At 71.9% G+C, this 115343-nt stretch carries 98 protein-coding genes (1 of these 98 running past the window's edge); 55 read left to right on the forward strand and 43 right to left on the reverse strand.

Going from position 1 to position 115343, the window contains the following annotated elements; genetic code table 11:
• The first annotated feature begins 281 nt into the window (after positions 1 to 281).
• The gene (locus tag BMW85_RS15820) at positions 282 to 791 is read left to right on the forward strand and encodes an NUDIX domain-containing protein (RefSeq protein WP_091081969.1); all 510 of its coding nucleotides are present in this window, start codon (positions 282 to 284) and stop codon (positions 789 to 791) included.
• 69 nt (positions 792 to 860) lie between these two features.
• Here the strand turns inward: BMW85_RS15820 and BMW85_RS15825 are convergent, their stop codons facing one another.
• From BMW85_RS15825 to BMW85_RS15845, 5 genes are all read right to left on the reverse strand, one after another.
• Complete coding sequence (locus tag BMW85_RS15825; protein ID WP_091081971.1) at positions 861 to 1466, reverse strand: dihydrofolate reductase family protein; 606 nt, start codon at positions 1464 to 1466, stop codon at positions 861 to 863.
• 214 nt (positions 1467 to 1680) lie between these two features.
• Entirely contained in the window at positions 1681 to 2697 is a 1017-nt protein-coding gene (locus BMW85_RS15830; RefSeq protein WP_091082855.1) for an NAD-dependent epimerase/dehydratase family protein, read from the reverse strand.
• The gene (locus BMW85_RS15835; protein WP_091081972.1) at positions 2694 to 4949 is read right to left on the reverse strand and encodes a SulP family inorganic anion transporter; all 2256 of its coding nucleotides are present in this window, start codon (positions 4947 to 4949) and stop codon (positions 2694 to 2696) included. The genes BMW85_RS15830 and BMW85_RS15835 overlap by 4 nt, the downstream gene beginning before the upstream one ends.
• 222 nt (positions 4950 to 5171) lie before the next feature.
• A complete protein-coding gene (locus tag BMW85_RS15840) occupies positions 5172 to 6860 on the reverse strand; it encodes a hypothetical protein (RefSeq protein WP_143082301.1) in 1689 nt (562 codons plus the stop codon).
• Between the two features lie 198 nt (positions 6861 to 7058).
• Complete coding sequence (locus tag BMW85_RS15845; RefSeq protein WP_245774824.1) at positions 7059 to 7580, reverse strand: YbhB/YbcL family Raf kinase inhibitor-like protein; 522 nt, start codon at positions 7578 to 7580, stop codon at positions 7059 to 7061.
• Positions 7581 to 8084: 504 nt separating this feature from the next.
• On the opposite strand from BMW85_RS15845, the gene BMW85_RS15850 reads away from it, so the two are divergent.
• Together BMW85_RS15850 and BMW85_RS15855 are read left to right on the forward strand one after the other, a co-directional pair.
• Positions 8085 to 8600, forward strand: a complete 516-nt coding sequence (locus tag BMW85_RS15850) for a PH domain-containing protein (protein ID WP_245774825.1) — start codon at positions 8085 to 8087, stop codon at positions 8598 to 8600.
• 197 nt (positions 8601 to 8797) lie between these two features.
• Entirely contained in the window at positions 8798 to 10282 is a 1485-nt protein-coding gene (locus tag BMW85_RS15855; protein WP_245774826.1) for a PH domain-containing protein, read from the forward strand.
• Positions 10283 to 10345: 63 nt separating this feature from the next.
• On the opposite strand, the gene sepH is transcribed toward BMW85_RS15855, so the two are convergent.
• Entirely contained in the window at positions 10346 to 13159 is a 2814-nt protein-coding gene (gene sepH, locus BMW85_RS50365; RefSeq protein WP_218155811.1) for a septation protein SepH, read from the reverse strand.
• Positions 13160 to 13319: 160 nt separating this feature from the next.
• Positions 13320 to 14267 (reverse strand): S8 family serine peptidase, encoded by a 948-nt coding sequence (locus BMW85_RS15865; RefSeq protein ID WP_143082302.1) that lies wholly within the window; start codon positions 14265 to 14267, stop codon positions 13320 to 13322.
• Positions 14268 to 14380: 113 nt separating this feature from the next.
• Between BMW85_RS15865 and BMW85_RS49595 the strand changes: the two genes are divergently transcribed.
• Positions 14381 to 15142, forward strand: a complete 762-nt coding sequence (locus tag BMW85_RS49595; RefSeq protein WP_091081980.1) for a hypothetical protein — start codon at positions 14381 to 14383, stop codon at positions 15140 to 15142.
• Here BMW85_RS49595 and BMW85_RS15875 read toward each other — a convergent pair.
• The 3 genes from BMW85_RS15875 to BMW85_RS15885 all read right to left on the reverse strand — a co-directional run bounded on the left by BMW85_RS15875 (position 15118) and on the right by BMW85_RS15885 (position 18448).
• Positions 15118 to 16395: a D-arabinono-1,4-lactone oxidase gene (locus BMW85_RS15875; protein WP_091081981.1), complete on the reverse strand. Its 1278-nt coding sequence runs from the start codon at positions 16393 to 16395 to the stop codon at positions 15118 to 15120. The two genes, BMW85_RS49595 and BMW85_RS15875, sit on opposite strands and share 25 nt — an antisense overlap.
• A 63-nt stretch (positions 16396 to 16458) precedes the next feature.
• The gene (locus BMW85_RS15880) at positions 16459 to 17139 is read right to left on the reverse strand and encodes a polysaccharide deacetylase family protein (RefSeq protein ID WP_245774827.1); all 681 of its coding nucleotides are present in this window, start codon (positions 17137 to 17139) and stop codon (positions 16459 to 16461) included.
• A gap of 106 nt (positions 17140 to 17245) precedes the next feature.
• Positions 17246 to 18448: an MFS transporter gene (locus BMW85_RS15885; RefSeq protein ID WP_091081985.1), complete on the reverse strand. Its 1203-nt coding sequence runs from the start codon at positions 18446 to 18448 to the stop codon at positions 17246 to 17248.
• A 92-nt stretch (positions 18449 to 18540) separates the two neighbouring features.
• On the opposite strand from BMW85_RS15885, the gene BMW85_RS15890 reads away from it, so the two are divergent.
• Complete coding sequence (locus tag BMW85_RS15890; RefSeq protein WP_091081986.1) at positions 18541 to 19743, forward strand: lytic transglycosylase domain-containing protein; 1203 nt, start codon at positions 18541 to 18543, stop codon at positions 19741 to 19743.
• Here the strand turns inward: BMW85_RS15890 and BMW85_RS15895 are convergent.
• The gene (locus tag BMW85_RS15895) at positions 19740 to 20687 is read right to left on the reverse strand and encodes a ferrochelatase (protein ID WP_091081988.1); all 948 of its coding nucleotides are present in this window, start codon (positions 20685 to 20687) and stop codon (positions 19740 to 19742) included. The genes BMW85_RS15890 and BMW85_RS15895 overlap by 4 nt on opposite strands.
• A gap of 56 nt (positions 20688 to 20743) precedes the next feature.
• On the opposite strand from BMW85_RS15895, the gene BMW85_RS15900 reads away from it, so the two are divergent.
• Both BMW85_RS15900 and BMW85_RS15905 read left to right on the forward strand, forming a co-directional pair.
• Entirely contained in the window at positions 20744 to 22732 is a 1989-nt protein-coding gene (locus BMW85_RS15900) for a S9 family peptidase (RefSeq protein WP_091081989.1), read from the forward strand.
• On the forward strand, positions 22732 to 23520 hold the full coding sequence (locus BMW85_RS15905) for an inositol monophosphatase family protein (RefSeq protein ID WP_091081991.1): 789 nt from the start codon (positions 22732 to 22734) through the stop codon (positions 23518 to 23520). The genes BMW85_RS15900 and BMW85_RS15905 overlap by 1 nt, the downstream gene beginning before the upstream one ends.
• Before the next feature lie 66 nt (positions 23521 to 23586).
• Here BMW85_RS15905 and BMW85_RS49600 read toward each other — a convergent pair whose 3' ends face one another.
• A complete protein-coding gene (locus tag BMW85_RS49600) occupies positions 23587 to 23751 on the reverse strand; it encodes a hypothetical protein (RefSeq protein WP_177240709.1) in 165 nt (54 codons plus the stop codon).
• A 232-nt stretch (positions 23752 to 23983) separates the two neighbouring features.
• Between BMW85_RS49600 and BMW85_RS15910 the strand changes: the two genes are divergently transcribed.
• The 7 genes from BMW85_RS15910 to BMW85_RS15940 all read left to right on the forward strand — a co-directional run bounded on the left by BMW85_RS15910 (position 23984) and on the right by BMW85_RS15940 (position 32257).
• Entirely contained in the window at positions 23984 to 24637 is a 654-nt protein-coding gene (locus BMW85_RS15910) for a response regulator transcription factor (protein ID WP_091081992.1), read from the forward strand.
• Between the two features lie 38 nt (positions 24638 to 24675).
• Entirely contained in the window at positions 24676 to 25929 is a 1254-nt protein-coding gene (locus BMW85_RS15915; protein WP_091081994.1) for a sensor histidine kinase, read from the forward strand.
• A gap of 308 nt (positions 25930 to 26237) precedes the next feature.
• The gene (locus BMW85_RS15920; protein WP_020542847.1) at positions 26238 to 26537 is read left to right on the forward strand and encodes a DUF4193 domain-containing protein; all 300 of its coding nucleotides are present in this window, start codon (positions 26238 to 26240) and stop codon (positions 26535 to 26537) included.
• A gap of 80 nt (positions 26538 to 26617) precedes the next feature.
• Complete coding sequence (locus BMW85_RS15925) at positions 26618 to 27415, forward strand: hypothetical protein (RefSeq protein ID WP_245774829.1); 798 nt, start codon at positions 26618 to 26620, stop codon at positions 27413 to 27415.
• A gap of 175 nt (positions 27416 to 27590) precedes the next feature.
• A complete protein-coding gene (gene paaN, locus BMW85_RS15930; RefSeq protein WP_091081997.1) occupies positions 27591 to 29267 on the forward strand; it encodes a phenylacetic acid degradation protein PaaN in 1677 nt (558 codons plus the stop codon).
• Positions 29264 to 30802, forward strand: a complete 1539-nt coding sequence (locus BMW85_RS15935; RefSeq protein ID WP_091081999.1) for an FAD-dependent monooxygenase — start codon at positions 29264 to 29266, stop codon at positions 30800 to 30802. The genes paaN and BMW85_RS15935 overlap by 4 nt, the downstream gene beginning before the upstream one ends.
• A gap of 21 nt (positions 30803 to 30823) precedes the next feature.
• On the forward strand, positions 30824 to 32257 hold the full coding sequence (locus tag BMW85_RS15940) for an alpha,alpha-trehalose-phosphate synthase (UDP-forming) (RefSeq protein ID WP_091082001.1): 1434 nt from the start codon (positions 30824 to 30826) through the stop codon (positions 32255 to 32257).
• Here the strand turns inward: BMW85_RS15940 and BMW85_RS15945 are convergent.
• Positions 32190 to 32474: a DUF4235 domain-containing protein gene (locus tag BMW85_RS15945; protein ID WP_084685630.1), complete on the reverse strand. Its 285-nt coding sequence runs from the start codon at positions 32472 to 32474 to the stop codon at positions 32190 to 32192. The genes BMW85_RS15940 and BMW85_RS15945 overlap by 68 nt on opposite strands.
• A gap of 108 nt (positions 32475 to 32582) precedes the next feature.
• Between BMW85_RS15945 and valS the strand changes: the two genes are divergently transcribed.
• Positions 32583 to 35063, forward strand: coding sequence for a valine--tRNA ligase (valS, locus tag BMW85_RS15950; protein ID WP_091082002.1), 2481 nt, complete (start codon positions 32583 to 32585; stop codon positions 35061 to 35063).
• Between the two features lie 43 nt (positions 35064 to 35106).
• Here the strand turns inward: valS and BMW85_RS15955 are convergent, their stop codons facing one another.
• Positions 35107 to 37263, reverse strand: coding sequence for a DUF6351 family protein (locus BMW85_RS15955; protein WP_143082303.1), 2157 nt, complete (start codon positions 37261 to 37263; stop codon positions 35107 to 35109).
• 139 nt (positions 37264 to 37402) lie between these two features.
• Between BMW85_RS15955 and BMW85_RS15960 the strand changes: the two genes are divergently transcribed.
• Genes BMW85_RS15960 through BMW85_RS15985 form a run of 6 tightly spaced genes read left to right on the forward strand, consistent with a single transcriptional unit; the run spans position 37403 to position 41337 of the window.
• Positions 37403 to 38545, forward strand: coding sequence for an AI-2E family transporter (locus BMW85_RS15960; RefSeq protein WP_245774830.1), 1143 nt, complete (start codon positions 37403 to 37405; stop codon positions 38543 to 38545).
• A gap of 32 nt (positions 38546 to 38577) precedes the next feature.
• The gene (locus tag BMW85_RS15965; RefSeq protein WP_091082005.1) at positions 38578 to 39132 is read left to right on the forward strand and encodes a PaaI family thioesterase; all 555 of its coding nucleotides are present in this window, start codon (positions 38578 to 38580) and stop codon (positions 39130 to 39132) included.
• Entirely contained in the window at positions 39129 to 39569 is a 441-nt protein-coding gene (gene dut / locus BMW85_RS15970; protein WP_091082006.1) for a dUTP diphosphatase, read from the forward strand. Before BMW85_RS15965 ends, dut begins: the two co-directional genes overlap by 4 nt.
• A gap of 38 nt (positions 39570 to 39607) precedes the next feature.
• Positions 39608 to 40249: a DUF3710 domain-containing protein gene (locus BMW85_RS15975; RefSeq protein WP_177240711.1), complete on the forward strand. Its 642-nt coding sequence runs from the start codon at positions 39608 to 39610 to the stop codon at positions 40247 to 40249.
• A gap of 28 nt (positions 40250 to 40277) precedes the next feature.
• On the forward strand, positions 40278 to 40664 hold the full coding sequence (locus BMW85_RS15980; RefSeq protein ID WP_026214276.1) for an OB-fold nucleic acid binding domain-containing protein: 387 nt from the start codon (positions 40278 to 40280) through the stop codon (positions 40662 to 40664).
• A 4-nt stretch (positions 40665 to 40668) separates the two neighbouring features.
• Positions 40669 to 41337, forward strand: coding sequence for a DUF3159 domain-containing protein (locus BMW85_RS15985; protein ID WP_245774831.1), 669 nt, complete (start codon positions 40669 to 40671; stop codon positions 41335 to 41337).
• Between the two features lie 14 nt (positions 41338 to 41351).
• On the opposite strand, the gene BMW85_RS15990 is transcribed toward BMW85_RS15985, so the two are convergent.
• Positions 41352 to 42602, reverse strand: coding sequence for a class I SAM-dependent RNA methyltransferase (locus BMW85_RS15990; protein WP_091082009.1), 1251 nt, complete (start codon positions 42600 to 42602; stop codon positions 41352 to 41354).
• A gap of 65 nt (positions 42603 to 42667) precedes the next feature.
• Between BMW85_RS15990 and BMW85_RS15995 the strand changes: the two genes are divergently transcribed.
• Positions 42668 to 44305 (forward strand): alpha/beta hydrolase, encoded by a 1638-nt coding sequence (locus tag BMW85_RS15995; protein ID WP_245774832.1) that lies wholly within the window; start codon positions 42668 to 42670, stop codon positions 44303 to 44305.
• Here BMW85_RS15995 and BMW85_RS16000 read toward each other — a convergent pair.
• Complete coding sequence (locus tag BMW85_RS16000) at positions 44292 to 46328, reverse strand: APC family permease (protein WP_091082012.1); 2037 nt, start codon at positions 46326 to 46328, stop codon at positions 44292 to 44294. The two genes, BMW85_RS15995 and BMW85_RS16000, sit on opposite strands and share 14 nt — an antisense overlap.
• A 102-nt stretch (positions 46329 to 46430) precedes the next feature.
• Here BMW85_RS16000 and BMW85_RS16005 point away from each other — a divergent pair, with 102 nt between their 5' ends.
• Positions 46431 to 47096 carry a potassium channel family protein gene (locus BMW85_RS16005; RefSeq protein WP_091082014.1) on the forward strand — a complete coding sequence of 222 codons (666 nt, stop codon included), beginning with the start codon at positions 46431 to 46433 and terminating at the stop codon, positions 47094 to 47096.
• Entirely contained in the window at positions 47096 to 47755 is a 660-nt protein-coding gene (locus BMW85_RS16010; RefSeq protein WP_091082015.1) for a potassium channel family protein, read from the forward strand. Before BMW85_RS16005 ends, BMW85_RS16010 begins: the two co-directional genes overlap by 1 nt.
• 39 nt (positions 47756 to 47794) lie before the next feature.
• Here the strand turns inward: BMW85_RS16010 and BMW85_RS16015 are convergent, their stop codons facing one another.
• Genes BMW85_RS16015 through BMW85_RS16030 form a run of 4 tightly spaced genes read right to left on the reverse strand, consistent with a single transcriptional unit; the run spans position 47795 to position 51913 of the window.
• Positions 47795 to 48394: a response regulator transcription factor gene (locus BMW85_RS16015; RefSeq protein ID WP_091082017.1), complete on the reverse strand. Its 600-nt coding sequence runs from the start codon at positions 48392 to 48394 to the stop codon at positions 47795 to 47797.
• 16 nt (positions 48395 to 48410) lie between these two features.
• Positions 48411 to 49625, reverse strand: a complete 1215-nt coding sequence (locus tag BMW85_RS16020) for a sensor histidine kinase (protein ID WP_091082018.1) — start codon at positions 49623 to 49625, stop codon at positions 48411 to 48413.
• Positions 49622 to 50776 (reverse strand): sensor histidine kinase, encoded by a 1155-nt coding sequence (locus BMW85_RS16025; protein ID WP_091082020.1) that lies wholly within the window; start codon positions 50774 to 50776, stop codon positions 49622 to 49624. Before BMW85_RS16025 ends, BMW85_RS16020 begins: the two co-directional genes overlap by 4 nt.
• A 48-nt stretch (positions 50777 to 50824) precedes the next feature.
• On the reverse strand, positions 50825 to 51913 hold the full coding sequence (locus BMW85_RS16030) for a glycoside hydrolase family 18 protein (protein WP_091082021.1): 1089 nt from the start codon (positions 51911 to 51913) through the stop codon (positions 50825 to 50827).
• Positions 51914 to 52030: 117 nt separating this feature from the next.
• Here BMW85_RS16030 and BMW85_RS16035 point away from each other — a divergent pair, with 117 nt between their 5' ends.
• The 6 genes from BMW85_RS16035 (at position 52031) to mug (ending at position 59594) form a co-directional block, all read left to right on the forward strand.
• Positions 52031 to 52945 carry an LLM class F420-dependent oxidoreductase gene (locus BMW85_RS16035; RefSeq protein WP_091082023.1) on the forward strand — a complete coding sequence of 305 codons (915 nt, stop codon included), beginning with the start codon at positions 52031 to 52033 and terminating at the stop codon, positions 52943 to 52945.
• Positions 52946 to 52991: 46 nt separating this feature from the next.
• On the forward strand, positions 52992 to 54497 hold the full coding sequence (locus BMW85_RS16040) for a 3' terminal RNA ribose 2'-O-methyltransferase Hen1 (RefSeq protein ID WP_091082024.1): 1506 nt from the start codon (positions 52992 to 52994) through the stop codon (positions 54495 to 54497).
• Entirely contained in the window at positions 54481 to 56943 is a 2463-nt protein-coding gene (locus tag BMW85_RS16045; protein ID WP_091082026.1) for a polynucleotide kinase-phosphatase, read from the forward strand. Before BMW85_RS16040 ends, BMW85_RS16045 begins: the two co-directional genes overlap by 17 nt.
• Positions 56944 to 57011: 68 nt before the next feature.
• The gene (locus tag BMW85_RS16050) at positions 57012 to 58415 is read left to right on the forward strand and encodes a sugar porter family MFS transporter (RefSeq protein WP_091082027.1); all 1404 of its coding nucleotides are present in this window, start codon (positions 57012 to 57014) and stop codon (positions 58413 to 58415) included.
• A gap of 117 nt (positions 58416 to 58532) precedes the next feature.
• Positions 58533 to 59045, forward strand: a complete 513-nt coding sequence (locus BMW85_RS16055; protein WP_091082029.1) for a hypothetical protein — start codon at positions 58533 to 58535, stop codon at positions 59043 to 59045.
• A gap of 45 nt (positions 59046 to 59090) precedes the next feature.
• A complete protein-coding gene (mug, locus tag BMW85_RS16060; protein ID WP_350772352.1) occupies positions 59091 to 59594 on the forward strand; it encodes a G/U mismatch-specific DNA glycosylase in 504 nt (167 codons plus the stop codon).
• Here mug and BMW85_RS16065 read toward each other — a convergent pair.
• The gene (locus BMW85_RS16065) at positions 59591 to 60544 is read right to left on the reverse strand and encodes a CAP domain-containing protein (RefSeq protein WP_091082033.1); all 954 of its coding nucleotides are present in this window, start codon (positions 60542 to 60544) and stop codon (positions 59591 to 59593) included. The genes mug and BMW85_RS16065 overlap by 4 nt on opposite strands.
• Positions 60545 to 60970: 426 nt before the next feature.
• Between BMW85_RS16065 and BMW85_RS16070 the strand changes: the two genes are divergently transcribed.
• The 6 genes from BMW85_RS16070 (at position 60971) to BMW85_RS16095 (ending at position 68865) form a co-directional block, all read left to right on the forward strand.
• Complete coding sequence (locus BMW85_RS16070; protein ID WP_091082034.1) at positions 60971 to 62734, forward strand: ABC transporter substrate-binding protein; 1764 nt, start codon at positions 60971 to 60973, stop codon at positions 62732 to 62734.
• A gap of 63 nt (positions 62735 to 62797) precedes the next feature.
• Positions 62798 to 63793, forward strand: coding sequence for an ABC transporter permease (locus tag BMW85_RS16075; protein WP_091082036.1), 996 nt, complete (start codon positions 62798 to 62800; stop codon positions 63791 to 63793).
• Entirely contained in the window at positions 63790 to 64674 is an 885-nt protein-coding gene (locus BMW85_RS16080; protein WP_091082037.1) for an ABC transporter permease, read from the forward strand. The genes BMW85_RS16075 and BMW85_RS16080 overlap by 4 nt, the downstream gene beginning before the upstream one ends.
• On the forward strand, positions 64671 to 65612 hold the full coding sequence (locus BMW85_RS16085; RefSeq protein ID WP_091082039.1) for an ABC transporter ATP-binding protein: 942 nt from the start codon (positions 64671 to 64673) through the stop codon (positions 65610 to 65612). Before BMW85_RS16080 ends, BMW85_RS16085 begins: the two co-directional genes overlap by 4 nt.
• Entirely contained in the window at positions 65612 to 66487 is an 876-nt protein-coding gene (locus tag BMW85_RS16090; RefSeq protein ID WP_091082040.1) for an ABC transporter ATP-binding protein, read from the forward strand. The genes BMW85_RS16085 and BMW85_RS16090 overlap by 1 nt, the downstream gene beginning before the upstream one ends.
• 11 nt (positions 66488 to 66498) lie before the next feature.
• Positions 66499 to 68865, forward strand: coding sequence for a glycoside hydrolase family 2 protein (locus tag BMW85_RS16095; RefSeq protein WP_091082042.1), 2367 nt, complete (start codon positions 66499 to 66501; stop codon positions 68863 to 68865).
• Here the strand turns inward: BMW85_RS16095 and BMW85_RS16100 are convergent.
• The 3 genes from BMW85_RS16100 to BMW85_RS16110 all read right to left on the reverse strand — a co-directional run bounded on the left by BMW85_RS16100 (position 68855) and on the right by BMW85_RS16110 (position 70990).
• On the reverse strand, positions 68855 to 69571 hold the full coding sequence (locus BMW85_RS16100) for a DUF6879 family protein (protein WP_091082043.1): 717 nt from the start codon (positions 69569 to 69571) through the stop codon (positions 68855 to 68857). The two genes, BMW85_RS16095 and BMW85_RS16100, sit on opposite strands and share 11 nt — an antisense overlap.
• Positions 69572 to 69662: 91 nt before the next feature.
• Positions 69663 to 70193 (reverse strand): DUF1707 SHOCT-like domain-containing protein, encoded by a 531-nt coding sequence (locus tag BMW85_RS51930; protein WP_091082045.1) that lies wholly within the window; start codon positions 70191 to 70193, stop codon positions 69663 to 69665.
• 32 nt (positions 70194 to 70225) lie between these two features.
• On the reverse strand, positions 70226 to 70990 hold the full coding sequence (locus BMW85_RS16110; RefSeq protein WP_091082046.1) for a PadR family transcriptional regulator: 765 nt from the start codon (positions 70988 to 70990) through the stop codon (positions 70226 to 70228).
• A 298-nt stretch (positions 70991 to 71288) separates the two neighbouring features.
• Here BMW85_RS16110 and BMW85_RS16115 point away from each other — a divergent pair, with 298 nt between their 5' ends.
• Both BMW85_RS16115 and acnA read left to right on the forward strand, forming a co-directional pair.
• Entirely contained in the window at positions 71289 to 72017 is a 729-nt protein-coding gene (locus BMW85_RS16115) for a metal-dependent hydrolase (protein ID WP_091082048.1), read from the forward strand.
• 143 nt (positions 72018 to 72160) lie between these two features.
• A complete protein-coding gene (gene acnA / locus BMW85_RS16120) occupies positions 72161 to 74890 on the forward strand; it encodes an aconitate hydratase AcnA (RefSeq protein WP_091082049.1) in 2730 nt (909 codons plus the stop codon).
• 144 nt (positions 74891 to 75034) lie between these two features.
• Here the strand turns inward: acnA and BMW85_RS16125 are convergent, their stop codons facing one another.
• Positions 75035 to 75778 carry a neutral zinc metallopeptidase gene (locus BMW85_RS16125; RefSeq protein ID WP_091082860.1) on the reverse strand — a complete coding sequence of 248 codons (744 nt, stop codon included), beginning with the start codon at positions 75776 to 75778 and terminating at the stop codon, positions 75035 to 75037.
• Positions 75779 to 75910: 132 nt separating this feature from the next.
• Between BMW85_RS16125 and BMW85_RS16130 the strand changes: the two genes are divergently transcribed.
• Together BMW85_RS16130 and BMW85_RS16135 are read left to right on the forward strand one after the other, a co-directional pair.
• Complete coding sequence (locus tag BMW85_RS16130; protein ID WP_342743423.1) at positions 75911 to 76645, forward strand: sulfite exporter TauE/SafE family protein; 735 nt, start codon at positions 75911 to 75913, stop codon at positions 76643 to 76645.
• 167 nt (positions 76646 to 76812) lie between these two features.
• Positions 76813 to 77646 carry an isocitrate lyase/PEP mutase family protein gene (locus BMW85_RS16135; RefSeq protein WP_091082051.1) on the forward strand — a complete coding sequence of 278 codons (834 nt, stop codon included), beginning with the start codon at positions 76813 to 76815 and terminating at the stop codon, positions 77644 to 77646.
• A gap of 1096 nt (positions 77647 to 78742) precedes the next feature.
• Here the strand turns inward: BMW85_RS16135 and BMW85_RS16140 are convergent.
• Positions 78743 to 79381, reverse strand: a complete 639-nt coding sequence (locus BMW85_RS16140; protein ID WP_091082053.1) for a hypothetical protein — start codon at positions 79379 to 79381, stop codon at positions 78743 to 78745.
• A 734-nt stretch (positions 79382 to 80115) separates the two neighbouring features.
• Here BMW85_RS16140 and BMW85_RS16145 point away from each other — a divergent pair.
• Complete coding sequence (locus BMW85_RS16145; RefSeq protein WP_091082054.1) at positions 80116 to 80370, forward strand: hypothetical protein; 255 nt, start codon at positions 80116 to 80118, stop codon at positions 80368 to 80370.
• A gap of 117 nt (positions 80371 to 80487) precedes the next feature.
• On the opposite strand, the gene BMW85_RS16150 is transcribed toward BMW85_RS16145, so the two are convergent.
• The 3 genes from BMW85_RS16150 to BMW85_RS16160 all read right to left on the reverse strand — a co-directional run bounded on the left by BMW85_RS16150 (position 80488) and on the right by BMW85_RS16160 (position 82734).
• The gene (locus BMW85_RS16150) at positions 80488 to 80736 is read right to left on the reverse strand and encodes a hypothetical protein (protein WP_091082055.1); all 249 of its coding nucleotides are present in this window, start codon (positions 80734 to 80736) and stop codon (positions 80488 to 80490) included.
• Positions 80737 to 81489 (reverse strand): DNA translocase FtsK, encoded by a 753-nt coding sequence (locus BMW85_RS16155; protein ID WP_342743416.1) that lies wholly within the window; start codon positions 81487 to 81489, stop codon positions 80737 to 80739. It lies immediately after the preceding gene.
• Positions 81490 to 81777: 288 nt separating this feature from the next.
• Positions 81778 to 82734, reverse strand: coding sequence for a TIGR01777 family oxidoreductase (locus BMW85_RS16160; protein WP_091082056.1), 957 nt, complete (start codon positions 82732 to 82734; stop codon positions 81778 to 81780).
• A gap of 229 nt (positions 82735 to 82963) precedes the next feature.
• Here BMW85_RS16160 and BMW85_RS16165 point away from each other — a divergent pair, with 229 nt between their 5' ends.
• The 4 genes from BMW85_RS16165 (at position 82964) to BMW85_RS16180 (ending at position 87407) form a co-directional block, all read left to right on the forward strand.
• The gene (locus BMW85_RS16165) at positions 82964 to 84079 is read left to right on the forward strand and encodes a sugar ABC transporter substrate-binding protein (RefSeq protein ID WP_091082058.1); all 1116 of its coding nucleotides are present in this window, start codon (positions 82964 to 82966) and stop codon (positions 84077 to 84079) included.
• 63 nt (positions 84080 to 84142) lie between these two features.
• On the forward strand, positions 84143 to 84907 hold the full coding sequence (locus tag BMW85_RS16170; protein WP_091082060.1) for an ATP-binding cassette domain-containing protein: 765 nt from the start codon (positions 84143 to 84145) through the stop codon (positions 84905 to 84907).
• Positions 84904 to 86166 (forward strand): sugar ABC transporter permease, encoded by a 1263-nt coding sequence (locus BMW85_RS16175; RefSeq protein WP_091082061.1) that lies wholly within the window; start codon positions 84904 to 84906, stop codon positions 86164 to 86166. Before BMW85_RS16170 ends, BMW85_RS16175 begins: the two co-directional genes overlap by 4 nt.
• A 35-nt stretch (positions 86167 to 86201) precedes the next feature.
• Positions 86202 to 87407, forward strand: a complete 1206-nt coding sequence (locus BMW85_RS16180) for an ROK family transcriptional regulator (protein ID WP_091082862.1) — start codon at positions 86202 to 86204, stop codon at positions 87405 to 87407.
• Positions 87408 to 87416: 9 nt separating this feature from the next.
• Here BMW85_RS16180 and BMW85_RS16185 read toward each other — a convergent pair whose 3' ends face one another.
• The 3 genes from BMW85_RS16185 to BMW85_RS16195 are packed head-to-tail and all read right to left on the reverse strand — an operon-like array spanning position 87417 to position 89949.
• Positions 87417 to 88184: a neutral zinc metallopeptidase gene (locus BMW85_RS16185; protein ID WP_143082304.1), complete on the reverse strand. Its 768-nt coding sequence runs from the start codon at positions 88182 to 88184 to the stop codon at positions 87417 to 87419.
• Between the two features lie 34 nt (positions 88185 to 88218).
• Positions 88219 to 89019 (reverse strand): neutral zinc metallopeptidase, encoded by an 801-nt coding sequence (locus BMW85_RS16190; RefSeq protein ID WP_091082065.1) that lies wholly within the window; start codon positions 89017 to 89019, stop codon positions 88219 to 88221.
• 45 nt (positions 89020 to 89064) lie between these two features.
• Positions 89065 to 89949: a neutral zinc metallopeptidase gene (locus tag BMW85_RS16195; protein ID WP_245774833.1), complete on the reverse strand. Its 885-nt coding sequence runs from the start codon at positions 89947 to 89949 to the stop codon at positions 89065 to 89067.
• A 132-nt stretch (positions 89950 to 90081) separates the two neighbouring features.
• Here BMW85_RS16195 and dxs point away from each other — a divergent pair, with 132 nt between their 5' ends.
• Both dxs and BMW85_RS16205 read left to right on the forward strand, forming a co-directional pair.
• The gene (gene dxs, locus BMW85_RS16200; protein ID WP_091082068.1) at positions 90082 to 91965 is read left to right on the forward strand and encodes a 1-deoxy-D-xylulose-5-phosphate synthase; all 1884 of its coding nucleotides are present in this window, start codon (positions 90082 to 90084) and stop codon (positions 91963 to 91965) included.
• Positions 91966 to 92032: 67 nt separating this feature from the next.
• Entirely contained in the window at positions 92033 to 93499 is a 1467-nt protein-coding gene (locus tag BMW85_RS16205; RefSeq protein ID WP_091082069.1) for an amino acid permease, read from the forward strand.
• Between the two features lie 49 nt (positions 93500 to 93548).
• Here BMW85_RS16205 and BMW85_RS16210 read toward each other — a convergent pair whose 3' ends face one another.
• From BMW85_RS16210 to BMW85_RS16225, 4 genes are all read right to left on the reverse strand, one after another.
• Positions 93549 to 93932: an SSI family serine proteinase inhibitor gene (locus BMW85_RS16210; protein WP_091082071.1), complete on the reverse strand. Its 384-nt coding sequence runs from the start codon at positions 93930 to 93932 to the stop codon at positions 93549 to 93551.
• A 100-nt stretch (positions 93933 to 94032) separates the two neighbouring features.
• Positions 94033 to 96120: a 3-hydroxyacyl-CoA dehydrogenase NAD-binding domain-containing protein gene (locus BMW85_RS16215; RefSeq protein ID WP_091082072.1), complete on the reverse strand. Its 2088-nt coding sequence runs from the start codon at positions 96118 to 96120 to the stop codon at positions 94033 to 94035.
• Positions 96117 to 97280 carry a thiolase family protein gene (locus BMW85_RS16220; RefSeq protein WP_218155836.1) on the reverse strand — a complete coding sequence of 388 codons (1164 nt, stop codon included), beginning with the start codon at positions 97278 to 97280 and terminating at the stop codon, positions 96117 to 96119. The genes BMW85_RS16215 and BMW85_RS16220 overlap by 4 nt, the downstream gene beginning before the upstream one ends.
• Positions 97281 to 97340: 60 nt before the next feature.
• Positions 97341 to 98066: a hypothetical protein gene (locus BMW85_RS16225; protein ID WP_143082305.1), complete on the reverse strand. Its 726-nt coding sequence runs from the start codon at positions 98064 to 98066 to the stop codon at positions 97341 to 97343.
• Positions 98067 to 98439: 373 nt separating this feature from the next.
• On the opposite strand from BMW85_RS16225, the gene BMW85_RS16230 reads away from it, so the two are divergent.
• From BMW85_RS16230 to BMW85_RS16255, 6 genes are all read left to right on the forward strand, one after another.
• Positions 98440 to 99825 carry an LCP family protein gene (locus BMW85_RS16230; RefSeq protein WP_091082077.1) on the forward strand — a complete coding sequence of 462 codons (1386 nt, stop codon included), beginning with the start codon at positions 98440 to 98442 and terminating at the stop codon, positions 99823 to 99825.
• 151 nt (positions 99826 to 99976) lie between these two features.
• Positions 99977 to 101176 carry a hypothetical protein gene (locus BMW85_RS16235; protein ID WP_091082078.1) on the forward strand — a complete coding sequence of 400 codons (1200 nt, stop codon included), beginning with the start codon at positions 99977 to 99979 and terminating at the stop codon, positions 101174 to 101176.
• A 117-nt stretch (positions 101177 to 101293) separates the two neighbouring features.
• Complete coding sequence (locus BMW85_RS16240) at positions 101294 to 102289, forward strand: LacI family DNA-binding transcriptional regulator (protein ID WP_245774834.1); 996 nt, start codon at positions 101294 to 101296, stop codon at positions 102287 to 102289.
• Positions 102290 to 102311: 22 nt separating this feature from the next.
• Complete coding sequence (locus BMW85_RS16245) at positions 102312 to 103085, forward strand: sugar phosphate isomerase/epimerase family protein (RefSeq protein WP_091082081.1); 774 nt, start codon at positions 102312 to 102314, stop codon at positions 103083 to 103085.
• A gap of 46 nt (positions 103086 to 103131) precedes the next feature.
• Complete coding sequence (locus tag BMW85_RS16250) at positions 103132 to 104067, forward strand: alkaline phosphatase family protein (protein ID WP_091082083.1); 936 nt, start codon at positions 103132 to 103134, stop codon at positions 104065 to 104067.
• A gap of 81 nt (positions 104068 to 104148) precedes the next feature.
• Positions 104149 to 106752 carry a PEP/pyruvate-binding domain-containing protein gene (locus BMW85_RS16255; protein ID WP_091082084.1) on the forward strand — a complete coding sequence of 868 codons (2604 nt, stop codon included), beginning with the start codon at positions 104149 to 104151 and terminating at the stop codon, positions 106750 to 106752.
• On the opposite strand, the gene BMW85_RS16260 is transcribed toward BMW85_RS16255, so the two are convergent.
• The 6 genes from BMW85_RS16260 to BMW85_RS16285 all read right to left on the reverse strand — a co-directional run bounded on the left by BMW85_RS16260 (position 106728) and on the right by BMW85_RS16285 (position 112415).
• Positions 106728 to 107570, reverse strand: coding sequence for a sugar phosphate isomerase/epimerase family protein (locus BMW85_RS16260; protein ID WP_091082086.1), 843 nt, complete (start codon positions 107568 to 107570; stop codon positions 106728 to 106730). The genes BMW85_RS16255 and BMW85_RS16260 overlap by 25 nt on opposite strands.
• Positions 107567 to 108718, reverse strand: a complete 1152-nt coding sequence (locus BMW85_RS16265; protein WP_091082087.1) for a dihydrodipicolinate synthase family protein — start codon at positions 108716 to 108718, stop codon at positions 107567 to 107569. The genes BMW85_RS16260 and BMW85_RS16265 overlap by 4 nt, the downstream gene beginning before the upstream one ends.
• Positions 108715 to 109860: a Gfo/Idh/MocA family protein gene (locus tag BMW85_RS16270; RefSeq protein ID WP_091082089.1), complete on the reverse strand. Its 1146-nt coding sequence runs from the start codon at positions 109858 to 109860 to the stop codon at positions 108715 to 108717. Before BMW85_RS16270 ends, BMW85_RS16265 begins: the two co-directional genes overlap by 4 nt.
• A 77-nt stretch (positions 109861 to 109937) precedes the next feature.
• Positions 109938 to 110429, reverse strand: coding sequence for a DUF5946 family protein (locus BMW85_RS16275; RefSeq protein ID WP_143082306.1), 492 nt, complete (start codon positions 110427 to 110429; stop codon positions 109938 to 109940).
• Positions 110430 to 110546: 117 nt separating this feature from the next.
• The gene (locus tag BMW85_RS16280; RefSeq protein WP_091082092.1) at positions 110547 to 111773 is read right to left on the reverse strand and encodes a ribonuclease D; all 1227 of its coding nucleotides are present in this window, start codon (positions 111771 to 111773) and stop codon (positions 110547 to 110549) included.
• Between the two features lie 45 nt (positions 111774 to 111818).
• Positions 111819 to 112415: a DUF3000 domain-containing protein gene (locus tag BMW85_RS16285; protein ID WP_091082093.1), complete on the reverse strand. Its 597-nt coding sequence runs from the start codon at positions 112413 to 112415 to the stop codon at positions 111819 to 111821.
• A gap of 620 nt (positions 112416 to 113035) precedes the next feature.
• Between BMW85_RS16285 and hemE the strand changes: the two genes are divergently transcribed.
• A complete protein-coding gene (gene hemE / locus BMW85_RS16295) occupies positions 113036 to 114034 on the forward strand; it encodes a uroporphyrinogen decarboxylase (RefSeq protein ID WP_218155837.1) in 999 nt (332 codons plus the stop codon).
• Positions 114035 to 114110: 76 nt separating this feature from the next.
• Here the strand turns inward: hemE and BMW85_RS16300 are convergent, their stop codons facing one another.
• Complete coding sequence (locus tag BMW85_RS16300) at positions 114111 to 115088, reverse strand: DUF4349 domain-containing protein (protein ID WP_091082097.1); 978 nt, start codon at positions 115086 to 115088, stop codon at positions 114111 to 114113.
• Positions 115089 to 115195: 107 nt separating this feature from the next.
• Between BMW85_RS16300 and hemG the strand changes: the two genes are divergently transcribed.
• Positions 115196 to 115343: the beginning of a protoporphyrinogen oxidase gene (gene hemG, locus BMW85_RS16305; protein WP_245774835.1), read on the forward strand. It continues 1265 nt past the right edge of the window; 148 of the gene's 1413 nt are visible here — the first part of the coding sequence; it begins with the start codon at positions 115196 to 115198; its stop codon lies beyond the right edge, outside the window.

Genomic DNA, 115343 nt, shown 5'->3' on the forward strand with positions numbered 1-115343 from the left:
TAGCTACTCGAAGGATCACTCGATGGCCGTTCTTATTTCACGGCACCACGCCTATGACCAGGCCAAACTCGTACACCACTCCCGTGGACGCAACCTGAGGGGTCGCACACTGATGTCTCGCTCTGGTACGTCCTGGATGTCGGCACCGTCACCACCTACGACCGGCGGGAGTTCTCCGCGATCAGGTGGGTGGCGCCGCGGCGGCTGCTTGACGAGCCCGGCGAGCACCTTGATCCCCATATGCACCGGTTCGCCGGGAAACTCATGGAACGGCTGGACCGATGACGACCAGGAACACGCACTGCTCCTTCTGTGGCGCGGCCTTCGCGGGCGGTCAGCCGTGGCCGCGCACCTGCGCCGCGTGCGGGAACACCAGTTATCTCAATCCGCTCCCCGTCGCCGTGCTGGTGCTGCCCGTGGAGGGCGGGCGGGTGCTGGTGGTGCGGCGGGCGGTCGAGCCGCGGCGCGGGGAGCTGGCGCTGCCGGGCGGCTTCATCGACCTGGGGGAGTCGTGGCAGGAGGCGGCCGTACGGGAGCTGCGCGAGGAGACCGGGGTGGTTGTGGACGCGCGGGAGGTGCGGCTGTTCGACGTGATCAGCGCGCCCGACGGGACGCTGCTGGTGTTCGGGGTCGGGCCGCGGGTGGCCGCCGACACGCTTCCGCCGGTGGTGGCGACCGCGGAGACGTCGGAGTGGCTGCTGATCGACGGGCCGCGGGAGCTGGCGTTCTCGCTGCACACGCGGGTGGTGGCGGCGTACTTCAGCGGAGCGGGCGCCGCCTCCAACAGCTGAGAGGGCGCCGCCTTCAGTTGAGAGGGCGCCGCGCGCCCGCGGCCCTGAGTCGAACAGCCGACAAGGAGGTCAGGCGCGGCGGGGCAGCCGGTACGTCAGGTGCGTGACGAGGGCGGTGCCCCACGGCTCGCCAGCCGGTTCGAGGTCGAGGTTCTGCATCCCGGCGAGCAGCCGTTCGCCCCGCCCCAGGAAGACGGGCGCGACGTGCAGGCGCAGCTCGTCGATCAGCCCCGCCGCCAAGTATTGGTTGACCGTGGCCGCCCCGCCCGCGACGGCGACCGCCCGGTCGCCCGCCGCCTCCCGCGCCCGCTCCAGGGCGGCCTCGATGCCGTCGGTGACGAAGTGGAACGTCGTCCCGCCCTTCATCGTCAGCGGCTCGCGCGGGTGGCGGGTGAGGACGAAGACCGGCGCGTGGTAAGGAGGCTCCTCGCCCCACCAGCCGGTCCAGCCGAGGTCCCACGCCCCACGCCCCGGGGTGAACATGTTGCGGCCCATGATGAACGCCCCCGCGTCCACCACTCCCGCGATGACCTCGGCGTGCGTCTCCGGCTCGTCGACCATCCAGCGGGTCAGCCGCCCGTCCTCGCCCTCGCCGAACGGGTTGCTCAGGCTCTGGTTGGGGCCCGCCGTGAAGCCATCCAGTGACATCGCCATGTCGCAGGTGACCTTGCTCATCTCGCATTCTCCTTCGTGGTGGAGCGGTTCTCACGAAGGAGTCGGAGCGGGCGGCGGGTTCTCTACATGCCGGCCGACAGAATTTTCGGGCGGGCGAGGGGCGGAGACGCCGGACGTCTCCGCCCCTCCGGCCCCTGGGAGTCAGGACCGGCGCCACGAGGGCCTCGCGGCACCGCGACACTAGCCCGCCGGGAAGCGCCCGGTCTGCGGAGGATTACGCAGAACGGGCCGCCCAGGCGGCGAGGATCGCCTCCTCCTTCTCCGGCGCGATGCCGTGCGTGCTCCTCTTGCCGAAGTTGCGCTCCTGCTCCGGGATCTCCCGCAGCCACGCCCACGTGTCGCGCACGGTCTCAGCCACCGGGCGGATCCGCAGCCCGGCGGCCTGCGCCCGGTCGGTCGGGACGGTCCAGAAATGGATGTTCTCGGCCGACGGAGGGCCGCCCCAGAGCGGCAGCTCCACGAACGCCCCGGCACCCTGCTCGATCAGGAACTCGCTGTCCACCCACACGAACTCGGCGTCGGACCCGGTGGCGTCCTTGCACGCCTCCAGCCACTCGCCGTAGGTGGTCTGGCCCACCGGCCCCGTCACCACGAACCGGCCGTTCCCGCCGCGCTCGGCCTGGTCGAGCGTGAAGATCGCCAGGTCGCGGGCGTCCACGAACTGCAGCGGCTCGTCCGGCTCGCCCGGCGCGAGCACCTTCCCGCCGCGCGCGATCCTGGTGAGCCACCACGGCAACCGGGCGACGTCCTCGTACGGTCCCAGGATGATCCCCGGCTGCACGATCAGCACGTCGCCGTCGAAGCCCTGCTCGACCGCCCGCTCGCAGCCCGCCTTCAGCACGCCGTAGTTGCCGTCCTCGGGGCCGGCGTCGGGCGGGCACGGCCAGAGCTCGGCGTCGTCGCCGGCGGGCTCGGCGGGGAACCCGGCGAGCGCCGAGATCGTGGAGATGAACGCGTAGGTGCCCGCGTGCCCGGTCAGCGCCCGCGCCGACGCGCCCACCACCCGCGGGACGTAGCCGGAGGTGTCGACCACGTAGTCCCACTTGCGGCCCTCGGCCAGCCGCTCCAGGTCGGCCGGCGACTCGCGGTCGCCGCGCACGGCCTCCACCCCGGGCACGTCGGCGCCACTGCGCCCCCTGTTGAACGTGGTGACCTCATGCCCTCGAGCCAGCGCCTCCTCCACGACGGCACGTCCCAGGAACCCCGAACCACCTATGACAAGAACCTTCATGCGCCCCATTCTTCGCCCGCGAGCACACCTCCGTCGGGCATCTTCACCGAGGGCGTAGACCGCAGCGGCGGCACCAGGTGCACCCGGGCCGTCGCGATGTCGAAGAACAACCCCACCAGCTCCAGCTTCCCGGCCCTGACCTGCTCGTCGACCTTCCGGTACGTCCGCAGGTTCTCCAGCTGCTGCTGCACGTTGACCCGGCACAGCACGTCCAGCGCCCCGGAGTGCAGCCGGTCGCCCTCGGTCTCGATGAACCTGGCCAGGCTGTGACGGCCGTGCCGCAGCCAGCGCCGCAGCCCCGGCAGGCTGCCCGCCCGTACGCCCGCGCTCAGCACCCCGGCCATCGCGCCGCACCCCGAGTGGCCGCACACGGTGATCGTGTGCACGCCCAGCACCTGGGTCGCGTACTCGATGGCGGCCACCACCGAGTCGTCGGGGGGCTCGGCGCCGCGGCGCGGCACCAGGTTGCCGATGTTGCGTACGGTGAACAGGTCGCCAGGGCCGCTCGCGGTGATCAGGCTGGGCACGATCCTGGAGTCGGCGCACGTGATGAACAGGTGTGACGGCTGCTGCTTGCGGGCCAGCTCGGTGAAGATCGGGCGCACCAGCGGGGCCGTGCGCCGGTGGTACTCGCGGGCGCCCGCCGTGAGCTGGCACTCCACCTGGACGGACCCGCCGTTCGAGAGCACGGTGCGCCGGCCGGGGCCGCGGCGCCGCTGGTCCCACGGAAGCCACCAGCGGTCCGGCGCCACCGGCATGGATCTCTTCGTCGGGCGCGTCCGGGCGCCGCTCGCCGTCAGCGCGTACCACTCGTCGTGCAGCTCGTCGATGTCGACCGTGCCGCCCGCCCGCTCGTGGTCCAGCCGCCAGGAGTGCAGCGCCTCGAACGCGGCGTTGTCCATGAAGTCGATGTTGAGGTCGAGATCGACCGGTGTGCCCGAGGCGATCGTACGCAGCTCGCGGGTCAGCCGCGGCACGCCCAGGAACGTCAGCGACCCCGACACCGTCACGTGCAGCCGGCCGTCCCTGCCGTCGCGCTTCAGCACCGTGACCCAGGTCAGCCGGCGCAGCGCGAGCAGCGCGGCCAGCCCGAGCCCGGCCAGTACGCCCTCCGCCAGGCCCAGCAGGATCACGGTGACCATGGTCACGACGTACACGGGGACCTCGCCGTGGCCGTGCACCTTCCTGATGTGGCCGAGGTTCACCATCTGCACGCCGATGAACACCAGCAGCGCCGCCAGCGCCTCCACCGGGATCAGCGCGATCGACCAGCCGAACCCGAGCGCGAACACCAGCACCCACACCCCGTGCAGGATCGTCGAACAGCGGGTGCGCGCCCCCGCCATGACGTTCGTGGTGCTGCGGACGATCACCCCGGCCAGCGGCAGGCCGCCGAGCGCCCCCGACACCATGTTCGCGACGCCCTGACCGGTCAGCTCCTGGTCGAGGTCGGCGCGCCGGCCTCCGTGCCTGCCGTCCACGGCCACGCAGCACAGCAGCGACTCGCAGCCGGCCAGCAGCGCCACCAGCAGCACCGCGGCCACCACCAGGTGCCAGTCGCCCTGCGGCAGCACGGGGAAGGCCCACTCGACGCCGCTGCTGGACAGGTCGATGCGGGTGACGTTCCAGTCGAACACCCACGCCGTCATCGCCGCGGCCAGCAGCGCTGCCAGCGGAGCGGGGACGGCCCTGATCCGCCTGGGCAGCCGCGTCCACAGCGCGAGCACCCCGATCGTCACCAGGCCCACCATGACCTTGTGCCCGTGCACGTCGGCGAGCTGGCCGGGAAGCTCGATCAGGTTCGCCACCGCCGACTGCTGCGGCGAGCCGCCCAGCACCACGTGGAGCTGGGACAGCGCGATGATCAGACCCACCGCCGCCAGCATGCCGTGGATGACGGCCGGCGAGACCGCGAGCGCCGCCCTGGCCGCCTTGAGCATGCCCAGCACGAGCTGCACCGCGCCGGCAAGCAACGTGATCATGCAGGTGGCCCGCCAGCCGTAGGTCTGCACCAGGTCCACGACCACCAGCGAAAGTCCCGCCGCCGGCCCGCTCACCTGCACCGACGATCCGCCCAGCGCGCCCGCGACCACGCCGCCCACCACGGCGGCGATCAGCCCGGACGCGAGCGGGGCCCCCGAGGCCAGCGCGATGCCCAGGGAGAGGGGCACCGCCACGAGGAACACCACCAGCGAGGCAGGCACGTCATGACGGAGGGTGTTCAGCAGGCGACCCTGCGTGTCGCGGAACATGCAGCAAACCCTAGTGCGCGGGCTTCCGCGCTTTGGCTGCGCTTCGCGTGGGTTTTACGGACTAATGGCGACGGCCGACGGCCCGGTGAGATGCGCCGCCCGAGGCCGGCGCTCAAGGCCGTCACTCAAGGGCGGCGCTCAAGGCCGTCACTCAAGGGCGGCGCTCAAGGGCGGCGCTCAAGGGCGGCGCTCATGGCCGGCGCTCAAGGCCGGCCGGGAGTCTCAGCGGTAGTAGTCGTGCGGGTAGTCCTGCTCGCGGCGCCTGCGTCCACCGGGGGTGGTGCCGTCGGCGGCGTTGGGGGCCGCCTGAGGGGCGGCCGGCTGCGGCTGGGCGCCGTAACCGGGCCAGGGGGCCTGGGCGCCGCCCGCGACGGGCGGCTCGGGCCAGGCGGAGGCGGGCAGGCTGGTGATGTCGCCCGTCTCGTACGCCGGGTAGGCGGACGGCGGCGAGGCCGGCGTCGGGGTCGACAGCACGTCAGGGTAGGAGGCGGACGCCGAGACCGCCCGGTTCGGGACCGTCGGGGTGCCCGTGGCGGGGCTCGGCCCGGTTACAGGGTCGGAGTCGTCGGCCACCGCCCAGCCGGGCCGCACCTCGTAGGAGGCGGGGTAGGACGAGCGGGACGCGGGCTGGTCGAACGCCGGCCAGGAACCCGCCGGACCGGGGTAGGAGGCGGCCGGAGCCGGGTCGTCGAGGATGTCGGCCACCGGCCCCGCCGGCCAGGAGCCGGACGCGGTCGGCGCCGGCGTCGTCCACGTGCTGTCCAGGGCGTCGGCCGGGGCGCCGTTGTAGGCGGCGGGGAACGGGTCGCTGGTCGGCGCGCCGTGGATGGGCACCGGGTGCGCGATCGGGAACGAGCCGCTGGAGGTGGGCGTGGCGGCCGGGAACGAGCCGCTGGCGGTGCTGTTGGAGGAGATGGCCGGGTAGGAGCCGCTGCTCGTGGCGGCGGGACCGGCGGTGGCCGGGGCCGCGGAGACGGGGCTCGCGGCGGCCGGGGCGGCCTGGCTCGCCGCGGCACGGGAGCGGGAGGAACGCGAGGAGCGGGAGGATGAACGGGGCGCCGGGGACGGCTCCTGCCTGGGAGCGGGCGCGGGCGACGACTCGGGCCGGGAGGCGGGCACCGGCTGCGCGCCCGCGCCGAGGATGCTCAGCACGTCGGGCGTCGGGGCGGCGAAGGTCACGGTGCGCTGCTCGGCGAGCTCGGCCTGGGAAGGCGTGCGCCGGGCGGGCTCGACGAGGTCGGCGAGGTTGGCGGCAGCGGCGGCCGGGGCCTGGCGCTGCGGCAGAGGGGCCTGGATGGTGGTCGCGTCGGGGTCGACGGCCGCAGGCACGGGACGCGGCTTGGACTTGCGCTCGCTGCGCCGCTCGCTGGGGCGCTGCGCGGGCCGGTCGGCGGGGCGTTCCGCGGGGCGGTCAGTGGGACGGTCCTGGCGGCCGGGGCGCTCGGCGGCGCGCTGCGGCTGCCGCTCGGCGGGACGCTCGGCTGGGCGTTCTGCGGGACGCTCGGACGCGGGGTCGCCGGGACGGTTGGCGGCCTTCCTGGCCGCGACGGTGCCGCCCGCGCCGAAGCCGCCCTGCTCGGCGTCGCTGCGGATGTTGGCCCAGAACTCCTCGTCATCGTCGTCGTTGACGGCGGGGTTGCCCCACTCGTCCACGCCGCGTTTGCCGCGCTGGCCCGTACGGACCGGCTTGGGCTGCTTGGGCGCGTCTATGGGGCTGAAGTCGGGGCTGAAGTTCGCCATCCGCGGCTCGTGGGACGCGAACTCGTCCGTGGAGCGCGCATGGGTCTTCTCCTCCTTCTCCGCCATCTCCTTCAGTCGTTCAGGAGGCAGCGAGCTCTCCCGCCGACTCATCGAACGCATGCCCAGTGCCACGACGACGAGCACGAGGAGCACGATAGCGACCAAGCTCACGACGACCGCTGTCATTGCACCACCCTCAAAGCCATGGCCTCCCTCTGGCACCGGTGAGATCGCGCGGCCATCGACGCGACCTGCCCCCTTTGATCACCAATGCCTAACGATTGGATCTGATTGTGTCGGACCACTATGAGCGTTGTCACACCCTACGTGAAGAATTGGTACACCCTATTACCAGCGGTGTTCGCCTCATCACTCGATGTCGACCGCCGTCAGCCTGCCGCGAGCAATGGTCTGGTCCGCGATCTGCTTGAGGATCTCGGGGAGGGTGCTCCCCGCTGCCGGATCGACCTTGCCGTTCAACGTGTAGACCGTGAAGCGGTAGCTCCCCGGGGTCCTGCATGGGGGGTCGTAACCCGTTTTCCCGCTGGTCACCTTCGCCTGACCGCTGCCCTCCGGCGGGTCCTCGGCGGCGTTGGGGCCCAGCTCGGTCGTGGTCGCCGGGATGTTGTAGAGCACCCAGTGCACGGCCGCGTCCGAGGAGGTGTGCGAGTCGACCACGATCGCGATCGACTTGGCCTCCGACTGCGGCTGACTCGACCAGCGCAGCGGCGGGCTGCCCTGACCACCCTGGCAGGAGTATTCGCGCGGCATCGGTTTGCCGTCGCGCAGCTCCGGGCTCGAGACGTTGATCTCCGCGATGTCCTTGGCCTGTGATCTGCCGATGAGACTGCCGCAACCCGTCAGCGCGAACGCGGCGGCCACAGCCGTCACAGTGACGGTGATGCGTCGCAGACGCGTTGCCGTGTTACACAGCCCCATGCCGGACGATGCTACGCGGCTCTCGGCGATGCGCAGACCGTTTCTCGATGGTCGGTGCCCGGTAAAGGAACCGAAACCAGCCGTAATCGCGGGATCCGCGTAGTGAAGTTCGCCACACCCGCCCCTCTGGTAGCAACCCCCTCCCGGTATCGCGACGTGAGGAAGGACGCCAAGGGGACGTCCTCCGGCCGGCGGCGGGTGGCCGGAGGGTGAGGGATGGGGGACGGCGGCTGCCACGTTGCGTGGGGGCGATCGCGCTCCGGGTGCGGCCTGGCGCTGGCCCTGGGCCTGGCTGGCACGAACGTGGCGCCGCCGGTGGCCAGGCACGACAGCCTGCGGCCGGACCGCCATCGAGCATGGCACCGGCGGCGCGGACGGGCGGGCGGACACGCCGCGCGGAGCGTCGATCTTTACCGGCCCGGCGGCGTGTGCCGCCCTCGGTCCTAAGCTGGGCTTGTGACCTCTCAAGGCCCGCTACGCGACCCCGCCAACCGCGTCTCGCCCAAGGCCGTACGCCTGTGGCTGCTCCAGTCACTGATGGCGTTCGTCCTCATGCTGGGAGGCTCGCTGCTGGTGGCGCGGCTGGTCAGCGGATGGGGATGGCTGCCCGACTGGCTCTCGGAGCACTCCTGGCTGCTGCCCGTCGCGGTCGTGGTGCTGGGGCTGCCGTTCCTGGCGGCCGAGCCGTTCGTACGTTATGCCGTGCACCGCTGGGAGCTCTCAGGCGACGTCGTCTACGCCAGGTCGGGGTTCCTGACCAGAGAGTGGGTCTTCGTGCCCGTGAGCCGCATTCAGACCGTCGACAAGGGGCAAGGCTGGTTCGAGCGGATGCTCGGGCTGGCCACTCTGGAGATCCGCACCGCGTCGCACGCCGGGTCGTCCACGATCCAGGGGCTGGAGCACGGGGTGGCGGCAGGGCTGGCCGAGCAGCTCGCGCGGCGGGCCGAGGTGCTGAGGGACGACGCGACATGACCGAACCCCGTCCCTACCAGAGTGAGTTCGGGCCGGGGGAGCCGGGGCCGCAGGGTCCGCCGGGTTCGCAGGGTCCGCCTTCCGGCGGTCATCCGGCCGCGCCGTCGCCTCAGGGGCCGTATCCGCCGCCGCCTGCGGGGCCGTATCCGCCGCCCCAGGGCCCGTATCCGTCGCCTCAGGGGCCGTACCCGCCGCCGATGCCTGTTCCGATGCCGTCGCGGTTGAGCCCGAAGGTGCTGCTCATCGACCCGGTGCGGATGCTGCCCTCCCTCCTCCTTCCCCTGGTGGGCGTGCTGTTCGTGGGCGGGTTCTCGCCCAGGTCGTACATCTGGGCCGCCCTCGGCGTCGTCGGCACGGTGGTGTTCGCGGTCATTCGCTGGGCCACCTTCACGTACGAGCTGGTGGGCGACCGCCTGGAGACCAAGCGCGCGCTCATCAGCCGGTCGGTCCGTACGATCCCGCTGGAACGGATCCGCGGCGTCGACGTCTCCACGCCTCCCATGCACCGGCTGCTCGGCCTGGCCGTTCTCAAGATCGACACGGGAGCGAGCGGCGGGAACGAGGAGGCCGGGCTCGACGGGGTGACGCTCACCGAGGCCGAACGCCTCAAGACCGTCCTGCTGCGCCGCACCGCCCCCGCCGCCGTGCATCCCACCCATCCCGCTCATCCCGCGCGTGCGGCTCATGCCGAGCGGGAGATCGTCAGGGTGCCGAAGCGGTGGCTGCTGTACGGGCCGCTGTCCGGGGCTTACCTGCTCACGCCGTTCGCGTTCGCGGGCGGCGCCATCGGGCTGGCGTTTCAGTGGGGCGACGAGCTGGGAGTGGGCCGCGACGTCGCCTGGCACGCGGGGGAGTGGCTCTGGGAGCGCCCCTACCTGCTGCTGGCCGTCGCCGTGCTGCTCGTCCTGGCGATGCCGGTGCTCGGCGGGGTCATGTATGCCGTCTTCAACTGGGACTTCGTGCTCAAGCGGCGGGACGGCTACCTGGTCGCCGAGCGCGGCCTGGTCAACCGGCGGAGCGTGTCACTGGAGTCCCAGCGGGTGCGCGGCTACGAGATCGTGGACGGGCTGGCCGAGCGGTGGGCGGGCGTCGTACGCGCCTGGGCCATCGTGACCGGCCTCGGCGACTCGCGGACGCGCGGCCAGCTTCTCCCCGACGTGCCACGGCCGGTCGCGTACGCGGTCACGGGCGAGGCCGTCGGGCCGTACGACGCCGCCCTGCGCCCCCACCCGCCCGTGGCCCGCAACCGCCGCCTCTTCCGCGCGATCTTCCCCTGGGCGCTGCTGGCCCTGCTGAGCGCCGTCGCGGCGGTGGCCACCGGGGTGACGCTGGGGTGGATCCTGGCCGTGGTCGCGCTGCTGCTCGCAGGCGCGGGCATCCCCCTGGGGCTCGACCGGTACGCGTCCCTGGGGCACGGCTATGACGGGGCGCGGCTCAGCGTACGGTCGGGGTCGCTGCGCCGGGCCCAGGCCGTGATCGAACGACGGGCCGTGGTGGGGTGGCGGCTGCGGCAGACCTGGTTCCAGCGGCGCGCCGGGGTGCTCACCCTGATCGCCGGTGTGGGGGCCGGCACCGGCGGCTACGAGGCTATCGACGTCTCCGAGGCGCAGGGGGTGGCTTTCCCGACGGAGGTGACGCCGGAATGGCTGACCCCGTTCCTCAGCGGCCCTGAGGACTCCTGACGCGGTCCCCGGCCGTCAGGGCCGGGGACTCACGACGTGCGGGGTCGCGTCGCGACTCGCCGGTCAGTCCTGGCGGCGGGCGCCGAACATGATCTCGTCCCAGGTCGGGACGGAGGCGCGGCGGCCACGGGAGCCCTTGCGCGCCTGCCGGGCGGCGGGGGCGGGCGGCGGGGACGGCACCGGAACCGGCGGCTCCTCCTTGGCGTCCTTGCCCCCCGGCCGTGCGGCCGGGACCTTGGGCTCGGCGGCAGGGGCGGGCTTCGGCTTGGGCGCCGGAGGCTTGGCCTCCTTGACCGCCTCCTGCTCGGCCTCGGGCTGCTGGTCCGCCTTCGGCTGTTCGGGCTTGGGCTGCTCAGCCGCAGGGGCAGCGTCCTCGGCGACCGGCTGCTCGGCAGCGGGCACTTCGGGGCTGGCAGCGGCCGGCGTGGCGGCCGACTGCTCTGCGGTTGCTGGTTCTGCCACGGCGGGCTCGGCCACGGCGGGCTCGGCCACGGCGGGCTCGGCCACGGCGGGCTCGGCCACGGCGGGCTCAGCCACGGCGGGCTCGGCCGTGGCGGGCTCCGCGACGGCGGGTCCTGCGGTGACCTGCTCCGCGGCGGCGGGCTCTGCGGTGCTGGACTGCTCGGTGGCAGTAGCGGCTGCCGTACCGGCGGCGGGCTCGGTGGCCGGAGGCTCCGTGGCGGCGGCGGGCTCGTTAACGGTGGGCGGCTCGGTGACGGCGGTTTCGGTAGCGGCCGGCTGGGCGGCGGCGGGCTCCTCGGGCTCCGAGGTCTCCGTGCTCGGCTTCGTCTCCGCAGCCGGGGCTTCCGCCGCGACGGGGGCGGCCTGGCTCGGCGCCTGGTCGGGCTTCCCGTCGTCGCTGGTCGCCGGCTGAACGGGTGCCGCGTCGGCGTCGGTGCTCGCCTCGGGGGCAGGCGAGGCAGCGGTGGCCGTGGCGTCGGCAGGCGAGGCTTCGGCGGCCGGCGCCGTCGCGTGGGCGGGCGAGGCTTCGGCGGCCGGCGTCGTGGCGTCGGTGGTGGCGGTCCCACTGGCGGGCTGGACGGCGGGCGCGGTCGGCTGGACGGCGGCGGCAGTGGCGTCGGACGCTGGCTCGGTGAACGAGTCCACTGTGACGCTCGCGTCAGTGGACGGCTGCGCTTCGGCGGCGCCGGCAGAGGTCGCGTCCGCAGCAGTCGTGTCCGCGGAGGTCGTATCTGCGGAGGTCGGCTCCTGCGGGGTGGTGGAGTCGGTGGCTGCCTCCGGAGTGGCGGCGGCGTCGGTGGTGGCCGAGGGCTCGGTGGACGGCGCCACCTGAGCCGCAGGGGTCACCGGCGCGGACGCGGCCGGCTCGGCGGACGTGGACTCCTCGTCCGGCTGGGCCGCATCGCTTGACACCGCGTCGCCGGACGGCGGGTTGGTGGACAGCCCCTCGGCGGCGGTTGGGGCGGACGGCTCCGCGGTGGAGGGGGTCGTGTCGGTGCCCGGAGTCGCGTGGGCAGACGGAGACGCCTGCCCGGCCGGCTCGGCGGGTGCCGCGTCCTGGACTGGCGGCGGCGTCGGCTGACCAGGCGTGACGCTCTCGGCAGGCGGCGGCGTCGGCTGCGGGGCCGTACGGAGCTCGGCGGCCGGAGGCTCGTGGGTGGTGGGAGCGTCCGTCGAGGTGGCGCGGGCGGACGGGGCGTAGATGGTGTCGTTGTCGCGGTCGGCTGGGCGGCCCGAGCTGAAGTCGGGCAGCCACGGCGAAGACCCGCCGCGGCGGGACGAGTTGTCGCCGGGCCGGGCGTGGCCGGCCTCACGGGACGGCGAGTCGGAACGCAGCGGCTCGCGGCCCGCCGGGGCTTGGTCGCGGGTGGCGTCGGTCGGCTGACGGAACGCGGACTCGTGAGAAGGGGAGTCGGCGTGGTAGGCGGACTCGCGGGAGGACGGGTCAGCGTGGTGGGCGGACTCGCGCGAAGGCGGGTCTGCACGGTAGGCCGACTCACGAGAAGGCGGGTCTGCACGGTAGGCGGACTCGCGGGAGGACGGGTCGGCGTGGTAGGCGGATTCGCGCGAAGGCGGGTCAGCCCGGTAGCCGGACTCGCGCGAAGGCAGGTCGGCGAGATAGGCCGACTCGCGGGACGGAGCGTCGGCGGGGCGGGAGAGGCCGGGGTCGGCGGAGCGTGGGGGCGGGTTGTAGCCGACGGCGGGCTCCTCCGGCTCGCGCCGCACCACCGAAGGGAACGGCAGCGCGTCGGAGGCGAGCGGCGGCACCGGCTGCAGCTTGGCCACGCGCGGCGCGAACGGCGTCACCGTGGTGTCCTCCACCACGGGCGGCTCGGGGTCGAAGTCGGCCGCCGACAGCCGCATGGCCTCGTCGTCGTGCGGCGACACGTGCCGCTTGCGCGGGTCGAACAGCCATTCGGCGTGGCGCGTGTGACCGTTCCAGACGTAGCCGAGCTTGACCCGCCACAGGCCGTCGTCGCGCTTGGCGGAGTCCCAGTCGATCTCGTCCGTGGGGACGCCGCGCCTGGTCAGCCGCTCGGCGACGAGGTCGCCGAGCGTGGGGCCGGGGGCGGACTCGCCCGGCATGCGTACGGCGACGCGCTGCGCCTGCTGGGCGACGTATTCCCGCTCCTGCAGGACGGGCCCCTCGAACCAGCGCACCCGCTCGACGGGGATCCCGGCGGTCGCCGCGATCTCCTCGGCGGTCTCACCGGCGCGGATGCGGGCCTGGATCTCCTTGGGACGCAACGGACTCTCCACTTCGATCTCGTACTGGCCGAGACGGGAGAAATTGCCGCGGACGGCAGCACGGAGCCGGTCGTCCACGGGAAGAGTGAAGCGGGTGCCCCGTCCGGCCGTGGCCAGTACGAGATAGGTGCCGTCCTCACTCACCGCGACGAGTCGGAGCTCCTGCATGCGAGTCCCTTCGTCAGCGTCGCCATTCTTCCCCCGGACCCTTGAGTCTCTCGCGTGTGCCGGTTGCCTGCCAGCACCGTACCCGGCATGTCCGAACATCGCCTTCCTGGGATAGCCAAGGGGCGATGTGACGCCGGTCACATTCGTCGAATCCATCCCTCTAGAGCCCGCCGCTATGCATGAGGAGGTTAAGGGCCCTCGACGGGTTCTGGCGAATCGCGTCGCGGGCAAAGGCGCAGTTGAGCTGAGACGCGAGGATCGTCGGGTTCGCGTCGGGGGTGTGTTCCAGGAGCCGCGCGGCGGCCGCCGCGAGGTGCGGCACGGCCCCCGTGTACGCGGCCCCGCCCGGCCCGATCCGGCACTCGTCCGCGTCCGCGGCCCCTACCACGAACACGCCGGCGCCCACCAGGGAGCGCACGGCCTGGCCGAGAGCGGGGGAGCCCGCGCCGTCCACGGGGAGGGCGGCGACGGACGGTCCCCGGGCGTGCCTGCGGATCCATTCCAGCCCCGCCAGCACGTCGGCCAGTGAGCCGGGCCCGCCGCAGCCGAGCGCCCTGATCGAGGTGATCCCGGCCGCCGGCGCCGCGGCGTGCGTCCGGCCGGCGACCTGGGTGCCGTGGCCGGTGCAGTCGCGGCCGGTGCCCCCGGTCGCGTCGTAGGCCCGCCACGCCCGGTCGCCGAACTCGGCGCGTCCGGTGTCGACACCGCTGTCCACCAGGTAGATCGTGGTTCCGGCCCCGGTGGCGGGCCCGGTGAGAGGGTGGGCGGGACGGCGTACGGGCATAGGGTGGATCTGCCGGTCGGGCTCGACTGCGCGCACTCGGGGGTCGGCGCGCAGCGACGCCAGCTCGGCGGCGGTGAGATACGTGGCGAAGCCGGGCAGCGCCGCGGTGTAGTAGCGCCGCACCCGCCAGCGCACCTCGCCCACGAGGTCGCGGGCGGCGGCCCGGCCGCGCGCGACGACGATGTAGGGCCGGGTCGGCTCGGTGACGGCGGGGCGCGCGGTGAGGCCGGAGGCGGGCGTCATGGCCAGGGGTACGGCGGTCGCGGCGGCCGTCGCCGCGGCCGCGGCCAGATACACGGAGGGCAGGCCGAGTCGTCGGGGCACGAGCCACGAGGGTGCCTGTCAGCCATGTCACACCAACATCGGGACACGCCGTCACGTCTATTCACGGGACAGGTCTTTACCGAGCGCATGATGAGAGAGGACTGATCCGGGGGATGGGCGGCAAGCAGCGGAACTTCGAGCTGAGTGGGCCGCAGATCCTGGGGAGCGCTCTCGCGGCGGTGACGGCCGCGGTGGCCGCCTCCTTCCTGGGCGTGGCCGGCACGGTGATCGGCGCGGCGGTCATGAGCGTCGGGAGCACGGTGGGCACCGCCGTCTACACGCACTACCTGAAGCGGACGGGGGAGCGGGTGCGGCTGCGGGCGGGTGCTCCCGCCGGCGCCGAGGAGGAGGCGTCCGGGGCCGGCGAGGGCGGGGACACGCTGGTGATGCCCGTCGTCGAGGCCGAGGAGCCGCGCAGGAGGCTGCCGTGGGGGCGGGTGGCGATGGCGGCTGCGCTGGTGTTCGCGGTCAGCATGGGCGGCATCCTCGTCTACCAGGCGGCCGCCAGGCAGACGGTGCACGAGCAGGTCACCGGCGGGACGACGCGGCACAAGCCCGACAACGGCGACCGCCGGGGGCCGTCGGAGCCGGCCGTCCGGGCGAGCGTTCCCGCCGCGCCGGTGGCCACGCCGGAGGCCGAGGTCACGCCCACGCCGACACCGTCGCCGACCGCCACGCCGACCGTGACGACCACGGTCACCGCCACGCCCACGGCCCCGGGCACGGTCGCCCCCACCGCCCCCACCAGCCAGGAGCCGGTCGAGCCTCAGCAGAGCGCCACCGTTCCGCCCGAGCCGGAGCCGACCCCGGCCGACCCGGCTCCCGAGCCGGACCACCTGGAGGCGGAGGCTCAGCCGAGCACCTGGTCCAGGTAGGCGTTGCCGAACAGGCGGCCGGGGTCGAGCCGGTCGCGGAGCGCGGTGAAGTCGGCGAAACGGGGATAGACCTTGGCGAGGTAGGCGGCGTCGCGCGTGTGCAGTTTGCCCCAGTGCGGCCGCCCGTCCAGCCGCGTCATGATCTCCTCGACGCCCTCGAAGTACGCCGGGTTCGGCGTGGGCCGGTAGACGTGGCAGGCGATGTACGCCGACGCCCGCCCGTACGCCGTGGACAGCCAGGCGTCGCTCGGCGGCGTCACCCGCACCTCCACCGGGAACGTGATCTTCCAGTCCATGCGCTCGACGAGGTCCCGGGTCTCGCGCAGCGCCTGCGCCAGCCGCTCGCGCGGCACCGCGTACTCCATCTCCAGGAAGCGCACGTCCCGCCGGGCCGTGAAGACCTTGTACGAGGCGTCCACCGACTCGGAGTCCCCGAGCGCCGCCGCGCTGACGGCGTTGATGCGCGGGATCAGCCCGGGGACGCGGGCGCCGAGCGCGCAGGCGGCCCCGAACACGGTGTTCTCCAGCAGGACGTCGTCCATCCAGTGCCGCGCGGCGCTGCGCGGCCGGGGCGGTCCGGGGTGCCGGTTGTTGGTCTTGACCAGGCAGGCGTCGGTGTGCGGCAGCCAGAAGAAGTCGAGATGCTCGTTGCCGGCGGTCAGCTCGTCGAGCGAGGCGAGGATGTCGCTGAGCGCCATCCTGCGCCGCCGGTTGTGCAGCAGGAACGCGGGCTCCACCCGCAGGGTCACCGAGGTCAGCACGCCGAGCGCGCCGAGCCCCACCCTGGCCGCGTCGAACAGCTCCTCGCCGGGGGCGGCGCTCGCCACCGTGCCGTCGGCGAGCACCAGCTCCAGCCCGGTCACCTGGTCGGCGAGGCCGCCGCTGTCGCGTCCTGTCCCGTGCGTGCCGGTCTGGATGGCGCCGGCGACGGTCTGCTCGGTGATGTCGCCCATGTTGGCGAGGGCGAGGCCGCGCCGGTGGAGCAGCTCGTTGAGCTCCCGCAGCGGGGTGCCGGCGAGGACGGTGACGCGGTCCTCGTCCCAGGAGACGACGCCGGTCAGCGCGTGGGGCCGCAGCATGAGGCCGTCGGTGAGCGCCACGCCGGTGAAGGAGTGCCCGGTGCCGACCATGCGGACGCGCCGCCCGGAGGCGGCGGCGTCGCGCACGGCCCGTACGACGTCCGCGACGGAGGCCGGTGCCCGGACCTCGGCGGGCTCGCCGGTCTGGTTCCCCGCCCAGTTCGTGAAGACCATTGAGCAGCACCTCCGCGAGCGGGCAGGAGCCCGGGCACCTCCGACGTTAAACGTGAACGATACTCAGTTTTCCCAGCCGGCGGGAAGCGGGTAGATGTCGCCCGCCTCCAGGGCCTCGCCCTTGATGACGTCGGAGACCGTCACCAGGTGGTAGCCCTTGGCCTGCAGGCTCTTGACGATGGACGGCATCGCGTCCACGGTCTGCTTCACCCAGTCGTGCATGAGGATGATGCCGTTGGGCTTGGCCACCTCAAGGGTCTTCTTCTTGATCGCCTCGACGTTCTTGCTCGCCCAGTCCTCCGAACCCGCGGTCCAGAGGATGATCGGCATGCCGTACTCCTCCGCGATGTCGGAGACCTGCAGGTCGGCCAGCCCGTACGGAGGCCGCAGCAGCTTCGGCTCCACGCCCGCCGCCTTCTTGACGGCGTCCTGCGTCTTCTGGATCTCGTTCCTGATGGCCCCAGGTTCGAGCTTGGTGAAGTCGGGGTGGCTGTAGCTGTGGTTGCCGAGCTCGTGACCCTCGGCGACCATGCGCTTGACGTACTGGGGGCGGCTCTTGGCGTACTGGCCCTCAAGGAAGAACGTCGCCTTGGCGTCGTACTTCTTCAGCGTGTCCAGCAGCGTGCCCGCGTACTTCCCCGGGCCGTCGTCGAAGGTCAGCGCGATGCACTTGACCTTCGAGCAGTCCACAGGAGCGGACTTGTCGGCGGGTTTGGCGGCGGCCTGCGCGGGCGCAGAGGCCATGGTGACGCAGACTGCCGCGATGGTCAGAAGTGAGGTGAGTTGTCGGGACATCAGAAAAGCTTCCATTTGTGATGGATGTTGCGAGGGATGTCCCGACGGTAGCGGATCAGCCTTCGGCGGGTGAAGCTGCCTCAGGAAGTCTCAGCAAACCCGAACCTCCGATCCCGACGACGAGCGCGAGCACGGCGGCGCCCGGCGCGACGACATACGCGGCGGACGCGCCGGCGGCCTCGGTGAGGTGCCCGCCCGCCCAGGCCCCGATCGCCACGCCGATGCCGAGCGCCGTGGAGATCCACGCCATGCCCTCGGTGAGCAGCGACGGCGGCGCCAGCCGTTCGACCAGCGAGAAGCCGGTGATGAGGGTCGGCGAGATGGCGAAGCCGGCCAGGAAGAGCGCGGCGGCCATGACCCACGCGTTCCCGATGAACGAGATCGGCAGCAGCCCCAGCGCGAACACCATCAGCGCCCGCACGAACCGCCCCCGCAGCGAGATCTTCCAGTGCCGCGACCCGAACCACAGCCCCGAGATCATCGACCCGCCCGCGAACGAGGCCAGCAGCAGCCCCGCGGCGCCCTTGACCCCCTGCTCCTCGGCGAAGGCCACCGTGACCAGGTCCACGGACCCGAACACCGCGCCCATCGCCACGTAGACGCACGACAGCAGCGCGATGCCGGGGATCAGGATGGGCGTGCCGCCTGCCGCGCGGACCTCCGACACCGGGGGCTGGGTGCGCCGCTGCGCCGCCAGCGCCAGGCAGCCGGACAGCATGAAGACCAGCGCGACCACCAGCCCCATGTACGGGTTGAACCGCGTGGCCAGCAGCGTGACCAGCGCGGGCCCGGTGACGAAGACCACCTCGTCCACGACGGACTCGAAGGCGAAGGCCGTGTGCAGCCGGGCCGAGCCGCCGTGGATGGCCGACCAGCGGGCCCGTACGAGCGAGCCCACCGACAGCGAGGTGCCGCCGACGACCAGGCCGGACAGGTACAGGGTCCAGTCGGGCAGCCCGAGGAACGCGCAGATCATGAGCGCGGCCAGCGCGAGCGCGTTGACCACGGCGAACGGCGGGATGACGCGGCTCTGCCCGAACCGGTCCATCAGCCGCCCCGACATCGGGGCGCCGATGGCGAAGGCGAGGTTGCTGGCGGCGGCCACGCCGCCCGCGGTGGCGTAGGAGCCGGTGACGCCGGAGATGAGTAAGACGACGCCGATCCCGAGCATGGACATCGGCATCCGGCCGGCGAACCCGGCCAGCACGAACCCCTTGATGCCAGGCCCGTCGAACAGCCCCCGGTAAGGCCCGACCACCCCGTTTCCCCCTTACTTGTGCCCGCCAACCTTTGCGCACCGATGTCCGGATTGCAAATGATTTCCCCGCTGGCTGGGCTAACGTGTCCCGCGTGTCCGGTCTTCCCTCCTTCCGTGCGGTCATGCTCATGGTCATCGCGGTGGTCGTGGCCACCGTGGCGACCGGCGGCGTCATCGTCCTGCTGGACGGCGACCTGGTCAGCGGCGCGCGGCAGCGCTCCGCTGAGCCCGTCCGTTCCCCCACGGCGGCGCCGCGCCTCGATCAGCTCGTGCCGACGCTCGTACCCACGACGGCGCCCGCGGGCGAGCGGCGGGAGCTCGGCGAGGGCGGCCACGGCGTGACCGTCACCCCGCCACGGGTGCTCGCCATCGCCCGGTCGCAGGTGCCCGAGCAGACCAGGCTCAGGCTGGGCGCGCTGAAGAACGTGCGGAAGGTGGTCGTCGTGGACGCGGGCCGGGTCAAGCTCACCGGCACCCCGCTCAACCTGCTGGCCGTGGACCCCGCCCACTTCCGCTCCTGGACGCCGCAGGCCGTCGCCGACCAGCCCGCCGTGTGGAGCGCCCTGGCCAGGGGAGAGCTGGTCGCGGAGTCGGACGCGGCCCGCAGGTACGGCATGGTGCCCGGCGCGTACTACCAGGTGGACGGCGGGCCGAAGCTGCGCCTGGCGGCCTCGGCGCCGCTCGGGCTCACCGGCGTGGACGGCCTGGTCGGCGTGGACCTCGGCCGCTCGCTGGGCTTCGCGCCTGGCGTGGCGGTGCTGCTGCACGGCAGGCCCGGCCGGATCAGCGCGGCCGGGGTGCGCAAGCTGCTCGGCGCGGGCACCCAGGTCGCCCTGCTGGACGCCGCCGCCCGCGCCAAGAAGCAGCGGCCGACGGCGACCGCCCAGCAGACCCCGCAGAGCGTCAGCGTCGGCCGTCCCGGCACCTACCTGGAGCTCTACCGGCTCGCCGCGGCCCGCTGCCCCGGCCTGTCATGGACGGTGCTGGCCGCGATCGGGCAGGTCGAGAGCGGGCACGGCCGCAACAACGGCCCGTCCAGCGCGGGCGCGCTCGGGCCCATGCAGTTCATGCCCGCGACGTGGAAGCACTACGGCGTGGACGGCGACGGCGACGGCAAGGCCGACATCTGGAGCCCGTACGACGCCGTGCCGAGCGCGGCCGGCTACCTGTGCGCCAACGGCGCGGGCAAGGGCGGCGAGAAGCTGCGCAAGGCGATCTGGTTCTACAACCACTCGTGGGACTACGTGAACAAGGTCATGGGGATCGCCGAGGCGTACGCCAGGACCTACGCCTAGGACCGGTGCCGGCGGGGCGCCGGGCAGCAGGTGAGCGGGCAGGGCACCGGCTCGGGCTCCTCCATCAGCTCGCGCACCATCCGCACGAAGCGCGGGTGCGTGCCCACGGTGGCCGCCCGCTCCAGGGGCAGGCCGCGCTCGGCGGCGACGTCCCTGGCCTCGGTGTCGAGGTCGTAGACGACCTCCATGTGGTCGGAGACGAACCCGATCGGCACCAGCACGACCGCCGGGGCGTCCGTCTTGTGCAGGAAGTCGCAGACGTCCGGCTCCAGCCACGGCACCTGCGGCGGGCCGCTGCGCGACTGCCACACGAGGTCCCACGGCTCGTCGCGGCCGAGCGCCTGGTTGACCAGCTCGGCGCTGCGGCGGATCTGGGCCTCGTACAGGCCGCCGGACGGGCCGGCGGTCTCGGCCATGGAGACCGGGATGCTGTGGGCGGTGAACACCAGGCGGGCGTCGTCGCGGCCGAGCCGCTCCAGCGCCTCGCGGGTGTGGTCGGCCATGGCCGCCACGAAGCCGGGGTGGTCGCCGAAGTGCCGCATCTTGATCAGCTCGGGACCGCCCTCGAGCGAGATGCGGCTGATGTCCTCGTAGTACTGGCGGCAACTGGAGTAGCCGGCGAAGGCGGAGGTGGCGAGCACGGCCGCCTTGCGCACGCCGTCGTCCTTCATTTGCTTGACGGTGTCCTCGCCGAACGGGTGCCAGTTGCGGTTGCCCCAGTAGACGGGCACGTCGAGGACCGGGCGCAGCGCCTCAAGGAGCTCGCGGTTCTGCCGGTTGATCGGGCTGACCCCGCCGAATCCCTGGTAGTGCTCGGCGACCTCCAGCAGCCGTTCGCGCGGCACGCCGCGCCCCCGCACCACGTTCTCCAGGAACGGCATCACGTCGTCGGGGCCCTCCGGGCCGCCGAACGACAGGAGCAGCAGAGCGTCGTAATCAGCCACGTGAACCAGCCTATTCACGAGCGACGGTGGTCCTCTCGCGAGGTAGGTTCGATCGAGTGAGCGCATTTAATGACATTCGCGACTATGTGGCCATCCCCCGTGTTCTCTCGGTCCAGCTCTCGCCCGACGGCTCCCGGCTCGTCTCCATCGTGCAGTCACTCAACCCTGACGGAAAGTCGTACGGCACCGCGCTCTGGGAGGTCCCCCTGGACGGCCCCGCGGGGGGCGAGCCCTTCCGCCTGACCCGCTCGGCCAAGGGCGAGTCGGCCGCCGTGTTCACCGACGCCGGCGACGTCCTGTTCACCTCCGCCCGCCCCGACCCCACCGTGAAGGACGCCGGCGAGGAGGTCCCCGCGCTCTGGCTGCTGCCGCGCGCGGGCGGCGAGGCCCGCCAGGTCGCCGCCAGGCCCGGCGGGATCGGCGCGGTGCGCACCGCCGGCGACGCGGTCGTCTTCGTCTCCGACGTGCTCGACGGCGAGGAGGCCGGCGACGCGGAGCGGCGCAAGGCCCGCAAGGACGCCGGGATCAGCGCGATCCTGCACGAGAGCGCGGCGGTCCGCTACTGGGACCACGACCTCGGCCCCGGCCGCCCCCGCCTGTTCGCCGCCCGGCTCGGCGCCGACCGGCTGGAGGACGTGCGCGAGCTCACTCCCGACGCCGGGAACGCGCTGCGCAACGCCGTCTTCGAGCTGACGCCCGACGGCGCCCGCGTGGTCACCACCTGGCGGGTGGAGCTGCCGCGCGGCGAGTTCCGTACGGACCTGGTGGTCATCGACCTGGCCACCGGCGAGCGGCGCACGCTGGTCACCGAGGAGGGCCAGGACTTCGAGGGCCCGCTCGCGATCTCCCCGGACGGCGCCCGCCTGGCCTGCTCGCGCAGCCGGTTCACCTCCATGGAGGTCTCGGCGAGGAGCGAGCTGTGGATCGCCGACCTCGCCACCGGCGAGGGCCGGGCGTACGCGACCGACCTGTTCCCCTCCGGCGTCGCCTGGGCGCCCGACTCCGCCTCCGTCTACGTCGTGGCCGACCACCAGGGCCGCCGCCCGGTCTTCCAGGTGCCGCTCGACGGCGAGGTCCGCAGGATCACCGCGGACGACGCCGCGTACGCGCAGCCGGACGTCACCGCCGACGGCCGCTTCCTGTACGTCGTGCGCAGCGCCGTCGACCTGGCCCCCGGCCCGGCCCGGATCGAGCTCGCCACCGGCGAGGTCACCGACCTGCCCTCGCCCGCGCCCCGCCCCGAGGTGCGCGGCACGCTCACCGAGGTCACCGCCACCGCCGACGACGGCCAGACCGTCCGCGGCTGGCTCGTGCTGCCCGAGGGCGCCTCCGCCGACGACCCGGCGCCGTTCCTGCTGTGGATCCACGGCGGCCCCGTGGCCTCCTGGAACGACTGGCAGTGGCGCTGGCAGTCGTGGATCATGGCCGAGCACGGTTACGCCGTGTTGCTCCCCGACCCGTGCCTGTCCACGGGTTACGGTCAGCACATGATCGATCGCGGCTGGGGTGACTGGGGCCCGCGCACCCAGGCCGACCTCGACGCCATCGTGGACGTCGTCCTGGCCAGGGACGACATCGACAGCGAGCGCATCGCCGCCATGGGCGGCTCGTTCGGCGGCTACATGGCCAACTGGCTGGCCGGGCACACCGACCGCTACCGCGCCATCGTCACCCACGCCTCGCTGTGGAACCTCGACCAGTTCGCCGGCACCACCGACGCCGCCCACTACTGGCAGCGGGAGTTCGGCGCGCCCGGCTCCGATCGCTACGACCGGCTGTCGCCGCACCGCTCCCTCGACAAGATCACCACCCCGATGCTCGTCATCCACGGCGACAAGGACTACCGGGTGCCGATCGGCGAGGGCCTGCGCCTGTGGTGGGACCTGCGCCGCAGCGAGGTCGACGCCAAGTTCCTGTACTTCCCCGACGAGAACCACTGGATACTCAAGCCAGGCAACGCCGTCGCCTGGTACGAGACCGTCCTCGCCTTCCTCGCCCAGCACGTGCTCGGCGAGGAGTGGAAGCGCCCGGACTCGGTGGCCTGATGACCGACTTCCTGACGCTCGCCGAGGACATCGCCCGCGAGGCCGGCGACATGCTGCTGGCCAAGCGGCCCACGATGTCCGCGGAGATCGAGACCAAGTCCAGCCCCACCGACGTGGTCACCGCCCTGGACACGGCGTCGGAGCTGCTCATCCGCGAGCGCATCGAGGCCGCCCGCCCGGGTGACCGCATCCTCGGCGAGGAGGGCGGAGAGGCGCCGGGCGAGTCGGACGTGCGCTGGATCGTCGATCCGATCGACGGCACCGTCAACTTCCTGTACGGCCTGCCCGACTGGGCGGTGTCGATCGCCGTCGAGGTCGGCGGCCGGGTGGTGGCCGGCGTGGTCAACGTGCCGACGCGCGGCGAGGTCTTCACCGCCGCGCTGGGCGAGGGCGCCTGGCTCGGCGGCGCGCGGCTGCGCTGCAACACCGGGGTGCCGCTGCCGCAGGCGCTGGTCGCGACCGGGTTCGGCTACTCCCAGGCCGGCCGGGCCGTGCAGGGCGAGGTGGTGGCGGAGGTGCTGCCGCGGGTGCGCGACATCAGGCGGGGCGGCTCGTGCGCCATCGACCTGTGCTCGGTCGCCGCGGGCCGGGTGGACGCCTACTACGAGCGGGGCATCAACCCCTGGGACTACGGCGCCGCCGGTCTGGTGGCGACCGAGTCGGGGGCGCGGCTCGGCGGGCTCAACGGCCGGCCGGTGAGCCCGGACTTCGCGATCTGCGCGGCTCCTGGGCTGTTCGAGGAGCTGCACGACCTGCTCGCGCCGCTGGACCCCGAGCGCGGGGCCTGACCGGCGGGGAGCCGTGAACGCGCGGACGGCCGGAGCGGAGCTCCGGCCGTCCGTCTTCTGTCAGTGTCAGCCGGGCAGGGCGATGCCGTGGTCGTCCGCCAGCCGGCGGAGGTCCTCGATCTCGGCGGTGAGCGTGTCGGCGAGGTATTCGTCGCCGGTGCTGCGGGCCTCCCGGAGGCCCCTGTAAGCCTGGTCGAGGCGGTGTTCGATCGTGGTGGTGAACTCGCCCATCTCACCTACTCTCTAGGGGTTCGTGCCGCGTAGGGCGATGTACGCCCATTGCAGGTCGATGTCCTGGCAAAGGGTGTCCCGCAGGCATACCCCGCGATGTCCCCCTCCGAAACATGAATTTCTCCGTGGTCCGCCTCACCTGTGGGTGGTCAACGCCTGAACATGCCTTACCGTGCGCTTATCGCCCCCGGGGGGACAATGAGGGGCCGGAGACGGAGAGAGGTGTTCCAGCGTGCGAGTGCTGGTGGTGGAGGACGAGCGGGTGCTCGCCGACGCGATCGCGACGGGCCTGCGCCGCGAGGCCATGGCCGTCGACGTCGCCTACGACGGCGGCGGCGCCCTCGAACGGACCTCCTACATCGACTACGACGTGATCGTCCTGGACCGGGACCTCCCGGTGGTGCACGGCGACGAGGTGTGCCGCCGGCTCGTGGAGCAGCGCTCCGCCTCGCGCATCCTCATGCTGACCGCCTCCGGCGACGTCGACGACAAGGTGGAGGGCCTCGGCCTCGGCGCCGACGACTACCTCGCCAAGCCGTTCGTCTTCATCGAGCTGGTCGCGCGGGTGCGCGCGCTCGGCCGCCGCTCGGCGCCCGCCCTGCCGCCCGTGCTGGAGCGGTCCGGGATCCGGCTCGACCCGGGCAAGCGCCTGGTGGAGCGCGACGGCAGGGAGGTCGTGCTGACCAAGAAGGAGTTCGCGGTCCTGGAGGAGCTGATGCGCGCCGAGGGCGCCGTCGTCAGCCAGGAGGACCTGCTCGACAAGGCGTGGGACGAGAACATCGACCCCTTCACCAACGTGGTCCGGGTGACCATGATGACGCTGCGGAAGAAACTGGGCGAGCCTCAGGTGATCGAGACTGTGCCCGGGGTTGGGTACAAACTGTGACTGAAGGGCCAGACCGTCAGGCGGAGCCGACGCATCCCATGATCAGCCCGCACTCGGCACGCAAGGCGACGCGGGTCCAGGAGGCCCCGCCGCCGCCGAGCGGCCCGCCGGCCTGGGACGGCCCGCCCCCTCCTGAGTACCCTCCCGTCCAGCGCACCACGATGGAGTGGATGCGGGCGCTGCCGGAAAAGGTGAGCATCCGCTGGCGGCTGACACTCACCTACGGCGCGCTCGTCTTCGTGGCCTCGGCCGTGCTGCTGTTCTCGGTCTACTCGATCGTCGCCCAGGCCATCGACCGCAACTGGCCCGCGCTGAGCTGGCCGACCCCCCGCGACGAGCTGATCTGGCGCGAGTCCAGGCAGGGCGCGGTCGCGGCGGCGCAGGACGCCCTGCTGCGCAGCAGCGTGATGGCGCTGGTCGGGGTGGGCATCCTGTCGCTCATCATCGGCTACTTCGTGGCTGACCGGGCGCTGCGGCCGGTGGCGCGGATGACGGCCACCGCCCGCCGGCTCTCGGAGAGCACGCTGGCCCACCAGCGCATCGCGCTGGAGGGCCCCAACGACGAGCTGAAGGAGCTGGCCGACACCTTCGACGCCATGCTCACCCGGCTCAACGTGGCCTTCGACACCCAGCGCAGATTCGTGGCGAACGCCTCTCATGAATTGCGCACTCCTCTCACCATCAACCGGACGGTCCTGGAGATCGCCCTGTCGGATCCGGAGGCTTCGGAAGACCTCAAAGCGCTCGGGCGCACGCTTCTGGAAGTGAACGCGCGTAACGAGAAGCTCATCGAGGGACTGCTGTTGCTGGCGCGCAGCGAACGCGAACTCGCGGTGCGCAAACCGCTCGACGTACGGGACGTCGCGCAGACCGCCGTGGAACAGCTCGCCTCGTTCGCCGGGGAACACGGCGTAACCGTCAGCACCGAACTGGTCAGCGCGCCTACCGTCGGCGATCCCGTGCTCCTGGAGCGTTGCGTGAGCAACCTGGTGGAGAACGCGGTGAAGTACAACATTCCCCAAAACGGAAAAGTATGGGTCCGGGCGGGAATGGTGGACGACGCCGTGGTTGTTCAGGTGGCCAACACGGGACAGCACGTCCCGGCGTACGAGGTGAACAGCCTGTTCGAGCCGTTCAGGAGGCTCCATGCGGACCGCGTGGACTCGGGCAAGGGAGCGGGTCTCGGGTTGTCCATCGTCCGTGCGGTGGTGCAGGCGCACGGCGGAAATGTGGCCGCCGTGCCGCGAGACGGCGGAGGGCTCGTGGTGACCATTCGACTGCCGAAGGGCTGACGTGTGATGCTCCGGGACGTTCGTCCGCGTGTTGATGCACGGGGGGCGTCTCGTTCGTGCCGCACATGTGGTTGGATGTGCCGTCGAACACGGTGGAGCATGACGCCAAGGCTGTGGGTTTCGCCATATTTGGCTAACCATTGCCGTCGGCAGCACGCCCTGGCGTGTCGGGAGGTTCGTGGTCCGTTCCCTCGGGGTACCGATGGGAAATCTCCCCGGCGGAACGGGCACAAGATGGGCCTCCCGGACGTTAGAAGACGCGCGACCGAGCGCGCCGACATATTGATGAGGGGGATGGAGTAAGCACAATGGCTACCGACTACGACAGCCCGCGCAAGACAGACGACGACCTGGGGGAGGACAGCCTCCAGGAGCTCCAGGCGCGGCGCACCGACAAGTCGTCCGGCAGCATCGACATCGACGAGACCGACCTGGCCGAGTCGCTGGAGCTGCCCGGCGCCGACCTGTCGAACGAAGAGCTCTCCCTGCGGGTCATCCCACGCCAGGCCGACGAGTTCACCTGCTCGCGGTGCTTCCTGGTGCACCACCGCAGCCAGCTGGCCTCGGAGAAGAACGGCCAGCAGGTCTGCCGGGAGTGCGCCGCCTGATCGCCGTGCCTCAGGGTACGAGAGCGGGACATCGAGCCGACGAACCCTGAAGGTCACGACCATGAGGACGGAGGCATCGCGTGGCCGTACCAGAGAAAGACCGTCGAGCAGGAGACGAGATCGCCGACCCCGAAAAGGAGGTCGGCGAGCTCGTGAGCAGGCTCACCGAGCCCGGTGAGCTGGAGCCGGCCGAGCGGCGCAGGCTGCTCGGCCGACTCGCCAAGGCGTTGTCCGCCGGGGCGAAGAAGGCCAAGGAGTCCGGCGCGGGGCGGGGCCGCTGGCTGGCCGACGTCTTCCTCAACGTCGCGCCGCGCATCCCCATCCGCGACCTGCACACCCTCTCCGAGCACCACCACGGCCTGACCGGCGAGCAACTGGCCGACGACCTGATCCGCACCGCCCAGAAGGCGACGATGACGGTCGGTGCCATCGGCGGAGCGCTCGCCGCGGCCCAGTTCGCCGCGCCGCCCCTCCTTCTCTCCGCGCCCGCGCAGCTCGTCGCCGAGACGATCGTCGTGGCCGCCATCGAGGTCAAACTGCTGGCCGAGCTGCACGAGGTCTACGGCGTGCGGGTGCACGGCACCGGCGCCCAGCGCGCGATCGCCTTCACGGCCGCCTGGGCCAGACAACGCGGGATCGACCCCCTCGCCCCCGCGTCCGTGTCGCTCGCCCTCGGCGCCGCCACCAAGACCGCCCTGCGCAACCGCCTCATGCGGACGCTGGGCCGGCACCTCACGACGTTCGGCCCGTTCCTCACCGGAGCCGTCGCCGGCGGCGCGCTCAACCGCATGGCGACCAAGAAGCTGGGCGAGGCCATCCGCGAGGACCTGCGCGGCAAGCTGCCGAGCGGCCCGCGCCGGGGCGAGCTGCCCACCTGATCCTCCTCCATCCCCTGTTCAAGCCCTCGAACGTCATCCTCACCAGCGCGCCGGCCACGTCCGTGGCCGGCGCGCGGCGTTCCGGGCGGACCTGTCCGATGGCGCTGTTTAACTGACCGAATGTTCGGTAACCACTTCACCGTCCGGCAGACTTCTGTCAAGAGGGTGAGCAAACATGTACGACCAGCACCGTGACACCCTGGAGCAGGCCAGGGCCGCCATCGCCGGGCGCGGCCACTGGAGCGCCTACCCCGAGTCGCCGAGCCCCCGCGTCCACGGCGAGGGGGCGGCCGAGCGGGGCAAGGCGGCGTTCGAGTCCTATCTGGGCAAGCCGTTCCCGCTGGAGCAGGCGGGCGGCACCGGGGCGTGGATCGGCGCGGAGCGCTCGCCGTACGGGATCGACCTCGGGGTCACCTACCCCGAGCCCATCGCCGAGGAGCTGATCGCGGCGGCCTCCGCCGCCCTGCCCGCCTGGCGCGACGCCGGGCCGGAGGCTCGCGCCCTCGTCTGCGCCGAGATCATCCAGCGGCTCCACCGGCGCAGCTTCGAGATCGCGCACGCGGTGCAGCACACCAGCGGGCAGCCGTTCGTCATGGCCTTCCAGGCCGGCGGGCCGCACGCGCAGGACCGCGCGCTGGAGGCGGTCGCGTACGGGCTGGAGGCCATGACCTCCTCGGCGGCGAGCGCCCGCTGGGAGAAGCCGGCCAAGGGCGAGCCGCTGGTCATGACCAAGCGCTTCACCGTCGTGCCCCGGGGCGTGGCCGTGGTGATCGGCTGCAACACCTTCCCCACCTGGAACGCCTATCCGGCGCTGTTCGCCTCGCTCGTCACCGGCAACCCGGTGATCGTCAAGCCGCATCCCCGGGCGATCCTGCCGCTCGCGATCACCGTGCTGGTGGCGCGCGAGGTGCTGGCCGAGGCCGGGTTCGACCCCGCGCTGGTGTCGCTGGCCGCCGAGGAGGGGCAGGGGCTGGCCGCCACCCTCGCCACCCACCCTCGCGTGCGGATCGTGGACTTCACCGGCTCCACCGAGTTCGGCGACTGGCTGGAGCGCAACGCCCGTCAGGCGCTCGTGCACACCGAGAAGGCCGGGGTCAACGCCGTCGTCGTCGACTCGACCGACTCCTGGCGCGGGATGCTCGCCAACCTCGCGTTCTCGCTGTCGCTCTACAGCGGGCAGATGTGCACCGCGCCGCAGAACATCTTCGTCCCGGCGGCCGGCGTCGAGACCGACGAGGGCCACAAGAGCTTCGAGGAGGTCGCGGAAGGGCTGGCCGCGGCCGTCGGCCGGCTGCTGGGGGACGACGCGCGGGCCGTCGAGCTGACCGGGGCGATCGTCAACCCCGACGTGCTCGCCCGCGTCGAGGGGGCGGGGGAGCTGGGCGAGGTGGTGCTGGCGTCGCGGGCGATCCGGCATCCGTCGTTCCCCGACGCGGTGGTGCGCACGCCCGCGATCGTCCGGGTGCACGCCTCCGCCGACGACGTCTACGGGCGCGAGCACTTCGGTCCCGTGTCGTTCCTCATCCCCACCGGCTCCACGGGGGAGAGCCTCGACCTGCTGCGGCGCACGGTGAAGGTCCGGGGCGCGCTCACCGCCTCCGTCTACTCCACCTCGCCGCGGGTGCTCGACGACGCCGAGCGGGCCGCGCTGGACGCGGGGGTCAACCTGTCGTGCAACCTGACGGGCGGCGTGTACGTCAACCAGTCGGCCGCCTTCAGCGACTACCACGGCACCGGCGCCAACCCGGCCGCCACCGCCTCGCTCACCGACCCCGGCTACGTCGCCGGCCGCTTCCACGTCGTCCAGTCCCGCCACCCCGTCCGCGAGGTCCTGGACGAGCTCCGCTCATGACCGGTGACGCGCAGGTCATCGTGGTCGGGGCCGGGCCCGTGGGGCTGACGGCGGCGTTGCTGCTGGCCCGGTGGGGGATCCGGACGCTGGTGCTGGACCGGCGGCCGGAGCGGGAGGCGGCCGGGTCACGCTCGATCTGCCAGCAGCGCGACGTGCTCGACATCTGGGCGGCCGTCGGCGCGGGGCGGATCGCCGAGGAGGGCGTGACCTGGACGACGGCCCGCACCTACTACCGCGACCGCGAGCTGCTGTCGTGCTCGTTCGAGCGGGAGGGGCCGCTGCCGCCGTTCGTGAACCTCTCGCAGGCCCGCACCGAGCAGATCCTGGACGAGGCCGCCGCCGCGCAGCCGCTCGTCGAGGTGCGCTGGAACCACGAGGTCACCGGGTTCACGCAGGACTCCTCCGGCGTCACCGTGCACTGCGGGCAGCGGCGGCTGCGGGCGTCGTACGCGCTGCTGTGCGCCGGGGCGCGGGCCGAGCCGCTGCGGCGGGCGCTCGGCGTGCGCTTCCGCGGCGAGACGTTCGACGACCAGTTCCTGATCTGCGACGTCAGGGCCGACCTGCCGGGCTGGGAGGACGAGCGGCGTTTCTACTTCGACCCCGTCTGGAACCCGGGCCGGCAGGTGCTCATCCATCCGTGCCCCGGGGGGACGTTCAGGATCGACTGGCAGATCGCGCCCGACCACGTCCCGACGCGGGAGGACATCGCGCGGAAGATCAGGTGGGTCGTCGGCGAGCGGCCCTACGAGCTGCTCTGGCACAGCACCTACCGTTTCCACCACCGGCTGGCCGACCGCATGCGCGCCGGGCGGGTGCTGCTGGCGGGCGACTGCGCGCACCTGCTGGCCCCGTTCGGGGCGCGCGGCCTCAACTCCGGCGTCCCCGACGCCGAGAACGCGGCCTGGAAGCTGGCGTTCGCGCTCAACGGGTGGGCAGGGCCGGAGCTGCTGGAGTCCTACCACGCCGAGCGGCACGCGGCGGCGCGCGAGAACATGGAGGTGACCGGCGCCACCATGCGCTTCCTCGCGCCGAGGAGCGTCGAGGAGCGGGTGCGCAGGCGGGCGGTGCTGGAGGGCGGGCTGGTGGACCAGGTGGACTCCGGCCGCTTCGCCGAGCCGTTCTGGTATGTCGACTCGCCCCTCACCACGCCGGAGCCGTCCCGCCCGTTCGCCGGCCGCGCGCCGGGCGGCCGTGCGTGCCCGCCCGCGCCTGGCGTGATCCTGCCCGACGCCCTCCTGGCGGACGGGCGATTGCGTGAGAGCTGCCGGGATGGTTTCCTCGTACTGCTGGGTGATATGTGCGATTCGAGTTTGTTTGTGCAGGTCTTGGGCAAGGTCACTACGGCGCCGCTCGCCGTACGCGGGCTCGTGGAGATGGACGGAACCGGCTCGCTCGCTGAGAGACTCGGCGCCGGGCCGGATGAGGCATGGCTCATCAGGCCGGATGCGCACATCGCCGCCATCATCCCTCATGCGGGTCCGGAGTCGGTGGCGGTCGCCGTGAGCCGCGCTCTCGGCGGTTCTACCGAAACTTGACCCCACAAGAGGAGGGACTGCGTGACTGGCCGGAGTTCGTTTCTGATCGTCGCCAACCGGTTGCCGGTGGACAGGACGATCGATCCCGACGGAACGGCCTCGTGGCGCAGGAGCCCCGGCGGGCTCGTCACCGCGATCGCGCCGGTGATGCAGCGCCGTCATGGAGCCTGGGCCGGCTGGCACGGGGCGCCGGACGAGAAGCTGGAGCCGTTCGAGCAGGACGGCATGAACCTGATCCCCGTGGCCCTGTCGGCCGAGGAGGTGGAGCTCTACTACGAGGGCTTCTCCAACGCCACCCTCTGGCCGCTCTACCACGACGCCGTCGCGCCGCCGGTCTACCACCGCTCGATGTGGGACGCCTACCGGACGGTCAACGAGCGGTTCGCGGCCGCCGCCGCCGAGATCGCAGAGGAGGGCGCGGTCGTCTGGGTGCAGGACTACCAGCTCCAGCTCGTGCCCTCCATGCTGCGCAAGCTCCGCCCCGACCTGCGGATCGGGTTCTTCCTGCACATCCCGTTCCCGCCGGTCGAGCTGTTCTGGCGGCTGCCGTGGCGCAAGGACCTCGTGGAGGGGCTGCTCGGCGCCGACCTGGTCGGCTTCCAGCTCCCGGGCGGTGCCTCCAACTTCCGGCGGCTGTGCCGCAGGCTGCTCGGGCTGCCGTACAAGGGGAACGAGATCTTCCTCGACGACCGCGTCGTGCGCACCCAGGCGTTCCCGATCTCGGTGGACTTCGGGCAGCTCGACTCGCTGGTGCGCGAGCCGCACATCGTGGCGCGGGCCAAGGAGATCAGGTCCGAGCTGGGCGAGCCCGAGCACGTGCTGCTCGGCGTGGACCGGCTCGACTACACCAAGGGCATCGGCCAGCGCCTGGAGGGCTTCGGCGAGCTGCTGAAGGACGGGCGGCTGCGCACCGGCGAGGCGGTGTTCGTGCAGATCGCCACCCCGAGCCGCGAACGGGTGGATGAATACCGCCGGCTGCGCGACGACATCGAGCTGCAGGTCGGGCGGATCAACGGCGAGCACGCCACGCTCGGCTACCAGCCGGTCTGGTATTTCCACCAGTCGTACAACCAGGAGGAGCTGGCCGCGCTCTATCTGGCGGCCGACGTCATGGTGGTCACCCCGCTGCGCGACGGCATGAACCTGGTGGCCAAGGAGTACATCTCCTGCCACCACGACCTCAACGGGGCGCTGGTGCTGAGCGAGTTCGCCGGGGCCGCCGACGAGCTGCGCCAGGCCTACTTGGTCAACCCGTACGACGTGGAGGACGTCAAGCGCCAGATGCTGGCCGCGATGCGGGCCACGCCGCACGAGCTGGCCCGGCGGATGCGCACGATGCGCCGCCGGGTCGCCACCTACGACGTGGACCGCTGGGCGAGTGAGTTTCTCACTGCCCTGGAGTCACCTGCTTCAGAGCCCGCCACGCGTCATAGCGCTTCCTGGCGGTCCGGTTGACCACGATTTGAGCCACGGACATGCCGACGCCCATGAGGACCGCGTAGCCGATCGCCTCGGCCAGGCTGACCTCCGGCGCCTCGGTGTCGACGGGCGGCTCCTTGCCGGTCGCCTTCACCCATACGAAGGTGAGCAGCTTGCGGGCCGCCCAACCCGTGGCCAGCCCCACGAGGCCGCCGATGATCCGCCAGGCAACGTCCGGCTTGTCATCCGCCATGCCGATCTCCTTCCCCATATGTAACGAACACTAGTCTGTACCGCTGGCGGGAGCCGCGAAGCCGTACCATAAGGTGGCATGACTGAACAGCGACTACGCCATGCTTCCATGCCCGAGAAACCCACTCTCGACGGCCTGGAGCAGGTATGGGTAGCCCGCTGGGACGCCGACGGCACCTACCGCTTCGACCGGTCCAAGCCGCGCGAGCAGGTCTACTCCATCGACACGCCGCCGCCGACCGTGTCCGGCTCCCTGCACGTCGGTCACGTCTTCTCCTTCACCCACACCGACATCATGGCCCGCTACCAGCGGATGATCGGCAAAGAGGTCTTCTACCCGATCGGCTGGGACGACAACGGCCTGCCCACGGAGCGGCGGGTCCAGCACGTCTACGGCGTGCGCTGCGACCCCTCGCTGCCCTACGACCCGGAGTTCGTTCCACCGGAGAAGCCCGGCAAACGCGAGATCCCGATCTCCCGCCGCAACTTCGTGGAGCTGTGCCACGAGCTGACCGCCGTCGACGAGCGGGCGTTCGAGGAGGTGTGGCGGCGGGTCGGCCTGTCGGTCGACTGGTCGCTGCTCTACACGACGATCAGCGACGAGGCGCGGGCCGTCTCCCAGCGGGCGTTCCTGCGCAACCTGCGGCGCGGTGAGGCCTACCTCGCCGAGGCGCCGACGCTCTGGGACGTCACCTTCCGCACCGCGGTGGCCCAGGCCGAGCTGGAGGACCGCGAGCACCCCGGCGCCTTCCACCGCGTCTCCTTCTACGGCGAGCAGGGGCCGGTCTGGATCGAGACGACCAGGCCGGAGCTGATCCCGGCGTGCGTGGCGCTGGTCGCGCACCCCGACGACGAGCGCTACCGCGCGCTGGTCGGCACCACCGTGCTGACGCCGCTGTTCGGGGTCGAGGTGCCGGTGCTCGCCCACCACCTGGCCGAGCCGGACAAGGGCTCGGGCATCGCGATGATCTGCACCTTCGGCGACATCACCGACGTCACCTGGTGGCGGGAGCTGCGCCTGCCCACCCGGCCGGTCATCGGCTGGGACGGCCGGCTGCTGCCCGAGCCGCCCGAGGGCGTGGACGCGGAGCCGTACAAAGAGCTGGCGGGCAAGACCGTGCACAGCGCCCGCGAGCGCATCGTGGAGCTGCTGCGCGCCTCCGGCGACCTCGACGGCGAGCCCCGTCCGGTCAGCCGGCCGGTGAAGTTCTACGAGCGCGGCGACAAGCCGCTGGAGATCGTCACCACCCGCCAGTGGTACATCCGCAACGGCGGCCGCGACGAGGAGCTGCGCGAGCGGCTGCTGCGGCGCGGTGGCGAGCTGCGCTGGCACCCGCCGCACATGAAGGTGCGCTACGACAACTGGGTCGAAGGGCTCACCGGCGACTGGCTGATCTCCCGCCAGCGCTTCTTCGGCGTGCCCTTCCCGGTCTGGTATCCCGTCGACGAGGCGGGGCAGCCGGTCCACGACGCGCCCATCCTGCCCGCCGAGGACACGCTGCCGGTCGACCCGTCCAGTGACGTGCCGCCCGGCTACAGCGAGGAGCAGCGCGGCGTGCCCGGCGGGTTCATGGCCGACCCCGACGTCATGGACACCTGGGCGACCTCGTCCCTGACGCCGCAGATCGCCGGGCGCTGGGAGCGCGACGACGACCTGTTCCAGCGGGTCTACCCGGCCGACCTGCGGCCCCAGTCGCACGAGATCATCCGCACCTGGCTGTTCTCGACGGTGGCGCGCTCCCACCTGGAGTCCGACCGGCTGCCGTGGAGCGACGTCGCGATCTCGGGGTGGATCCTCGACCCCGACCGCAAGAAGATGTCGAAGTCCAAGGGCAACGTCGTCACCCCGCTCGACCTGCTGGAGCAGCACGGCTCCGACGCGGTGCGCTACTGGGCGGCCGGCGGGCGCTACGGCGTCGACTTCGCCTTCGAGCCGGGGCAGCTCAAGATCGGCCGGCGGCTCGCCATCAAGATCCTCAACGCCTCCCGGTTCGTGCTCGGCCTGGCCGGGGACGGCGGGGAGGTGAGCGAGCCGCTCGACCGGTCCATGCTGGCGGCGCTGGCCGGCGTGGTGCGCGAGGCCACCGACGCGTTCGACGCCTACGAGCACAGCCGGGCGCTGGAGAGCGTGGAGCGCTTCTTCTGGGCGTTCTGCGACGACTACCTGGAGCTGGTCAAGGCCCGCGCCTACGAGGAGAGCGGGCCAGGGGCGGCCTCGGCGCACGCGGCGCTGCGGCAGGCGCTGGACGTGCTGCTGCGGCTGTTCGCGCCGTTCCTGCCGTTCGTGACCGAGGAGGTCTGGTCGTGGTGGCGGGAGGGCTCGGTGCACCGCGCGCCGTGGCCCGCCGCCGAGCCCGGCGACGGCAACCCGGCGGTGCTGGCCGTGGCCTCCGAGGTGCTCGGGCGGGTGCGCAAGGCCAAGTCCGAGGCCAAGCTGTCGATGCGGGCCGAGGTGGCGCGGCTGACCGTGACCGGGCCCGAGGCGGAGCTGGTGCGGCAGGCGCAGGACGACCTGTGCGCGGCCGGCAACGTCGAGGAGTTCGTGCTCGGCGACGGCGACGAGCTCGCCGTCGAGGTCCACCTGGGCTGACCGGGAGGTCGTGGCAGGAGGGGCCGCCTCCTGCCACGACCGATCAGTAGTCGCACACCCCCGTGGGGAAGATCTGCTCCAGCCGCGCCCGCTCCTGCGGCGACGGCCGCCACGAGCCGTAGAGTCCGCGGGCGATCGCCCGGCCGACCGGCTGCAGGCGGCATTTGTAGACGCCGCCCGCGAGCGGGCCGCCCGCCACCGTGCGGGAGGTCCCGTACAGCGGGAAGAGCCGGGTGCACGTGCCCGGCGGGCGGCGGTCCAGCACGCCGTCCCACACGTGCGGGCCGGCGGCGAGCTGCGTGCCGTCGGTGGCGAAGCAGCGGTCCACGGCGAGCGGCGGCCGGTTGCCCGCGACGCCGCGCCCCGGCCGCGCCCGGAGGTTGGCCATCCACTCGTCCATCACCCGCAGTGCCTCGGGCGTCTGGTCGAACTTGGGGCCGTCCGGGCGCGCGTCGGTGAACCAGATGACCTGGTTGCCGGCGCTGCCGTCGTGGTCGAGCATGCGCCGGCGCGAGGCGAACGACTGGTGCGCGTTGTGCATGTCGAGCTGGTCCTCCAGGTACGGCCGCCAGTCGATGACCGGGATGTCGATGTCGCCGCGGAAGACCAGGCCGCTGCGCTCGACGTTCCTGATCGCGACCGGGTCGCCGGTGCGCCTGGGGGCCGGGTCGCCGAGGTTCATGTTGCGGGCGCTCCACGGGTCGAGGTCTCCCGGGCAGGCGGACCGTACGAACGGGCAGCCCTCCTGCACCATGTCGTCCGCCTCCTTCCACGAGCCGGCCTTCGCGTTGACGTCCAGGAACTCCGCCGGGGTGATGACGCCGTCCACCAGCGCCTTCAGCCCGTACTGGACGCCGACGTTGTCCCAGGTGGAGCGGGCGTGGCCGCGCTCGTCCACGCCGTAGACCTCGCGCAGGTCGTCCCAGTGGGTCCATCGGACGGTGTCCTTGACGCCCGGCGGGTCCATCAGCGCCCATTCCGGGTCGTTGTCGGACGTCCACAGCGGGTTCATGGTGAGCGGGGTGAGGCCGCGCCAGCCCGTGACGCACTCGTCCGAGCCCGGCCCGCCGGTGTACGGGTTGGCCACCGTGTCGCCGGCGTTCATGCCGATGAGCGCCGTGCGGTCGTCCCAGCGGGCCCAGCGCGGGTTGTGGTCCATGTAGCGTTCGAGCAGCTCGCAGTCGCCCACATGGATGGTCTGGGTGACCATGTCCGGATAGGAATACTGCGGGATCGCGGCGTCGATCACCCGGTCGCCGTAGTTCTGGCCGTAGATGTACTGCTGGATCGCCCCGCCCGAGCCGCCGACGCCCACCGTGTAGAGCGGCGGCCCGTGGCGCTCGATGAAGCGCTCCTTCACCATGAGGGCCGTCTCGCCGCCCAGGATCAGGTTGTAGTGGGTCGAGGTGCGGGTGCCCGAGGAGTGGAGGATCGCGTAGCCCTTGCCGAGCCCGTACGGGTCCAGCGCGCCGCCGCCGAGCGTGCCCTGGTCGTGGCCGATCGCCACGCCGCCGTCGAAGCGGTAGATGGCCCGGCCGTTCCAGCCGTCCTCCAGCATCGCGATCGAGTAGAGGAACCGGTTGATGACGCCGCGCTCGCGGCGTACCACGAAGTCGACCGTGCGGCCGTCCAGCAGGGTGGTGGTCGCCAAATCGGCGGGCCGCTGCGCGGGCATCGGCTTGTACGTGCCGTCCGTCGAGCGGTAGAGCCGGTCCGTCACGACCGGCGCGAAGCAGTCCCTGCTCCAGCCGCCCGTGGTCCGCATGCCCTGGCCGTCCTGGTTGTCGGCCACCGGCGGGCCCAGCCCGGCGCGCTCGGTCTTGCACAGGAACGGGTACTGGTGCGGCCCCGAGAAGATCGGGCCGCTGATCGGATGGTCGCGGAGCGTCAGCGTACGGCGGAGCGGCCCGGCCACGGCCGTGACCGTGTTCGCGCCGACGGCCAGGCCGGTCACCAGGCCGGTGAGGCCGTCGCGGGTCTCGGTGAACGCCCCGGTCACGTCCTCGCCGTTGCGGAGGACCTTGACCTTCGTGCCCTTCGGGCGGCGTACTCTGACGAGCGCGTCACCGCCGCTCACCTGGTCGGGACGGCTGGAGAGCACCTCCAGCTCCAGCGCGCCGTGAGCGGCGGCCCGCGCGGGGGCGGGCGCGACGGTGAGGGGCGCGAGCAGAGCCAGGGTGAGAATCGCCACGGCCTTCATGACCATGACGGTGACACGCGCTCCGGCGGTTGCCCAGGCCCGATCTGTGCGTCTTGGTGCACGGCGGTCTGATCTGCGCGCCCGATCCGGAGGCGCAGAGGGTGCGCACTTGCCGCCCGGACGTGACAGTCTTGAACACGTGCTGCCCGACCGCCCCACCAAGCTCGTGCCGCCCACGCTGGCCAAGATGGCCGCCTGGTGCGTGTGCCTGATCCTCGTCGGCGTGGTCGTCTACTTCTTCGCGCTCATCATCGCCAGGCTCACGTTCGTGGCCCTGCCGGTGGCCGTCGCGCTGCTGCTGACCGCGCTGCTCTATCCGCTCACCAACAGCCTGCGCCAGGCGGGCATGCGGCCGATCTACGCCACGTGGGTCACCATGCTGGTCGCGCTGGCCGTGCTGGCGGGCACCGGCTGGCTGGTCGGCGCGCGGGCCGGCGAGGAGTTCCCCAACCTGGTCCAGCAGGTGCAGGCGACCGCGAGAGACGTCCAGGACTGGCTGATCACCGGCCCGCTGCACCTGCAGCAGACGCAGATCACCGCCTACGTCGACGAGATCGCCACCATGGTCAACACCCAGCGGCAGGCGATCACGACGACCGTGCTGAGCGCGGGCGCGGTGGCCTTCGAGGTGCTGGCGTCCATCGTGCTGCTGCTGTTCGTGACCTTCTTCCTGCTGAAGGACGGCGAGCGCATCTGGGCATGGGTGCTCAAGGGCTTCGGCGACGTCTCGCCGCGGATCGACCGGGCCGGGCGGGCGGCGTGGACCACGCTCTCCCACTACGTGCAGGGCACGGTCGCGGTGGCCGCCGTGCACGGCGTGATCATGGGCATCGTGCTGGCCGGCATGGGCGTGCCGCTGTGGGCGCCGCTCGCGGTGCTGATCTTCTTCGCCAGCTTCATCCCGATCGTCGGCATCTTCTTCGCCGGCACCGTGGCCACGCTGGTCACGCTCGGCGCCAAGGGCCTCGTGCTCGCGCTGGTCTTCCTCGGCATCCTCATCGTCGAGCAGCAGTTGGAGAACCACGTCCTGCAGCCGCTGATCGTCGGCCGGGCGCTCAACTTCCACCCGCTGGCGATCATCCTGGTGCTGGCCATCGGCGGCATCCTGGCGGGCATCGCGGGGGCCGCCGTGGCGGTGCCGGTCGCGGCCGTCATCTACCGGGCACTGCCCGAGCTGCGGCACCAGCAGCCGGCCCTGCCGCCACCCCCATCCGGGCAGGAGCAGGGCGAACCGGACAGCGAGCCGGGCCCCGACCCGGCCGCCGCTCCCGTGGCGGACTAGCGGAGCGCGAACACCGAGTAACCTCGTCACCCGTGACCCGTTCCTCCCTGACCACCCCACCGCCCGGCGCCGCCGCGCCCCCGGCACCGCCGGGAGCCCCACGGCCCGGCGCCGCCCTCGGCTCCCACTACGGCCACTGCTTCGGCTGCGGCACCGAGCACCCCACCGGCCTGCACCTCAAGGCCAGGACCCCCGACGGCGCCACCGTCGAGGCCGAGTTCACGGTGGGCGAGGCACACCAGGGCGCGCCCAGGCTGGCGCACGGCGGCGTGCTGGCCGCCGCCATGGACGAGGTCATCGGAATGTCGGTCTACCTGTTCCACAAGCCGTATGTCACGGGACGGCTGGAGACCGACTACCTTCTCCCCGTTCCCGTCGGCACGACACTCCACCTGCGTGCCTGGTGCAACGGCATCGCAGGGCGGAAGGCGTACCTTGAGGCTGAGGGGCGCATCGGCGCCCCAGACGGGCCGGTCGCCGTCCGGGCGGCGGCGCTGTTCATCGAGGTGAGCATGGAGCACTTCGCCGAGCACGGCGATCTGGCCGCCATCGCCGCCGAACACCAGGACTTCGAGGTGAATCCGTGACCGACGTGGAGGTTCTGATCCAGCGGCTCGACGCCGAGCTGCCGCCGCCGTCCTACGCCCATCCGGGTGACGCGGGCGCCGACCTCTACGCGGCCGAGGACGTCGAGCTGGCCCCGGGCGAGCGGGCCGTGGTCGGCACGGGGGTGGCGATCGCCCTGCCCGGCGGCTACGCGGCCTTCGTGCACCCGCGCTCCGGCCTCGCGGCCAAGCACGGCGTCACCCTGGTCAACGCGCCGGGCACGGTCGACGCCGGCTACCGCGGCGAGATCAGGGTCACGCTGATCAACACCGACGCCAAGGAGCCGTTCCGGCTCCGGCGGGGTGACCGGGTGGCCCAACTGGTGATCCAGCGGGTCGAGCGCGCCGCCTTCTACGAGGTCGAGCGACTGCCCGGCTCGGTGCGCGGCGCCAACGGATTCGGTTCGACGGGGCGCTGAAGGCCCCTCCAGCAGCACTATCAGGGAGAGTGAGGAAAGTGTTCCGACGTCGTCGTCGTGAGCAGCCGGATGTGGCGGCCGAGCAGGAGCAGGCCGCCCCCACGCGCGAGTCCGGTCCATGGGACGCCGACGAGCCCCATCCGGACACCGAACGCATCGACCTCGGCGGCCTCCGGCTGCCGCACAACCCCGATTTCGACGTACGTCTGGCCTCGGTCGGTGACCAGCACGTCGGCGTCGTCGTGATCAGCGGGGAGAGCACGCTGCAGCTGCAGGCGCTGGCCGCGCCGCGCAGCTCCGGCCTGTGGGACGAGGTCAAGACCAAGATCCGCGCGCAGGCGAAGGACCTGGAGGAGCGCGAGGGCCCGTTCGGCACCGAGCTGGATGGCGAGCTCAGGGTCGACGGCGGCAGCCGCCCGGCCCGCTACCTCGGCATCGACGGGCCGCGCTGGTTCCTGCTCGCGGTGATCTCCGGAGAGGGCGCGCACGACGAGGCCGTCGCCGGCGCGTTCGTCGACTTCATCAAGGACGTCGTCGTGGTGCGCGGCGACGAGCCGATGGCCCGCGAGGAGCCCATCCCGCTGCGCCGGCCCAACGAGCAGGGGAGCGGCGACCAGGTGGACGAGCGCCCCGGGCTCAACCCGTTCAAACGGGGGCCGGAGATCAGTGAGATTCGCTGAGAGCTGACATCACGTAGGCTGAGGCATCATGAGTACGGCAGAGCCCGCGAAACGCGGGGGATTGCGTGGGTTCTTCGCACGACTGGCGTCTCCCCAGTCGGAGATCGAGGCCCAGGAACTACGGGAGGACGCCGACGAGGTCGGCGCGACCCCGATCGTGTCGTGCGGCGGGCGCAGGCGCTTCTGCGTGGCGGGTACGCTACGTACCGTGACTTTGCGTCCGAGGGGCGGCGCCCCCGCGCTGGAGGCCGAGCTCTACGACGGGTCCGACGTGATCGACCTGGTCTGGCTCGGCCGCCGCAAGATCGCCGGCATCGAGCCGGGCCGCACGGTCAAGGCCGAGGGTCTGGTCAGCATGCAGGACGGCCGCAAGGTGATGTTCAATCCGCGATACGAGCTCCGGCCAGGGAGTTGATCAGGTGAGTGCTGAGGCACAAGAGGTCGCCCACGACACCGTCGAGGCGGCGGTGCGAGCGCAGCTCGCCAAGGCGTTCGGCGGCGTGCGCGGCATCATCGAGGCGGCGGTCCCGACGATCGCCTTCACGGTGTGCTGGATCGTCACCGAGGAGCTGAAGACGTCGCTCATCGTCAGCGTCGCGCTGGCGGTGCTGCTGCTGGTGGCCCGGGTCGTGCAGCGGTCCACGCCGCAGTTCGTCATCAACAGCCTGATCGGCATCGCGATCGGGGCGTTCTTCGCCAGCCGCACCGGCGACGCGAAGGACTACTTCCTGCCCGGCATCCTGTGGAACGCCGGCTACATGGTGGGCATGCTCGTCTCCATCGTCGCCCGATGGCCGGTGGTGGGCTTCCTCATCGGCTCGGTCACCGGCGATCCCACCGCCTGGCACAAGGATCCCGGCATCGTCCGCCTCTGCACCCGCCTCACCTGGCTGCTCATGCTGCCGTGCGCGGTGCGGGTGGCGGTGCAGGGGCCGGTCTATCTGTTCGGCGGCGGCGACGAGGCGGTGGCGGCGCTCGGCTTCGCCAAGATCGTCATGGGGTGGCCGCTGCAGGTCGCGGCGCTGGCCGCGATGCTCTGGGTGCTCGGCCGCGGACGCACCCCCATCAAACCCCCAGCCGCGGCCTGACCAGCCCAGCTCGGTCAGGCGCGCTGGAGCAGGCCCACGCACTCCACGTGGTGGGTCATCGGGAAGGCGTCGAACGCCCGCAGGGCCGACAGCGTGTAGCCGCGCTCGGCCAGCCACTTGAGGTCGCGGGCGAAAGTCGCCGGGTCGCAGGAGACATAGACGATGCGCGCGGCCTCCAGCGCGGCGACGCGCTCCACCACCTCGCGGCCGAGGCCCGCCCGCGGCGGGTCCACCACGACGAGGTCGGCGCGCTCGATCTGGAAGCGGTCCAGGGCCTCCTCCACCCGCCCGCGCTCCACCCGGGCCTGCGGCAGGTCGCGCAGGTTGGCGCGGGCGTCACGGACGGCGGCGGCCTCGGACTCCAGGCCGAACACCGCGCCCTCGGGCCCCACCGCCTCGGCCAGGCCCGCCGCGAACAGCCCCACCCCGCAGTAGAGGTCGAGCGCCCACTCGCCGGGCTCCGGCGCCGCGTACGCCAGCACCGCGTCCAGCAGGGTCTCCGCCGCGCCCGGGTGCACCTGCCAGAAGCCGCTGCCCATCACCCGGAAGCCGCGCTCGCCCACCTGCTCGTGCAGCACCCCTGAGCCGCGCCGCGGCTCGGTGCGGCCCTTGCCCTGGTCGAGCAGGATCGAGGCGGGCGCGTCGAGGTCGGGCACGGTCACGCTGCGCCGCGGCCTGGGCCTCACGACCACGGCCCGCTCGCCGCCGGAGGAGGCGATCACCTCGACCCCGGCCGCCCCCGCCCAGGTGTGGGACTCCGCGCCGACCGCCTCCACCTCGGGATGGGCGATCAGGCAGGCGTCGACCGGCTCGATCTCGTGCGAGCGGTGCCTGCGGAAGCCCAGCTCGCCGCCGGGCAGCGCGGCGAACTGCACGCGGGTGCGCCAGCCGAGGCCGTCGGGCGCGCCCGGCACCTCCTCGACCACGACCTCACGCTCGATGCCGGCCAGCCGCTGGAGCTGCTCGGCCACCACCTGCGCCTTGAGCCGCCGCTGGGCGTCCAGGGTGGCGTGCTGCCAGTCGCAGCCGCCGCAGCGGCCCGGCCCCGCGTACGGGCAGGGCGGGACCACGCGGTCGGGCGAGGGGTCCAGGATCTTCACCGCGTCGGCGCGCAGGAACTTGGCGCTCTCCTCGGTGACCTCGGCGATCACCCGCTCACCCGGCAGCGCGTGCCGGACGAACACCACCCGTCCTTCGTGTCGCGCCACACACCAGCCGCCGTGCGCGACCGGACCGACCGTCAGCTCCAGAGATGCCTGTTCCACATGCCACACCCTATGCCCTGACCTGGCACACTACTCTCGGAATTGATCCACTACTGTTGGTCGTCGTGGACACGGCTCGGGTGGTGCGGCGGTGGCCCGGCTTCGGGGGAGTCCTGCTGGGCACCCTGTTCGCCTGCGCCTCGCTCACGCCTTCGCTGCTGCCCCGCACCTGGACCTACCAGGGGGTGATGACCGCGGTCACCGCCCTGATCGGCTACGGCGTCGGCGCCGTGATCGGGGCGCTCGGCCGGGCGCTGATCCCCTACCGCCCGCCCGAACGCACGCGCCGCCTCGCCTGGCAGGCCCTGATCGGCGGCGGCGCGGCCCTGAGCCTGGTGGCGCTCTGGTACAGCCACGACTGGCAGCGCGACCTGCGCGCGCTCATGGGCATGGACACCCGCATCACCTGGTTCTCGCCGCTCATCCTGGCGGTGGCGGTGGTGCTGTTCGCGCTGGGGCTGCTGCTCGCCCGGCTGGTACGCCTCGGCGGCCGCAAGCTCATCGGCTGGCTCGGCCGGTTCGTGCCCGTCTATGTGGGGCGCGCGATCGGCGTGCTGCTCGTCGCCGTCCTCGTCGCGGTGTTCGCCGACGACGTGCTGTTCTCGGCGTTCGTCGCCCGGGTGAGCGACGTGTCCTCGGTTGCCAACCAGGGCACCGATCCCGGCGTGCGGCGGCCCGCGACGAGCCTCGTGTCCGGCGGCCCCGGCTCGCTCGTCGCGTGGGACACGCTCGGCAAGGAGGGGCGCACCTTCGTCGCCAGCGCCCCCACCGCGGCCCGCCTCACCGCCTTCTCCGGCCACCCCGCCGGCGAGCCCATCCGCGTGTACGTCGGCCTCGAAGCCGCCCCCACCCCGGAGGCGCAGGCGGCTCTCGCGGTGCGCGAGCTGGAACGCACCGGGGCCTTCCGGCGGCCGGTGCTCGCCGTGCTCGGCACCACCGGCACCGGATGGGTGGACCCGAGCATCCCCTCCGCCCTGGAGCACATGTACGACGGCCGCTCCGCCACGGTCGCCGTGCAGTACTCGTACCTGCCGAGCTGGGTGTCGTTCATGGTGGACAGGGAGCGGGCGGCCAGGGCGGGGCGGGCGCTGTTCGAGGCGGTGCGCGCCCGCTGGGCCGAGCTGCCCGCGGACGGCCGGCCGAAGCTGGTGCTGGCGGGGGAGAGCCTCGGCTCCTACGCGCTGGAGAACGCCTTCCACGACCTCGGCGACCTGGCGGCCCGCACCGACGGCGCGGTCTTCGTCGGCCCGCCCAACGCCAACCCCATCTGGCGCGAGGTCACCGTCGGCAGGGAGCCGGGCAGCCCGGTGTGGCGGCCGGTGTACGAGGAGGGCCGCACCGTCCGCTTCGCCCAGACGCCCGGCGACCTCTACCGCCCGCCGGGCCCCTGGGCCAGGCCGCGCGTGGTCTACCTGCAGAACGCCTCCGACCCCGTCGTCTGGTGGACGCCCGCGCTGATCCTGCGCCGGCCCGCCTGGCTGGAGGGCGAGCGCGGGCCCGGCGTGAACCCGCAGATGAACTGGTTCCCGCTGGTGACGTTCTGGCAGGTGCTGGTGGACATGACCTCGGCGCTGTCGGTGCCGCCCGGCCACGGGCACCGCTACAACGCCAACGTCGTCGACGCCTGGGCGGCCGTGGCGGCGCCGCCCGGCTGGGACGCCGCGGACAACGTACGGCTGCGGGCGCTGCTCAGCTCGTCGTGATCTCGTCGTCCTTGACCTGCCCGGGGCGGCGCACCGCGCCCGGCGCGAACGGCTCCCGCCGGCCCGTCAGCCGGTCGGAGGAGTGGAGCTGCCACGGCACGCTGGTGACCATGACGCCCGTCTTGAACAGCAGCCGCGCCTTCAGCCGCAGCGCGCTCTGGTTGTGCAGCAGGTGCTCCCACCAGTGGCCGACGACGTACTCGGGGATGAACACCGTCACGACGTCGCGCGGCGAGCGCCGCCGTAGCGTCCTGACGTAGTCGAGGATCGGCTGGGTGATCTCCCGGTAGGGCGAGTCGAGCATCTTCAGCGGCACCGGGATGCCGCGCCGCTCCCACTCCTCCTGGAGCTGGCGGGCCTCCTCGCCCTCCACGCCCACGGTGACGGCCTCCAGGGAGGACGGCCGGGTGGCGCGGGCGTAGGCCAGCGCCCGCATCGTCGGCTTGTGGATCTTCGAGACGAGCACGATCGCGTGGTTTCGGGCGGGCAGCATGGCCGGCTCGTAGTCCTCGTCGATCTCCAACTCGGCCGCCACGTTGTCGTAGTGGCGCCGGATGCCCTTCATCATGAGGAACAGGATCGGCATCGCGATCACCACGATCCACGCCCCGACCATGAACTTCGTCAGCAGCACGACGATCAGCACCAGCCCGGTCATGACCGCGCCGAAGAAGTTGATCACCCGCGAGCGGTGCATCTGGTGGCGGAGCCTGAGGTCCCGCTCGGTCCGCAGGTGGCGGGTCCAGTGGATGACCATGCCGGTCTGGCTGAGCGTGAACGAGACGAAGACGCCGACGATGTAGAGGTTGAGCAGCCGGCTGACGTCGGCGTTGAACCCCCACAGCAGCAGGCACGCGCCCGCCGCCAGGATGATGATGCCGTTGGAGAAGGCCAGGCGGTCGCCCCGGGTGTGGAGCTGGCGCGGCAGGTAGCGGTCCTGGGCCAGGATCGAGCCCAGCACCGGGAAGCCGTTGAAGGCCGTGTTGGCCGCCAGGAACAGGATGAGCGCGGTCACCGCCGAGATCACCACGAAGGGCAGCGAGCCGCCGCCGAACACCGCGTCCGCCACCTGCGAGATGATCGGCTGCTGGTAGTAGCCGGGGCCGACCGGCGTGCCGTCCGGCCGGATCAGGTCCTCCGCCACCACGGACGGCTCGGCCACCTTCACGCCCGAGGCCAGCCCGAGCGCGATGATGCCGCCGAACATCGTGATGGCCACGAGGCCCATCATGAGCAGCGTCGTGGCGGCGTTCTTGCTCTTGGGCTTGCGGAAGGCGGGCACGCCGTTGCTGATGGCCTCGACGCCGGTGAGGGCCGCGCAGCCGGTGGAGAAGGCCCGCAGGATGAGGAAGGCCGCGGCGAAGGCCGTCAGGTCGGTCTGCTCGGGCCGGATGGTGAACGCCGCGCTCGGGGCGTGCAGCTCGTCGCCCAGCACCAGCAGCCGGAACCCGCCCACGAGGATCAGCAGCAGCACACCGATCATGAACGCGTACGTGGGGATGGCGAAGGCGACCCCGGACTCGCGGATGCCGCGCAGGTTGACCACGGTGAGCAGGACGACGATGGCGATGGCGACGGCCGGCTTGTGCTGGCCCACGATGGGGATGGTGGCGCCCACGTAGTCGACGCCGTTGGCGACGGAGACCGCGACGGTCAGCACGTAGTCGACCATCAGCGCGCTGGCCACCGTGAGACCGGCGTTCTTGCCGAGGTTGGTGGTCGCCACCTCGTAGTCGCCGCCCCCGCTGGGATAGGCGTGCACGTTCTGCCGGTAGGAAGCGACCACCGTGAGCATCACCACGACGACGGCGGCGGCGATCCACGGGCTGTAGGCGTAGAAGGAGACGCCGGCCAGCGACAGGATGACCAGGATCTCCTGGGGGGCGTAGGCCACGGAGGAGAGCGCGTCACTGGCGAAGACCGGCAGGGCGACCCGTTTGGGGAGCAATTGCTCGTGGAGCTGCCCGCTGCGCAGGGCGCGCCCCACGAGCAAGCGTTTGACAAGATCCGTTACCTTCGCCACGTAACGAGATGCTAGCCCCAGACGTACGGCTTAAACGAGGTGCTCCCCCATACCGCCATACTGGAGTCTGAGCAACCGCCGACCGCGACCATGCGGGGGGACATGCATATTGTGATCATGGGGTGTGGCCGTGTGGGATCGACCCTCGCGCACATCCTCGAGGACAACGGCCACTCCGTCGCCATCATCGACCGCGACCCACAGGCGTTCCGGCGGCTGCGGGCCGGGTTCCGGGGCCGCCGGGTGACCGGGGTCGGTTTCGATCGCGACGTGCTCACCGACGCCGGCGTCGAGTCGGCGGCGGCGTTCGTGGCCGTCTCCAGCGGCGACAACTCCAACATCATCTCCGCGCGGGTGGCCCGCGAGACGTTCGGCGTCGACAACGTCGTGGCCCGCATCTACGACCCGCGCCGGGCCGAGGTCTACCAGCGCCTGGGCATCCCCACGGTGGCCACAGTCCGCTGGACCGCCGACCAGATCATGCGCCGGATCCTGCCGGAGGGCGCCGAGCCGCTGTGGCGCGACCCCACGGGCACCGTCGTGCTCGCCGAGGTCGCGGTCAACCCGTCGTGGATCGGCACCCGCGTCATCGACGTGGAGAAGCGCGTCGGCGCCCGTGCCGCGTTCATCAACCGCATGGGCGAGGCGCTCACCATCACCCGGGACTCCGTGGTGCAGGAGGGCGACGTGCTGCACGTCATCGCCGCCGAGAACGACATGGACCGGATCAACAAGGCGCTCGCCGGGGCGCCGGAGGGGGATGACTGATGCGCGTCGCCATCGCCGGAGCGGGCGCGGTCGGGCGTTCCATCGCCGCGGAGCTGCTGGAGAACGGTCACGAGGTCCTGCTCATCGACGTCGACCCCCGCGCCATCAAGATCGACAGCGTGCCGCGGGCCGAATGGCTGCTCGCCGACGCCTGCGAGATCGCCTCCCTCGACGAGGCCGGGCTCAACAACTGCAACGTCGTGGTCGCCTCCTCCGGTGACGACAAGGTCAACCTCGTGGTGTCGCTGCTGGCCAAGACCGAGTACGGCGTGCCGCGCGTGGTGGCCCGCATCAACCACCCCAACAACGAGTGGCTGTTCAACGAGTCGTGGGGCGTCGACGTCGCCGTCTCCACCCCGCGCCTGCTGAGCGCCCTGGTGGAGGAGGCGGTCAGCGTCGGCGACCTGGTGCGGCTCATGACGTTCCGGCAGGGCCAGGCCAACCTCGTCGAGCTCACCCTGGCCGAGGACGCCCCCGTCGTCGGGCAGCGGGCCGGCGCGGTGCCGTGGCCGGTCGACTCCGCGCTGGTCGCGATCCTGCGCGAGGGGCGGGTGCTGGTGCCGTCGGCGGACGACCCGCTGGAGGCGGGCGACGAGCTGCTCTTCGTGGCCAACCAGGAGGTCGAGCAGGAGCTCGCCCACCTGCTCTCCCAGCACTGACCCCCGCCCCCGCCCCGCCCGTCGTGCAGGGGGGTGGGGTCAGAGCCAGCCCATGCGCTGGGCCGTGCGGATGGCCTCCAGCCGGTTCTGGGCGTTGAGCTTGGTCATCGCGCTCGACAGGTAGTTGCGCACCGTGCCCTCGGTCAGGTGCAGCTCGCCCGCGATTTTGGAGATCGTCGCGCCGTCGCCGGCCAGCCGCAGGGCGTCGCGCTCGCGGTCGGTCAGCGGGCTGTCGCCGGCCGCCATGGCCGCCGCGGCCAGCTCGGCGTCGAGGTAGCGCCCGCCGCCCTGGACCTTGCGGATCGCCATGGCGAGCTCCTCGGCGGAGGCGTCCTTGCCGAGGAAGCCGCCCACGCCCGCCGCCATGGCCCGGCGCAGGTAGCCGGGCCGGCCCAGGCTGGTCAGTATGACGATCTTGCACTGGGCGCTGATCTGCTCAGCCGCGCTCAGACCGTCCATGCCGGGCATCTCGATGTCGAGCACGGCCACGTCGGGCCGGTGCTCGGACACCGCGGCGACGACCTCGTCACCCCGGCCGACCTGGGCGATCACCTGGATGCCTTCCTCCAGGTCCAGCAGGGCCGCGATGGCGCCACGGACGAGGTGCTCGTCGTCGGCGAGCAGCACGCGGATGGTCATGTTCTCTCCCCACGGCTCACGCGGGCACCGCCGCCCGCAGCAGGTAACGGCCCTCGGGCGTGGGCGCCGCCTCCAGGCTGCCGCCCGCCGCGCGCACCCGTTCGGCCAGTCCCGCCAGGCCGTTGGGCGCGTGCCGGCCCACCGGGCCGCTCACCCCGTCGTTGGACATCTCCAGCACGCCGTTCTCGATCCTGATCTCGCAGCGCTCGGCTCGGCTGTGCTTGAGCACGTTGGTGGTGCCCTCGCGGACGACCGTGGCCAGCAGCGTGCGGCTCTCGGGGGACAGCGCCGCCGTGTCGGCGCGCACGGCGCAGCGCACGCCCGCCGCCTCCAGCACCGCCCGTACGCTGGCGAGGACCTCGTCCAGGTCGAGGGCGCGGTAGTTCTGGACGACCGCGCGCACCTCGCGCAGCGAACGCCGGGCGAGGTCGCGCACCTCGAACATCTCGGCCGCGGCCGCCTCCGGATCCAGGGGCAGCCGCTCCTCGGCGTGCCCGGCGCGGGCGGCCACGTCGGTGAGGCTCTGGCCGAGCAGGTCGTTGAGGTCGCGGGCGAAGCGCAGCCGCTCCTCCGAGACCGCGAGCCTGGCCAGCGCCTCCTCGCCCTCGTGCGCCTCCTGGGCCAGCCGCCACAGCCGCAGGTTGGCCCACGTCGCGACGACCGAGAGCACCGTCAGGAACGTCATCACCAGCACCAGCGCCAGGACGTCCGCGAGCCTCGCCCCGGACAGCGACCCGATCAGGGCGAGCGCCACGATCATGCCGGTCGAGGCGAGGGCGATCGTGCGCTTGCGGACGAACGGCGTCAGCGCCCCCAGCCAGGACGGAAGCGCCCACACCACGGCCACGACGGCCAGCAGCAGCGCGATCCCGCCGCTCACCGCCAGCAGCTTCGTGGGCCGCGGCCCGCCGCGCACCGCCACCCGGAACGGCCGCAGGCAGATCACGAAGAAGACCACCAGCAGGACGGCCGCACCGGCGGCCAGGACGGGGAGCATGCCCGCCTGCCACTGGAGGTAGAGCGTGTAGAGGCCGATCAGGCTGAGCAGCGTCACCAGGTCGGTGGAGTAGACGATCACCCAGCGGACCTTGTCGAGCTTGCTCGCCGTACGCAGCCGCCGCAACGGCCACGCCCGCCCCCCGACCCCGACCGCCGCGCCCGCCGGGTCTGCTGGCGTGACCGTCGGGCCGGCCTCTGGGGCCGTCGGGTCGGTCTTCGAGGGGGGTGTCATGCCGGCACCGCCTCCCGGGCCGGTTGTTCGCCCACGACCGGTACGGACGCGCGCAGCAGGAACTCGCCGGTCGCCGTGGGCGCGGCCGACAGGGTGCCGCCCGCGGCGACCAGCCGCTCGGCCAGCCCGCGCAGGCCGCTGCCCGGCGGCGGGGCCGCGCCGCGCGCCACCCCGTCGTTGCGCATCTCCAGCAGGCCGCCGTCGATCGTGATGCCGCAATGGGTGGCCCTGCTGTGCTTGAGCACGTTGGTGCCGCCCTCGCGCACCACCCACGCGAGCAGCGCCCGCGCGGCCGGTCCGAGCCCGTCGGCCCGTACGTGGACATCGCACCGCGTGCCGGACGCCTCCAGCGCGGCCCGCACCCCGGCCACCTCCTGGTCGAGGTCGAGGTGCTGGTAGCCGTGCACGGCCTGCTGGACCTCGGCCAGCGAGTCGCCGGCCAGCGCCCGGACCTGGGTCATCTCCGTCAGCGCCCGCCCGGCGTCCTTGGTGGCGAGCTTGGCGGCCAGCTCGCTCTTGAGCGTGATCACCGCCAGGCTGTGGCCGAGCAGGTCGTGCAGGTCGCGGGCGAAGCGCAGCCGTTCCTCGGCGACCGCCAGCCGGGCCCGCGCCTCGCGGGCGTTGGAGGCGTCCCTGATGATCCACCAGAGCCAGCGCCACAGGAGCATGGCCGGGACCATGAAGGCGAAGTTGATCATCAAGCTGATCAGGACGCCGGGCCAGCTCTGGCCGTGCACGAGCGTGCCGTGGACGGTGAGCAGCCCGGCCACCGCCACCGACAGGCAGGCGATCGCCCGGGGCGACAGGTAGAGCGCGGCGGCGGCGAGCCACAGCGTGCCCACCTCGATCCACGGCGAGGTGTTGTCGAGGGTGGTCGGGCGCAGCAGCGTCGCGGTCAGCGCGAACGCCCCCGCGAGCGCCAGCTTCCAGGTGGGACGCGGCCGGTGGTCGAAGGCTTCCCTGAGGAGGACGGGGAACAGCGCGCACAGCCCGAGCTGGCAGGTGACGGTGACCGCGGCGTGGAGAGGTGAGATAGCGCCCGCCATGCTCCGGCCGACGGTGAACGCCACGGTGATGACGGCGATCAGCGCCACGACGCCGTCCATCCAGTAGATCAGGATCTTCCGGGCCGTCTCAGGACGAGCCGCCATCGCCCCCTCCCCCTTGCCTGGAATTGTGACGGTAAGGGGATCCTATAGTCAGGGTACGGCCCCGCGCAGAACGGCCGCGGCCTCCTCATCGGGCTCGGCCCCGCGCAGGGACAGCCAGGCGAGGCCGTGGCGGACGGCGTACGCGGAGAGGGTGCGGGCGTCCTGCTCGCTCAGCTCGGACCCGTCGGCGAGCACGAGCGTCAGCGCGACGTGCCGCCAGGCGCCGTCCTGCTCCGCCGTCGCCTGGGCGCGGGCGATCTGCGCCTCGGCCAGCCGCACGGCGTCGGCGAGCCGGGACAGCCGGCCGGAGGGGGCCGTTCGCGGCTCCAGCCCGGCCAGCAGGTTGACCGTGCCGACCTCGGCCCCGGCCTGACGGGCGGCCTTCAGCGCCGCGACGCAGGACGCCTTCAGCCCGGACGCCGTGAGCGGCGCGGTGAAGCTGACCTGCAGCCGCCGCTCCCGCTGCAGGACCCGGAGCGCGCGGGCCCGGCGCGCCGCCGTCGCGGCGCTCTCGCCCCCGGCCGGCAGCTCGAAGTCGACGGCGGAGACGTCGAAGGCGCCCACCACCCGCCGGTAGGCCGCGGCGAGCGCGCGCGGCTCGGCGCAGCGGGCGGCCGGGTCGGCGCCGCCCGCGCCGCCGAACGACGGAGCGGCGTCGCCGCCGAGCGCCCTGAGCCGCCCGATCCTGTTGGCCACCTCGTTGACGCCGGGGTCCATGAGCGTGCCGCCCGGGCCGGCCCAGGCGGGGGAGCAGCCGTCGGCGCCGCCCGCGACGAGGTGGCCGAGCAGGTAGTGGAGCACGCCGGTGCGCAGGGCCGCGGCCGGCAGGTCGAACTCGCTGTCGGCGGCGGTGTCGACGTACTCCACGAAGCCGGGCCCCAGGAAGCCGGGCCCCACGAGACCGGGCCTCTCGAAGGCGGGCAGCGGCGACTCGGCGACCGCGGCGGAGAGCTCCGGCGTGTGCCGGCCGAGGGGTGCGGCCCGGGAGCCGTGCGGCGCGGGCGGCGGGGACGTGGCGACGGCGCTCGCGGGCGGCAGCAGCCGGACCGCGACGACGGTGGCGGCCACGAGCGCCAGCCCCGCGAGGATGGCGAGAGGGCGGGGGAGCAGGCCCGGCTCCCTCTGGTGCCGCGGCATAGAGCACTCCCCGTGTTCGATCGGCTACGTAGGGCGCTGGAGTGAACGCTAGCAAGCGGGGCGACGCGACGTGGCCCCTTTCCGGTTTGCGTCCGATGTGCGCTGATAATGGCTGACATGAAGCTGAGGATCTTCACCGAGCCCCAGCAGGGCGCCACCTATGACGACCTGCTCTCCGTCGCCCAGGCCGCCGAGCGGCTGGGCTTCGACGCGTTCTTCCGGTCCGACCATTACCAGCGCATCGGCGCGGGCGACCCCGGCGTCGGCTCGACCGACGCGTGGGTCACGCTGGCGGGCCTGGTGAGGGAGACCTCGGCCATCAGGCTGGGCACGCTGGTGTCGCCGGCCACGTTCCGGCTGCCGGGGCCGCTGGCGATCAGCGTGGCGCAGGTGGACCAGATGAGCGGCGGGCGGGTGGAGCTGGGCCTCGGCACCGGGTGGTTCGACGCCGAGCACACCTCGTACGGCATCCCGTTCCCGCCCGTCGGCGAGCGCTTCGGCCGGTTCGAGGAGCAGCTGGAGATCATCACCGGCCTGTGGACGGCGGAGGAGAGCTACTCCTTCGAGGGCAGCTACTACCGCCTGGCCGGCTCGCCCGCGCTGCCCAAGCCGGCGCAGCGGCCCCGGCCGCCGATCATCGTCGGCGGGTTCGGCGCCAAGCGCACGCCGCGCCTCGCGGCGACGTACGCCGACGAGTACAACGTGCCGTTCCGCTCGCTGTCCGACACCGGCGCGGCGTACGACCGGGTGCGCCGGGCGTGCGAGGAGGCCGGGCGCGAGATCGTGCTGTCGGCCGCGCAGACCACGGTGGTCGGCGCGGACCGGGCGGAGATCGAGCGGCGCGCGGCGGCCATCGGCGAGGACGCCGACAAGCTGCGCGAGAACGGCCTGTGCGGCACGCCGGCCGAGGTCGTCGAGCGGATCGGGCAGTTCGCCGAGCTCGGCGCCGAGCGGTTCTACCTGCAGATCCTCGACCTCGGAGACCTGGAGCACCTGGAGCTGATCGCGGCCGAGGTGCTGCCGCACGTGTAGGTAAACGGATGGCGGGCTTTCGCGGCGTTCCTGCACACTTGGGAGAGTGCTGCTGACGATCACGAACACCGCGAGGCCCGCCACCGACCTGGGCTTTCTCCTGCACAAGCACCCAGCGCGCGTGCAGGAGTTCCGCCAGTCGTCCGGCACGGCCACGGTGTTCTACCCGGAGGCGGGCGAGGAGCGCTGCACGGCGGCGCTGCTGCTGGAGATCGACCCGGTCGCGCTGGCCAGGGCACGCGGCAAGGGCTCGCCCGACTTCAGCCTGTCGCAGTACGTCAACGACCGCCCCTACGCGGCCTCCTCGCTGCTCGCCGTGGCGCTCGGCGAGGTGTTCCGCACCGCGCGGGCGGGGCGGTGCGCGGCCCGGCCCGAGCTGCCGGGCACGGCGCTGCCGCTGGAGCTGACGCTGCCCGCGCTGCCCTGCCGGGGCGGGCCCGACCTGGCCCATCGGCTGTTCGAGCCGCTGGGGTGGGAGGTCGAGGCGCGGTCGCTGCCGCTCGACGAGGGTTTCCCCGAGTGGGGTGAGTCCCGTTACGTCCGGCTCGTGCTGCGCGGCAGCGTACGCGTCGCCGACGCGCTCAACCACCTGTACGTGCTGCTGCCGGTGCTCGACGACGGCAAGCACTACTGGATCGCGCCCGACGAGGTGGACAAGCTGATCCGGGCGGGGGAGGGCTGGCTGCGCGGGCATCCGGAGCGAGGGCTCATCACCCGCCGCTACCTGGGGCGGCGGTGGTCCCTGGCGCGTACGGCGCTGGCCCGGCTGGCCGAGCTGGGCGACGAGACCGAGGAGCACCTGGAGCCGGCGCTCGCCGAGGACGCCCCGCCCGAGGCCACCGCCGCCGACGAGGCCGCCGCCGCAGAGGCCGAGGCCGCGGAGGCCGAGGCCACGGGGGCCGAGGCGGCGGCGAGCGAGAAGGCGGCGGAGCCGGAGGTCAAGGTCAGGTCGTTGAGCGTGCGGCGGCGGGAGGCGGTCCTGGGCAAGCTGACCGAGCTGGGCGCGACGAGCGTGATCGACCTGGGCTGCGGCCAGGGAGAGCTGGTCGGCGCGCTGCTGTCGCGTCCGGCGTTCACGCGGGTCGCCGGTATGGACGTCTCCCCGCTGGCGCTCACCATCGCCGCCCGCAGGCTGCGCCTCGACCGCATGCCCGACGCCAGGCGGGCCCGCCTCACCCTCTTCCAGGGCGCGCTCACCTACACCGACAAGCGCCTGTCCGGCTACGACGCCGCCGTGCTCATGGAGGTGATCGAGCACGTCGACCCGCCCCGCCTGGCGGCGCTGGAGCGTGTCGTGTTCGGCCACGCCCGCCCCCGGCACGTCGTCGTCACCACGCCCAACGTCGAGTACAACGTCCGCTACGCGTTCCTGACCGGCCTGCGCCACCCCGACCACCGCTTCGAGTGGACCCGCGCCGAGTTCGCCGCCTGGGCCCGCCGGGTGGCGGCCGAGCACGGCTACACGGTGGCGTTCGAGCCGGTCGGCGACGACGACCCGGAGGTCGGCCCGCCGACCCAGATGGGAGTGTTCACCCGTGATCAGCGTTCCTGAGCTGTCGCTCGTGGTGCTCGTCGGCGTCTCCGGCAGCGGCAAGTCGACGTTCGCGCGCCGGCACTTCAAGCCGACGCAGGTGATCTCCTCCGACTTCTGCCGCGGCCTGGTCGCCGACGACGAGAACGACCAGGCGGCCACGCCGGCGGCGTTCGACCTGCTGCACCACATCGTGGGCGTGCGGCTGGCCCGCGGGCTGCTCACCGTCGTCGACGCCACCAACGTCCAGCAGAGCGCCCGCGAGAGCCTGGTCGCGCTGGCCAGGAGGCATCACGTGCTGACCGACGCGATCGTCCTGGACGTGCCGGAGCAGGTGGCGATCGCGCGCAACGCCGCCCGCCCCGACCGCGACTTCGGCCCCGGCGTGGTGATCCGGCAGCGCAAGGACCTGCGCCGCTCGATGGGCAGGATCTCCCGCGAGGGGTTCAGGAAGGTGCACGTGCTGCGCGGCGCCGAGGAGATCGACGCGGCGGCCGTCGGCTACGAGAAGGCGTGGTCCGACCTCACCCACCTCACCGGGCCGTTCGACGTCATCGGCGACGTGCACGGCTGCCGGGCCGAGCTGGAGGCGCTGCTGGCCCGGCTGGGCTGGCAGGGCGTGCGGCATCCCGAGGGCCGTACGGCGGTGTTCGTCGGCGACCTGGTGGACCGCGGCCCGGACACGCCGGGCGTGCTGCGCCTGGTCATGGACATGGTCGAGGCCGGCACCGCGCTCTGCGTGGCCGGCAACCACGAGCAGAAGCTGGTGCGCGCGCTCGACGGCCGCAAGGTCAGGATCGCCCACGGCCTGCGGGAGTCGCTGGACCAGCTCGCCGCGCAGCCGCCGGAGTTCGTGGCGCGGGCGAAGGCGTTCATGGACGGCCTGCTCAGCCACTACCGGCTGGACGGCGGCCGGCTCGTGGTCGCGCACGCCGGGCTGAAGGAGTCCTACCACGGGCGGGCCTCCAAGCGGGTGCGCGCGTTCGCCCTGTACGGCGACACGACCGGCGAGACCGACGAGTACGGCCTGCCCGTCCGCCTGCCGTGGGCCGAGGAGTACCGCGGCCGCGCCATGGTCGTCTACGGGCACACGCCCACGACGCGGCCCGAGTGGGTCAACAACACGATCTGCCTCGACACCGGCTGCGTCTTCGGCGGCCACCTGACCGCGCTGCGCTACCCGGAGCGGGAGCTGGTCCAGGTCCAGGCGGAGAAGATGTGGTACGAACCCGTCAAGCCGCTCGGCACCGGACTCGCCCGCGACCCCGGCACGCTGGACCTCGGCGACGTGATCGGCACCCGGCACGTCGAGACCCGCCACGGCGGCCGGATCAGGATCGACGAGTCCAACGCCGCCGCCGCCCTGGAGGTCATGAGCCGCTTCGCGGTCGATCCGCGCTGGCTGGTCTACCTGCCGCCGACGATGGCGCCGCCGGAGACCTCCCGCCTCGACGGCTACCTGGAGCACCCGCACGAGGCGTTCGAGGAGCTGGCCGCCGCCGGCGTGCGCGAGGTCGTGTGCGAGGAGAAGCACATGGGCTCGCGGATGGTGGCGGTGCTGGCGCGTACGCCGGAGGCCGCCGCGGCCCGCTTCGGCGTGCGCGACGGCACGTGCGGCGCGGTCTACACCCGGACCGGGCGGCCGTTCTTCGCCGACACCGGACCGCTGACCGAGCGGCTGCGGGCGGCCTGCGCGCCGCTGTGGGACGAGCTCGGCTCCGACTGGGTGGTGCTCGACTGCGAGCTGCTGCCCTGGTCGGCGAAGGCGGGCGAGCTGATCAGGAGGCAGTACGCCTCGGTGGGCGCGGCCGCCCGCGCGGCCCTGCCGGAGGCGGTCGCGGCCCTGGAGGCGGCGGCCGGGCGCGGACTGGATGTGGGCGAGCTGCTGGCCCGCACCCGCCGCCGCTCCTCCAACGCTGCCCTGTTCCGCGAGGCGTATGCGCGCTACTGCTGGCCGGTGGACGGCCTGGAGGGGGTCAGGGTGGCCCCGTTCCAGATTCTGGCCTGCGAGGGACGGGCCACGGCGCTGGAGCCGCACGCCTGGCACCTGGCCACGCTCGGCAGGCTGGACGCACCGCTGATCGCCCCGACCCGGCACGTGTTCGCCGACCTCGACTCGCCCGCGTCGCGGGCGGCGGCCACCGAGTGGTGGGAGTCGCTGACGGCGGCCGGCGGCGAGGGCATGGTGGTCAAGCCCGCGGTGCACGCGCCGGGCCGGGTGCAGCCGGGGATCAAGGTGCGCGGGCGCGAGTACCTGCGCATCATCTACGGCCCCGACTACACCGAGTCTCTGGACGTGCTGCGCAGGCGCTTCCTCGGCAAGAAGCGCTCGCTCGCCCTCCGCGAGCACGCGCTCGGCCTTGAGGCGCTGTCGCGGCTGGCGGACGGCGAGGCGGCCTGGCGGGTGCACGAGCCGGTCTTCGCGGTGCTGGCGCTGGAGTCCGAGCCGGTGGACCCACGCCTCTAAAGGTTGGGTAAGGGCCCCGATGGGTCCCTGACGTGCGGGTAGTTCCCGGTGACGGGGAAAGGACCTGCATGGCCACTCAGCACACGCATCAGGAGCACCTGAGCTTCGTCGTGTTCATCACGGCCGCCGCCGCGATCGGCGGGTTCCTGTTCGGCTATGACAGCTCCGTCATCAACGGCGCGGTCGTCGGGATCCAGCGGCACTTCCAGGTGGGTCCGGTGGAGACGGGTGTCGTGGTGGCGGTCGCGCTGCTGGGCTCGGCCGTCGGCGCCTGGGTCGGTGGCGGGCTGGCCGACCGGTGGGGCCGTACGCGGTCGATGCAGGTGGCGGCGCTGCTGTTCGCGGTCAGCTCGATCGGGCAGATGCTGCCGTTCGCCATCTGGGACCTGGCGTTGTGGCGGGTGGTCGCGGGCTTCGCCATCGGCATGGCGTCGGTGCTCGGGCCCGCGTACATCGCCGAGGTCGCGCCGCCCGCCTACCGGGGGCGGCTCGGCTCGTTCCAGCAGCTCGCGATCGTGCTCGGCATCGCGGTCTCGCAGCTCGTCAACTACGTGATCGCGCGGCTGGCGGGCGGCGAGGTCAACAACCAGCTGTGGCTGCTGCAGGCGTGGCAGTGGATGCTGGGCGCGTGCGCGATCCCGGCGCTGCTCTATTTGACGTTCGCGCTGGTCATCCCCGAGTCGCCGCGCTACCTGATCATGGCGGGCAAGCCGCGGCGGGCGCGGGAGGTGCTGGCCGAGGTCGAGGGCGAGGACGTCGACCTCGACGCGCGCATCGCCGAGATCCAGCACGTGGTGCGCACCCAGCGGGTGCCGGGGCTGCGCGACCTGCGCGGGCCCGCGCTCGGGCTGCTGCCGATCGTGTGGACCGGCATCGTGCTGTCGGCCTTCCAACAGCTCGTCGGCATCAACGTGATCTTCTACTACTCGTCGGTGCTGTGGCAGTCGGTGGGCATCAACCAGAGCGACTCGCTGCTGATCAGCTTCTCCAGCTCGATCATCAACATCATCGGCACGTTCATCGCGATCTCGCTCGTGGACAGGATCGGGCGGCGTCCGCTGCTGCTGATCGGCTCGGCCGGCATGGCGCTCTCGCTGGCCACGGCGGCGTGGGCGTTCAGCGCTCCCCGCGTGAGCAGGGGCGGCGCGGTCACGCTGCCCGATCCGCAGGGGCCGATCGCGCTCGTCGCGGCCAACCTGTTCGTGCTGTTCTTCGCCCTGTCCTGGGGTGTGGTGGTGTGGGTGCTGCTGGGGGAGATGTTCCCCAACCGGATCCGGGCCGCCGCGCTCGGCGTCGCCGCCGCGGCGCAGTGGCTGGCCAACTGGGCGATCACGGTGTCGTTCCCGGCGCTCGCCGCCTGGAACCTCCCGCTCACTTATGGGGCGTACGCGCTCTTCGCGGCGCTGTCGTTCGTCTTCGTGCTCCGGCGGATCAGAGAGACGAAGGGCCGCAAACTTGAGGACATGGGCTAGCCCCTGCCGATAACGGCCGTCCTGGGGCGCCAACCATTGTGCCTGCCCGGGCCAACCTTCCTACGGAACGCAGCGTCACACGTACCGTTCGTGTTCGTCGCTTCCAGGGAGCCCCCCATGCCCAGTGCGAAAAAAGGATGCGGCTGCCTCGTCGCGGCCGTCCTCGCCGTCGTCGGCGGCTGCAGTGCGCTGTTCGGCGGCCACGCGGCCGGCCGCGACCCCGCCGCGGACAGCACACCGGCGGTCGCCCTGACCGCGCCTCCCGCCACGCGCACTCCCCGGCCCGTCGCCGACCTCGACGGCGACGGGATCGCGGACCGGTACGACCGCGACGCCGACGGCGACGGGGTGACGAAGAGCCGCGACCGGGACGACCGGGACCCCGGGAAAGGGGCACGCGCGCCGCGCCGGACCCGGACGCCGGAGCCGCGCCGGACCGGAACCACCTCGGCCCGGACCTCCGAGCCCCGGCGGACCCGGACGGCCGCGCCGCGGACCCGGCCGAAGCGTGAGCAGCCGGCCCCGGTCGTGGCGGCGCACCCCGGCGGCTTCTGCGGCACCCCCGGCGCCGTCGGCGTCGCCTCCAACGGGCGCACGTACGTCTGCCGCGGCGGCCACTGGCGCCGCTGACGGGCGGCGCGGCCGACCACCGGAGAATGCGGGCTAGTGTGTGGCGTGCTCGACGACGTCCTTGGTCCCTCGCCCGACGTGGTGTTCTGCGGCATCAACCCCGGCCTCATGTCCGCCGCCACCGGGCACCACTTCGCCCGGCCGGGCAACCGGTTCTGGCCCGCGCTGCACCTGTCCGGGTTCACGCCCCGGCTGCTCGCGCCCGCCGAGCAGCACCTGCTCCCCGAGTACGGGCTCGGCATCACCAACCTCGCCCCTCGCGCCAGCGCCAAGGCGTCGGAGCTGACGAGGGAGGAGCTGGTCGAGGGCGGGGCCGCGCTGGCGGCGAAGGTGGCCGGGCTGGCGCCGAAGGCGCTCGCGGTGCTGGGCGTGTCTGCTTACCGCACCGCCTTCCTGCGGCCCAAGGCACGGATCGGGCCGCAGGAGGAGACGGTGGGCGGGGCCAGGGTGTGGGTGCTGCCCAACCCGAGCGGGCTCAACGCCCATTGGACCCTGGCCGGGATCGCGGACGAGATGCGCCGCCTGCGATCCTCGCTCGCCCTGCCCTAGCGGGCCGCGAAGTCCTGCGTCCAGTAGATGCGGCCCTGGGCGTTCTTGGCGGCGCCGACCCCGATGAGGTTGTAGCGGCAGTTCAGGATGTTGGCCTTGTGGCCGGGGCTGTTCATCCACGACTCCATGACGGAGGCGGGCGAGGACTGGCCGAAGGCGATGTTCTCGGCCCAGGCGGAGCCGCCGGTGAAGCCGGCCGCGCGGATGCGGTCGGTGAAGTTCCGGCCGTCCTTCGAGGTGTGGCTGAAGTAGTTCTGCTTCGCCATGTCGTCGGAGTGGCCGAAGGCCGCCGCGCGCAGTTGCGCGTCGTGCGTCAGGGGGCCGCAGCCGGCCTTGGCGCGCTCGGCGTTGACCAGCCTGACGACCTCGTTCTCCTCCGCGCTGCCCACGGCGCCGCCGGGCGGGTTCGTCGCCGGCGGGTTCGACGCGGTGGGACCGGCGGTCGGCCTGGTCGTCGGCCTGGTGGTCGGCCTGGTCGTCGGCCTGGTGGTCGGCCTCGTCGTCGGGCTGGTGGTCGGCGTCGGGGAGCCGGTGGCGGAGCTCGTGGGCGTCGGGGTGGGGGTGGCCGAGTCCGGGTCGCAGGTGAGCCGGACCGCCCGCGACTTGACCGTACGGCCGCGGTAGTCGGTGGCGGTCGCGTAGTACGTGCCGGGCCGGCAGTCCAGGGCCACGCTGAGGCGGCCGCTCCTGGTGGCGCCGCTCTTGACGACCGGGTCCTTGCCGGGGACGGCCCGCAGGATGCGGACGCGTACGAGGGAGGGGGAGAAGCAGCCGCGGCGGGCGGCCGAGGAGACGATCTTCAGGGCGTTCCCGCTGAGCCTGGGCTTGGTGACGGTCACCCGGCAGGCCGACTGCGACGTGGTCGCGGTCGCGGCCTCGGCCGCGGTGGTCGGCGCGCACAGGGCGGCGACGCTCACCAGGCCGGCAAGGACCCCAAGGGGTCTACGCATAGGGGGGTTCCTCCAGTTGCGATGGACGCTGGATGGCAAGGCATTCTGTCGGGGCCGCAACCCATTTGTCAGCCATTTCGCGACATTTCCGTGATGTTGCAGGTAAACCAAAGGGTCTCTTGGGGCGTCTGTGGCGGCTCCGCGCCCCTCTGGGGCCCTCCCGTGCGTGGTCCTTTCCGGCTGTCCCAAACCGGGTTACCGAACCGGTTAGGCAGCGGGTTGAGAGCGCTCCCGTCCCTGACGTCTCGAAAGCGTCACGGCTATTGACGGGAGCGACACGTGGAATTTACGTTCGCGGTACTTATCCGGTTCAGCAAACCCCAGCGCTCGCGGCGGGAGCCCGTTCGGCGTCAGCCTTGGGAGCGCTCCCACAGGTAGGTGCTCGTAGGAACCTTCGCGCCCCCACGCGAAGGAAGGAGAGAAGCGATGCGTAACCGGCCTAGGAAGATCATCCCGCTCCTCGCGGCGGGCCTGCTCGCCGTCACGGCCTGCAGCGGCGGCCCCTCCACCCCGACCGGCCCCGCCCCCAGCCAGGGCCAGAGCCAGGGCGCGCCGGCCGACGCCGACCCGAACCAGCTCCCTCGCGGCGAGACCCTCTACACCACCGGCACCCAGTGGGGCCCGCCGGCCAACTTCAACCCGATCAGGGAGTGGGACTCGGCCGTCGGCACCAAGGGCCTGGTGTACGAGTCGCTGTTCCACTACGACACCACCGCCGCCAAGCTCACGCCCTGGCTGGCGGAGAGCGGCTCGTGGACGGACGACACCACCTACGAGATCAAGCTGCGCCCCGGAATCAAGTGGTCCGACGGGCAGCCGTTCACGGCCAAGGACGTCGTCTTCTCCTTCGAGCTCGGCAAGATGGAGACGATTCCGTACCACAACCTGTGGAACTGGCTGCAGAAGGCGGAGGCGGTCGACGACCAGACCGCGCGCTTCACCTTCTCCACGGCCAACTACCAGGAGTGGGACTTCATGCTCTACACGCGCACGATGGTCCCCGAGCACATCTGGAAGGACCGGTCCGAGAAGGAGGTCCTGGACGGGATCAACGAGAACCCGGTCGGCACGGGCGCGTACAAGTTCCTGAGCAAGGACCAGGACCGCGTGACCCTGCAGCGCCGCGACGACTGGTGGGGCAAGACCGCGCTCAACATGGAGCCCAAGCCCCGCTACATCGTCGACATCGCCACCCCGAGCAACGAGGTCGCGATGGGCCTGCTGCTGCAGAAGGGCCTCGACCTCAGCAACAACTTCCTGCCCGGCGTGGCCAACCTGGTCCAGGGCAACTTCGGGCTGACCACCTACTACAACGAGCCGCCGTACATGCTGTCGGCCAACACCGCCTGGCTGGTGCCCAACACCGCCAAAAAGCCGATGGACGACCCCGCCTTCCGCAAGGCCCTCGCCTCCTCGATCGACGTCAAGAAGATCGTCGAAGGCGTCTACGGCAACCTCGTCAAGGCCGCGAGCCCGACCGGCCTGCTGCCGCAGTGGGACAAGTACGTCGACCAGGACGTGGTCGCGAAGTCGGGCTTCGCCTTCGACGCCGCCAAGGCCAAGAAGCTGCTCGCCGACGCCGGCTACAAGGACGGCGACGGCGACGGGTACGTCGAGAACAAGGACGGCTCCAAGATCAGCCTGTCCCTCATCGTCCCGTCCGGCTGGACCGACTGGATGGAGTCGGCCCGCTCGATCGCCGCCAGCGCCAAGGCCGCCGGCATCCAGATCACCCCCGACTTCCCGGACTTCAACGCCCTGGTGGAGAAGCGCGGCAAGGGCGACTTCGACCTGGTGATCAACAACGAGCGGCAGCTGTCGAACTCGCCGTACACGTACTACGAGTACCTGTTCCAGCTGCCGATCCAGAAGCAGCAGAACACGGTGAACTTCGGCCGCTACGAGAACAAGAAGGCCTGGGACCTCGTCCAGCAGCTCGACCAGGTCAAGACCGACGACACCGCCGGCATGCAGAAGATCATCTCCCAGCTCCAGCAGATCCACCTGGACGACCTGCCGGTGATCCCGCTCTGGTACAACGGCCTCTGGGCGCAGTCCAGCACCTCGGTGTGGAAGAACTGGCCGGCCGAGGCCGGGAGCGCGCCGAAGACCCCCGCCGTGATGTGGCGCAACTGGCTGGAGCTGGGCGGGTTCGAGACCCTCACCCAGATCCAGCCCGCCGCCTCCTAGCCGGACCCTCGAAGCCCCCGCTCCCCGGCGCCGGGGAGCGGGGCCCTCACGGAGACAGATCACGTGCGTCGATACTTCGGCAGGAAACTGCTCATCTACGGGCTGACGTTCTTCGTCGCCGTCACGGTCAACTGGATGATCCCGCGCTTCATGCCGGGCGACCCGGTCGCCAGCATGGTCGCGCGGGCCAACGTCACCAAGCCCGAGGCCGTCGAGGCGATGCGGGCCTACTACAACAACCTCTTCGGCCTGGACCAGCCGCTGCTCACCCAGTACGCCAACTTCTGGGGCGCGCTGCTGCGCGGCGACTTCGGCACCAGCATCTGGCTGTTCCCGACGCCGGTGAGCCAGGTGATCGGCGGCGCGGTGCCGTACACGCTGGCGCTGGTCGTCCCGTCGGTGCTGCTGAGCTGGGTCGTCGGCAACCAGTTCGGCGCGTACGCGGCCCGCCGCAAGCTGCTCGACAACACCGTCCTGCCGGTCGGCTACGTGCTGACGGCGATGCCGTACATGTGGCTGGCGGTGCTGCTGGCCTGGGCGCTCGGCGTGATCGCCGGGCTCTTCCCGGTGGCCGGCGGCTACAGCTTCTCCATGCGCCCCAACCTGTCGTGGACGTTCTTCCTCGACCTGCTGCACCACTGGACGCTGCCGTTCCTGTCGCTGTTCCTGGTGGCGCTGGGCGGCTGGGCGATCGGCATGCGGAACATGATCATCTATGAGCTGGAGTCGGACTACTCGACCTACCTGTCGGCGCTCGGCGCGCCCGCCCGGCTCATCCGCAGATATGCCTTCCGCAACGCCGTCCTGCCCCAGATCACCGGCCTGGCCCTGCAGCTCGGCGTGCTGGTGGCCGGCGCGCTGGTCACCGAGATCGTCTTCGCCTACCCGGGTCTCGGCAGCCTCATTCTCAAGGCCATCCAGAACAAGGACTTCTTCCTCCTCCAGGGCGCGTTCCTGTTCATCGTGCTCGGCGTGCTGATCGCCAACTTCATCATCGACATCGTCTACGTCGTGGTCGATCCTCGGACCAGGGCGGGAATGGCGGGTGCGCAGGCATGACGACGATCCAGGAAGCCGTGCCGCGCGAGCGGGCCGCGGTCCGGCGCGAGGCGCTCTACTTCGCGGTGCGCAACGGCAAGCTCATGACCGGCCTGACGATCGTCCTGGCGCTGCTCCTGCTGGGCCTGATCGGCCCGCTGTTCGTGGCCGCCGCGCCCAACGAGTACAGCGTCAAGGCGATGAGCCCGCCCACCGGCGAGCACTGGTTCGGCACCACCACCTTCGGCCAGGACATCTTCGCCCAGTTCGTGCACGGCCTGCGTGCCACCTTCGCCGTGGGCGTGGTCGGCGGCGGCATCGCCGCGGTCATCGGGATGGTCGTCGGCTTCGTGGCCGGCTACGTCGGCGGCCTGGTGGACGAGGTGCTCAACATGCTGACCAACATCGTCCTGGTCATCCCCAGCCTGGCCGTCCTGCTGATCGTCAACGCCTACCTGGGCATCCGCAGCGTGGCCGTGCAGGGCCTGTTCATCGGGCTGACGCAGTGGCCGTGGGCGGCGCGGGCGATCCGGGCGCAGACGTTCTCGCTGCGCACCCGCGAGTTCGTGGACCTGGCCAGGATGAGCGGGTCGGGCACCGGGCGGATCATCGCCAGGGAGATCGCGCCGAACATGAGCTCCTACCTGTTCATGACGTTCATCCTGCTCTTCGGCGGTTCGGTGCTCATCGCCTCGTCGCTGGACTTCATCGGCCTCGGCCCCACCGAAGGCGTCTCGCTGGGCCTGATGTTGCAGAACGCCAACCAGTGGAGCGCGCTCCAGTTAGGCATGTGGTGGTGGTTCGTGCCGCCGGGCGCCGCCATCACCGCCATCGTCGGCGCCCTGTACGTCGCCAACGTCGGCCTCGACGAGGTCTTCAACCCGAAGTTGAGGGAGACATGAGCCTTCAGGTCAGCGAGCTGAGGGTCCACTACCGGACGCTCAGGGGCGACGTGCGCGCGCTCGACGGCATGTCCTTCGAGCTCGGCGACGGAGAGATCCTCGGCCTGGTCGGCGAGTCCGGCTGCGGCAAGAGCACCCTGGGCAAGTCCCTCATCCGCATGGACGGCCGCATGCGGCACGTCGGCGGCCGGGTCGTGCTCGACGGGCGCGAGCTGCCGATCGCCGACGACCGGGCGATGAACGACTTCCGCTTCAAGGAGGTCTCCCTCATCCCGCAGTACGCGATGAGCGCCCTCAACCCCACCCGCAAGATCCGCAGGATGGTCGGCGAGCTGCTGCGCTCGCGCGGCGCCGCGCTCGACGCCGCCGAGCTGGAGCGCCGCATGGACCAGGTCGGGCTGCCGCGCGAGGTGCTCGACCGCTATCCGATCGAGCTGTCCGGCGGCATGAAGCAGCGCATGGTCATGGTCATCTCCACGCTGCTCGACCCGTCACTGCTCATCGCCGACGAGGTCACCTCCGCGCTCGACGTCTCCACCCAGAAGGCCGTCGCCCGCGCGCTGCTCGGCTTCCGCGACAGCGGCTACGTCAAGAGCATGATCTTCGTCACCCACGACATCGCGCTCACCCACCACATCGCCGACACGATCATGGTCATGTACGCGGGCCGCCTCGCCGAGAAGGCCCCCGCCGACGCGCTCGTCAAGGCGCCCCGGCACCCGTACACCAGGCTCCTCGTCGACTCGCTGCCCGAGGTCGGCGTCCGCTACGCCGAGCGGCGGCTGGAGGGCATCGCCGGCAGCCCGCCGTCGCTGCTCGACCCGCCCCCCGGCTGCCGTTTCCGCGCCCGCTGCCCGCTGGCCGGGGACGAGTGCGCAGAGGAGCCGCCCGTGGCCGAGGTCGCGCCCGGCCACCACGTCGCCTGCTGGAAGGCATGATGCTGAGACTCGACCACGTCACCAAGGTGTTCAGGATCGGCGCGTTCGGCGGCCGTACCGTCACCGCCGTCAAGGACGTCAGCTTCGACGTCGCGCCCGGCGAGGTCGTCTCCCTCATCGGGGAGAGCGGCAGCGGCAAGAGCACGCTCGGCCGCCTGATCCTCGGGCTCAGCCGGGCCACCGGCGGCACGATCACCTTCGACGGGCGGCCGGCGCGGGCCGGCAAGGACTACTACCGCGACGTCCAGGGCATCTTCCAGGACCCGTTCAGCTCGTTCAACCCGGTGTTCAAGGCCGACCGGGTGTTCGCGATGATCAAGGAGTCGTACCATCCCGGCGTGCCCGAGGGGGAGTGGGCCGAGCGGGTCCGTACGGCGCTGCGCGACGTGCGGCTCAACCCCGACCAGGTGCTCGGCAAGTTCCCCCACCAGCTCAGCGGCGGCCAGCTCCAGCGCCTGCTCATCGCCCGCGCGCTGCTGCTGGAGATCCGCCTGCTGGTGGCCGACGAGATCACCAGCATGCTGGACGCCTCCACCCGCATCGACGTGCTCAACCTGCTGGCCGAGCTGAAGACGCGCGGCCTCGGCGTGCTCTACATCACGCACGACCTGTCGCTCGGCAACTACCTGGCCGAGCGGACGATCGTGCTGCGCGAGGGCGCGGTGGTGGAGATGGGCCCGACCGGGGACGTCTTCGGCGACCCGCTCCATCCCTACACGCGGGAGCTGCTGTCGGCCGTGCCGCGCCTGCACGAGGATTGGGCCGACGCCGAGGACCCGGGCACCTGCCTCTACCACGAGCGCGGGGCCTCCGGCGGCCTGCTGGAGGCCGCCCCGGGCCACCTCGTCGCGTGCGCCCGGTCGAAGACCTGTTAAGGAGATCTCACTTGAACCACCGTCCGCTGCACGACGGCTGGACCCTGTCGTCGCGGGACGCCGCGGATCTCATCACCGGGGTCCCGGCCACCGTGCCCGGCTGCGTGCACACCGACCTGCTCGCCGCCGGGCTCATCGACGACCCCTACCTCGACGACAACGAGCGCCGGCTGGCCTGGATCGGCCGCAGGGACTGGACCTACCGGACCACGTTCGCCTGGTCGCCGGACGAGCACGAGCGTACGGACCTGGTGTGCCGCGGGCTCGACACCGTCGCCGAGATCACGCTCAACGGCGTGCGCGTCGGCGGCACCGCCAACCAGCACCGCTCCTACCGCTTCCCCGTCCGCCACCTGCTGCGCCACGGGGCCAACGAGCTGACGGTCACCTTCCGCTCCGCCTACGCCTACGCCGAGGAACAGCGGGCGGCGCTCGGGGAGCGGCCGGGCGCCTACGACGAGCCGTACGCGTTCATCCGCAAGATGGCCTGCAACTTCGGCTGGGACTGGGGCCCCACACTGGTCACGGCCGGCATCTGGCGGCCGATCGGGCTGGAGAGCTGGAGCGGCGCCCGGCTGGCCGAGGTGCGCCCCCTGGCCGACGCCGACGGGACGGTGCGGGTGCACGTCCGGGTCGAGCGCACCGCCGAGGGGCCGCTCACGCTGTCTGCCGAGGTCGCCGGGGTCACCGCCGAGCGGCGCATCGACGGCCGCTCGGCCGTGCTCGCGCTCAAGGTGCCCCGCCCCGACCTGTGGTGGCCGCGCGGCCACGGCGACCAGCCGCTCTACGACCTGACGGTACGGCTCGGCGAGGACGAGTGGCACGGCAGGATCGGCTTCCGCTCGGTGGAGCTGGAACGGGAGGCGTTCCGGTTCAAGGTCAACGGCAGCCCCGTCTACGTCAGGGGCGTCAACTGGATCCCCGACGACTGCTTCCCGTCCCGCGTGACGAGGGAGCGGCTGGCCGAGCGGTTCGGGCAGGCCCTCGACGCCGGCGTCAACCTGCTGCGGGTCTGGGGCGGCGGCCTGTACGAGAGCGACGACTTCTACGACCTCGCCGACGAGCTCGGCCTGATGGTCTGGCAGGACTTCCCGTTCGCCTGCTCCGCCTACCCCGAGGAGGAGCCGTTCCGGTCGGAGGTCGCCGCCGAGGCCCGCGAGAACGTCACCCGCCTGGCCCCGCACCCCAGCCTGGTGCTGTGGTGCGGCAACAACGAGAACCTGGAGGGCCACGCCGACTGGGGCTGGCGCGACCGGCTCCAGGGGCGGAGCTGGGGCGCCGGCTTCTACCACGACCTGCTGCCGGGCATCGTGGCCGAGCTGGACCCGACGCGGCCGTACTGGCCGGGCAGCCCCTACTCGGGCGCGCCCGGCCTGCCGCCGAACGACCCCGCCCGCGGCACCGTCCACATCTGGGACGTCTGGAACCGCGAGGACTACACGCGTTACGCCGCCTACCGGCCGCGTTTCGTCGCCGAGTTCGGCTTCCAGGGGCCGCCGGCGTACGCGACCCTGCGCCGGGCCTCCTCCGACGAGCCGCTGACCCCCCGCTCCGCCCACCAGAAGGCCGTGGACGGGCAGGAGAAGCTGCTGCGCGGGCTCGGCGGGCACCTGCCGCGGCCGGGCACGTTCGACGACTGGCACTACCTGACCCAGCTCAACCAGGCGCGGGCGGTGGCGTTCGGCGTGGAGCGCTTCCGCGCGCTCATGCCGCACACCATGGGCACCGTCGTCTGGCAGCTCAACGACTGCTGGCCGGTCACGTCGTGGGCGGCGGTGGACGGCGACGGGCGGCGCAAGCCGCTCTGGCACGCCCTGCGCCGCGCCTACGCCGACCGGATGATCACCATGCTGGACGGCGACCTGGCCGTGGTCAACGACGCCCCGCAGGCGTGGTCGGGCGAGCTGGAGCTGGTCCGGCGCCGGCTGACCGGCGAGCCGCTGGCCAAGGAGGTCGTCGCCGTGCACGTGGCCCCGCGCGCGGTGACCAGGGTGGCGCTGCCGCCGTCGGTGGCCGCCGCCGACGACCCGGCGCGCGAGCTGCTGTCGGCCCGGCTCGGCGCGGTCCGCCTGGTGCGTTTCTACGCCGAGGACCCGGCCGTCGCGTTCCCCCCGGCGGCCTGGGACGCCGACGCGACGCCCGAGCCGGACGGCTACCGGGTGACCGTCACCGCGCACACCGTGCTGCGCGAGCTGGCGATCTTCCCCGACCGGCTGGACCCGGCCGCGGGCGTCGACGACCAGCTCGTCACGTTGCTGCCCGGCGAGAGCGCGGTCTTCCACGTCACCACGGCGAAGGAGCTGGACGCCGCCGCGCTGACCGGCTTCCCGGTGCTGCGGTGCGTCAACGAGCCGGGCGGCGCGCTGTTCAGACCCTGAACTCCTCGGTGCGGTGCCCGTAGGCGGGCACCGCGGCCCGCATCGCGTCGGTGACGGCGGGCGGCGGCAGCGGCGCGATCTCGCGCTCGTGGAAGGCGAGCACGTCCTCGCCGGCGGCGAAGAGCGCGCGCACCGCAGCCAGGCAGGGGCCCACGACGCGGGCGTCGGTGATCCGGCGTCCGCCGCGGCAGCCGCCGTACTCGTCGTAGAGCACCTCGTACATGAGGGACGGGCCGAAGACGACCAGCTCGGGCAGCGGGTCGAGGTGCGCGACCCGGGCGGCCGGCAGCACCTTGCACGGCGATCCCGCGCGCGCCCGCACGGCCAGCACGTGCATCTCCCACTGCAGGTAAGCCGTGACGGGGAACTCCGCCACGCGCACCCGCCGGACCGGCACCCGGCTCATGAAGTAGCGGCGCAGCGGGTCCGCCATCTCCGCGACCAGCGCGAGGGAGCCCGCCCAGTCGCCGTCCATCATGGCCCGCCAGCTCGCCACGTCCGGCTCGTAGAAGGTCTGCGCGCGTTCCAGCTTCCACATCGGCTCGGCGGTCACGGCGTGGTCGCGGTCGAAGGCGGCGTGGTAGCCCTCCGCGTCGAGGACGAGGGCGTCGGCGTGCGCCACGGCGGCGAACGGGTCGCCCGCGACTCCCCGGGCCGGATCATGGCCCGGGTGCTCGACCGTGTTCGACGCGCCGTGCTCGGTCATGCGGCTCCCTTCGCCGGCTGGAGAACCCGCCCAGATCATCAATGGCGTCCCTGACAGGGTCAAGGCCCAAAAACGATCCGCGCGGGCTCGCTCAGCCGCGGTGGTGGGCGCGCCGGCGGACCAGGCTGAAGAGCATGGCCACCAGCCACACGCCGAACAGCACCTTGAAGACGCCGAAGCCGCCCACCGCGAAACCGATGATCACGATGACGAAGAGCAGCCCGACGAACGGGTGCGGCCCGTGGTGCCGGTGGTGGCGCGCCGGGCCGTGCTTCCACTGGCCGCGCATCTGGTCGCGCATCTCCCTGCGCGCCCGGCGCATCTCGTGGTGCACCTGGTGCATCTGGTGGCGATGGGCGTGCATCGCCTCGTGCCAGTCGCCCATGCCGGGAAGTGGAGGGGGCTTCATGTATTCCGGCACCCGGTGCCGGGTCGCGGGCCGGGCACCGGGGAGGTCGGCCGTGACCTGGGCGAGGTCACGGGCGGTCCTGGCGGTCAGCGCGTGGTCCAGCCGCTCGTCGAGTTCCTCGCGGGTCAGGCGGCCCTCGGCGAAGTGATCGCGCAGGGCGGCCATCGTCTGCTCGCGCTCGGCGTCGCCGATGCGGAGGTCGTTCGGGTCCATGCCTGGCTCCTCGCTCCGTTGGCCTCGCAGGGTCACTCGTCGCCCGGGTCGCCGTCGGCCAGGATTTGGTAGAGCTTGCGCCGGGTCTCCACCAAAGTCTTACGCGCTTCGCGGATCTGTGCGTCGTTCCCGGTCTGGAGAATCTGCATCATCGCGAAGGCCGACTGGCGGCCGATCTGCCACAGCTCGGTGACGTTGTCGTCGATGTCGGGGCGCATCTCGTCCCACGGGGTGCGGACCTCGTCGGGGTGCGCCTCGATGTAGGCGCGGCCCTCGTCGGTGAGACGGAAGCTCTTGCGGCCCTCGGTCTCCTCGGAGATGACCAGGCCCTCGTCGGTGAGCTGCTGGAGCGCCGGGTAGACGGCGCCGGGGCTGGGCTTCCAGCCGCCCTCGCTGCGCTCGGCGATCTCCTGGATGATCTGGTAGCCGTTGCGCGGCTCCTCGGCGAGCAGGGCCAGGATGGCGGCGCGGACGTCGCCGCGCTTGGCCTTGCGGCCCCGGCCGCCCCAGCCGTGGTGGCCGCCGAACGGCCCGCCGGGCCCGAAGGGGCCACCGCCGCCGAACGGTCCTCCGCCGAAGGGGCCCCCGGGCCCGAACGGTCCTCCGGGTCCGAACGGACCGCCGGGCCCGCCTCTCCTGCCGCGCTCCCTGTGCTCGTGCCGGTGCTCGTGCCTGCGGTGCCGGTGGCCGCCCATCTCCTCGAAGGCGTCGGTCATGGCCTTGAACGCCTCACGGGCGGCTCGCTTGTAGTCGTGCGCGCCGGGCCAGGGGCCGGGCGCTGCCTGTGCGGAACTCATAGGTTTCCCCCTATATCGTGATTCTTTCTCGATGCATCAACGATATATCGCTACTGTGTCGCCAGCAAGCCCCAGACCGACGTGAGCCAGATCACGAAAAAGTTGCGGAATCGGGGAACAGGATCGGGGATGAAGCCGTTGAACAGAGCAGACGAGGTCGTTCCGCGTCGGCAGGGCTGGGGGGTGCTGTCGCCGTGGAGACGACCTCGTCTGCGTTTCCGGAAGTTTTGCGAGGGAGCGCGACGGGTCTGAGCGGCCGAGCCGCCCGCGAGGAGCGCCGGCCGTTAAAATCCCGATCATGATGGGGCATACACATGCGATGACCGGGGCCATCGCCTGGCTGGGGCTGGCGCCACCGCTGGCCGCCCTGCCGCTGTTGAGCGAATCCTCCCGGTTCATCGAGACCGGCATCATGGCCGGCGCGCTCGGTCCCGCCGAGCTGATCGCCGGCGCCATCATCTGCGCGGGCGCGGCGATGCTGCCCGACCTCGACCATCCCAGCGCGACGATCGCCCAGACCTTCGGGCCGGTCACCTGGCTGATGAGCAAGGGCGTGTCGTGGCTCGCCGGCGGCCACCGGGGGGCCACCCACTCGCTGGCCTTCGCCGTCGCGCTCGGGTTCGGCGCGCACTGGCTGGCCAACACCTATCCCATCGGCCGTGACGTCATGGTCGTGCTGCTCATCGGCCTCGCGTTACGCGCGATCGGCGTCGGCATCCCGGGCAACAAGCTGGGCTCGGCGATGGTCAACATCGGCATGACCGCCGGTCTCTACGCCGTCTTCCTCTCCCTCGGCGTGGGCTACGCCTGGCTCGGCCTGGCGGTCGGCGTCGGCTGCCTGATCCACGTTGTCGGCGACTGCATGACCGAGCGCGGCTGCCCGGTGTTATGGCCGCTCGGGGTGAAGTTCGTGCTGCCGTGGAAGATAGGCATCAAGACCGGCAAGAAGTTCGAGCAGAAGATCCTGGCCCCGGTCCTGTCGGTGGCGATCATCGGCCTGCTCTTCTGGCGGCTCGCGCCGGTTTAACTTGATGTCGAGATATCCTAGTAATATCTTGACGTCGAGACATCCGCCTCCGGCCGTGGAGTTAGGCGTACCTAACGTACGAGTGGTTCCGGCTGTGCGGCAGGATTTGAGTGAACACCGGTCTGATGAGGAGGCGAATCACCGTGTCCGCGAACAGCTTCGGCGCCCGTGACACGCTGCGCGTCGGCGACGCGTCATATGAGATTTTCCGGCTGGATGCCGTCGAGGGCGCCGCACGCCTCCCGTACAGCCTGAAGATCCTCCTGGAGAACCTCCTGCGCACGGAGGACGGCGCGAACATCACCGCCGACCACATCCGCGCGCTGGGCTCCTGGGACCCCAACGCCGCGCCCAGTGTCGAGATCCAGTTCACCCCGGCGCGCGTCATCATGCAGGACTTCACCGGCGTGCCCTGCGTCGTCGACCTCGCCACCATGCGCGAGGCCGTCCGCGACCTCGGCGGCGACGCGGCCCGCATCAACCCGCTCGCCCCGGCCGAGATGGTCATCGACCACTCCGTGATCGTCGACTACTTCGGCCACCCCGACGCCTTCCAGCGCAACGTCGAGCGCGAGTACGAGCGCAACCGCGAGCGCTACCAGTTCCTGCGCTGGGGCCAGACCGCCTTCGACGAGTTCAAGGTCGTCCCGCCCGGCACCGGCATCGTCCACCAGGTCAACATCGAGCACCTGGCCAGGGTCGTCATGATCCGCGACGGCAAGGCCTACCCCGACACCTGCGTCGGCACCGACTCCCACACCACGATGGAGAACGGCATCGGCGTGCTCGGCTGGGGCGTCGGCGGCATCGAGGCCGAGGCCGCGATGCTCGGCCAGCCGATCTCCATGCTCATCCCGCGCGTGGTCGGCTTCAAGCTCAACGGCAAGCTGCCCGCCGGCGCCACCGCCACCGACCTGGTGCTGACCATCACCGAGATGCTGCGCAAGCACGGCGTGGTCGGCAAGTTCGTCGAGTTCTACGGCGAGGGCGTCTCCTCGGTGCCGCTGGCCGACCGGGCCACCATCGGCAACATGAGCCCCGAGTTCGGCTCCACCTGCGCGATCTTCCCGATCGACGGCCAGACCGTCGACTACCTGCGCCTGACCGGCCGCACCGAGGAGCAGATCGCCCTCGTCGAGTCCTACGCCAAGGCCCAGGGCCTGTGGCTCGACCCGTCGGCGCCCGAGCCCGCGTTCTCCGAGTACATCGAGCTCGACCTCGGCACGGTCGTCCCGTCCATCGCCGGACCCAAGCGCCCGCAGGACCGCATCGCGCTGTCCGACGCCAAGGACGCCTGGCGCCGCGACGTCGACAACTACGTGAGCGACGGCGTGGACGAGGCCAGCGCGGAGAGCTTCCCGGCCTCCGACGCGCCCGCCTCCAACGCCACCGCCAACGGCGGCCGGCCGCACAAGCCGGTGCCCGTCACGCTGGCCGACGGCACGTCGTTCGAGATCGACCACGGCATCGTCTCGATCGCCGCGATCACCTCGTGCACCAACACCTCCAACCCGTACGTCATGCTCGGCGCGGCCCTGCTCGCCCGCAACGCCGTCGACAAGGGCCTCACCCGCAAGCCGTGGGTCAAGACCTCGCTCGCGCCGGGCTCCCAGGTCGTCACCGGCTACTTCGAGCGCTCGGGCCTCCAGCCCTACCTCGACAAGATCGGCTTCAACCTGGTCGGCTACGGCTGCACCACCTGCATCGGCAACTCGGGGCCGCTGCTGCCGGAGATCTCCGAGGCCATCCAGGCCAACGACCTCGCGGTCACCGCCGTGCTGTCCGGCAACCGCAACTTCGAGGGCCGGATCAACCCCGACGTCAAGATGAACTACCTGGCCTCGCCGCCGCTCGTGGTGGCGTACGCGCTGGCCGGCACCATGGACCTCGACCTCGACACCGAGCCGCTCGGCGTCGGCAACGACGGTCAGCCGGTCTACCTGCGCGACATCTGGCCCTCCCCGGAGGAGGTCGCCGAGGTCGTCCACTCCTCGATCGGCCGCGAGATGTTCGAGCGCGACTACGCCGACGTCTTCAAGGGCGACGACCACTGGCGCTCGCTGCCGATCCCGACCGGCGACACCTTCGAGTGGGACCCCGACTCCACCTACGTCCGCAAGGCCCCCTACTTCGACGGCATGCCGGAGAAGCCGGAGCCCGTGACCGACATCAGCGGCGCCCGCGTCCTGGTCAAGGTCGGCGACTCGGTCACCACCGACCACATCTCGCCGGCCGGCTCGATCAAGGTCGGCACCCCGGCCGCCCAATACCTGCAGGCCAACGGGGTCGAGGTCAAGGACTTCAACTCCTACGGCTCGCGGCGCGGCAACCACGAGGTGATGATCCGCGGCACGTTCGCCAACATCCGCCTGCGCAACCAGATCGCGCCGGGCACCGAGGGCGGCTACACCCGCGACTTCACCCAGCCCGACAGCCCGGTGTCGTTCATCTACGACGCCTCGGTCAACTACGCCGCGGCGGGCACGCCGCTGGTGGTGCTGGCCGGCAAGGAATACGGCTCGGGCTCCTCGCGCGACTGGGCGGCCAAGGGCACGGCGCTGCTGGGCGTCCGGGCGGTCATCGCCGAGTCCTACGAGCGCATCCACCGCTCCAACCTCATCGGCATGGGCGTGCTGCCGCTCCAGTACCCGGAGGGCGCCACGGCGGCGTCGCTGGGCCTGACCGGCGAGGAGACGTTCGACATCACCGGCGTCGAGGCGCTCAACAAGGGCGGCATCCCGCAGACCGTGCACGTGAAGGCGGGCGACGTCGAGTTCGACGCCGTCGTGCGCATCGACACGCCGGGGGAGGCCGACTACTACCGGCACGGCGGCATCATGCAGTACGTCCTGCGCTCGCTGCTGGCCAAGTGATCTTCCCGGTCGCCGCCCGGTCATGAGCCGGGCGGGGGCCGGGGGTTGGGGCGTGATCCTCACGCGCCCCGCATCGGGGGAACCACCCGAACCGACAAGGCCGCCCGGCGGAACACCCTCCGCCGGGCGGCCTTCGCCGTTCCCCTACGCGACGCGCCCGGCGGGCGCGGACCAGGTGTCGCAGGCGGCGGGGGAGCCGGCCCGGTGGCCGCGCTCCAGCCAGCGGGCGCGGCCGGCGCCCTTGCCGTGGCTGCGGACGCCGTCGAAGTCGTCGCCGCTCGCCCTGGTGGCCTCGACCAGGGCCGCCCAGTCCTGCCCGGTGCGCCCCAGCGAGCCCCACACGCTGCCCAGGAACGCTCCGGCGAGGCAGTCGGCCTGGAGCTCGTAACGGCGCCGTGCCGCGCTCTCGCGCGCCTTCGGGAGGCCGACGCCCATGAGGCGCTGCACGTGGTGGCCGTACTCGTGGGCGGCGACCTTGAGCGGATAGAGGTCCGTGCGGTTCTCGATCCAGGGCCCGGTGAGCGGGAAGACGAGCGTGCGCCGCTCGACGCAGTAGAACGCCGCCGCCTGCGCGGGCCAGTCCCCGCCGCACACCCGGTCGGCGGGCTCCTCGTAGTAGCGGACGACGGGCTTGCCGAACGTCCGTCCGGCCTGGCGGAAGTACGCCCGCCACGACGTGTCCAGGCACGTGACGACGGTCTGCAGGTATTCACGGGTCCGCGGGATCCCCCCGGAGCTGATCGCCGGCTCCGGGCACGAGGTGACCGCCAGCCTGCCCGCCTTCGGGGGGAACGGATCCTGGGCGGCGGCCCCGGCCGGAGCGGGCGGCAGGGAGATCGCCAGGACCGCGGCGAGGGCAAGGGCGCGCTTGATCGGGAGGGGTCGCACGATCGGCAGCTTAGCCAGCGACCGCACGCGGCCCGACGAGGGCGGTCACCCCTGCGGCGCCCAGGCCGGTCACGTTCCCGGCGACGCGTGGCTACTCTCCGTGAAGATGATTGACTCTCCTGCGTGACTGATATGGCATTGGTGCTGGTCCTTGGTGGTTTAGCGGTTTTCGTCGGCGCGGTGGTGCAGGGCAGCGTCGGGTTCGGCCTGGGGTTGGTGGCGGCTCCCGTGCTCACCCTGCTCGATCCCGACCTCATGCCGGGCGCCATCCAGGTCGTCAACGCGACGTTGCCGCTGTTCACGCTGGCGGTCGAGTGGCGCAGGGTGGACTGGCGGGGGCTGGGCTTCGCGGTGCTGGGCAGAGTGCCGGGGAGCGTCCTGGGCGCGCTCGTCATCGTCTACGTCTCCGTGTACAGCCGCGGCCTCCTCGTGGCGGTCATGGTGCTCGTCGCGGTGGCGTTGACCGCGAGGGCGGTGAGCGTGCCGCGCAACGGCGCGACCATCACCTCGGCCGGCTTCGTCTCGGGCGTGACCGGGACCGCCACGGGCATCGGGGGGCCGCCCATCGCGCTGGTCTACCAGACCGCCAAGGGGCCCCAGATCCGCGCCACGCTCGCCATGTTCTTCTTCCTGAGCGCGGTGCAGTCGCTGGTCATTCTGGCGATCGTGGGGGAGCTGCCCGGCCGGGCCCTGTCGACGGGCGCGACCCTGATCGTCCCCATGCTGCTGGGGTTCCTCGTGTCCGGGCCGCTGCGGCGCTACCTCGACGGCGGCAAGGTGCGTACGGCCGTGCTCGTCGTGGCCGCGGTGTCGGCCGTCGGGCTCATCGCACAGAACGTGATCACGCAGGTCCTGTCCGCTCACTGATCGCCTACGACCACTGACCGGATCCTGAAATCGGTGGCCGCGAAGGCAGACCCGGAAACCCGCCTGCTGGGCGGCAGCGGCGCTGGGCAGGTCGCCCGCGGGACGAGCCTGTGGTGACGTCGCAAAACCGCCAGACCTGGTGGGGTGCGAGCTGGTGGACTCTCACCATGACGACTCACGTTGAGAAGGCCCTGCTGTTCCGTTCCCTGCACGTCGCGGGCAGGCCGCTGCTGCTGTCCAACGCCTGGGACGCCGCCAGCGCGCGCATCGTCGAAGCCGCCGGGGCTTCCGCGATCGCCACCACCAGCGCGGGGGTGGCCTGGAGCCTCGGCGCCCCCGATGGCGACCGGTTGGACCGCCGCCTCGCCCTCGATGTCGTCGCACGCGTTGCGGACGCCGTCGACGTCCCCGTGAGCGCCGATATCGAGGCCGGATACGCCGACGACACCGACGGGGTCGCGCAGACCGTACGAGCCGTGCTTGACGCCAGGGCCGTGGGAGTCAATCTGGAGGACGCCCACCACGGCGGGCCGACGCCGTTGCGGCCGCTCCAGGAACAAGCGGCCCGGATCAGCGCCGCTCGCAGGGCCGCGGACGAGAGCGGGATCCCGCTGTTCATCAACGCGCGCATCGATACCTACCTCCGCTCAGTGGGCGAGCCCGCCGTCCGCTTGGACGAGACGCTGGCCCGTGCCGCGGCCTACGTCGAGGCCGGCGCCGACGGCGTCTTCGTTCCAGGTCTCACAGACCTCTCGACGATCGCGACCCTCGTCGAGAAGGCGGTCGTACCGGTGAACGTGCTCGCCGGACCGGGCGCACCCGATGTGGCGGCGCTGGCGGAGCAGGGTATCGCGCGCATCAGCCTGGGCTCCTCCGTCGCGGAGGCGGCCTATGCGGTCGCCAGGTGGGCGGCTCTCGAACTGCTCGACAGCGGCACCTACACCACGCTGACCAACGCCCTCGACTACTCCGAGGTCAACGAGCTGCTGGCGAACACCTGACCGTGACGTCCCCTCGGGTGGCGTAACCAAGGAAACCACCGCCGCACGGTTCTCCTGGGAAGGAATCTGCTGATCACTTGACGCTGTCGCACCCCTTCAGCGCCACCACGTAACGCGCCAGCTCTTCAGTTGTGACCCTCTCCTCCCCCATGGGAGGAGGCCCTTCGGGACTGTAAAACTAACGGCCCTGTCTCACTTTCGGTGGTGACGGAGCGTGCCGGCTCGGGCTCGGCTGGCCGCGCCCTGGATGGCGCGGCCAGCTAGGCGGCCTGTGAGGGTTGTGCCGGGTTGCGGGACGGTTCGGCTATCAGCGGATGATGGCGTTCAAGCCGAGCACTGCGGAACCGAAGGTTGCGAGCCCAGCGGCTATCGATGCGGGTGCTGGGAGGTTGGCCCAGTAGGTGAGTGCGCCGATCGTTCCTCCTGTGACGAACGCGCCCAGGAAGATCACGGCGGATCGGACGGTCAACAGTGCGGCCGGCGAAGGGCTGGACGGCTCGGGAGGGGGTGGTGGCCCTGGGGGTAGGGTCATGCACGACATCCTTTCGAGAGAGGGAATGTCAATCGGCGGTCCCCTGTCGCGAGCGGGGGGCCGCCGCACCTTTTCTGAGGCGACGAGGCGAACCTACTAGTGGTGGAACCGCAGGTAAGACCCCATCCGAGCTATCTCGCCTACTCCAGGTCTGCCGTTATCTCGCCGTTACCAGTCAGGCGCTATGGCGTGACAAGCCCTCTGTGCTCATAAGGGCCCCTGTCTGACCCATGGGCTGGGTGTTCCGTTAGCGCCAGCAAGTTTGTCAGGTGTGATTTATGTCACTAGAACCATTGGGCCGGTCGTACCCTTGACTTCGCTGGTGCCGAAGTGTCGCGACGCCTAGAAAGGCACCTCCCCCTGCGCATCGAGGCCGATTTCGACACGCAGAATCTCCCGAGACCTTTGCGCGCGCGGCCGCGAGATTCGGGCGGCCGAGGTCACCTATCGGGAGATCGCCGCCGAGATGGGCGTGGGCATCATGACCGTGTGGCGCAAGCTGAACTCGTCCCCTACTGCTGCCCGGCGCGCGACGGCAGCCGGGCAGCTGTAGGTCCGGGGTGGTCAGGCGGCCCAGGGGCCGTCTGCGGTGAGGAGGACGATCCGGTCCACAGGGGTGAAGCCGGAGTCTCCGCCGACCGTGGCCGGCAGCGCGCTGCGGGAGGCGGTCTCACAGCGTCGCCCGGAGATGGGAGCCCAGAGTTGGTAGGCGTCGTCAGGCACTGCTGTGGGCGGGACGGGCGCGGTGGTCAGCAGGGTCGGGGGGACGGTGTAGGCCGGGATGAGTGCCGCGAGGTAGATGATCCGGTCCTCGTCGCTGGCCTCGACGCGGGTTTCGAGCTCGGCGCGGCGGAACCCCACCTGGCCGAACAGGGCGGGCAGGTCCGGCGTCCGGTGGAAGGGGCCGAATTCGCTTTCGTAGACAGCGAGTCGGGCCTCGCCGGAGAGGCGCCCGGTGGCGGGGCTGTGGACGGCGACGTACAGGGAGCTGAGGGTGCGCCCGGCAGGGAGGATCGCCTTGGCCGTATACATGGTGGCGGTCTGCGCCGGAACCGTCAGGGTCGAGGTGGCCGCCTCCGGGGGCGCGGACGCGGTGGCCCAGCCGTTCAAGTCGGGGTGGCGGAGCGGCCGGTACGGCGTGGGCGGCTCCGGCTCAGGGTCGGGGGTGGTGCAGGTGCCGCAGGTGATGGTGATATCGCACATGACCGCGCAGACTAGGCCTGTCGGCCAGGTACCGTCCCTGGCCGGTCATCGGCTCCGGAGGGCCTGTGTGGCGTTCGGACCTATAGGGCCGCTCGGAGGCGACCAGATGCTGTGGGATGGCCCTGTTCGTCAAGCTGGCCATCTTGTGAGCATCCTTCGCAACGAGTCGAGAATGCGCCTCTAGATCGCTGGAGCGCACATATCCCAAGGTTGTCAAACGAAGAGTTCATATATCGCAAGCTGCGGCGGCCCAAGTTGAAGATCAAGTTAGAGAATCTCAACACAAGCCCATTCACGGTGTTCCAACATGGCCTATGCCCACGGGAGGGGCTAGCGTGGAAAAGTCGCGTCATGGCCGGGTGCGATGGACGGTTCGGAAGCATTGGAGTTCACTATGGTGGCGACACAAACGTTCTGGCACGGGGGTTTTATTCACAATTTCAGCACTACCCCCCTACCTTCTGGCGGAACCGTCGTCCGGCAGTACAGAATGGATAATGGTCTCCCAGAAGCTGTTTATACCGTCATGGCAGTACCTTGGACTAGAGTGTCCGAGAATCCCATTCGGAATGAAACGACTGCCATATCCGTGGTGGACGTATCCTGGGTAGCCAAGCCAGCGACGGGCCCCAACGAGAACTATCTATACGTCACGTTCGCTAATACCGGCTTTCATCCAATTCGGTCTATAACCGTGTGGGTCACTGAGACGCGAAAAGCTTAAGGAGCTGGCAATGGATCTGACGGTAGTTCATACCGCGGACGGTTACATCGTGAGTGTTACGGCCCACCCATCGGATGCGCCGTCAGCGCATGCGCCGTTGCAGGCTGGAGAGCTCGTTTCTCGCGTTGACGTGCCTGAGATCACCGAGGATCTTGAGATCGCCAAGATCGTCGAGCGCATGGACCGGATCGTCGATGACTATCGCGTTGAAGGAGCAGGCGCCACAGCCCACTTGGTGCAGAAGACACGGCCCTCCGATTCATAGCCCTTGGGAACCCTCCCAGGCAGAGCGCCGCGGTGTGTGCTAAGGCCCGCAGGACCTGCCGTAGACCTGCCCGGTTCCTTTGAGGGCTGCACCCACCGCTCGAACTCCGTACAGGCTCTAAAACAGCGCGTACCCCTGGGCGTTGAGGTCGATCTCAACGCCCAGGATCTCGGGGTCCTTGTCGTGGGCGGCCGCGAGCCACTCCCGGTGCAGTCGGCGCGTGTTCTCCAGCGCGTCGTGGAAGCCGGCGCCGTGGTTGAGCCCACCGCACACGCATGTGCATTCGGCCTCGTGGGCGTCGTAGCAGCGGGCATCGCACCGCTGGGTCCGCCCGCCAGGCCGGATCACGGCGAGCAACGTAGACACCTACACCTCCGAGGTGTCGGTGAGGGTGGCCAAGAAGTCGGGAAGCTCGTCGGGCTTGAGGAGCACCTCGCGGGCTTTGGAGCCTTCGCTCGGGCCGACCACGTTGCGGCTCTCCAGCAGGTCCATGAGCCGTCCGGCCTTAGCGAAGCCGACCCGTAGTTTGCGCTGGAGCATCGACGTGGAGCCGAACTGGGTGGTGATGACGAGCTCGGCGGCTTGGACGAGCAGGTCGAGGTCGTCGCCGATCTCCTCGTCGATCTCGCGGCGGGCTGGCTTGGCCGCGATGTCGTCGCGGTAGTCGGCGCGGGCCTGCGCCTTGCAGTGCGCGACGATGCCGGCGATCTCCTTGTCGGACACGAACGCGTTCTGGATGCGGATCGGCTTGCTGGCTCCCATGGGGACGAACAGGGCGTCGCCCTGCCCGATCAGCTTGTCAGCGCCGGGCTGGTCGAGGATGACCCGCGAGTCGGTGAGGGAGGAGACGGCGAACGCCAGCCGGGACGGCACGTTGGCCTTGATCAGGCCGGTGACGACGTCCACCGAGGGGCGCTGGGTGGCGATCACCAGGTGGATGCCGGCGGCGCGGGCGAACTGCGTGATGCGCACGATCGAGTCCTCGACGTCCTTGGGGGCGACCATCATCAGGTCGGCGAGCTCGTCCACGATGACGAGCAGGTACGGCTGGTGCACCGGCGCCGGTGCGTGTTCGGCGATCCAGGCATCGATCAGTTTGCCTGTGTACGAGGTCGACATCAGGCAGGACACCCCGACCGGCGCTGCTGCCGGAATCGTCGTGACCACGACCAGACCTATGCCGACCAAGACGGCGATGCGCCACCCCACTGCTGCCCCCTGATCACGTCGACCGGCGCCCCAGCATGCCCTGTCTGAATCACAACCAGAACAAGCCCGGGGCCGCCCATCGCGCTGGTCTACCAGACCGCCAAGGGGCCCCGGATCCGCGCCACGCTCGCGATGTTCTTCTTCCTGAGCGCTGCGGACGGCCGTGCTCGTCGTGGCCGCGGTGCCGGGGGCCGAGGCTCACATGGTGGATCCAGGCCCGTCGCGCAGGCGTCGCACGAGGTCGTCGGCGGCCTCCGGCCATCGCGGGTGGTCGAAGGCGAAGCCCGCTTCGAGCAGGCGACCGGGGACGACGCGGCGACTCTTCAGCAGGAGTTCGGTATCCGAGCGCAGCGCGAACGCGCCGAGCTCGGCCATCCACTTCGTCGCGGGCAGGCCCACGGGAACACCCCACGCGGCGCGCAGCACGCGCATGAACGTACGTTGCGGTAAAGGGACAGGAGCGGCGAGGTTCACCGGCCCGGCGAGGTCATCCCGGTCGGCCAGGAACTCGACGGCGCGGACGAAGTCGCGGTCATGGATCCAGGACACGTACTGCGCGCCGCCGGCGACCGGGCCGCCGAGTCCGAGGCGCACGAGCCGCAGCAGGACCTCGAAGACGCCGCCACGGTCGGGACTCATCACCATGGCGGTGCGCATGCTGACCTTGCGCGTGTGCGGGGTCTCGGCTTGCTCCTGCGCCCGCTCCCACGCTTTCGCGATCTCGACGCTGTAGGCCCAGTAGCCCGGCACGCCGGGTTCGGTGCCGCCGAGCTCGCCGGTCACCTCGTCGTTGGGGGCGTCGAAGCGGTGGGCGTAAACGGTGGCGGTGCTCATCTGAAGCCAGACCTGGGGAGGCCGTACGGCGGCCGCGACCGCCTCGCCCACCACCCGGGCGGAACGCACCCGCGAGTCCATCATGGCCCGCAGATTGTCAGGCGTGTAGCGACAGTTGACGCTGCGTCCGGCCAGGTTGATCACTACGTCGCTGCCGTCGATCTCCTTCGCCCATGGGCCGAGTGTCTCGGCGTCCCAGCGGACGTCGCGATCGCGCACCGGCCGCCTGGTCAGGATCACGACGTCATGGCCCGCCGCGGTCAGCGCGCGACTGAGGATGGTGCCGACCTGCCCGGTTCCCCCGGGTATCACGATCTTCATCCGGCTTCCCCCAAGGTGAGTGGGATAAGCCTAGCGCGGCTGGCTGAACACGTTCAAAAGCGCCACAGCCTTAAAGCCCAGGAGTCCGGCAGGTTGATCCTACGTTTCTGGATTGTTACCCGAAACAACAAACTCCCGGCCCGGACCCCCTTCCAAAGCAGGCTGTACGGGAATACGTTGCCGCAAACAACATTCATCCGGGCCCCTCCGGAAGAAAGGACCCTGCACCATGCGCAAGGGGATCCTCAGCCTGACCGCCGCGGCAGCCGCGCTCGCCCTCGGTCTCACCGCCTGCGGGGGCGACAGCGGTCAGACCACCACGTCGACCACCTCCGAGTCGGCCACGGCGGCGGCCAAGGCCGGCAAGATCGGCGTCATCCTGCCGGACAGCAAGTCCTCGGCCCGTTGGGAGACGGCGGACCGTAAGTACCTCGAAGAGGCGTTCAAGGCCGCCGGCGTCGAGTACGACATCCAGAACGCCCAGAACGACAAGACGGCGTTCCAGACCATCGCCGACCAGATGATCACGAACGGCGCCACCGTTCTCATGATCGTCAACCTGGACAGCGGCAGCGGCAAGGCCGTCATCGACAAGGCCAAGTCGCAGGGCGTCGCCGTGATCGACTACGACCGGCTCACCCTCGGCGGCGGCGCCGCCTACTACGTCAGCTTCGACAACACCAAGGTCGGCACCCTCCAGGGTGAGGGCCTGTCGAAGTGCCTGACGGACAAGAAGGCGGACAAGCCCATCGTCGCCTACCTCAACGGCTCTCCCACCGACAACAACGCCACGCTGTTCAAGGCGGGCTACGACGGTGTGCTCAAGCCGAAGTTCGACTCCGGCGACTACGTCAAGGGCCCCGAGGAGTCGGTGCCCGACTGGGACAACACCAAGGCCGGCACGCTCTTCGAGCAGATGCTGACCGAGCAGCCGAAGATCGCCGGCGTCCTGGCCGCCAACGACGGTCTCGGCAACGCCGCCATCACGATCCTGAAGAAGAACGGGCTCAACGGCAAGGTCCCGGTCACCGGCCAGGACGCCACCGTCCAGGGCCTGCAGAACATCCTCGCCGGCGACCAGTGCATGACCGTCTACAAGGCGGTCAAGAAGGAGGCCGACGCCGGGGCCAAGCTGGCGGTGGCGCTGGCCAAGGGCGAGAAGCCCACGGCGAGCTCCAGCGTCAAGGACCCGGAGAGCGGGCAGGACGTCCCCGCCGAGCTCATGGAGCCGCAGGCCATCTACGCCGACAACGTCAAGGACGTGGTGGCCGACGGTTACGTGACCAAGGAGGAACTGTGCACCGGTGACTTCGCCGCGAAGTGCACCGAGGCCGGAATTCAGTAGAACCGAGAGGGGTACGGCCCGCGTCACCAGCGCGGGGCCGTACCCTCCCCTCTAGGGAGCCCCATGACCCCCCTCCTTGAAGTGCGCGGGATCGACAAGAGCTTCGGTCCGGTCAAAGTCCTGCACAACGTAGAGTTCTCCGCCTACGCCGGCGAGGTGACCGCACTGGTCGGCGACAACGGGGCGGGCAAGTCCACCCTGGTCAAGTGCATCGGCGGCATCTACCCGATCGACGGCGGCGAGATCTTCTTCGACGGCAAGCCGGTGCAGATCCACACCCCGCGCGACGCCGGCGAGCTGGGCATCGAGATCGTCTACCAGGACCTGGCCCTGTGCGACAACCTGGACATCGTCCAGAACATGTTCCTCGGCCGGGAGCGCAAGAGCGGGCTCCTGCTCGACGAGGACTCCATGGAGGAGCTCGCCGAGAAGACCCTCAGCAGCCTGTCCGTGCGCACCGTGAAGTCCATCAGGCAGCAGGTCTCCAGCCTGTCCGGCGGGCAGCGGCAGACCGTCGCCATCGCCAAGGCCGTGCTGTGGAACAGCAAGGTCGTCATCCTCGACGAGCCCACCGCCGCCCTGGGCGTGGCCCAGACCGCGCAGGTGCTCGAACTGGTCCGCAGGCTGGCCGACACCGGCCTCGCCGTCGTCCTCATCTCGCACAACATGAACGACGTGTTCGCCGTCTCCGACCGGATCGCGGCCCTCTACCTCGGCAGGATGGCCGCCCAGGTCAAGACCTCCGACCTGACGCACGCGCAGGTCGTGGAACTGATCACCGCAGGCCGCAGCGGGGAACTCGGTCTCAAGAACGGGGTCACCCCATGAGCAAGGTCAAGGAACTGCCCGGCGAGGCCATCGTCGCCGCGACGCAGGCCCCGTCCATCGGCAACAGCTTCCGCGCGTACGTCCAGCGGGTGCGCGGCGGCGACATGGGTTCGCTGCCCGCCGTCCTCGGCCTGGTGGTGCTCTGCGCGGTCTTCGCGATCGCCCGTCCCTCGTTCGTCACCGCGATCAACTTCGCCAACCTCTTCACCCAGGGCGCCGCGATCACGCTCATCGCGATGGGCCTGGTGTTCGTGCTGCTGCTCGGCGAGATCGATCTGTCCGCCGGGTACGCGAGCGGCGTCTGCGCGGCGGTGCTCGCCGTCACCCTCGCCAGTCTCGGCCTGCCCTGGTACGTGTGCGCGCTGGCCGCCATCCTCACCGGCGTGGTCATCGGCGTCGTGCTCGGCGCGCTGGTGGCCAAGGTCGGCATACCGTCGTTCGTGGTGACGCTGGCCGCCTTCCTCGCCTTCCAGGGCCTGGTCCTGGTGCTGGTGAAGGAGGGCACGAACATCTCGGTCCGCGACCCGGTGATCGTCGCCATCGCGAACAAGAACCTGGAGCCGTGGCTCGGCTGGGCGCTCTACGCCGTCTGCGTGGGCGTCTTCGCGGCCATCCAGCTCGTCAGGGCCACGCGTCGCGCCAAGCGCGGCCTCACCGCCGACCCGCTCTCGCTCATCGCCTTCCGCGTGGGGACGCTGGCGGTGCTGGCCGGCGTCGCGGTGTTCGTGCTCAACCTGGAGCGCAGCCGCAACCCGGCGCTGGTCTCGCTCACCGGCGTGCCGATCGTGGTGCCGGTCATCCTGGTGCTGCTGGTCGTGTGGACGGTCATCCTGCGCCGCACGTCGTTCGGCCGCCACCTGTACGCGGTCGGCGGCAACACCGAGGCCGCCCGCCGGGCCGGCATCCCGGTCGACCGGCTCAAGATCAGCGCGTTCGTGATCTGCTCGGCGATGGCCGCCGTCGGCGGCATCGTGGCCGCCTCCCGCGCCAGCTCCGTCGACCCCAACACGGGCGGCAGCTCCGTCCTGCTGTACGCGGTCGGCGCCGCGGTCATCGGCGGCACGAGCCTGTTCGGCGGCAAGGGCCGGGTGCTCGACGCCGTGCTCGGCGGCGCCGTGGTGGCCGTCATCGAGAACGGCATGGGCCTCATGGGCTACGGAGCCAGCGTCAAGTATCTGGTCACGGGGTGCGTGCTGCTCCTCGCCGCGGGTGTCGACGCCCTGGCGCGCAGGCGGGCGGCTGCCGCTGGTCTAAGGTGATCAGCGACCCGCAGCCTCTCAAGGAACCCCAGATCATGCGTGCCGGCCCCTCTCAGGAGGACATCAGGCGCCACAACCTCGGCGCGCTCCTTCGCCACGTCCACCTGGGCGGGCCGACCTCGCGTGCCGAGCTCACCTCCAAGATGGGGCTCAACCGCAGTACGATCATGGCGCTGACCTCCGATCTCACGGCGGCGGGGCTCGTACGCGAGGAGCTGCCCCGCGAGACCGGCCGGGCCGGCCGCCCCTCGCTCGTGGTCCGCCCGGAGTCGTCGCGGGTCTACGTGTTCGCCTTCGACGTGGGGCCCGACCGGCTCGCGGTCGCGCGCGTGGGGCTGGGCGGGGTCATACTCGACCGGCGCGAGTCCGTACGCCGCCGCGGCGCGTTCGAGCTGGACGAGCTGACCGGCGCGCTGGCCGGCTTCGCCCGGCAGATGCGCCGCAAGACGAGGGCCGACACCGTGTGCGTGGGCGCGGCGGCGGCCGTGTCCGGCGGGGTGCGTAAGGCCGACGGCGTGGTCACCTTCGGCCCCAACCTCAAGGCGGAGGAGGTGCCGTTCGGCGAGGAGCTGGGCCGCAAGCTCGGCCTGGGCCTGCCGGTCAGCGTCGGCAACGACGCCAACCTGGCCGCGCTGGCCGAGCACAGCCGGGGCGTCGGCGTCGCCGTCAGGGACTTCATCTACCTGCACGGCGACGTGGGCATCGGCGGCGGCATCATCGCCGGCGGCCAGTTGCTCGGCGGACACGAGGGCTACGGCGGCGAGGTCGGCCACATGGTCGTCAACCCGGGCGGCCGGGCGTGCGGCTGCGGCTCGCACGGGTGCCTGGAGGCCGAGGTGGGGGAGCGCGCCCTGCTGGAGGCGGCCGGCCGCTTCGGCGCCGGACAGCAGGGCCGCGACGCGGTCCGGGCCGTGGTCGAGGCGGCCGACCGCGGCGACATCGTCGCCCAGGAGGCGCTGAGCCGCACCGGCGAATGGCTCGGTCTCGGCGTCGCCAACCTCGTCAACATCTTCAACCCCGAGATGGTGATCTTCGGCGGCATGCTGCGTGAGATCTATCTCGGCTCGGCCGCGCAGGTGCGTACGCAGCTCACCCTGCACGCCATGGCGCCGCAGCGCGAGCAGGTGCGGCTGCGCACCTCCGCGCTCGGCGACTCCGCCACCCTGGTCGGCGCGGCGGAGCTGGCCTTCGCGCACGTTCTCGCCGACCCCCTGGAGGTCCTGGCCCGCGCGAACGGCTGACCGCCCGGCTCAGCCCACTTTCGCCCGCGCCGCCGTCCAGGTGTTGCAGAAGCCGGTGGCCCCGCCCCGGTAGCCGCGGTCCTGCCAGAACGCCAGGTTGCGCGGCTTGCCGTGCACCTCGCTCTCCTCCGCCTGCCGCACCGCGGCCAGCCAGTCGTCCCATGCGATGCCCGGCCCGATCGACTTCAGCGCGGCGCTGTAGAAGACGCCCGCGTAGCACTCGGCCTGCATCTCCAGCCGGTGGCTCAGCATCGTGCGCGCCCGCTGCGAGGCCGGCAGGTACAGCGCCTCGTGCGCTTTCAGCACCCCGGTGAGCTGCTGGACGTGGTGGCCCCACTCGTGGGCGACCGAGTGGGCGACGTTCATCCTGAACGGGTCGCGCAGGTCCTGCCGGGTGATGCGGATGACGATCGCCCGCTGGTCCGGGCAGTAGTGCGCGCCCGCGCCCGAGACGCGCCCGCAGACCGAGTCCGCGCCGGAGGTGATCGTCACCTCGGGCGAGCTGTACGGCAGCCCGGCCGCCGCGAACCGCTCCCCCCAGAAGCGGTCCGCGCACGCCGCCATGGCCCGGTGGAAGGCGCGCAGCGAGCCCGCCGACCCCACCTTGATCGCCGGCACCGCGCAGCTCAGCCGGGGCGAGTCCCCGCCCATGACGTCGGACAACGACGCCTGCCCGGTGCGCGGCGCGGCCAGCGCGGGCTCACTCGCGACCACGCCCGCGATCAGGCAGGGGGCCACGAACGCGACCACCGCCACCGGCACGAGAACAGTGCGCACGATGGCGGATCATAGATCAATATGTCCTCTTTTGTTAGGACACCTTGGACTTAGGTGCCTTCCACGTGTTGCAGGCCGCCGCCGACTCCTTGGCGAAGCCGCGCTCCAGCCAGTAGCCGACGTTCGCGCCGCCGCCGTGGGTCTCCTCGCCGGGCTCCTTCAGCCCGAAGACCGACAGGAAGGAGCCGCTGCCGTTGTTCCTGACGAGGTAGTACCAGTCGTCGTGGGAGCGGCCGAGCGAGTGCCACACGTCGCCGATGAACGCCGCGCCCAGGCACTCGGCCTGCAGCTCGTAGCGGCGGCTCTCGTCGAGGACGCGCCGGGTGTTCTTGCCGGTGTACTCGGTGCCGGCGTCGAGCATGCCGGTGAGCTGCTGGACGTGGTGGCCGTACTCGTGCGCGAGCACCGCCATGAGCCGCAGGTCGTCCGGGTTGCGCAGGAAGTCGGGGGAGAGCCAGTAGGTGATCTTGTTGTTGCGCGTGCAGTAGAGGGCCTGCGCGCCGGCGGGGAAGCGGCCGCAGCCCGTCTTCGCGCCGAGCTTGGTGATGACCTGGAACGACGGCTTGCTGAACTTGTAGCCGGCCTTCCTGATCTTCGGTGCCCAGGCCTCGTTGAGGCAGTCGAGCACCCCGGTGAGGTACTTCTTCACGTCCTGCGGGTCGCCTGGCGCGGCCTGCTCCTCCTGGCACGTCCCGAGGTCGAGCTCGCCGGACTTGTAGACCGGATTGGCGGTCAGCACCGGCTTGTACGCCGGAGCGGCCGCCGCGTGAGCCGTGCCGCCTAACAGCACGCTCGTCAGGACGCCCGCCAGGAGCGTCGATCGAGGGATACGCATGGGACGGCACCCTAGTGAAGACGGAGCTCCAGGTAAAGAACGTTTTCAGGTGACGTTCCTGGCCGCCGTGGCCCAGGTGTTGCAGGCGGACGGAGTGCCCCGGTTGAAGCCCCGGGTCATCCACGCGGCCTGCGTCGGCCCCTTGCCGTGGTCGTTCTGCGGCCAGCCCTTCGCGCCGTTCTTGCGGAACCAGTCCACCGTGTACGACCAGTCCGCGTCCGTCACCAGCGAGGTGCCCTTCATCGTGCTCATGAAGATCGACGAGAAGCACTCGGCCTGGAGCTCGGACCGGCGCGACAGCAGCAGCCGGCCGGCCTTGCCCGCGCTCGACCGCGCCGTCCAGTAGTAGCTCCAGATGCCGGAGATCTGCTGCACGTGGTGGCCGTACTCGTGGGCGATCAGCCGCGTGATGCCGAGCGGGAACGGGTTGCGGAGCTGGTCGCGGCTGATCATCAGGTACATGGTGCGGTCGGTGGAGCAGTAGACGCCGTCCGCTCCGGCGTTCCAGGCCCCGCAGGGCGTGCGGACCTTGCCGGTGATGATGCGCAGCCTCGGCTTGCTGAAGGGCATGTCCGCCTTGGCGAACTGGGCGGCCCACGCCCTGTTCAGGCACGCCGTCACGCGCAGCAGGAAGCGCCGGTAGGCCGTCATGCTGCCTGCGGGCAGCTCTCCCGGCGAGCAGTTCACGTCCGTCAGCCGGCCGGTGTCGTAGAGCGGGCTGGCCGTGGCGAGGCGACTGCCGGGCACCGGCACCTTCTTGGTCTCGGCGCCGTTGACGGGAGGGGAGACGATCTGCTGTGCCTCGTTCACGGGCCTGGCGGAGGTCGTGGCGGAGTCGGCGAGTACGAACACCAGACCGGCCGCGGCGAGCACCAGCGCCACCACGGCGGCCACGATCGCCACGATCTTGCCAGTTTGGACGGAGTTCATAGGTACCGAAAGACTAGGTCAAGATCGGACATATGTGGGTGGAATTGACTCGGTGGGGTCAGTGAGGCGTCGGCGAACTAGACTCAGGGCGTCGGCTGACAAAAGCAGAGGGGAGTCGAATCCGTGAGCGGGTTGCTGGGTTCGATCGCAGGACCGCATGACGTCAAACGGCTCACCGCCGAGGAGCTGCCGCGGCTCGCGGGGGAGATCCGTGACCTGCTGGTCGACTCGTGCGCCCGGTTCGGCGGCCATCTCGGCCCCAACCTGGGCGTGGTCGAGCTCACCATCGCGCTGCACCGCGTGTTCGACTCCCCGCGCGACCCCATCGTCTGGGACACCGGCCACCAGTCCTACGTGCACAAGGTGCTCACGGGCCGGGCCGGCGGCTTCGCCGCGCTCAAGCAGGAGGGCGGGCTGTCCGGCTATCCGAGCCAGGCCGAGTCCGAGCACGACTTCGTCGAGAACTCCCACGCCTCCACCGCGCTGTCCTACGCCGACGGCCTGGCCAAGGCGTTCAAGCTGCGCGGCGAGCGCGACCGCACGGCGGTCGCGGTGATCGGCGACGGCGCGCTGACCGGCGGCATGGCCTGGGAGGCGCTCAACAACATCGCCGCCGTCAAAGACCTCCCTGTCGTCATCGTGGTCAACGACAACGGCCGCTCCTACTCCCCGACGATCGGCGGCCTCGCCTCCCACCTGTCCTCGCTGCGGGTCAACCGCCGCTACGAGGACTTCCTCGGCTACGTCAAAGACAAGATCGGGAACGTTCCCGTGCTCTACGACGCCCTGCACGGCATGAAGAAGGGCGTCAAGGACGTGCTCGCGCCGCAGGCCATGTTCGAGGACCTCGGGCTCAAATACGTCGGCCCCATCGACGGCCACGACGAGCAGGCCATGGAGGCGGCCCTGCGCAAGGCCCGCGGCTTCCGCGGTCCGGTCATCGTGCACGCGCTCACCCAGAAGGGCCGCGGCTACAGCCCCGCCGAGAACCACGACGAGGACCAGTTCCACTCGCCGGGCGCCTTCGACCGGGCCACCGGCGCGGAGAAGCCCAAAGGCCGCATCTGGACCAACGTCTTCAGCGAGGAGCTGGTCCGGCTCGGCAAGGAGCGCGAGGACCTCGTCGCCATCACCGCCGCGATGCTCCACCCGACCGGGCTCAACGCCTTCGCCGAGCACTTCCCCGAGCGCATCTACGACGTCGGCATCGCCGAGCAGCACGCGCTGACCAGCGCCGCCGGGCTCGCCCTCGGCGGCCTGCACCCGGTCGTGGCCGTCTACGCCACGTTCCTCAACCGGGCCTTCGACCAGCTCCTCATGGACGTCGCGCTGCACCGCCTGCCGGTCACCGTCGTGCTCGACCGGGCGGGCGTCACCGGCGACGACGGCGCCAGCCACAACGGCATGTGGGACCTGTCCATCCTCCAGGTCGTGCCGGGCCTGCGCATCGCGGTGCCGCGCGACGGCGACCGCCTGACCGAGCTGCTGCGCGAGGCCGTCGAGGTCACCGACGGCCCCACCGTGCTGCGCTTCCCCAAGGGCCCGGTGGCCGAGCCCGTCGAGGCGGTCGGCAAGCTCGGCGAGATGGACGTGCTGCTGACCCCGGCGGCCGAGCCCGACGTGCTGCTGGTCGGCGTGGGCCCGATGGCACAGGTCTGCCTCGACGCCGCCAGGCTGCTCGACGCGCAGGGCATCGCGGCCACCGTCGTGGACCCGCGCTGGGTCAAGCCGCTGGACGAGGCGCTCGCGCCGGCCGCCGCCGTGCACAAGCTGGTCGCCGTCGTCGAGGACAACGGCCGCGTGGGGGGCGTGGGCGACGCCGTGGCCCGCCTGCTGCGCGACGCCGACGTGGATGTGCCCGTACGCACCTTCGGCATCCCGCAGGAGTTCCTCGACCACGCCAAGCGGGCGGCGATCCTCGGCCGCGTCGGCCTGACCGGCCAGGATCTCGCCCGCCGGATCACCGAGGCCGTCGCCAGGCGCACCTCCTCGGCCGCGGAGCCCGTCCGCCCCTGAGGATCCGCCCTCCGCCGCCCGTCACACGAGGGAATGATCGCCCGAGGTGTGGGAAGGGTGATCGGCCGTGGACATCTTTCGCACGAAGAGCGTCGAGCAGTCGATCCGCGACACCGAGGATCCGGAGCATCAGCTGCGCAAGCGCCTGACCGCGCTGGATCTCACGGTGTTCGGCATCGGTGTGATCATCGGCACCGGGATCTTCGTGCTCACCGGGCAGGTGGCCAAGGACACGGCGGGGCCGGCGGTGGCGCTGTCGTTCGTCGTGGCGGGCGTGGTGTGCGGCCTGGCGGCCCTCTGCTACGCCGAGTTCGCCTCCACGATCCCGGTCGCCGGGTCGGCCTACACCTTCGCCTTCGCCACCCTCGGCGAGTTCCCCGCCTGGGTGATCGGCTGGGACCTGCTCCTGGAGCTGGCGCTCGCCGCGGCGGTGGTGGCGGTCGGCTGGTCGGGCTACTTCGCGTCGATGCTGGAGTCCATCGGCCTCCCGCTGCCGGCCGCGGTCGCCGGCGACAACGCCGTGATCAACCTGCCCGCGGTGATCGTCGTCGCGATCCTCACGGCGGTGCTGGTGGCCGGGATCAAGCTGTCGTCCCGGGTCAACCTGATCCTGGTGATCACCAAGGTCGCCGTGGTGCTGGTGGTGATCGTGGCGGGGCTGTTCTTCGTCAAGGCCGCCAACTACACGCCGTTCATCCCCGAGGCGGTGAGCACGGCGCGCGTGGAGGGGGTGAAGGCGCCGCTGTTCCAGGTGCTGTTCGGGATCACGCCGGTGGCGTTCGGGGTGCTCGGCATCATCTCGGCGGCGGCGATCGTGTTCTTCGCCTTCATCGGCTTCGACGTCGTGGCGACGGCCGCCGAGGAGACCATCACTCCGCAGAGAGACGTGCCCCGCGGCATCTTCGGCTCGCTGGCCATCTGCACGGTCCTCTACGTCGCCGTCTCCCTCGTGGTCGTCGGCATGCAGAACTACACCCAGCTGAGCACCGCGGCGCCGCTCTCCGACGCCTTCATCGCCGTCGGCCAGGACTGGCTGGCCACCATCATCAGCCTGGGCGCGCTGGCCGGCCTCACCACCGTCGTCCTGGTGCTGCTGCTGGGCCAGACGCGGGTGCTGTTCGCGATGTCGCGCGACGGGCTGGTGCCGCGCGGGCTGGCCCGGGTGCACCCCCGCTTCGGCACACCCGCCAGGCTGACGCTCGTCATCGGCGTGGTGACGATGGCGCTGGCCGGGTTCGTCTCGTTCGGGGAGCTGGCCGAGCTGGTCAACATCGGCACGCTGTTCGCGTTCGTGGTGGTCTCGATCGGCGTGTGGGTGCTCCGCCGCACCCGTCCCGACCTGCCGCGCGCCTTCCGCGTCCCGCTGGTGCCGGCGCTGCCGATCCTGTCCGTGCTGGCCTGCCTCTACCTGATGCTCAACCTGCCGGTGGAGACCTGGCTGCGGTTCGTCGTCTGGATGGTGCTCGGCGTGCTCGTCTACTTCGGCTACAGCTACCGGCACAGCAGGGCCGGGCGCGCCGGGACCGGCCGCTGACACGCGAGAAGGGGCGGACCGAGCCCAGTCCGCCCCTCCCACCCATCGGTCAGGACAGCAGCGCCCCGCCGGCGGCCTTCATCACGCAGGCGTTGCGGTAGCCCTTGCTCCACTCGACCTGCTTGCCGCCCCAGGTGCCCTTGATGACCACCGCGTACGGCTGGACCTCGGCGCCGCACGTGTTGCTCTTCGGGACGTGCATCGCGCTGAGGTCGCCCTTGTACTTGCGCAGCACGTCGCAGGCCGCCTTGGCGTGCGGGTGCGTGCCGCCGTCGGGGTTGCAGCGAAGGGTGACCCCCCTGGTGGGGGAGCCCTTGACCGCGACGGCGATTTTGAGCTTGCCCTTGGCGGGGCGTGGCGCCTGTGCGAGGGCGGGGGACGCGCACGCCAGGAACGCCGCGCACAGGGCCATCGTGCCGATTGCTCGCTTCATGATTACTCTCCGTTCGTCGTGCGGGACGTAACGCTACGGCGGCGAAGGTCATGAAATGCGGAGGCCCGGACCGGGCCCCCGTAAAGAAACGCGGGCAGGGTCAGGCCGGTACGGAGGCCACACCGGGAGGAAGGAATCGCGGCTGGGCGATGCCGGTCCTGTCCAGATAAGGCGTGATGCCACCCAGATGGAACGGCCAGCCGGCGCCGAGGATCATGCACAGGTCGATGTCCTGCGGCGCGGCCACCACGCCCTCGTCGAGCATGATCCGGATCTCCCGGGCCAGCGCCCTGAGCACCCGCTCGCGGACCTCCTCGGCCGTGGAGGGCCGGTCGCCGCCCGCGAAGAAGGCCACCGCCTCCGGGTCGAGGGTGAAGTCCGGCAGGTAGACGCCCGGCTTGCCGGCGGCCACCAGCTTGGCCAGGTTCGCCGAGACGCCGTAGCGGTCGGGGAAGGCCGCGTGCAGCGTCTCGGCCACGTGCAGGCCGACGGCCGGGCCGACGAGCTGCAGCAGCGCGAACGGCGTCATCGGCAGCCCGAGCCCGTCCAGCGCGTGCTCGGCGACCTCCAGCGGCGTGCCCTCGTCCACGGCCGCGACGACCTCGCCCATGAAGCAGGTCAGCAGCCGGTTGACCACGAACGCCGGGGCGTCCTTGACCAGCACGGACGACTTCTTCAGCGTCCTGCCGACGGCGAAGGCCGTGGCGAGCGTGGCGTCGTCGGTGGCGGCGCCCCTGATGATCTCCAGCAGCGGCATGACCGCGACCGGGTTGAAGAAGTGGAAGCCGACCAGCCGCTCCGGGTGCGCGAGGTCCGCGCCCATCTCGGTCAGCGACAGCGAGGAGGTGTTGGTGGCGAGCACGCACTCGGCCGGCACCACGGCCTCCACCTCGGCGAACACCTGCTTCTTGACCGCCAGGTCCTCGAAGACGGCCTCGATGACGAAGTCGGCGTCGGCGAAGGCGTCCTTGGTCAGCGAGCCGGTGACCAGCGACTTCAGCCGGTTGGCCTGGTCGGCGGAGATGCGGCCCTTGGCCAGCAGCTTGTCGGCCTCGGCGTGGACGTAGCCGACGCCCTTGTCGAGGCGGGCCTGGTCGAGGTCGGTGAGGACGACCGGCACCTCCAGGCGGCGGGCGAACAGCAGCGCCATCTGCGAGGCCATCAGCCCGGCCCCGACCACGCCGACCTTGGTGACCTTGCGGGCCAGCGCCTTGTCCGGCGCGCCCGCCGGCCGCTTGGCCCGGCGCTGCACCAGGTCGAACGCGTAGAGCCCGGCCCGCAACTCGTCGCCCGTCAGCAGGTCGGCCAGCGCCTCGTCCTCGGCCGCGAAGCCCTCGTCCCGCGAGGCGGTCTCGGCCATGGCGATGAGGTCGAGCGCCCGGTAGGGGGCGGGGGAGGCGCCGCGCAGCTTCATGTCCACGAGGAAGCGCGCGTCGGCGACCGCCTTCTCCCAGCCGTCGTGGGCGGCGCGCTCGACCGTCACCTCGCCCTTGAGCACCCGGGACGCCCAGCGCAGCGACTCCTCCAGGAAGTCGGCCGGCTCGAACATGGCGTCGGCGACGCCGAGCGCGAAGGCGTCGGCGCCCTTGGTCACGCGATTCTGGGCGAGCGGGTTCTCGATGATCAGCTTGATCGCGGCGGCCGGGCCGACGAGGCGCGGCAGGAGCTGCGTGCCGCCCCAGCCCGGCACCAGGCCGAGGAAGCACTCCGGCAGCGCCACGGCGGGCACCCCGGAGGAGATCGTCCGGTACGTGCAGTGCAGCGCGACCTCCAGGCCGCCGCCCATGGCCGCGCCGTTGACGAACGCGAACGACGGGACGTCCAGCTCGCCCAGCCGCCGGAAGACGTGGTGGCCGAGCGCGCCGATCGCGAGCGCCTCCTCGCGCGTGCGCAGCGCCGCCGCGCCCTTGAGGTCGGCGCCGACGGCGAAGATGAACGGCTTGCCGGTCACGCCGACGGCGGCGAGGTCGCTCCGCCCGGCGATCTCCGTCAGCGCCTCGTCCAGCGCGAACAGGCCGAGCGGGCCGAAGGTGTTCGGCTTGGTGTGGTCGAAGCCGTTGTCCAGGGTGATCAGCGCCATCGTGCCCGCGCCGCCGGGCAGCTGCACGTCGCGGACCAGCGCCTTGGTGACGACCTCGTCGGGGTTGCGCTCGCCCAGCAGAGCGCGCCAGTTCTCGATGGTGCTCATGCCAGGTTCTCCCAGATCACAGTGCCGCCCATGCCCATGCCGACGCACATGGTGGTGATGCCGTAGCGCACGTCGGGGCGCTCGCCGAACTGCCGGGCGAGCTGCGTCATCAGCCGCACGCCCGAGGAGGCCAGCGGGTGGCCGTAGGCGATCGCGCCGCCGTAGGGGTTGACGCGGGGGTCGTCGTCGGCGATGCCGAAGTGGTCGAGGAAGGCCAGCACCTGCACGGCGAACGCCTCGTTGATCTCGAACAGCCCGATGTCGGAGATGTCCAGCCCGGCCAGGCGCAGCGCCCGCTCGGTGGACGGGATCGGGCCGACGCCCATCACCTCGGGGTCCACGCCCGCGAACGCGTACGACACCAGCCGCATCCGCGGCCCGAGCCCCAGCTCCTCGGCCACCTCTCGGGCCGCCACGACGCAGCCGGTGGCGCCGTCGTTGATGCCGGAGGAGTTGCCCGCCGTGACGTGGCCGTGCGGCCGGAACGGCGTCTTGAGCGCGCTCAGGCCCTCCATGGTGGTGCCGGGGCGCGGCGCCTCGTCCTCGACGGCGAGCCCCCAGCCCTTCTCCGCGGTCCTGATCGCCGTGGGGACGAGATCGGGCTGGATCCTGCCGTCGGCGTACGCCTTGGCCGCCTTCTCCTGCGACAGCACCGCGTACGCGTCCGCGCGCTCCTTGCTGATCGCCGGGTAGCGGTCGTGCAGGTTCTCGGCGGTCATGCCCATGACGAGCGCGCTCGGGTCGACCAGCTTCTCGGACAGGAAGCGCGGGTTGGGGTCGACGCCCTCGCCCATCGGGTGGCGGCCCATGTGCTCGACGCCGCCCGCGATCGCCACGTCGTACGCGCCGAAGGCGATGCCGCCCGCGACGGTGGTGACGGCGGTCATCGCGCCCGCGCACATGCGGTCGATCGCGTAGCCGGGCACGGTCTTGGGCAGCCCGGCGAGGACCGCGGCCGAGCGGCCGATGGTCAGGCCCTGGTCGCCGATCTGGGTGGTCGCGGCGATGGCGACCTCGTCCACGCGCTCCGGCGGAAGGTTGGGATTGCGCCGCATCAGCTCGCGGATGACCCGGACGACCAGGTCGTCCGCCCGGGTCTCCGCGTACAGGCCCTTCGGCCCCGACCGGCCGAAAGGCGTGCGCACGCCGTCGACGAACACGACGTCACGAGAGGAAGGCACGGATTCGCTCCTCGTTCTGGATGGGATTCCGTGCCTATGCTACTCGTCAGTAACTACTCCGCAGACGAGGGCCGCGGTGAGCAGCGCGTAGACCCAGCCGGTCGCGGGCTCCCAGAGATGGGCGCGGGCCCCGACCAGGGCGGCGACCGCCAGGGTCGCGCCGGTCCAGAGCGCCGCGCCCGTCCGCGGACGCGCGCCGGGGCCCGGGTCCCAAGGATCGCCAGGTGATCCTCCCGGGCGCGGGGCGCGCGTCGGCATCCCCGTGGACTCCCGTGCCCACCACAGGAGGAACGACACCCCCGCCGCCAGCCCGATCATCACCGACGCCTCGACCGCCCAGGTCAGCACGGTCGCCGCGGTTTCGAGCCCGGCCCGGCGCAGCAGTTGCGGCAGGCTGCCGCCCAGCAGCAGCGTGACCGCCCAGCCGGCGGCCACGGCCAGCCTGGTGAGCGGCCGGGCCCGGCCCGAGCGGGCCGCGGCGTACAGTTCGTGCTCCCTGCGGCGTACCCGGCGGGCGCGCAGGCCCCACATCCACTGGGTGACCCCCAGCGCGGGCAGGGCGGCGGCGAAGATCACCAGTGAGACCGCGGCGAGCGTCGGCGCGTGCTCCCGCGCGGACCGGTCGGCGAGCACCTGGGCGGCGGCCAGCAGGGCCAGGGAGGCGACGAGCGCGATGCAGGCGCGGTGGCGGGCCGCCCGGGCCCCGGCGCGCAACTCGGCAAGCTCCGCGGCCCCGGGAGGCGGCGGCATCTCGGTCAGCAGCATGAACGCCATGATGACGGCAGCACGCGCGCTCACGCCGGAGTACGCGCGGTTCGGATGGAGCCCTTGCCCGCGGCGGGCGAAGGTGAGCAAGAAGTGGCGGGCGGGCCATAGCCCGCGGAGCCCGCGGAGGGCGAACTGTCGTGAGGGGCCGGCGTCACGGGGCTCTCGGGGGTCGTGGTGGGCCAAGAAGCGGAGATTTGACGTCGTGGCTGCTCGTTTGTGACTAAGCTGCGCGATCATGGCGCAAGGGGTGGACCGTGTGAGAGCAAGACCTGGCAATACGGTTGCGGGTTCCCAAGTCGCCCCGGGTACGCGGGGGTCGCGGAACGACCAGCCGCGCCCCCGGCGCACGTCCCTCACGCCCCTGGGATGGGTGAGCGTGGGGCTGACCGGGGTGCTGGTGGCGGGGACGCTGGGCGGCTACGCCTACTACCGCAGCATCTTCAGCAGCATCGAGCAGGAGGACATCGTGGTCGACGCGACCCGGCCTCCCGAGACCGGCGCGCTCAACGTGCTGCTCGTCGGCTCAGACTCGCGCGAGGGCGACAACAAGAAGTACGGCGCCAAGTCGCAGGGCCTGGGTGAGCGCACCGACACGATCATGCTGCTGCACATCTCCCCTAACCGCGACAAAGCCACCATGATCAGCTTCCCGCGTGACTCGATGGTGGCGGTGCCCCAGTGCACGGGCCACAACGGCACCGTGATCGGGCCCGGCATCCGCCAGATCAACTCCGCCTTCAACGACGGCGGCATCAACTGCACGATCAAGACGCTCGAGTCGCTCACCAACATCAAGATCGACCACTTCGTCAAGGTCGACTTCACCGGCTTCAAGGGCGTCGTCGACGCGCTCGGCGGCATCGAGATCTGCCTGCCCAAGCCGGTCAACGACCCCAAGGCGAAGCTGGTGCTCGGCGCGGGCAAGCACGTGGTGAGCGGCGAGCAGGCACTCGGGTACGTACGCACCCGCTACGCGCTCGGCGACGGCAGCGACCTCAGCCGCATCCAGCGCCAGCAGGTCTTCCTCACCAAGGTGCTGGCGAAGGTCACCGACGGCGGACTGCTCACCAACCCGGTCAAGCTCAACGGCTTCCTGCACTCGGCCGCCGCCGCCGTCACTGTGGACAGCGGGCTGACGCCGGACCGGATGCTGGAGATCGCCGACAGCGTCAAGGGGCTGACGGCCAAGGAGCTCAAGGGCATCACGGTGCCGGTGGAGGCGTACCCGCAGGACAAGAACCGGGTGCAGTTCAGCGAGCCGGCCGCGCGCAACTTCTTCGAGGCCGTGCGCAACGACGTCGAGGTCACCGCCACGCCCACGCCCGGCAAGCCGGCCGCGCGGAAGATCGAGCACGGCCAGGTGCGGGTGCAGGTGCTCAACGGCACCGGCGAGCAGGGCAAGGCCCTGCAGGTGGCCGAGGAGCTGACCGCGCAGGGGTTCGCGGTCATCCAGGTCGGCAACGCGCCCGCCACCCCGGTCACCGCCCTCCGCTACGCCAAGAAGGACGCCGAGGACGGGCCGGCGTACGCCGACGCGGTCGCCGCCCGGCTGTCCAAGGACAAGCGGACGCCGACGGCGGGCAAGGTCGCGCCGCTCAACACCGACGTCTACCGGTCGAAGGTGCCCACGCCGAAGGGCGGGCCGGTCGTGCAGCTCGTCATCGGGGCCGACTGGCCTGGGGTGCGGGTGTTGTCGGCGATCCCTGACTCGCTCAAGGACAAGGTCATCGACGTCAACACCGATCCCTGCAAGTAAGGCGGACGCGTCTCCCCCTTCTGCGCTGGGACGCAAGCGACGCCGGTTACTTAGAGTGATTTTAGCGAAACGCGTGGAATTTCCGGACAAGTCGGGTTCGACTCTGCTAAGAAAGGGCGCGGTCACAATACGTACTTAGAGAGGTTCCATCGTGGTGCGCGACGAGAACGACAGGCCATACGAGGACGGCCAGGGGAGGCCGGTCAACCCGGACCTGACGGGCGACGTGCTGTCCCCACGGTGGAGCACGGACGACACCGACGAGCAGCCCGCCATCCAGGTCTCCCCGTCCGGCGAGACCTACATCCTGCCGCCCGAGCCCGGCCGCGACGTGCTCGACGACCTCCCGCCGGCCTCCTCGGACGTCCTTTCCCCCGCCGGCCAGGGTCAGAGCGGCGAGCCCGCGTACCTGCCGCTCGACCGTGCCTACGACGGCCCGTCCGACGACGACCGTCCCGCCGGCCCCGACGCTCAGGAGGGCGGCTCGTACGACGAGAGCTCGTACGCCAACGGCTCCTACGAGGAGGGCTCGTACGACAAGGGCTCGTACGACGAGGGCAGGTACGACGAGGGCTCCTACGACGGCGACTCGCGCGACGCGGGCTCGCATGACGGCGGCTCCTACGACAACGCGTCCTACGACGGCGGCTCCTACGGCAACGGCTCCTACGACGCCGGGTTCGACGACGAGCGGCCCCGGCGCGGTTTCCTCGGCTCCGGCTGGACCGACGACTCCGACGACGCCGCCCGTTCCGACCGCTCCGAGCGCGAGGGGCGCGGCCGTACCCGGATGCTGGTGCTGGCCGCCGCCGCGGTGGTGCTGGTCGGCGTGGGGGCGGGCTTCGCGCTCACCGGAGGCTCCGACGACCCGTGCACCGACGGCCGCTGCGCGAGCGCGGGTCAGGTGAGCACGCCCGTCGACTCCGCCGACGACGAGGCCGAGGAGGAGGCCGCCGAGCCCGCGGAGGAGGAGACCGCCGACCCGGCCGCGACCACGACCGCGGACCCGTCCCCGACCGCCGCGCCGACGCGGACGACCCGCGAGCCGGCCGCGCGGCCCACGGCCACCCGGAGCGAGGAGCAGGCGACGCGCCCGAGCGCGCGCCCGTCCCGTTCGCAGGAGCCCGAGACGCGGGACAGCGGCGACCAGAACGGTACGGTCCGCGACTCGCAGACGGAGCAGACCGCGAAGAACGAGCAGAGCGCGAAGAACGAGCAGACCGCGAAGAACGAGCAGCCCACGCGGACGGCGGAGAAACCGGCCGAGGAGTCCGTCACCCAGGAGCCCGAGCCCGCGCCGACCAAGGAGGAGCGGAAGGGGCTGTTCGACTACCTCTTCCCCTGGGCCTGAGCCTCCGGGCGGGAAACGGTCCCGGCCGCGGTGTCGCCCGGGGCCGGGGCCGTGCGAGGATGCGGATCAAGGTGCTGTTCGGGCACAATGGAAACCGCTTTCCAAGGGGGAGGTCTCGTGGTCACGCTTGAGGACGTCGCCAAGCAGGCGGGCGTCTCGCTGGCGACCGCCTCGCGGGTGCTCAACGGCAGCACCCGCCAGGTGGGCGCGGCCCTGCGGGCCCGCGTCGAGCAGGCCGCCGACGAGCTGGGCTACCGCGCCAACATCGCGGCCCAGACGCTGGCCAGGGGAGCCGGGAACGTCATCGGCATCGTCGTGCACGACCTGACCGACCCCTACTTCGCCGCGCTCGCCGACGGCGCGATGCGGGCCGCGGCCACCCAGGGCCTGCTGGTCATGGTGGGCACCACGCACCGCGACCCCGAGCAGGAGATCGCCTACGTCGCCACGCTGAGCGCCCAGCGCGTCCGCGCCGTGCTGCTGGTCGGCTCCCGCGTGGCCGATCCCCAGGTCACCGGGCGGCTCCGCGACGAGCTGGCCCGCTACCGGGCCGGCGGCGGCCGGGCCGCCTGCGTCGGCCAGGACCTCCTCGGCGTCGACACCGTCGCGCCCGCCAACCGCGCCGGCGCGGCGGAGCTGGCGCGGGCGCTCGCCGGGCTCGGCCACACCCGCTTCGCGGTGCTGGCCGGGCCGCCGCACCTGGTGACGGCGGCCGACCGGTGCGCGGGCTTCGCCGGGGCGCTGGAGGAGCTGGGGCTGCCCGCGCCGCAGATCGTCCCCGGGCCGTTCGACCGCGACGGCGGCCACGAGGCCGCGCGGCGCGTCGATCCGGACGTCACCTGCGTGTTCGCGGTCAACGACGTCATGGCCGTGGGCGCGCTGGCCGCCTACCGCGAGGCCGGGGTGCGGGTGCCGGAGGACGTGTCGGTGGCCGGGTTCGACGACATCGTCACGCTGCGTGATCACGTTCCGGCGCTGACGACCGTACGGCTGCCGCTCAAGGACATGGGAGCGCGGGCGCTGGAGCTGGCGCTCGCCGAGGACGTCGCCCCGGTGGTCGAGCAGGTCGCCGGCGAGGTCGTGCTGCGCGAGAGCGTACGGAGGCTCGGTTGACGCGGGCGTACGGGAGGCCCGAGTGAGGCTGGCGGTCAGCACGCTGGGGATGCCCGGCGAAGGGCTCGGCCGGGCCGTGGAGCTCGCGGCGCGGCACGGGTGCGAAGGGCTGGAGCTGCGCCTGCATCCGGACACCGGGGTGCACGCCGGGCTGGACGCGGCGGAGCGGCGCGCGGTGCGGGCCAGAGTGGAGGACGCGGGCCTGGAGATCGCCGCCTTGGCGGGATATGTCAGGATCTGCGAGCCGGGGCCGGACGAGCCGGTCACCGATGCCCTCCTCGCCGACCTGCGTCTGGCCGCCGACCTGGGCGCGCCCGGGGTGCGGGTGTTCCCGCGCGGCGCGGACCCGGCGATCGGCGCGCGGCGGCTGAGGGCGGTCGCCGGGAGCGCCGCCGGGCTCGGCGTCCGGGTGCTGGTCGAGACGCACGACGCGATGGCGACCTGCGCGGCCGTGGCCGGGCTGCTCGACGCGGCCGCCCTCCCCGGCGTCACGGGCGCGATCTGGGACGTGCTGCACCCCTGGCGGCACGGCGAGCCGCCGGCAGAGTCGCTGGCCGCGCTCGGCCCGCACCTCGCGTACGTGCAGATCAAGGACGCGGTCTCGGCCGAGGACACCACGCCGGTCCCTCTGGGGGCGGGCTCGGTGCCGCTGGAGGAGGCGGGCGCCCTGCTGCGCGCGGCCGGCTACACAGGCTGGGTGTCGCTGGAGTGGGAGCGGACGTGGTATCCGCACGTCGCGCCGGTCGAGGAGATCCTGCCGGGCGCGGCGGCCTGGGTGCGGCGCTTCACGGGCTGAGCCGACCGGCTTGTGCCGCTTAGATAGCGGTATGTCCGCATCTAACATGGCAAGATCCAACACGGCGAGGAACAAGGTCCTCGTGGTCGGCATGGACGGGTTGCGCTTCGACCTGCTGGCCGCCTCGGGCGCGCCGGTCCTGACCGCGCTGATGTCCGCCGGCGCGTACGGCACCAGCATGCTCCCCTACGGCGAGGCCGGCGCGCCGCGCACCGAGTCGATCGGCGAGGTCGTGCCGAAGAGCCCCGAGCCGGGCGACGGCGGTCGGGCGATCCGCTCGCGCACCGACTCGGGCCCCGGCTGGTCGTCCATCGCGACGGGGGTGTGGCCCGACAAGCACGGCGTCGTGGACAACGCCTTCGCCGACCCCCGTTTCATGAAATTTCCGGACTTCCTGACGCGGGCGAAGAATGTCCGCCCCGACCTGGTGACCTCGGCGTTCTTCTCCTGGGCCGCGCTCGCCGAGCACGGCGCCTTCGGCCCGGCCATCGACCACCGTTTCGTCCTGGACGGCTACACCTGCGAGGGCGGCTGGAGCGCGGCCGACGAGCGGGTGACCGCCGCCGCCGAGCGCCACCTCGGCGAGGACGACCCCGACGCGGTCTTCGTCTACCTCGGCGACACCGACGAGGTCGCCCACGAGCTCGGCCCCCGCTGCCCCGAGTACGCCGCCGCACTCCAGACCCAGGACGCGCACCTGGGCCGCCTGCTGGACGCCGTGCGCGCCCGGCCGGCGTACCGGGAGGAGCACTGGACCGTCCTCGTCACCACCGACCACGGCCACGTGGACGAGGGCGGCCACGGCGGCGTATCAGACGAGGAGCGCACGGTCTTCGTCATCGCCCACCACCTCGGCCGGGACCTCGGCGGGCGGCGGCTCGCCGCTCCGCGCCTGGTGGACGTGGGCCCGACGGCCCTGGCCGCGCTGGGCGTGGCGATCGAGCCGGCCTGGGACCTGGACGGCGCGCCCCTGGAGCGGTGATCCATTTTTCATCAGGTGTTGAATTTCTGCCCGGCAGGCGTGACACTGATGACAGGACGCTGAACGGCAGGGGCGCACACGATGAACACGGCACTGGACTTCTCCGAGATCGACGGCGGCATGCTCGCCGAGGTCGGCGGCAAGGCCGCGAACCTCGGCGAGCTCACCCGCGCGGGGCTGCCCGTCCCGCCCGGCTGGGTGCTGACCACCGACGCCTACGGCCTGGCCGCCACCGGCCTCGACCTGACGCCGGACGACACGCTCGCCGAGCGCGCCCGGCGGCACCTGCTGGAGGCGCGGGTCCCCGAGGACGTCCACGAGACGATCGTCAAGCGCTACGCGGCGCTCGGCCCTGACGTGGCGGTGGCCGTGCGCTCGTCGGCCACCGCCGAGGACCTGCCGTTCGCCAGCTTCGCCGGGCAGCAGGACACCTATCTCAACGTCGTCGGCGCCGAGGCCGTGATCGAGGCCGTACGCCGCTGCTGGGCCTCGCTCTGGACCGACCGCGCGGTGGCCTACCGCGAGGCCAACGGCATCGACCACGCCGCCGTCCGCCTCGCCGTGGTCGTCCAGGTCATGGTGGACGCGCGGGTGGCGGGCGTGATGTTCACCGCCAACCCGGTCACCGGGCGGCGGCGCGAGACCGTCATCGACGCCAGCCCTGGGCTCGGCGAGGCCGTCGTCTCCGGCGCGGTCAACCCCGACCGCTTCGTGGCGTACGACGGCGAGATCCTGGAGCGCCGGGCCGGCGACAAGCGCGTGGCCGTCCGCCCGCTGCCCGGCGGCGGCACCGAACGCGTCGAGACCGCTCACGACGGATTCTGCCTCACCGACGCCGAGGTGCTGCGCCTGGCCGAGCTGGGCCGCCGCGTCGAGGACCACTACGGCGCGCCCCAGGACACCGAGTGGGCCGTCGACGCCGGCGGCGCGCTCTGGCTCACCCAGGCCAGGCCGATCACCACGCTCTACCCGCTGCCCGAGCCGGCCCGGCCCGGCCTGCGCGTCTACCTCTCGCTCAACGTCGTCCAGGGCGTCATGGGCCCGCTCACCCCGATGGGTCTGGCGGCGTTCCGGCTGCTCGGCGGGGGAGCGGCGGGCATCGCCGGCCACGGCCCGGCCGACCCGCTCGACGGCCCGGCCTTCATGTCCGTCTCAGGGCAGCGAATCTGGCTCGACCTCACCACCGCGGTACGCAGCCGCCCCGGCCGGGCCATCCTGCCTCGCGTCCTCACCCTCGGCGAGGCCCGCGGCGTGACCCTCGTGCGGCGGCTGTTCGACGATCCGCGCCTGGAGCTCGCCCGCTCCTCGCGCCGCCCGTTCCTGCGCGGCCTGGCCCGCTTCGCCCGGCGCGTCCACCTGCCCTCGCGGGCGTTCCTGGCGCTCACCGCGCCGGAACGCGCGCTCGGCTACACCCGCCTGGTCGGCGAGGTGCTCGACCGGCGGCTGCGGGTGCCCGCCACCGCCACGCCCGCGCAACGCCTGGACCACGCCGAGCGGCTGCTGGCCGGCACGTTCCCGTCGATCGTCTCCGTGATGCCGATCGTGATCATCGGCTACGGCCTGTTCGCGCTGGCCGGCCGGCTCTCCGGTCTGTCGCTGGCCGAGATGCAGGACGTGCTCCGCGGCCTCCCGCACAACCCCACCACCGAGATGGACCTGAAGCTGTGGGAGCTGGCCACCCGCGTCGAGCCGGAGCCGTTCGCCGAGCTGACGGTCGCCGAGCTGGTCCGCCGCTACGAGGCCGGCGAGCTGCCGCCGGTCGCGCAGCGCGGCGTCGCCGCGTTTCTCGCCGAGTACGGCCACCGCGGCGTCGCCGAGATCGACCTCGGCGTGCCCCGCTGGTCGGAGGAGCCCGCCCATATCCTCGGCGCGCTGGCCAACTACCTGCGCATGGACGCCGGCTCCGACCTCGCGCCCGCCGCGCTGTTCGCCAAGGGCGAGGCCCAGGCGCGGGAGGCCGCCGCCCGCGTGGTCGCCGCGGCCCGCGCCAAAGGCCGGTGGCGGGCCCCCGTGACGCGGTTCGCGCTGCGGCGCACCCGTACCTATGCCGGGCTGCGCGAGCTGCCCAAGTTCTACCTCGTCAGGGCGCTGTCCGGGGTGCGGCACAGCCTGCTCGCCGTCGGGGAGCACCTGACCGGGCTGGGCGTGCTGGACGCGCCCGGCGACGTGTTCTTCCTCGACCTGCGCGAGGCCAGGGCCGCGCTGGCCGGCGGCGACCTGCGGGAGCTGGTGGCGCGGCGCAAGGCCGAGTACGAACGCGAGTCGCGCCGCCGGCACGTGCCCCGGATGCTGCTGTCCGACGGCACCGAGCCCGAGGCGCTGGCCTCCCCGGCGGCCGAGGGCGCGCTCACCGGCACCCCGGCCTCGGCCGGCACGGTCACCGGCCGGGCCCGCGTCGTGCTCGACCCCGTCGGCGCGCACCTGGAGCCGGGCGAGATCCTGGTCTGCCCCTCCACCGACCCGGGCTGGACGCCGCTGTTCCTGACGGCGGGCGGGCTGGTCATGGAGATGGGCGGGGCCATGTCGCACGGCGCGGTGGTGGCCCGTGAGTACGGCATCCCGGCCGTCGTCGGCGTCCCCGACGCCACCCACCGCATCACGACCGGGCAGGAGATCGAGCTCGACGGCGCGGCCGGCACGGTCACGCCGTCGGTGCCGGATCAGGCTCGTACGACCTCCGCGTAGCGGGCCTTCATGGTGGCCAGCACCTCGTCAGGGTCGGCGGCCCAGACGTCGGCGTTGAAGATCTCCACCTCGACGTCGCCGGTATAACCGGCGTCCAGGACGGCGCGGGTGATCGGCGGGAAGTCGATCACCCCGTCGCCCATCATGCCCCGCCCGAGCAGCACGTCCGCGGGCAGCGGATGCAGGTAGTCGCACACCTGGTAGCTCGCGATCCGGCGGCCGGCCCGCGCCACGTCGGCGAACAGGCGCGGGTCCCACCACACGTGGAAGGTGTCCACCACGACGCCGACCTGCTCCTCGGGGTAGGCCAGGGCCAGGTCGAGCGCCTGGCCCAGCGTGGACACAACCGCCCGGTCGGGGCAGTAGACCGGGTGCAGCGGCTCCAGGGCGAGCTTGACGCCCCGCTCCCCGGCGTACGGCGCCAGCTCGGCCAGCGCCTCGGCCACCCGCTCCCGCGCGCCCGCCAGGTCCCGCCCGGCCGTCTCGGACAACGGCTCGCCCGGCTTCACCCCGGGCAGGCCGCCGACCACCAGCACCAGGCAGGCCGCCGCCAGTTCGGCCGCCTCGTCGACGGCCCGCCGGTTGTCGGCCAGCGCGGCGGCGAACGCCTCGCCGCCGGTCGTCAGGAAGCCGCCCCTGCACAGGGACGACACCCGCAGGCCGGCGTCACGTACCAGCTTGGCGCTGGCCGCGAGGCCCTGCTCGGCCACCTTCTCCCGCCACAGCCCGATCGCCTCCAGGCCGTGCCGCGCGCAGCCGTCCACGGCCTCGGCCACGGACCACCGCCGCGTCGTCCACTGGTTGAGTGACAGGCTCACAGGCCGTTCACCGCCAGCAGCGCCGACATGCGGCGCACCGCGAGCTCCGGATCGGCCAGCAGCCCCGCCTGGTCGGCCAGGCGGAACACCTCGGCCAGGTGGAGCAGCGAGCGGGCCGACTGCGCGCCGTTGACCATGGCGAAGGCGTCCTGGTGGCCGTTCAGCCAGGACAGGAAGACGATGCCGGTCTTGTAGTGGTAGGTCGGCGACTCGAAGATCTTGCGCGACAGCGGGACGGTCGGGGCCAGGATCGCCTCGTAGCGGGCCCTGGCCGCCTCGTCGCCCGCCTCGGCGGCGTCCAGCTCGCGCAGCGCCGCCGCGGCCGCAGGGGCGATGGCGTCGAAGATGCCGAGCAGCGCGTGCGAGCCGCCGGCGATCAGCGACGGATAGTTGAAGTCGTCGCCGGTGTAGAGCCGCACCCCCTCGGGGAGCGCGGCGCGCAGCCGCACCTCGTGCTCCTCGTCCAGCAGCGACACCTTCACGCCGTCCACCGCCGCGGCGTGGGCGTGCACCAGCTCCAGGAACGACTCCGTCGCCGCCGCCACGTCCCGCGAGCCCCAGTAGCCGGCCAGCTGCGGGTCGAACATCTCGCCCAGCCAGTGCAGGATCACCGGGCGTTCGGCCAGGCCGAAGAGCTTGCCGTACACCCGGTGGTAGTCGCCGGGGCCCGTGGCGACCCTGGCGAGCTGGCGGGAGGCCATGACGATCACGCCCGCGCCCGCCGCCTGGACGGTCTCGATCTGCTCGGCGTAGGCGGCGGTGATCGTGTCCAGGTCGGCGGCGTCCGGCGCGTGGTCGGTGCCCGCGCCGCACGACACCAGCGTGGCCGGGTCGCCGAGCGTACGGGCCTCGGCGGCGGTGCGCCGGATCAGCTCGGCGGTCGCCGCCCAGTCCAGGCCCATGTTGCGCTGCGCGGTGTCCATCGCGTCGGCGATCCGCAGGCCGTGCGCCCACAGATGGTGGCGGAAGCGGAGGGTGGCGTCCCAGTCCACGGCGGCGGGGGAGCCGGGCGTGTTGTCGCCGAGCGGGTCGGCCACCACGTGGGCGGCGGCGTAGGCGACCCGGCTCGCGGCCGGCGAGGCGGAGACCGGCCAGTCCGTACGCTCCCGCAACGTGTACGCGCCGTGCCCCGGCAGGTCGATCCTCACAGCTGCGGCACCTCGATCCTGCGGCCCTCGGCCGACGAACGCAGCCCCAGCTCGGCGAGCTGGACGCCGCGCGCGCCCGAGGCGAAGTCGTTGGGGAAGGGCGCGTCCTCCAGCACGTGCCGGACGAACGCCTCCCACTGGATCTTGAACCCGTTGTCGAACTCCCCGTTGTCCGGCACCTCCTGCCAGTCGTCGCGGAAGCGCGCGGTGACCGGCAGGTCGGGGTTCCAGACCGGCTTCGGCGTGGCCGAGCGGTGCTGGGCGCGGCAGTTGCGCAGCCCCGCGACGGCGCTGCCGTGCGTGCCGTCCACCTGGAACTCCACCAGCTCGTCGCGGTTGACGCGGACCGCCCAGGACGAGTTGATCTGCGCGATGACGCCGCCTTCGAGCTCGAACACGCCGTACGCTGCGTCGTCCGCGGTGGCCTGGTAGGTGACGCCCTGCTCGTCCACCCGGGAGGGGATGTGCGTCACGGCGCGGGCGTAGACCGACTCGACCCGGCCGAACAGGTTCTCCAGCACGTAGTGCCAGTGCGGGAACATGTCGAGCACGATGCCGCCGCCGTCCTCGGCGCGGTAGTTCCAGGACGGGCGCTGGGCCTCCTGCCAGTCGCCCTCGAACACCCAGTAACCGAACTCGCCGCGCACCGACAGGATCCGGCCGAAGAAGCCGCCGTCGATCAGCCGCTTCAGCTTCAGCAGGCCGGGCAGGAACAGCTTGTCCTGCACCACGCCGTTCTTGACGCCCTTGGCGGTGGCGGCCTCGGCCAGCGCGACCGCCTCCTGCGCCGACTCGGCGGTGGGCTTCTCCGCGTAGATGTGCTTGCCCGCCTCGATGGCCTTCAGCACGGCCTTCACGCGGGCGCTGGTCACCTGGGCGTCGAAGTAGATCAGGTTGTCGTCGTCGGCGAGTGCGGCGTCGAGGTCGGTGGTGAAGTCGGGGATCGCGTGCCTGGCCGCGATGTCGGCGAGCTTGCCCGCGCTCCTGCCGACGAGGACGGGCCGCAGCTTCACCCGGTCGCCGTCCGAGAGCGTCACGCCGCCCTGCTCGTTGATGGCCAAGACGGAACGGACCAGATGCTGGCGGTAGCCCATCCGTCCGGTGACGCCGTTCATCACGACGCCGATGGTGCGCACGCTCATAAGGATCCCTTCGGGACAAAACGGGGAAAGCGCTTTCCCGAACGGTACGGCTGCGCGCCCGAACACGTCAAGTCCCCTCACGACGCCTGGATGGATCTCCAGGACTCCACGGTCGCCTCGGCGATGAGCTCGATGCGGCGCCCGTACGCCTGATGCCCGTCGAACACGAAGCTGCCGCCCCTGAACGGCAGCCCGCAGAACGAGGCGCGGAAGTGCCCGGGAGGTCCGCCGGTCGGGAGCGGCTCGTACGCCGCCAGCGGGCTCATGTCGTAGCCCGCCCGCGCCCTGTGACCGTTCCTGGCCACCTGACGAGCCGCCACGCGAAGCAGCGCGTCCAGGCCCTTGTCCAGGTAGAGCTGCAACTGACGGAACTGCCCGTCGAGGTACTTCTCGTGCGCTCCGGAAGGATGCTGCAGGAGATACGCGCAGACCACGGGCGCGTGCCACCTGTACATCCGCGGATCGGCCTGCTCTTCGGAGAGGATGGCGTGGTAATAGTCCACGCACACGCCCAGGGGCCCGGCGACCGCGCCGCAGTCGCACCGACCGCCGACGGGGCTCTCTGACATGATCTGCAACCTAGACGGCCGGTGGCGGCCTTGTCGACGGGGTTTCGGCGCCCTCCGAGTACCGCCAGGACAGAAGCGCTCTCGTGGTGATCACGAGAGCGCTTCTGCCCCGAAGGGTCAGAGCTCGCCCCGGATCCGCAGCCGGGACAGGGCCTTGGCGAGGAGGTGGGCGGTGAGGGAGATCTGCCACTCCCGGGCGCCCAGGGCGCGCAGCCGCCCGGCGACGGTCTCGTCGTCGAGGTCGTCGGGAGGCTCCCAGGTGAGCCGGCGCACCGCGTCCGGCTGCAGCAGGTTCTCGGTCGGCATGTGGTGCTCGTCGGCCAGCGCCGCGATGACGGCCCGCGCGGCGGCCAGGCGCTTGGCGGCGGCCGGGTCGCGGTCGGCCCAGCGGTTGGGCGGCGGCGGCCCGTCGCCCGGCGTGCTGGGGGCCGGGAGCTGGCTCTCGGGCAGGTTGCGGGCGCGGTGCACGGCGGCCAGCCAGTCGCTCATGTGCCGCCGGGCGCTGCGCCCGGTGAAGGCGGAGATCTCGGTCAGCGCCTTCTTGGTGCGCGGCCCTTCCAGCGCCGCCGTGACGATGGCCGCGTCGGGCAGCACCCGCCCCGGCGCGAGGTCGGCCTCGCGGGCGATGCGGTCGCGCATGAGCCACAGCTCGCGCACGATGGCGAGGGCCCGCACGTTGCGTACCTTGTGGATGCCCGAGGTGCGCCGCCACGGGTCGGAGCGCGGCACGGGCGGCGGCGTGCCGAGCACGGCGGCGAACTCCTCGCGCGCCCACTCCAGCTTCCCGCTCTCCGTGAGCTGCGCGTGGAGCACGTCACGGAGCTCCACCAGCACCTCGACGTCGAGCGCCGCGTAGCGCAGCCAGTCCTCCGGCAGCGGCCGGGTGGACCAGTCGGCGGCCGAGTGGCCCTTCTCCAGCCGCAGCCCGAGCACGGTCTCCACCATCGTGCCGAGCCCCACCCGCTCGTAGCCGAGCAGCCGGCCGGCGAGCTCGGTGTCGAACATCTCCCGGGGCCGGAAGCCCACCTCCAGCAGGCACGGCAGGTCCTGCGAGGCGGCGTGCAGCACGATCTCCGCCTCGGCCACGGCGGCGTCCAGCGCGGACAGGTCGGGGCAGGCGATCGGGTCGATCAACGCCGTGCCCGATCCCGCCCGGCGGAGCTGCACCAGGTAGGCGCGGTTGCCGTAGCGGTAGCCGGAGGCGCGTTCGGCGTCCACGGCGACGGGACCGTCGCCCGCGGCGAAACGCTCCACCATCCTCGCCAGGCCGTCCGCGTCGGCGATCACCGGGGGGATGCCCTCGCGGGGTTCGAGCAGCGGCTCGACGGTTCGTTCTTCTGTCATGAGCTCACCGACCTCATGACGCTCGTGCGGTGTCGACTGGTGCCCTCACTTCGTACGGTCACTCTCCGGATCATCACGTCGCCGGGGCAGCGCGGCCACGTCCGGCGGGAGCGGCGGGATGCCCGCGGCCAGGCACATCAGGTCGCACCAGGCGGCGACATGGCCGGACAGATCCTCCTGTGCGGGAGACCAGGAGGCTCTCAGCTCCAGCTCGGTCGTGACCGGATCCTCGGCCTTGTTGCCGAACCCCTCGGACACGGCTCTAGTCACGGTACCGCCGGCGGCCGAGTAGTCGGCCTGATGGGACTCCAGAGTCTCGGTGAGCCAGCTCCACACGACCGGCCCGAGCAGCGGGTCGGAGGTGATCTCCGGCTCCATGTCGGCCCGCACGTAGGCGACCAGCCGGAACGGCCCCTCCCAGCCGCGCTGGCCGTCGGGGTCGTAGAGGAGGATCAGCCGGCCGACCGCGAGCTCGTCGTCGTCGCGGTAGACGGACGCGCCGATCGCGGCCGAGTAGGGGGCCAGCCGCTGGGGCGCGGGCAGGTCCTCCAGCTCGATCTCCGGCCGGACCTCGGACAGCCGGAGGCTCTGGGCCGCGCGTATGAACGTGGCCGGAGGCGGTGGCTGGTCACCGAGTGGCATAGCCGAAGCGTAGGTCGATGTCGGGCGGAAGGGGACCACGGGGGTGCGCATCCTTGGTGATCAAGCCAAAGCCGTAACAAGCTGGCGAACCGGTCGGGCGGTCTCGGCGGAGCCGAGGACGATCGCGTGGCCGCAGCCGGAGCAGGCCCACTCGGGGCACTCGCCCGGCTCGTGCCCGTCGGGGCACGGGGGCTGCTCGAAGGGCCGATCGCCACCGCAGGAAGCGCAGCGCTCACTACGGCGCTCTGGGGAACTCCACAACGCGGACATCGCAACGGGGCCTTTCTTCGGGTCGTGGCTCCGACGTTGGCACGAGCCGCTGACAATTCCCCGCAACGCGCTCGGCGTGTCCCGAAAGTGGTCGCTGAATCGGTGCCGCGCGGTGGGTTGGTGAACATTTGACGCAGCCGGGACCGGCTCTCTGCTCGGTCGTGGGGTGTGCTCGACCCGCACGGGACGCCGATGCCGAGCAGACCGGTAAACCTTCATCTTGCTATCTGATCATGATTTTGGGTGTCCAATGCATCTTTTTCCGACACCGCGCGTCATCTCACGCCGATGGCGGGACCGGTGACCGGCCATGGCACCCTTGAGGCGTGAATCTCGCCGACTCCGCGTTCCTGCGTGCCTGCCGCCGCCAGCCCGTTCCGCACACCCCGGTCTGGTACATGCGCCAGGCAGGGCGCTCGCTGCCGGAATACCTCAGGGTGCGCGAGGGGGTCCCCATGCTCACCGCGTGCGCGACCCCCGACCTGATCGTCGAGATCACCATGCAGCCGGTCCGCCGCTACGGCGTCGACGCGGCCATCTACTTCAGCGACATCGTGGTGCCGCTCAAGGCCATCGGCATCGACCTCGACATCAAGCCGGGGATCGGGCCGGTCGTCGCCGACCCCATCCGCGACGCCAAGGGGCTCGCGGCCCTGCGGCCGCTGGAGCCGGACGACGTGCCGTTCGTGACCGAGTCGATCCGGGCGCTCACCGGCGAGCTGGGCGGCACGCCGCTGATCGGGTTCGCGGGAGCGCCGTTCACGCTGGGGTCCTATCTGATCGAGGGCGGCCCGTCGAAGAACCACGACCGCACCAAGGCCATGATGTACGGCGCCCCCGAGCTCTGGCACGACCTCATGGAGCGGCTGACCGGCATCGTCCTTGCGCACCTGCGCGTCCAGGTGGCGGCCGGCGCCTCGGCCGTGCAGCTCTTCGACTCCTGGGTCGGCGCGGTGGCGCCCGCCGACTACCGCGAGTTCATCCTGCCGTACACCCGGCGCATCTTCGAGGGCCTCCCCGACGTCCCGCGCATCCACTTCGGCGTCGGCACCGGCGAGCTGCTCGGCCTGCTCGGCGAGGCGGGCGCCGACGTCGTCGGCGTCGACTGGCGGGTGCCGCTCGACGAGGCGGCCCGCCGCGTGGGGCCGGGCAAGGCGCTGCAGGGCAACCTCGACCCGGCCGTGCTGCTCGCCCCGTGGGAGTTCGTCGAGCGCAAGGCGCGCGAGGTGCTGCGGCAGGGGCGCGCCGCCGAGGGGCACGTGTTCAACCTCGGCCACGGTGTCCTGCCCTCGACCGACCCCGACCAGCTCAAGCGCCTCACCGAGCTGGTCCACGAGCACACCCCCTGACCCCGGATCACAGGGCCCGGGGTCCGGGGTCCGAGGCAGGCGGCCTCGGGCTCGGGTCACGCGGCCTCGGCTCGGATCACGCGGTCCCGGCGTCCGGGTCGGCCGGGCGGGAGGGCGGGGCGGCCGGCAGGCCGCCCTGGTGGACGCGACGGTCGCGGCGGGCGCGGTCGCGGCGCACCAGATAGACCAGCAGCGCCACCAGCGGCAGCGAGACCAGCAGCCACGGCAGCACCGCGCCGAGCAGCGTGAGCAGCACCACCAGGCTGGAGAGGAGCGCCTTCCAGCCGCTCTTCAGCCCGGCGAGGAACCCGTCGGACTCCTCCTCGGGCTGCGCCGCCTCGGCCACCGGTCCGAGCAGCCGCAGCGTGAGCGTCGCCATCGCGACCTGCGTGGCCAGCTCCTTCTGCTGCGCCTGCAACGACTCCAGGTCCGCCTCCCGGGAGGCGATCTCGCGCTCGACGTCCAGCACCTGGCCGATCGTGTCGGCCCGCTTCAGCAGCGTACGCAGCGACTCCAGCGACCGCTCGGCCGACTTGAGCCGGCTCTCGACGTCGGCGACCTGGAGCGTGACGTCCTGGGTGGACTGCTTCATGGAGGTCTGGGTGCCGAGCTCCTTGCCGAGCCGGCCGAGCGCGGCGTTGTAGCCGGTCGGCGGGATCTTGAACTCCAGAGTCGCGGTCTCCCGCGCCTTGCTGGCCGAGCTGCTCTGCTCGCTGGACAGATAGCCGCCGGCCGCGGTGACGATCTGCTTGGCCTGCTCGACGGCGTCGCCGACCTGCTTGACCCGGACGGTCATGCTGCCGGTGTAGATGACCTGGCGGTCCTGCTTGGTCACCTCGACCTTGGAGACCAGGCCCGCCTGATCGGCCTTGGCGTCGCGCTGGGCCGCCTTCGAGGCCGTGGGCATCGGCCGGGCCTCCGCCGCCATGTCGGCCTGCTGCTCCACAGCGGGCGCGGACGCGCTCTGGACCGTCGCGCCCCCGCCGCCGCAGCCCGCCAGGAGCAGAACGGCTGCCGCGAGCGATGACGTGATGCCGTACCGGAATCTCCTCATGTCTTGAAGACGGTTCGGCGGGCGGATCGGTTTGATGGCATGAATCACGGTCCGGTCACGCGCCCCGCGCAGGTGGGCGGCCCGCCGAGGCGGTAGCGTCAGGAGGCGTGGAAGGGAATCGGGCGCACGTCGTCGTGATCGGCGGAGGGATCTCCGGCCTCGCCGCCGCGTGGTACATCCGCCAGGGCGCGGACGAACGGGTCAAGGTCACCGTGCTGGAGTCGAGCCCGCGCATCGGCGGCAAGCTGCACGCCT

The organism is Nonomuraea wenchangensis, from assembly GCF_900111685.1.
Classification (GTDB): Bacteria; Actinomycetota; Actinomycetes; order Streptosporangiales; family Streptosporangiaceae; genus Nonomuraea; species Nonomuraea wenchangensis.

Excerpts from the sequence above, each read along its gene's own strand:
- BMW85_RS15830 (WP_091082855.1), bottom strand. The coding sequence starts at position 2,697 with ATGAAGGTTCTTGTCATAGGTGGTTCGGGGTTCCTGGGACGTGCCGTC.
- sepH (WP_218155811.1), bottom strand. The coding sequence starts at position 13,159 with ATGCAGGAGCTCCGACTCGTCGCGGTGAGTGAGGACGGCACCTATCTC.
- BMW85_RS16170 (WP_091082060.1), top strand. The coding sequence starts at position 84,143 with ATGACCCCCCTCCTTGAAGTGCGCGGGATCGACAAGAGCTTCGGTCCG.
- BMW85_RS16165 (WP_091082058.1), top strand. The coding sequence starts at position 82,964 with ATGCGCAAGGGGATCCTCAGCCTGACCGCCGCGGCAGCCGCGCTCGCC.
- BMW85_RS51930 (WP_091082045.1), bottom strand. The coding sequence starts at position 70,193 with ATGGACCCGAACGACCTCCGCATCGGCGACGCCGAGCGCGAGCAGACG.
- BMW85_RS16090 (WP_091082040.1), top strand. The coding sequence starts at position 65,612 with ATGCTGAGACTCGACCACGTCACCAAGGTGTTCAGGATCGGCGCGTTC.
- BMW85_RS16065 (WP_091082033.1), bottom strand. The coding sequence starts at position 60,544 with ATGCGTAGACCCCTTGGGGTCCTTGCCGGCCTGGTGAGCGTCGCCGCC.
- BMW85_RS16115 (WP_091082048.1), top strand. The coding sequence starts at position 71,289 with ATGATGGGGCATACACATGCGATGACCGGGGCCATCGCCTGGCTGGGG.
- BMW85_RS15905 (WP_091081991.1), top strand. The coding sequence starts at position 22,732 with ATGACCGACTTCCTGACGCTCGCCGAGGACATCGCCCGCGAGGCCGGC.
- BMW85_RS15935 (WP_091081999.1), top strand. The coding sequence starts at position 29,264 with ATGACCGGTGACGCGCAGGTCATCGTGGTCGGGGCCGGGCCCGTGGGG.
- BMW85_RS16175 (WP_091082061.1), top strand. The coding sequence starts at position 84,904 with ATGAGCAAGGTCAAGGAACTGCCCGGCGAGGCCATCGTCGCCGCGACG.
- BMW85_RS16055 (WP_091082029.1), top strand. The coding sequence starts at position 58,533 with ATGCCCAGTGCGAAAAAAGGATGCGGCTGCCTCGTCGCGGCCGTCCTC.
- BMW85_RS15920 (WP_020542847.1), top strand. The coding sequence starts at position 26,238 with ATGGCTACCGACTACGACAGCCCGCGCAAGACAGACGACGACCTGGGG.
- BMW85_RS16110 (WP_091082046.1), bottom strand. The coding sequence starts at position 70,990 with ATGAGTTCCGCACAGGCAGCGCCCGGCCCCTGGCCCGGCGCGCACGAC.
- valS (WP_091082002.1), top strand. The coding sequence starts at position 32,583 with ATGCCCGAGAAACCCACTCTCGACGGCCTGGAGCAGGTATGGGTAGCC.
- paaN (WP_091081997.1), top strand. The coding sequence starts at position 27,591 with ATGTACGACCAGCACCGTGACACCCTGGAGCAGGCCAGGGCCGCCATC.
- BMW85_RS16210 (WP_091082071.1), bottom strand. The coding sequence starts at position 93,932 with ATGAAGCGAGCAATCGGCACGATGGCCCTGTGCGCGGCGTTCCTGGCG.
- BMW85_RS16020 (WP_091082018.1), bottom strand. The coding sequence starts at position 49,625 with ATGACACCCCCCTCGAAGACCGACCCGACGGCCCCAGAGGCCGGCCCG.
- BMW85_RS16270 (WP_091082089.1), bottom strand. The coding sequence starts at position 109,860 with ATGAGCGTGCGCACCATCGGCGTCGTGATGAACGGCGTCACCGGACGG.
- BMW85_RS16195 (WP_245774833.1), bottom strand. The coding sequence starts at position 89,949 with ATGAACTCCGTCCAAACTGGCAAGATCGTGGCGATCGTGGCCGCCGTG.
- BMW85_RS15855 (WP_245774826.1), top strand. The coding sequence starts at position 8,798 with ATGCCTGTTCCGATGCCGTCGCGGTTGAGCCCGAAGGTGCTGCTCATC.
- BMW85_RS15955 (WP_143082303.1), bottom strand. The coding sequence starts at position 37,263 with ATGAAGGCCGTGGCGATTCTCACCCTGGCTCTGCTCGCGCCCCTCACC.
- BMW85_RS16070 (WP_091082034.1), top strand. The coding sequence starts at position 60,971 with ATGCGTAACCGGCCTAGGAAGATCATCCCGCTCCTCGCGGCGGGCCTG.
- BMW85_RS16250 (WP_091082083.1), top strand. The coding sequence starts at position 103,132 with ATGGCAAGATCCAACACGGCGAGGAACAAGGTCCTCGTGGTCGGCATG.
- BMW85_RS16030 (WP_091082021.1), bottom strand. The coding sequence starts at position 51,913 with ATGCCGCGGCACCAGAGGGAGCCGGGCCTGCTCCCCCGCCCTCTCGCC.
- BMW85_RS15915 (WP_091081994.1), top strand. The coding sequence starts at position 24,676 with ATGATCAGCCCGCACTCGGCACGCAAGGCGACGCGGGTCCAGGAGGCC.
- BMW85_RS16080 (WP_091082037.1), top strand. The coding sequence starts at position 63,790 with ATGACGACGATCCAGGAAGCCGTGCCGCGCGAGCGGGCCGCGGTCCGG.
- BMW85_RS16035 (WP_091082023.1), top strand. The coding sequence starts at position 52,031 with ATGAAGCTGAGGATCTTCACCGAGCCCCAGCAGGGCGCCACCTATGAC.
- BMW85_RS15835 (WP_091081972.1), bottom strand. The coding sequence starts at position 4,949 with ATGTTCCGCGACACGCAGGGTCGCCTGCTGAACACCCTCCGTCATGAC.
- BMW85_RS16050 (WP_091082027.1), top strand. The coding sequence starts at position 57,012 with ATGGCCACTCAGCACACGCATCAGGAGCACCTGAGCTTCGTCGTGTTC.
- BMW85_RS16180 (WP_091082862.1), top strand. The coding sequence starts at position 86,202 with ATGCGTGCCGGCCCCTCTCAGGAGGACATCAGGCGCCACAACCTCGGC.
- BMW85_RS15825 (WP_091081971.1), bottom strand. The coding sequence starts at position 1,466 with ATGAGCAAGGTCACCTGCGACATGGCGATGTCACTGGATGGCTTCACG.
- BMW85_RS16100 (WP_091082043.1), bottom strand. The coding sequence starts at position 69,571 with ATGACCGAGCACGGCGCGTCGAACACGGTCGAGCACCCGGGCCATGAT.
- BMW85_RS49595 (WP_091081980.1), top strand. The coding sequence starts at position 14,381 with ATGGGCGGCAAGCAGCGGAACTTCGAGCTGAGTGGGCCGCAGATCCTG.
- BMW85_RS16145 (WP_091082054.1), top strand. The coding sequence starts at position 80,116 with ATGGATCTGACGGTAGTTCATACCGCGGACGGTTACATCGTGAGTGTT.
- BMW85_RS16135 (WP_091082051.1), top strand. The coding sequence starts at position 76,813 with ATGACGACTCACGTTGAGAAGGCCCTGCTGTTCCGTTCCCTGCACGTC.
- BMW85_RS49600 (WP_177240709.1), bottom strand. The coding sequence starts at position 23,751 with ATGGGCGAGTTCACCACCACGATCGAACACCGCCTCGACCAGGCTTAC.
- BMW85_RS16300 (WP_091082097.1), bottom strand. The coding sequence starts at position 115,088 with ATGAGGAGATTCCGGTACGGCATCACGTCATCGCTCGCGGCAGCCGTT.
- BMW85_RS16285 (WP_091082093.1), bottom strand. The coding sequence starts at position 112,415 with ATGCCACTCGGTGACCAGCCACCGCCTCCGGCCACGTTCATACGCGCG.
- BMW85_RS16085 (WP_091082039.1), top strand. The coding sequence starts at position 64,671 with ATGAGCCTTCAGGTCAGCGAGCTGAGGGTCCACTACCGGACGCTCAGG.
- BMW85_RS16275 (WP_143082306.1), bottom strand. The coding sequence starts at position 110,429 with ATGTCAGAGAGCCCCGTCGGCGGTCGGTGCGACTGCGGCGCGGTCGCC.
- BMW85_RS16015 (WP_091082017.1), bottom strand. The coding sequence starts at position 48,394 with ATGACCATCCGCGTGCTGCTCGCCGACGACGAGCACCTCGTCCGTGGC.
- BMW85_RS16155 (WP_342743416.1), bottom strand. The coding sequence starts at position 81,489 with ATGTCGACCTCGTACACAGGCAAACTGATCGATGCCTGGATCGCCGAA.
- BMW85_RS16190 (WP_091082065.1), bottom strand. The coding sequence starts at position 89,019 with ATGCGTATCCCTCGATCGACGCTCCTGGCGGGCGTCCTGACGAGCGTG.
- BMW85_RS16025 (WP_091082020.1), bottom strand. The coding sequence starts at position 50,776 with ATGGCGGCTCGTCCTGAGACGGCCCGGAAGATCCTGATCTACTGGATG.
- BMW85_RS16005 (WP_091082014.1), top strand. The coding sequence starts at position 46,431 with ATGCATATTGTGATCATGGGGTGTGGCCGTGTGGGATCGACCCTCGCG.
- BMW85_RS15820 (WP_091081969.1), top strand. The coding sequence starts at position 282 with ATGACGACCAGGAACACGCACTGCTCCTTCTGTGGCGCGGCCTTCGCG.
- BMW85_RS16255 (WP_091082084.1), top strand. The coding sequence starts at position 104,149 with ATGAACACGGCACTGGACTTCTCCGAGATCGACGGCGGCATGCTCGCC.
- BMW85_RS16130 (WP_342743423.1), top strand. The coding sequence starts at position 75,911 with ATGGCATTGGTGCTGGTCCTTGGTGGTTTAGCGGTTTTCGTCGGCGCG.
- BMW85_RS15980 (WP_026214276.1), top strand. The coding sequence starts at position 40,278 with ATGAGTACGGCAGAGCCCGCGAAACGCGGGGGATTGCGTGGGTTCTTC.
- BMW85_RS16280 (WP_091082092.1), bottom strand. The coding sequence starts at position 111,773 with ATGACAGAAGAACGAACCGTCGAGCCGCTGCTCGAACCCCGCGAGGGC.
- BMW85_RS15880 (WP_245774827.1), bottom strand. The coding sequence starts at position 17,139 with ATGGCCTCTGCGCCCGCGCAGGCCGCCGCCAAACCCGCCGACAAGTCC.
- BMW85_RS15875 (WP_091081981.1), bottom strand. The coding sequence starts at position 16,395 with ATGGTCTTCACGAACTGGGCGGGGAACCAGACCGGCGAGCCCGCCGAG.
- BMW85_RS16215 (WP_091082072.1), bottom strand. The coding sequence starts at position 96,120 with ATGAGCACCATCGAGAACTGGCGCGCTCTGCTGGGCGAGCGCAACCCC.
- BMW85_RS15945 (WP_084685630.1), bottom strand. The coding sequence starts at position 32,474 with ATGGCGGATGACAAGCCGGACGTTGCCTGGCGGATCATCGGCGGCCTC.
- BMW85_RS16010 (WP_091082015.1), top strand. The coding sequence starts at position 47,096 with ATGCGCGTCGCCATCGCCGGAGCGGGCGCGGTCGGGCGTTCCATCGCC.
- BMW85_RS16140 (WP_091082053.1), bottom strand. The coding sequence starts at position 79,381 with ATGTGCGATATCACCATCACCTGCGGCACCTGCACCACCCCCGACCCT.
- BMW85_RS16225 (WP_143082305.1), bottom strand. The coding sequence starts at position 98,066 with ATGCTGCTGACCGAGATGCCGCCGCCTCCCGGGGCCGCGGAGCTTGCC.
- BMW85_RS16160 (WP_091082056.1), bottom strand. The coding sequence starts at position 82,734 with ATGAAGATCGTGATACCCGGGGGAACCGGGCAGGTCGGCACCATCCTC.